99 protein-coding genes, 3 tRNA genes, 1 pseudogene and 4 riboswitches (2 of these 107 cut by a window edge) are annotated in these 114,234 nt (G+C 67.6%); of the genes and pseudogenes, 50 read left to right on the top strand and 53 right to left on the bottom strand.

What is annotated here, in order from left to right:
* The 4 genes from LOK46_RS07920 to cobU form a co-directional block, all read right to left on the bottom strand.
* Positions 1-204: the start of an MFS transporter gene (locus LOK46_RS07920; protein ID WP_273563272.1), read on the bottom strand. The gene continues 1,143 nt to the left of window position 1, outside the view; only the first 204 of its 1,347 coding nucleotides appear in the window; its start codon is at positions 202-204; its stop codon lies off the left edge, out of view.
* A 78-nt stretch (positions 205-282) separates the two neighbouring features.
* Positions 283-1,725, bottom strand: a complete 1,443-nt coding sequence (locus tag LOK46_RS07915; protein ID WP_273563271.1) for a cobyric acid synthase — start codon at positions 1,723-1,725, stop codon at positions 283-285.
* 23 nt (positions 1,726-1,748) lie between these two features.
* Entirely contained in the window at positions 1,749-2,351 is a 603-nt protein-coding gene (gene cobO / locus LOK46_RS07910) for a cob(I)yrinic acid a,c-diamide adenosyltransferase (RefSeq protein WP_273563270.1), read from the bottom strand.
* Positions 2,348-2,905, bottom strand: a complete 558-nt coding sequence (cobU, locus tag LOK46_RS07905) for a bifunctional adenosylcobinamide kinase/adenosylcobinamide-phosphate guanylyltransferase (RefSeq protein ID WP_273563269.1) — start codon at positions 2,903-2,905, stop codon at positions 2,348-2,350. The genes cobO and cobU overlap by 4 nt, the downstream gene beginning before the upstream one ends.
* Before the next feature lie 160 nt (positions 2,906-3,065).
* Between cobU and LOK46_RS07900 the strand changes: the two genes are divergently transcribed.
* The 7 genes and pseudogenes from LOK46_RS07900 (at position 3,066) to LOK46_RS07875 (ending at position 8,512) form a co-directional block, all read left to right on the top strand.
* A tRNA-Glu gene (locus LOK46_RS07900) sits at positions 3,066-3,141 on the top strand.
* Between the two features lie 79 nt (positions 3,142-3,220).
* A complete protein-coding gene (locus tag LOK46_RS07895) occupies positions 3,221-3,778 on the top strand; it encodes a hypothetical protein (RefSeq protein ID WP_273563268.1) in 558 nt (185 codons plus the stop codon).
* Positions 3,779-3,857: 79 nt separating this feature from the next.
* On the top strand, positions 3,858-4,058 hold the full coding sequence (locus LOK46_RS07890) for a helix-turn-helix domain-containing protein (RefSeq protein ID WP_273563267.1): 201 nt from the start codon (positions 3,858-3,860) through the stop codon (positions 4,056-4,058).
* A 503-nt stretch (positions 4,059-4,561) separates the two neighbouring features.
* A complete protein-coding gene (locus tag LOK46_RS07885) occupies positions 4,562-7,303 on the top strand; it encodes a DUF3987 domain-containing protein (protein ID WP_273563266.1) in 2,742 nt (913 codons plus the stop codon).
* A gap of 39 nt (positions 7,304-7,342) precedes the next feature.
* Positions 7,343-7,693: pseudogene (locus LOK46_RS32915) on the top strand (hypothetical protein); the annotation flags it as partial.
* 168 nt (positions 7,694-7,861) lie between these two features.
* Complete coding sequence (locus LOK46_RS07880) at positions 7,862-8,128, top strand: hypothetical protein (protein WP_273563265.1); 267 nt, start codon at positions 7,862-7,864, stop codon at positions 8,126-8,128.
* 12 nt (positions 8,129-8,140) lie between these two features.
* Positions 8,141-8,512: a hypothetical protein gene (locus LOK46_RS07875; RefSeq protein WP_273563264.1), complete on the top strand. Its 372-nt coding sequence runs from the start codon at positions 8,141-8,143 to the stop codon at positions 8,510-8,512.
* Positions 8,513-8,687: 175 nt separating this feature from the next.
* On the opposite strand, the gene LOK46_RS07870 is transcribed toward LOK46_RS07875, so the two are convergent.
* On the bottom strand, positions 8,688-9,371 hold the full coding sequence (locus LOK46_RS07870) for a recombinase family protein (RefSeq protein WP_273563263.1): 684 nt from the start codon (positions 9,369-9,371) through the stop codon (positions 8,688-8,690).
* Between the two features lie 643 nt (positions 9,372-10,014).
* On the opposite strand from LOK46_RS07870, the gene LOK46_RS07865 reads away from it, so the two are divergent.
* The 9 genes from LOK46_RS07865 (at position 10,015) to LOK46_RS07825 (ending at position 24,637) form a co-directional block, all read left to right on the top strand.
* Positions 10,015-13,053, top strand: coding sequence for a BPTD_3080 family restriction endonuclease (locus tag LOK46_RS07865; RefSeq protein ID WP_273563262.1), 3,039 nt, complete (start codon positions 10,015-10,017; stop codon positions 13,051-13,053).
* Positions 13,053-14,921 carry a GmrSD restriction endonuclease domain-containing protein gene (locus LOK46_RS07860; protein ID WP_273563261.1) on the top strand — a complete coding sequence of 623 codons (1,869 nt, stop codon included), beginning with the start codon at positions 13,053-13,055 and terminating at the stop codon, positions 14,919-14,921. The genes LOK46_RS07865 and LOK46_RS07860 overlap by 1 nt, the downstream gene beginning before the upstream one ends.
* The gene (locus LOK46_RS07855) at positions 14,921-18,016 is read left to right on the top strand and encodes a site-specific DNA-methyltransferase (RefSeq protein ID WP_273563260.1); all 3,096 of its coding nucleotides are present in this window, start codon (positions 14,921-14,923) and stop codon (positions 18,014-18,016) included. The genes LOK46_RS07860 and LOK46_RS07855 overlap by 1 nt, the downstream gene beginning before the upstream one ends.
* A gap of 3 nt (positions 18,017-18,019) precedes the next feature.
* On the top strand, positions 18,020-18,820 hold the full coding sequence (locus LOK46_RS07850) for a DUF429 domain-containing protein (RefSeq protein ID WP_273563259.1): 801 nt from the start codon (positions 18,020-18,022) through the stop codon (positions 18,818-18,820).
* A 5-nt stretch (positions 18,821-18,825) separates the two neighbouring features.
* The gene (locus LOK46_RS07845; RefSeq protein WP_443192878.1) at positions 18,826-20,889 is read left to right on the top strand and encodes a 3'-5' exonuclease; all 2,064 of its coding nucleotides are present in this window, start codon (positions 18,826-18,828) and stop codon (positions 20,887-20,889) included.
* A 219-nt stretch (positions 20,890-21,108) separates the two neighbouring features.
* Positions 21,109-22,065, top strand: coding sequence for a hypothetical protein (locus LOK46_RS07840; protein ID WP_273563257.1), 957 nt, complete (start codon positions 21,109-21,111; stop codon positions 22,063-22,065).
* On the top strand, positions 22,058-22,498 hold the full coding sequence (locus tag LOK46_RS07835) for a hypothetical protein (protein ID WP_273563256.1): 441 nt from the start codon (positions 22,058-22,060) through the stop codon (positions 22,496-22,498). The genes LOK46_RS07840 and LOK46_RS07835 overlap by 8 nt, the downstream gene beginning before the upstream one ends.
* Complete coding sequence (locus tag LOK46_RS07830) at positions 22,488-23,105, top strand: hypothetical protein (RefSeq protein ID WP_273563255.1); 618 nt, start codon at positions 22,488-22,490, stop codon at positions 23,103-23,105. The genes LOK46_RS07835 and LOK46_RS07830 overlap by 11 nt, the downstream gene beginning before the upstream one ends.
* 638 nt (positions 23,106-23,743) lie before the next feature.
* Positions 23,744-24,637 carry a hypothetical protein gene (locus LOK46_RS07825; protein WP_273563254.1) on the top strand — a complete coding sequence of 298 codons (894 nt, stop codon included), beginning with the start codon at positions 23,744-23,746 and terminating at the stop codon, positions 24,635-24,637.
* A gap of 86 nt (positions 24,638-24,723) precedes the next feature.
* Here LOK46_RS07825 and LOK46_RS07820 read toward each other — a convergent pair whose 3' ends face one another.
* Positions 24,724-25,977, bottom strand: coding sequence for a tyrosine-type recombinase/integrase (locus LOK46_RS07820; RefSeq protein WP_273563253.1), 1,254 nt, complete (start codon positions 25,975-25,977; stop codon positions 24,724-24,726).
* 106 nt (positions 25,978-26,083) lie between these two features.
* Here LOK46_RS07820 and LOK46_RS07815 point away from each other — a divergent pair.
* From LOK46_RS07815 to LOK46_RS07805, 3 genes are all read left to right on the top strand, one after another.
* A tRNA-Glu gene (locus LOK46_RS07815) sits at positions 26,084-26,164 on the top strand.
* Between the two features lie 382 nt (positions 26,165-26,546).
* A complete protein-coding gene (locus LOK46_RS07810; protein WP_273563252.1) occupies positions 26,547-27,065 on the top strand; it encodes a hypothetical protein in 519 nt (172 codons plus the stop codon).
* 68 nt (positions 27,066-27,133) lie between these two features.
* Positions 27,134-27,209 (top strand) — tRNA-Ile (locus LOK46_RS07805).
* Positions 27,210-27,655: 446 nt separating this feature from the next.
* Here the strand turns inward: LOK46_RS07805 and LOK46_RS07800 are convergent.
* On the bottom strand, positions 27,656-29,155 hold the full coding sequence (locus LOK46_RS07800) for a P-loop ATPase, Sll1717 family (RefSeq protein ID WP_273563251.1): 1,500 nt from the start codon (positions 29,153-29,155) through the stop codon (positions 27,656-27,658).
* Between the two features lie 269 nt (positions 29,156-29,424).
* On the opposite strand from LOK46_RS07800, the gene LOK46_RS07795 reads away from it, so the two are divergent.
* On the top strand, positions 29,425-29,832 hold the full coding sequence (locus tag LOK46_RS07795; protein ID WP_273563250.1) for a hypothetical protein: 408 nt from the start codon (positions 29,425-29,427) through the stop codon (positions 29,830-29,832).
* A 43-nt stretch (positions 29,833-29,875) separates the two neighbouring features.
* A complete protein-coding gene (locus tag LOK46_RS07790; protein WP_273563249.1) occupies positions 29,876-30,574 on the top strand; it encodes a thermonuclease family protein in 699 nt (232 codons plus the stop codon).
* Positions 30,575-30,608: 34 nt separating this feature from the next.
* Here LOK46_RS07790 and LOK46_RS07785 read toward each other — a convergent pair whose 3' ends face one another.
* Entirely contained in the window at positions 30,609-30,824 is a 216-nt protein-coding gene (locus LOK46_RS07785) for a hypothetical protein (RefSeq protein WP_273563248.1), read from the bottom strand.
* A 411-nt stretch (positions 30,825-31,235) separates the two neighbouring features.
* On the opposite strand from LOK46_RS07785, the gene LOK46_RS07780 reads away from it, so the two are divergent.
* Complete coding sequence (locus tag LOK46_RS07780) at positions 31,236-31,586, top strand: hypothetical protein (protein ID WP_273564560.1); 351 nt, start codon at positions 31,236-31,238, stop codon at positions 31,584-31,586.
* A 299-nt stretch (positions 31,587-31,885) separates the two neighbouring features.
* Here the strand turns inward: LOK46_RS07780 and LOK46_RS07775 are convergent, their stop codons facing one another.
* Together LOK46_RS07775 and LOK46_RS07770 are read right to left on the bottom strand one after the other, a co-directional pair.
* Complete coding sequence (locus tag LOK46_RS07775; RefSeq protein ID WP_273563247.1) at positions 31,886-32,446, bottom strand: MucR family transcriptional regulator; 561 nt, start codon at positions 32,444-32,446, stop codon at positions 31,886-31,888.
* A 760-nt stretch (positions 32,447-33,206) separates the two neighbouring features.
* The gene (locus tag LOK46_RS07770) at positions 33,207-35,348 is read right to left on the bottom strand and encodes a TonB-dependent receptor (protein WP_273563246.1); all 2,142 of its coding nucleotides are present in this window, start codon (positions 35,346-35,348) and stop codon (positions 33,207-33,209) included.
* A gap of 123 nt (positions 35,349-35,471) precedes the next feature.
* Positions 35,472-35,669, bottom strand: a riboswitch (cobalamin riboswitch).
* Positions 35,670-35,942: 273 nt separating this feature from the next.
* Positions 35,943-36,153: riboswitch (cobalamin riboswitch) on the top strand.
* Positions 36,154-36,768: 615 nt separating this feature from the next.
* Here LOK46_RS07770 and LOK46_RS07765 point away from each other — a divergent pair.
* Together LOK46_RS07765 and LOK46_RS07760 are read left to right on the top strand one after the other, a co-directional pair.
* Positions 36,769-37,242, top strand: coding sequence for a hypothetical protein (locus LOK46_RS07765; RefSeq protein WP_273563245.1), 474 nt, complete (start codon positions 36,769-36,771; stop codon positions 37,240-37,242).
* Positions 37,243-37,312: 70 nt separating this feature from the next.
* Positions 37,313-37,660 (top strand): hypothetical protein, encoded by a 348-nt coding sequence (locus LOK46_RS07760; protein ID WP_273563244.1) that lies wholly within the window; start codon positions 37,313-37,315, stop codon positions 37,658-37,660.
* 23 nt (positions 37,661-37,683) lie between these two features.
* Here LOK46_RS07760 and LOK46_RS07755 read toward each other — a convergent pair whose 3' ends face one another.
* The 12 genes from LOK46_RS07755 to LOK46_RS07700 all read right to left on the bottom strand — a co-directional run bounded on the left by LOK46_RS07755 (position 37,684) and on the right by LOK46_RS07700 (position 52,035).
* Positions 37,684-38,469, bottom strand: a complete 786-nt coding sequence (locus LOK46_RS07755) for a (2Fe-2S) ferredoxin domain-containing protein (RefSeq protein WP_273563243.1) — start codon at positions 38,467-38,469, stop codon at positions 37,684-37,686.
* A gap of 19 nt (positions 38,470-38,488) precedes the next feature.
* Positions 38,489-39,241 carry an ABC transporter ATP-binding protein gene (locus LOK46_RS07750; protein WP_273563242.1) on the bottom strand — a complete coding sequence of 251 codons (753 nt, stop codon included), beginning with the start codon at positions 39,239-39,241 and terminating at the stop codon, positions 38,489-38,491.
* A 10-nt stretch (positions 39,242-39,251) separates the two neighbouring features.
* The gene (locus LOK46_RS07745) at positions 39,252-40,148 is read right to left on the bottom strand and encodes a FecCD family ABC transporter permease (RefSeq protein ID WP_273563241.1); all 897 of its coding nucleotides are present in this window, start codon (positions 40,146-40,148) and stop codon (positions 39,252-39,254) included.
* A gap of 80 nt (positions 40,149-40,228) precedes the next feature.
* Positions 40,229-41,119 carry an ABC transporter substrate-binding protein gene (locus LOK46_RS07740; RefSeq protein ID WP_273563240.1) on the bottom strand — a complete coding sequence of 297 codons (891 nt, stop codon included), beginning with the start codon at positions 41,117-41,119 and terminating at the stop codon, positions 40,229-40,231.
* Position 41,120: 1 nt separating this feature from the next.
* Positions 41,121-43,298: a TonB-dependent receptor gene (locus LOK46_RS07735; RefSeq protein ID WP_273563239.1), complete on the bottom strand. Its 2,178-nt coding sequence runs from the start codon at positions 43,296-43,298 to the stop codon at positions 41,121-41,123.
* Positions 43,295-44,089 carry a class I SAM-dependent methyltransferase gene (locus LOK46_RS07730; RefSeq protein ID WP_273563238.1) on the bottom strand — a complete coding sequence of 265 codons (795 nt, stop codon included), beginning with the start codon at positions 44,087-44,089 and terminating at the stop codon, positions 43,295-43,297. The genes LOK46_RS07735 and LOK46_RS07730 overlap by 4 nt, the downstream gene beginning before the upstream one ends.
* A 107-nt stretch (positions 44,090-44,196) precedes the next feature.
* A riboswitch (cobalamin riboswitch) is annotated at positions 44,197-44,409 on the bottom strand.
* Between the two features lie 83 nt (positions 44,410-44,492).
* Positions 44,493-45,149, bottom strand: a complete 657-nt coding sequence (locus LOK46_RS07725; RefSeq protein WP_273563237.1) for a class I SAM-dependent methyltransferase — start codon at positions 45,147-45,149, stop codon at positions 44,493-44,495.
* Between the two features lie 14 nt (positions 45,150-45,163).
* Entirely contained in the window at positions 45,164-45,928 is a 765-nt protein-coding gene (locus tag LOK46_RS07720) for an ABC transporter ATP-binding protein (RefSeq protein WP_273563236.1), read from the bottom strand.
* On the bottom strand, positions 45,925-46,965 hold the full coding sequence (locus LOK46_RS07715) for a FecCD family ABC transporter permease (RefSeq protein ID WP_273563235.1): 1,041 nt from the start codon (positions 46,963-46,965) through the stop codon (positions 45,925-45,927). The genes LOK46_RS07720 and LOK46_RS07715 overlap by 4 nt, the downstream gene beginning before the upstream one ends.
* The gene (locus LOK46_RS07710; protein ID WP_443192877.1) at positions 46,962-48,005 is read right to left on the bottom strand and encodes an ABC transporter substrate-binding protein; all 1,044 of its coding nucleotides are present in this window, start codon (positions 48,003-48,005) and stop codon (positions 46,962-46,964) included. The genes LOK46_RS07715 and LOK46_RS07710 overlap by 4 nt, the downstream gene beginning before the upstream one ends.
* Positions 48,006-48,044: 39 nt before the next feature.
* Entirely contained in the window at positions 48,045-50,399 is a 2,355-nt protein-coding gene (locus LOK46_RS07705) for a TonB-dependent siderophore receptor (protein ID WP_443192876.1), read from the bottom strand.
* Positions 50,357-50,565, bottom strand: a riboswitch (cobalamin riboswitch). It overlaps the preceding gene by 43 nt.
* 447 nt (positions 50,566-51,012) lie before the next feature.
* A complete protein-coding gene (locus LOK46_RS07700; RefSeq protein ID WP_273563233.1) occupies positions 51,013-52,035 on the bottom strand; it encodes an IS110 family transposase in 1,023 nt (340 codons plus the stop codon).
* A gap of 484 nt (positions 52,036-52,519) precedes the next feature.
* Here LOK46_RS07700 and LOK46_RS07695 point away from each other — a divergent pair, with 484 nt between their 5' ends.
* Positions 52,520-52,921: a hypothetical protein gene (locus tag LOK46_RS07695; RefSeq protein ID WP_273563232.1), complete on the top strand. Its 402-nt coding sequence runs from the start codon at positions 52,520-52,522 to the stop codon at positions 52,919-52,921.
* A gap of 132 nt (positions 52,922-53,053) precedes the next feature.
* Complete coding sequence (locus tag LOK46_RS07690) at positions 53,054-54,490, top strand: TadE/TadG family type IV pilus assembly protein (RefSeq protein WP_273563231.1); 1,437 nt, start codon at positions 53,054-53,056, stop codon at positions 54,488-54,490.
* A gap of 194 nt (positions 54,491-54,684) precedes the next feature.
* Here the strand turns inward: LOK46_RS07690 and LOK46_RS07685 are convergent.
* The 3 genes from LOK46_RS07685 to LOK46_RS07675 all read right to left on the bottom strand — a co-directional run bounded on the left by LOK46_RS07685 (position 54,685) and on the right by LOK46_RS07675 (position 58,233).
* A protein-coding gene (locus tag LOK46_RS07685; RefSeq protein ID WP_273563230.1) for an IS3 family transposase occupies positions 54,685-55,928 on the bottom strand; the annotation gives its coding sequence in 2 pieces (ribosomal slippage) (positions 54,685-55,568 and positions 55,568-55,928; 1,245 coding nt in all).
* 158 nt (positions 55,929-56,086) lie between these two features.
* On the bottom strand, positions 56,087-56,812 hold the full coding sequence (locus LOK46_RS07680; protein ID WP_273563229.1) for a GntR family transcriptional regulator: 726 nt from the start codon (positions 56,810-56,812) through the stop codon (positions 56,087-56,089).
* A gap of 83 nt (positions 56,813-56,895) precedes the next feature.
* Positions 56,896-58,233: an MFS transporter gene (locus tag LOK46_RS07675; RefSeq protein WP_234081482.1), complete on the bottom strand. Its 1,338-nt coding sequence runs from the start codon at positions 58,231-58,233 to the stop codon at positions 56,896-56,898.
* Between the two features lie 224 nt (positions 58,234-58,457).
* On the opposite strand from LOK46_RS07675, the gene LOK46_RS07670 reads away from it, so the two are divergent.
* From LOK46_RS07670 to LOK46_RS07640, 7 genes are all read left to right on the top strand, one after another.
* Positions 58,458-59,726, top strand: a complete 1,269-nt coding sequence (locus LOK46_RS07670; RefSeq protein WP_443192875.1) for a CaiB/BaiF CoA transferase family protein — start codon at positions 58,458-58,460, stop codon at positions 59,724-59,726.
* Complete coding sequence (locus LOK46_RS07665) at positions 59,723-60,508, top strand: enoyl-CoA hydratase/isomerase family protein (protein ID WP_273563228.1); 786 nt, start codon at positions 59,723-59,725, stop codon at positions 60,506-60,508. Before LOK46_RS07670 ends, LOK46_RS07665 begins: the two co-directional genes overlap by 4 nt.
* 64 nt (positions 60,509-60,572) lie before the next feature.
* Positions 60,573-61,742 (top strand): pyridoxal-phosphate-dependent aminotransferase family protein, encoded by a 1,170-nt coding sequence (locus LOK46_RS07660; RefSeq protein ID WP_273563227.1) that lies wholly within the window; start codon positions 60,573-60,575, stop codon positions 61,740-61,742.
* Between the two features lie 315 nt (positions 61,743-62,057).
* Positions 62,058-62,684 (top strand): DUF2268 domain-containing putative Zn-dependent protease, encoded by a 627-nt coding sequence (locus LOK46_RS07655; protein ID WP_273563226.1) that lies wholly within the window; start codon positions 62,058-62,060, stop codon positions 62,682-62,684.
* 226 nt (positions 62,685-62,910) lie between these two features.
* Positions 62,911-63,669, top strand: a complete 759-nt coding sequence (locus LOK46_RS07650; protein WP_273563225.1) for a glyoxalase superfamily protein — start codon at positions 62,911-62,913, stop codon at positions 63,667-63,669.
* A gap of 696 nt (positions 63,670-64,365) precedes the next feature.
* The gene (locus tag LOK46_RS07645; protein ID WP_273563224.1) at positions 64,366-66,477 is read left to right on the top strand and encodes a TonB-dependent receptor; all 2,112 of its coding nucleotides are present in this window, start codon (positions 64,366-64,368) and stop codon (positions 66,475-66,477) included.
* Positions 66,478-66,969: 492 nt separating this feature from the next.
* Positions 66,970-67,656, top strand: coding sequence for a recombinase family protein (locus LOK46_RS07640; RefSeq protein WP_273563223.1), 687 nt, complete (start codon positions 66,970-66,972; stop codon positions 67,654-67,656).
* Between the two features lie 89 nt (positions 67,657-67,745).
* Here LOK46_RS07640 and LOK46_RS07635 read toward each other — a convergent pair whose 3' ends face one another.
* The 4 genes from LOK46_RS07635 to LOK46_RS07620 form a co-directional block, all read right to left on the bottom strand.
* Positions 67,746-68,009 (bottom strand): hypothetical protein, encoded by a 264-nt coding sequence (locus tag LOK46_RS07635; RefSeq protein ID WP_273563222.1) that lies wholly within the window; start codon positions 68,007-68,009, stop codon positions 67,746-67,748.
* Positions 68,010-68,555: 546 nt separating this feature from the next.
* Entirely contained in the window at positions 68,556-71,270 is a 2,715-nt protein-coding gene (locus LOK46_RS07630) for a DUF3987 domain-containing protein (RefSeq protein WP_273563221.1), read from the bottom strand.
* A gap of 115 nt (positions 71,271-71,385) precedes the next feature.
* A complete protein-coding gene (locus LOK46_RS07625; RefSeq protein WP_273563220.1) occupies positions 71,386-71,835 on the bottom strand; it encodes a hypothetical protein in 450 nt (149 codons plus the stop codon).
* A gap of 754 nt (positions 71,836-72,589) precedes the next feature.
* Positions 72,590-73,744 carry a tyrosine-type recombinase/integrase gene (locus tag LOK46_RS07620; protein ID WP_273563219.1) on the bottom strand — a complete coding sequence of 385 codons (1,155 nt, stop codon included), beginning with the start codon at positions 73,742-73,744 and terminating at the stop codon, positions 72,590-72,592.
* A 585-nt stretch (positions 73,745-74,329) separates the two neighbouring features.
* Between LOK46_RS07620 and LOK46_RS07615 the strand changes: the two genes are divergently transcribed.
* From LOK46_RS07615 to LOK46_RS07600, 4 genes are read left to right on the top strand one after another with little or no spacing between them, the layout of a single operon-like run.
* Entirely contained in the window at positions 74,330-75,784 is a 1,455-nt protein-coding gene (locus LOK46_RS07615) for an FAD-binding oxidoreductase (protein WP_273563218.1), read from the top strand.
* A 17-nt stretch (positions 75,785-75,801) separates the two neighbouring features.
* Complete coding sequence (locus LOK46_RS07610; protein ID WP_273563217.1) at positions 75,802-76,215, top strand: DUF4383 domain-containing protein; 414 nt, start codon at positions 75,802-75,804, stop codon at positions 76,213-76,215.
* Positions 76,212-77,339 carry a hypothetical protein gene (locus LOK46_RS07605; protein ID WP_273563216.1) on the top strand — a complete coding sequence of 376 codons (1,128 nt, stop codon included), beginning with the start codon at positions 76,212-76,214 and terminating at the stop codon, positions 77,337-77,339. The genes LOK46_RS07610 and LOK46_RS07605 overlap by 4 nt, the downstream gene beginning before the upstream one ends.
* The gene (locus LOK46_RS07600; protein WP_273563215.1) at positions 77,323-77,622 is read left to right on the top strand and encodes a hypothetical protein; all 300 of its coding nucleotides are present in this window, start codon (positions 77,323-77,325) and stop codon (positions 77,620-77,622) included. The genes LOK46_RS07605 and LOK46_RS07600 overlap by 17 nt, the downstream gene beginning before the upstream one ends.
* Before the next feature lie 46 nt (positions 77,623-77,668).
* Here LOK46_RS07600 and LOK46_RS07595 read toward each other — a convergent pair whose 3' ends face one another.
* From LOK46_RS07595 to LOK46_RS07540, 12 genes are all read right to left on the bottom strand, one after another.
* On the bottom strand, positions 77,669-78,013 hold the full coding sequence (locus LOK46_RS07595) for a hypothetical protein (protein ID WP_273563214.1): 345 nt from the start codon (positions 78,011-78,013) through the stop codon (positions 77,669-77,671).
* The gene (locus LOK46_RS07590) at positions 78,010-78,888 is read right to left on the bottom strand and encodes a hypothetical protein (RefSeq protein ID WP_273564557.1); all 879 of its coding nucleotides are present in this window, start codon (positions 78,886-78,888) and stop codon (positions 78,010-78,012) included. The genes LOK46_RS07595 and LOK46_RS07590 overlap by 4 nt, the downstream gene beginning before the upstream one ends.
* 2 nt (positions 78,889-78,890) lie before the next feature.
* Positions 78,891-79,775, bottom strand: coding sequence for a lysozyme inhibitor LprI family protein (locus LOK46_RS07585; protein ID WP_273563213.1), 885 nt, complete (start codon positions 79,773-79,775; stop codon positions 78,891-78,893).
* Positions 79,776-79,875: 100 nt separating this feature from the next.
* Positions 79,876-80,295, bottom strand: a complete 420-nt coding sequence (locus LOK46_RS07580) for a hypothetical protein (RefSeq protein ID WP_273563212.1) — start codon at positions 80,293-80,295, stop codon at positions 79,876-79,878.
* Between the two features lie 119 nt (positions 80,296-80,414).
* On the bottom strand, positions 80,415-81,194 hold the full coding sequence (locus LOK46_RS07575; protein WP_273563211.1) for a hypothetical protein: 780 nt from the start codon (positions 81,192-81,194) through the stop codon (positions 80,415-80,417).
* Positions 81,195-81,255: 61 nt separating this feature from the next.
* Positions 81,256-82,041 (bottom strand): hypothetical protein, encoded by a 786-nt coding sequence (locus LOK46_RS07570; protein ID WP_273563210.1) that lies wholly within the window; start codon positions 82,039-82,041, stop codon positions 81,256-81,258.
* 52 nt (positions 82,042-82,093) lie between these two features.
* On the bottom strand, positions 82,094-83,431 hold the full coding sequence (locus LOK46_RS07565) for a hypothetical protein (protein WP_273563209.1): 1,338 nt from the start codon (positions 83,429-83,431) through the stop codon (positions 82,094-82,096).
* A gap of 9 nt (positions 83,432-83,440) precedes the next feature.
* A complete protein-coding gene (locus LOK46_RS07560) occupies positions 83,441-84,868 on the bottom strand; it encodes a peptidoglycan-binding protein (protein WP_273563208.1) in 1,428 nt (475 codons plus the stop codon).
* On the bottom strand, positions 84,865-86,226 hold the full coding sequence (locus tag LOK46_RS07555) for a hypothetical protein (protein ID WP_273563207.1): 1,362 nt from the start codon (positions 86,224-86,226) through the stop codon (positions 84,865-84,867). The genes LOK46_RS07560 and LOK46_RS07555 overlap by 4 nt, the downstream gene beginning before the upstream one ends.
* Positions 86,227-86,248: 22 nt before the next feature.
* Positions 86,249-88,204 (bottom strand): AAA family ATPase, encoded by a 1,956-nt coding sequence (locus tag LOK46_RS07550; RefSeq protein ID WP_273563206.1) that lies wholly within the window; start codon positions 88,202-88,204, stop codon positions 86,249-86,251.
* 88 nt (positions 88,205-88,292) lie between these two features.
* Entirely contained in the window at positions 88,293-89,393 is a 1,101-nt protein-coding gene (locus tag LOK46_RS07545) for an AAA family ATPase (RefSeq protein WP_273563205.1), read from the bottom strand.
* Positions 89,394-89,396: 3 nt separating this feature from the next.
* Complete coding sequence (locus tag LOK46_RS07540) at positions 89,397-89,891, bottom strand: hypothetical protein (protein WP_273563204.1); 495 nt, start codon at positions 89,889-89,891, stop codon at positions 89,397-89,399.
* Between the two features lie 373 nt (positions 89,892-90,264).
* Between LOK46_RS07540 and LOK46_RS07535 the strand changes: the two genes are divergently transcribed.
* The 3 genes from LOK46_RS07535 to LOK46_RS07525 all read left to right on the top strand — a co-directional run bounded on the left by LOK46_RS07535 (position 90,265) and on the right by LOK46_RS07525 (position 93,858).
* Positions 90,265-90,897 (top strand): LuxR C-terminal-related transcriptional regulator, encoded by a 633-nt coding sequence (locus tag LOK46_RS07535; protein WP_273563203.1) that lies wholly within the window; start codon positions 90,265-90,267, stop codon positions 90,895-90,897.
* A gap of 116 nt (positions 90,898-91,013) precedes the next feature.
* A complete protein-coding gene (locus LOK46_RS07530) occupies positions 91,014-91,790 on the top strand; it encodes a hypothetical protein (RefSeq protein WP_273563202.1) in 777 nt (258 codons plus the stop codon).
* Positions 91,791-92,211: 421 nt separating this feature from the next.
* Entirely contained in the window at positions 92,212-93,858 is a 1,647-nt protein-coding gene (locus LOK46_RS07525; RefSeq protein ID WP_273563201.1) for a hybrid sensor histidine kinase/response regulator, read from the top strand.
* Positions 93,859-93,875: 17 nt separating this feature from the next.
* Here the strand turns inward: LOK46_RS07525 and LOK46_RS07520 are convergent, their stop codons facing one another.
* The 7 genes from LOK46_RS07520 to urtA all read right to left on the bottom strand — a co-directional run bounded on the left by LOK46_RS07520 (position 93,876) and on the right by urtA (position 100,571).
* Positions 93,876-94,160, bottom strand: a complete 285-nt coding sequence (locus LOK46_RS07520; RefSeq protein WP_273563200.1) for a hypothetical protein — start codon at positions 94,158-94,160, stop codon at positions 93,876-93,878.
* 101 nt (positions 94,161-94,261) lie between these two features.
* Complete coding sequence (locus tag LOK46_RS07515; protein ID WP_020095148.1) at positions 94,262-94,468, bottom strand: hypothetical protein; 207 nt, start codon at positions 94,466-94,468, stop codon at positions 94,262-94,264.
* A gap of 297 nt (positions 94,469-94,765) precedes the next feature.
* Positions 94,766-95,461, bottom strand: a complete 696-nt coding sequence (gene urtE, locus LOK46_RS07510; protein ID WP_273564556.1) for an urea ABC transporter ATP-binding subunit UrtE — start codon at positions 95,459-95,461, stop codon at positions 94,766-94,768.
* A gap of 2 nt (positions 95,462-95,463) precedes the next feature.
* Entirely contained in the window at positions 95,464-96,267 is an 804-nt protein-coding gene (urtD, locus tag LOK46_RS07505; protein WP_273563199.1) for an urea ABC transporter ATP-binding protein UrtD, read from the bottom strand.
* Positions 96,264-97,418 carry an urea ABC transporter permease subunit UrtC gene (urtC, locus tag LOK46_RS07500; protein ID WP_273563198.1) on the bottom strand — a complete coding sequence of 385 codons (1,155 nt, stop codon included), beginning with the start codon at positions 97,416-97,418 and terminating at the stop codon, positions 96,264-96,266. The genes urtD and urtC overlap by 4 nt, the downstream gene beginning before the upstream one ends.
* 5 nt (positions 97,419-97,423) lie before the next feature.
* Positions 97,424-98,995 (bottom strand): urea ABC transporter permease subunit UrtB, encoded by a 1,572-nt coding sequence (gene urtB / locus LOK46_RS07495; protein WP_273563197.1) that lies wholly within the window; start codon positions 98,993-98,995, stop codon positions 97,424-97,426.
* 280 nt (positions 98,996-99,275) lie between these two features.
* Complete coding sequence (urtA, locus tag LOK46_RS07490) at positions 99,276-100,571, bottom strand: urea ABC transporter substrate-binding protein (RefSeq protein ID WP_273563196.1); 1,296 nt, start codon at positions 100,569-100,571, stop codon at positions 99,276-99,278.
* Positions 100,572-100,915: 344 nt separating this feature from the next.
* Here urtA and LOK46_RS07485 point away from each other — a divergent pair, with 344 nt between their 5' ends.
* Both LOK46_RS07485 and LOK46_RS07480 read left to right on the top strand, forming a co-directional pair.
* Entirely contained in the window at positions 100,916-101,134 is a 219-nt protein-coding gene (locus LOK46_RS07485; protein WP_273563195.1) for a DUF6894 family protein, read from the top strand.
* A 214-nt stretch (positions 101,135-101,348) separates the two neighbouring features.
* Positions 101,349-102,128: a Crp/Fnr family transcriptional regulator gene (locus LOK46_RS07480; RefSeq protein ID WP_273563194.1), complete on the top strand. Its 780-nt coding sequence runs from the start codon at positions 101,349-101,351 to the stop codon at positions 102,126-102,128.
* A 3-nt stretch (positions 102,129-102,131) separates the two neighbouring features.
* On the opposite strand, the gene LOK46_RS07475 is transcribed toward LOK46_RS07480, so the two are convergent.
* Complete coding sequence (locus LOK46_RS07475) at positions 102,132-102,851, bottom strand: HWE histidine kinase domain-containing protein (protein ID WP_273563193.1); 720 nt, start codon at positions 102,849-102,851, stop codon at positions 102,132-102,134.
* 57 nt (positions 102,852-102,908) lie between these two features.
* The gene (locus LOK46_RS07470; protein ID WP_273563192.1) at positions 102,909-103,640 is read right to left on the bottom strand and encodes a Crp/Fnr family transcriptional regulator; all 732 of its coding nucleotides are present in this window, start codon (positions 103,638-103,640) and stop codon (positions 102,909-102,911) included.
* Between the two features lie 423 nt (positions 103,641-104,063).
* Here LOK46_RS07470 and LOK46_RS07465 point away from each other — a divergent pair, with 423 nt between their 5' ends.
* From LOK46_RS07465 to LOK46_RS07445, 5 genes are read left to right on the top strand one after another with little or no spacing between them, the layout of a single operon-like run.
* Positions 104,064-105,011: an ABC transporter ATP-binding protein gene (locus tag LOK46_RS07465; RefSeq protein ID WP_273563191.1), complete on the top strand. Its 948-nt coding sequence runs from the start codon at positions 104,064-104,066 to the stop codon at positions 105,009-105,011.
* A complete protein-coding gene (locus LOK46_RS07460) occupies positions 105,008-105,901 on the top strand; it encodes a branched-chain amino acid ABC transporter permease (RefSeq protein ID WP_273563190.1) in 894 nt (297 codons plus the stop codon). Before LOK46_RS07465 ends, LOK46_RS07460 begins: the two co-directional genes overlap by 4 nt.
* 7 nt (positions 105,902-105,908) lie before the next feature.
* Complete coding sequence (locus LOK46_RS07455) at positions 105,909-106,943, top strand: branched-chain amino acid ABC transporter permease (RefSeq protein ID WP_273563189.1); 1,035 nt, start codon at positions 105,909-105,911, stop codon at positions 106,941-106,943.
* 33 nt (positions 106,944-106,976) lie between these two features.
* Positions 106,977-108,344, top strand: coding sequence for an ABC transporter substrate-binding protein (locus LOK46_RS07450; protein WP_273563188.1), 1,368 nt, complete (start codon positions 106,977-106,979; stop codon positions 108,342-108,344).
* 7 nt (positions 108,345-108,351) lie between these two features.
* Positions 108,352-109,152: an ABC transporter ATP-binding protein gene (locus LOK46_RS07445; protein WP_273563187.1), complete on the top strand. Its 801-nt coding sequence runs from the start codon at positions 108,352-108,354 to the stop codon at positions 109,150-109,152.
* 27 nt (positions 109,153-109,179) lie between these two features.
* Here LOK46_RS07445 and LOK46_RS07440 read toward each other — a convergent pair whose 3' ends face one another.
* The 3 genes from LOK46_RS07440 to LOK46_RS07430 form a co-directional block, all read right to left on the bottom strand.
* Positions 109,180-109,401 carry a hypothetical protein gene (locus LOK46_RS07440; protein ID WP_273563186.1) on the bottom strand — a complete coding sequence of 74 codons (222 nt, stop codon included), beginning with the start codon at positions 109,399-109,401 and terminating at the stop codon, positions 109,180-109,182.
* A 99-nt stretch (positions 109,402-109,500) separates the two neighbouring features.
* Positions 109,501-110,769, bottom strand: coding sequence for a hypothetical protein (locus LOK46_RS07435; RefSeq protein WP_273563185.1), 1,269 nt, complete (start codon positions 110,767-110,769; stop codon positions 109,501-109,503).
* A 55-nt stretch (positions 110,770-110,824) separates the two neighbouring features.
* Positions 110,825-111,103, bottom strand: coding sequence for a hypothetical protein (locus LOK46_RS07430; protein WP_273563184.1), 279 nt, complete (start codon positions 111,101-111,103; stop codon positions 110,825-110,827).
* A gap of 587 nt (positions 111,104-111,690) precedes the next feature.
* Between LOK46_RS07430 and LOK46_RS07425 the strand changes: the two genes are divergently transcribed.
* From LOK46_RS07425 to LOK46_RS07415, 3 genes are all read left to right on the top strand, one after another.
* The gene (locus tag LOK46_RS07425) at positions 111,691-111,897 is read left to right on the top strand and encodes a hypothetical protein (protein ID WP_273563183.1); all 207 of its coding nucleotides are present in this window, start codon (positions 111,691-111,693) and stop codon (positions 111,895-111,897) included.
* A gap of 13 nt (positions 111,898-111,910) precedes the next feature.
* Positions 111,911-112,783: a serine O-acetyltransferase gene (cysE, locus tag LOK46_RS07420; protein ID WP_273563182.1), complete on the top strand. Its 873-nt coding sequence runs from the start codon at positions 111,911-111,913 to the stop codon at positions 112,781-112,783.
* Positions 112,784-113,212: 429 nt separating this feature from the next.
* A protein-coding gene (locus LOK46_RS07415; RefSeq protein WP_273563181.1) for a family 2B encapsulin nanocompartment shell protein crosses the window boundary here: on the top strand, positions 113,213-114,234 show its 5' portion. Its footprint extends 394 nt past the window's final position; only the first 1,022 of its 1,416 coding nucleotides appear in the window; its start codon is at positions 113,213-113,215; its stop codon lies off the right edge, out of view.

Below are 114,234 nucleotides of genomic sequence, written 5' to 3'. Positions count from 1 at the left end.
GAAGAACAGCGAGGCACCGAGCCCGTAGGCGGTCTCGGAGAGGCCGAGGCTGCCGACCATCTCCAGCTTGGCGTAGGAGACGTTCTGCCGGTCGATATAGGCGATCAGGTAGAGCAGGCCGAGGAGCGGCATCAGCCGCAGGGTCACGGTCCGGACGGTGCTCGCGGCGAGATCCTCCCCGGCGGGGGACGGCGTGGGCGGCATGGGGCGTTCCTCCGGGGGCGTGCGGCCCTTCGTGGCGGGGCCGGCATAACACAGAGTATTCCCTGGCCCGCGCCCCGCCTACCGGGCAAGCGCCAGGAGGCGGTCGCAGTCGACATGGGCCGCGATGTGTCGCGCGAGGCCGTCCAGCGCCGCCTCGACCCCGGCCTCGTAGCCGGCGCCCGCCGAGGCGGTGCCCAGGCGCGCGAGCCACGCCGCCCGCTGGGCGTCGTCGGCGAACAGGCCGTGCACGTAGGTCCCGGCCACCCGACCGTCCGCCGAGACCGCCCCGTCCGGGCGCCCGTCGGCGAGGCGCAGCAGCGGCCGGTCCGCGTCGGGGCCCTCCGTCGCGCCGATATGCATCTCGTAACCGGCGAACGGCACGCCGTCGGGCAGGCTCGTGCCGGTGACGGCGGCGAGGCGCTTCTCCGGCGTCATCACGGTGTCGACGGCGAGGAGCCCGAGGCCCGGCACCGTCCGGGGCGCCCCCTCGATCCCGTGCGGGTCGGCGAGGCTGTTGCCCAGCATCTGGTAGCCGCCGCACAGGCCGAGCACCCGGCCGCCCCGGCGGACATGGGCGCGCAGGTCGACGTCCCAGCCCTCCCGGCGGAAAGCCTCCAGGTCGTCGATCGTGGTCTTCGAGCCCGGCAGCAGCACGAGGGCGGCCTCGGCGGGGATCGGCGTTCCGGGCCGGACCAGCACCACCGACACGTTCGGCTCCGCTCGCAGCGGGTCGAGATCGTCGAAATTGGCGATGCGCGGCAGCACCGGCACCGCCACCGTGACGGAGCCGGGCTTGCGCGAGTCCGAGCCGGCGAGGCCCAGCGCGTCCTCGGCCGGCAGGCGCGCGGCGTCGGGGAAGTGCGGCACGAGGCCGAGCGCCGCCCAGCCGGTGCGCTCGGCGATCAGCCGCATCCCGTCGGCGAACAGGCTCGGGTCCCCGCGGAACCGGTTGACGAGGAAGCCGGCGACCATCGCGGCGTCGTCCGGGTCGATCACCGCCTTCGTGCCGACGAGGCTCGCGATCACCCCGCCCCGGTCGATGTCGCCGACCAGCACCACCGGCGTGTCGGTGGCCCGGGCGAAGCCCATATTGGCGATGTCGCCCACGCGCAGGTTTATTTCCGACGCCGAGCCCGCGCCTTCGACCAGAACCAAGTCGGCCTCTTCCGCGAGGTGGGAAAAGCTGTCGAGGACGGCGGCCATCAGCCGGGGCTTCCAGGCCTGGTAGTCGCGCGCCTTCACGGTGGCGACCATCCGGCCCTGAACCACCACCTGGGAGCCGACCTCGCTCTGCGGCTTCAGCAGGACCGGGTTCATGTGCACGGAGGGCGCCACCCGGGCGGCCCGGGCCTGGAGCGCCTGCGCCCGGCCGATCTCGCCGCCGTCGGCGGTGACGGCGGCGTTGTTCGACATGTTCTGCGGCTTGAACGGCCGCACCGCCAAGCCCCGCTCGGTGAAGGCGCGCGCCAGCCCCGCCACGATCAGGGACTTGCCGACGTCGGAGCCGGTGCCCTGGATCATCAGGGCCTTGGTCCGCGGCGGGCTCAGAACTCGATCCCTTCCTGCGCCTTCACGCCGGCGGCGAAGTGGTGCTTGACGCTGCCCATCTCGGTGACGAGGTCGGCGGCCTCGATCAGGGCCGGCTTGGCGTTGCGGCCGGTGACCACGACGTGCAGGTCCGGCCGGCGCGCGCGCAGGGCGGCTAGCACCGCGTCGAGGTCGAGATAGTCGTAGCGCAGCGCGATGTTGAGCTCGTCGAGGACGAGCAGGCGGATCGTGGGATCGGCTATCAGCCCCGCGGCGACCTCCCAGGCGTGGCGGCAGGCGGCGATGTCCCGCGCCTTGTCCTGGGTCTCCCAGGTGAACCCCTCCCCGAGGGTGTGCCACACGACCCGGTCGCCGAAGGCCGCCACGGCGTGGCGCTCGCCCGTGTCCCAGCCGCCCTTGATGAACTGCACCATGCCGACCCGCCAGCCGCGGCCGAGCGCCCGGAGCATCAGCCCCAGGGCCGCCGTGCTCTTGCCCTTGCCGGGGCCGGTATGGACGAGGAGGAGGCCCTTCTCGAGGGTCTTGGCGGCCACCTCGGCGTCCTGGACGGCCTTGCGCTTCTCCATCTTCTCCCGGTGGCGCGCGGCGTCGTCGCTCATGCGGAGGCTCCTGTCGGGTGGACTGGTGTCTGAAGGGCCTGCGGCTTCACGAGCAGCGGCAGGCCGGCCACGGTGAGCACGACCCGGTCGGCCCGCGCGGCGAGTTGCTGGTGGAGGCGGCCGGCGGCGTCGCGGAAGCGCCGGGCGAGGGCGTTGTCGGGGACGATCCCGAGCCCGACCTCGTTGCCGACCAGCACGAGCGGGCCCGGGACGTCGGCGCAGGCGGCGAGGAGCCGCGCCGCGGCCTGCGCCACGTCGGCCTCCGCCAGGATCAGGTTGGTGAGCCAGAGCGTGAGGCAGTCGACCAGGACCGGTCCCTCGGCCTCGGCGACCGCCTCCGGCAGGGCGAGCGGCACGTCGCGGGTGCGCCAAGCGCCGCCGCGCCGCGCGCGGTGCTGGGCGATGCGGTCGACCATCTCGTCGTCGAAGGCCTGGGCGGTGGCGAGATAGAGCCACGGGCCGGGGCAGGCTTCGATCAGCCCCTCCGCGTAGGCGCTCTTGCCGGACCGCGCCCCGCCGAGGACGAGGGTCATGCGAGGGGTGGGCTGGGGCATGGCTCTCCATCGCCCCAACCCGGCGCGCGGTCAAACACAGGGCCTGCGAACTCGGGCCTGCGAACTCGGGCCTGCGAACTCGGGGCCTGTGGCACCTGTGCCGCGCCTGGACGGTTGCCGGGCGTCTCCGGTCCGACTATAGAACCCCGGCCCAGCCAGAGCGCCCTTCGTCTAGCGGTCCAGGACGTCGCCCTTTCACGGCGAAAACACGGGTTCGATTCCCGTAGGGCGCGCCAGGGTTTTCAAGCACTTAGCTGCGATGAGTACGGTCCGGGCGCGTTTCGTTGTCGAAATCGTTGCTTGCAGATCGGCGCGATGAGCCGTCGAAAGCCTGAGCTTACCGCTCGTTGGCCCTCCGGCCGAAAGGTCGAGGCAGGTAGGGATGCGCTCAACTTTCTCGCCGCTGAGGCCGAACGCCACGGCGAAACGTTCGTGGGACTGCGACACGCCCTGGCGCAGAACACTCCTGCGGCTCGAGTGCTTCTGGCTAAGATGGGGCTCACTCACGAGGCGCTATTCGGTCCCGGTCGCCCGAAGGACACTCCGCGGCTGCTCCTCATCAACGCGGTCGTCCGAGATCTGATGGAGGCGGGACGAACGGAAGCGCAGGCCTTCAAGGAGGCACCTCCGTATCTCGCCGATCCTCAACTGCGGAAGAAGCATGATGTCGGGGCCGCTCTGCAGGGGACGGCGCACGGGAAAGGCGGAAGCAGGCCGGACATGACGCCCGGTGCCGTCGCCGACGCATACCGCGACTTTCAATCGAAGTGGCCGCACCTCTTCTTCGACGAGATCGCCGATGAGGAAGGTGTGGAGGCGGACGGCCGACCCGACGCGATCGAGGCTGACGGTCGGGATCCGAGTGCCGGATAAAGACGCCTACATTCGAGCCGTTTAATCCGGGGTGCCAGCACGTACCGTCTCAGCGCATCACATACCGCTGAGACCGCCGATGTCCCACAGAAGCCAACCTGTCCCCTCTGCCGCAACGCTCTCCGTCGAGGAGCTTGCCGACTACTTCCGCATCTCGCGCACGGGCGTCTACCGCCTGTTCACGCGGGGCGATCTGAAGCCCCTCAAGATCGGCAGTCGCACAGTCGTCCGCCGTATCGATGCCGACGCCTTCCTCGCCGCCCGTGTGGGGGCAGCGTGATGAGCCATCGTCCCGAGTTTCTCGTGCATTCGATCGGTCTGCTGCCGGACGGGCAAACGGCAGTGCACCAGTACGCAGCGACAAATTTTGCGGCTGGAAACGCCGAATTCTTCGACCCTGACAATCCGCGAGCCATACAGCTTCGACCATTGCTAAGCAGCGATGTCGATGTTCGCGGAGTTGGACACGGTGCCGACACCATACTCTGGGTCCGGAACGACATCGAAGGTTGGTATTGCGCCTACTATGTGTGCGTCCCGCCGTCGTTTCGAACGAATGACCTTCTGGGCGTTATTCGTGCAGTCCAATATGTCGAGACAAAACTTGGTGCGTCAGCCTTGAGCTTCCTCGCGCCTATCGTCTCTCGCACGGTTTGGCGCGGCGCGGACGCAATAGCTCGCTGAACGTGAAACGGCGGCCCCCGCACCACCGGGTAGCCGCCGCCTCGTCTCACATTCCAGCACGCGAGCGCCAACAAGCACTGCCCTCGCCGGAAAAGCATCATGGACGCAAGCAATTATGGTCCCGGCCAGCCCGAACCGCAACCAATCAGCGAAGGCAACGTGGCTGCGCTGGCATCAATCGCGTTGCCGCATTGGGATACCAAGAATTTCACTACCTTCGTCATTGATCTGATCAACTCCGGCCGCATTCCCCTCGCGGCGATCCATCCCGCAACAGGAGCCTGTCACGGGCGGACCTTCACGTTACCGGCCGAGTTGGATGTCATGTCCGCTTGGATTGAGGAGCGACAGGGCACCCACAACCTGCACTTCGCCCTGAACGAGCCGGTCCCGCAGAATCTGCAGCAAGGGAAGGTGGGACGGGTCCGGCGCGAGGATTTGTCCGCATTGCGGGGTGTGATCGTCGACATCGATCCGCGACCGGAGATCGAGGCCCAACCCGGCGGTCTCGCGCGCGAGCGCGAACGTCTGAGGGGTGTGGCCAAAGGCATGATCGAGGATCCACACGGTCCGAGTGCCATCATCGATAGTGGCGCGGGCTTGCAGGTCGTGTTCCTCTTCCCAAAGCCGTTGCCGGCGACGGCCGAAAACATCGCGGCGGTCGAGGCGCAGTCCCGTGCGCTCGCACGCCTGTATGGCGGCGATGCCACGAACGACGCCGCGCATCTGTTCCGGCTGCCTGGGACGGTGAACCTGCCGAACGCGAGGAAGCAGAAGCGCGGGCGCAAACCGGCCGCTGCGGTCGGGACGGTGTTCAAGCCCTGGCGCTTCCACACCCTCGACAGTCTCGTGGCCCTGGCGCCACCGGATGAGCCTGAGCAGGCCTACCCGGTCTCAGCGCCCGCGTTCGACATGTCCCTTGCATGGGAGGCCTGCGGTGAGCCTGGCGAACTGCCGGCCGATCTGGTGGTGCGCCTTACAGCCGCCCGCGCAGCGCACCCCGTGCTCGACAAGCTGCTGAACGCCGAGCGCGCCGAGCAAGGCGGACGATCGGACCGCGACTTCGCTATCGCGTGCGCCAGTGTCGAGGGAGGCATGTCGGACCGGGCGGAAGTCGCTGCGATCGTGGCCGCATACTCGCCCGACAAGTTCGAGGACGAGGACGAGCGCCGCGGTTCCGGCCGGGCGGAGGCCTATCTCGCCGGGACTGTCGAGAAGGCTTTCGCCAAGGTCGCCAAGGCAGGGCCCGCAGCGATGTTCACGCCGGTTGCCGGCGCAGCCGACGAAGCGCTTGCTAATACAGCTGAGACGTGCGGCGGCGGCGAAGCGCCTGCTACGACAGGCGAGACGTTCCGCGACGGCGATCCGCTCGACATATTCGGCGACGACGATCCATCCGATCTCTCCACACCTCCTGAGGGGAGCCTGCCGGATGTGGTCGCCCCATTCGCGCGCACGGTAGCCGTACAGATGGGCGTGCCCGAGAGCTTTGCCGCTGTGGCAGCGATAGCTGCCCTTGCCGGCACGATCGGCAACGCGCTCACCCTGCGGGTGAGGGAACACAGCGCGGGATTTCAGCCGCCGGCATCGCTCGCAATCGTCATCGTCGCCCGGCCGGGCAGGAAGAAGTCGCCGACCATCGCCGCGGCCCTCGCACCCATCCGAACTCTGGACAGTGAACTGCACCAAGCGTCGGGCGCGCAGCGGGCGGCGTGGCGGGCGCTGCACTGTACGCCGAAGGGCACTCCCAAAGCCGGCGCACCGCCGCAGCCGCCCGAGCACCAGATAGGCGTCGACAATGCGACGGTGGAGAAACAGGTCCGCATCCACGCCGACAACCCGACCGGCATCATCCGGCATCCGGACGAACTGTCCGCCTTCCTCGGCAGCATGGGTGCCTACAAGCGAGGTAGCGAAGGCGATCGAGGCACGATCCTCACGATGCTCGACGGCGGCCCCGTGAGCTTTGAGCGGGTCGGCGGGACGGTCCGGGCGGAAAGCGCCCTGATGGGCCTGATCGCCTCGACGCAGCCGGAGAAGATACGCACGCTGACGCGCGATCTCGGCAGCGACGGCTTCCTTCAACGGCTCATTCCGATCATGGATGACGGCGCCGAGCGCGAACCGCTCGACGTGCCGGCCGACCCGGACGCGGTGGCCCAGTACGAGCGCGCCGTGCGCGGCATGTACGACATCCGGAACACGGGCGGTGGAACGGTTTACCTGTCGCCCGAGGCCCGCGCGATCCTCACGGCGACTTGGCGCCGGATCCGTGCCTTGAGCGCCATCCCGGGGGCGTCGGCCGCGTGGGAAGGCCACGTATCGAAGTGGGAAGGCTTCTTGTATCGGATCGCCCTCACGTTTCACGCGCTCGATACGTGGGCGATCCTCGAAACGGTGCCGGCTGGGCCGGGCGTGCCGGTGACGGCTGAGACCGCGCGTCGAGCGTCCCGGTTCGCTCAGTTCCTCGTGCGGCACGCACTCCGGTTCTACGGCGAGTTCTACGAACCGGCCGAGCACACCGTCGAGGCGCGCGAGATCGCTGGGTTTCTTCTGACGCATCCGGACAAGTTGTCCGTGACGCCACGCGACATTGAGAAGGGCCGCCGGGCATTGCAAGGCGAGCGCCGCCGCACCCTGGCGGCGATGGGAGCCCTGGAGAACGCCGGATGGGTTTCGGTCGCTGATCGAGGAGCGGAAGGCCCGTCGCGTTGGACGGTCAACCCGCACATACACGAACGGTTCGCGGCACATGCTGCGCGCGAAAAGGTGCAGCGTGCGCAGGCACAGCAGCGGCTCGCAGCGGCATTGTCGGCAAAGAGGGGTCTGCGCGATGCATGAACCCCGAAGAGCGCCGACAATGCCGCTCGCGTGCGTGAGATGCAGAATTCTTCTTGGCTCTCCTTACCTACCACACTCCCCAGTCTCTTTTTTCTCGATGGGTCAAAATCACTACGCGCGTACGCGAGCGGCATTGTCGGCGCCTCGTTGCAGGGCAGAAAGAGGGGGATGTGGAAGCTTCGGCGCGCTACCTCTAGGAGGAACGCCGTGATGCCCAGGCGCTCAGCCCGACCTCCGCGGGTAGGAAGCCGCCGAGGAGGCGGCCACTACGCTCCGGACTTCCCAGCCATCGGCGCCAAGGCCCTCCAGCGCTTCCACGCCGAGCGCCACCTTCATCCGAGCTGTGGCGCGCACGCCAAATCGACTGGAGAGCCGTGTCGGCAGACGCCCGCCAAAGGCCGGACAAGATGTCGGTTCCATGGGGGCGCAACCCCAAGGGGCGATGGGCCGGCCGGATGGCACACGCCCGGCTTTCCGAATGGCCTCCCGACCGGCAAGCCGCGCAGCGACGCCCTCAAAGCCTGGGCGCGGAGGAAGCGCCGCGCAGAGATCGCGGCGATGCTTCCGGAGGAGCACGCGCAGCTTGAGGAGCGGCGGCAGGCGATCAAGCCGGGCAGCGCGACCGAACGGGCACGCAGGCGCCGCAATCTCGATGCGCGCCGCTGGCTTGAAGAGATCCTGCATGAGCCCGGCCCGGCGCCGACGCCGGACCAGGTCGAACTGGCGGCGCTGCGCGCGAGGGCCGTCGCTCATCTCGCACACCTCGACGCGGAGATCGCGGCGAGCGCGGACGGTGAGCCGCCGGCCGGCGGCTTCTTCGACTAGGAGGACGAGACGATGGATGACGCTGAGAAGGCCCGCGCGATGCGCGCCGCCGCGATACACCGGGTGCGCACCGAAGGCGCAGAGGTTGCAGCCCGTACCCTGATCGAGATTTCCGGTGACCGCACCGCGCCCAAGAACGCCCGGGTCGCAGCCGCGCGCACGCTCGCGGAGATGACGCACCTCGGCGGCGTTGACGCCATCGGGCTCGACAAGCCGCTTTCCGAGATGACGCGTGCCGAGCTTGCCGAAGCCCGTGCGCGGGCCGTCGCCTATCTCGCCGAGCTAGACGCGCCGACGATCGAGACGGAAGCGATCGATGTCTCGGAAGAACTGCTCGCCCTCGACGCCCCGGAGCCGATTACGACGGGCGGCTTCTTCGATTGATCGTCGGGTGGCTCGCAGATGAAAGGGCGGGCTGCACCAGAAAGGGCGTGGGGCCTGCTGCACCATCAGCCGCTCGATATCTCCGCGCAAAGGCCCCTCGCCTCGTCACGGCCCGAAAAACGCATTCACGCTCATCCTCTGCGCGATGATTGCAGGCGGGATGTGGGCGCCCCGGTCAGGAGGTGGGCGCGAGACGCGCCCGCAGGCGCGCCACGGCGGTCGGTGTCCAGGTGCCGCGTCCGCTCGGCGTCGGGACGTTCTCGGCGGCCAGCGCCGCCGCCACGGTGCGCAGCGACGCAGTGCCGTTCGGATCGATGCGCGCGAGGATGGGCGCCAGCGCTTCAGCCTGTGCGTCGGCGTTTCGCCCGCGGGCGGCCCGCGCCTTGGCCGCATCCTCCGCGGTGCCGGTCCGGCCACGGAAGCCCCCCAGCACCTGCCCCCGTGCCTTCGCGGCGGCCAGCGCCGCCTTCGTTCGGGCCGAGATCATCCGACGCTCTTCCTCGGCGACCACCGCCATGATGCCGACGGTCATCCGGTTCGCCGAGGGCATGTCACAGGCGACGAAGTCCACGCCCGCCTTGCTGAGGCCCAGGAGGAAGTGAGCGTCACGGGCCAGCCGATCGAGCTTGGCGACCACGAGCGTAGCGCGGTGTGCGCGGCACAGAGCTAGTGCGCCGGCCAGTTCCGGACGCTCGCTGTTCGCGCCGCTCTCGACTTCGACCACCTCGGCGACCAAAGTCCAGGCGCCGCCGTTCAGATAGTCCGTGACGGCTGAACGCTGCGCCTCCAGGCCGAGACCGGACCTACCCTGCCGATCCGTGCTCACGCGCAGATAGGAGATGAACCGTCCGTTGGCCATCGAAGCGCCGTATCACTGTTTGCATCGCTCGTTGCTCACAATGATACGACCTCGCTTCGCGATCAACACCGTTCAGGCGCAGGTTATTGCATCATCCTGAAGTTGGCGGGCTTGATGACCACAAGGGTCAGATCGAGGTATTCGGCGAGCTAGTGCGCCGCGGCGCCAGCCAGGGTGAGCAGGCCTTGCACCTCATCCCCTACGGTTCCATCGAGCTTCGCTGTAACAAGCACCGTCACTGCAGACCCGGCCTCAGGTGTAGGCCCCCGGTACACCGCATATCTCAAGCGCTGGAAGCTGACTCACCCGCCAATAAAAATCTGATTGAAGGAAAATTTCGGACAAAATGTCCGGATGGCCGTGATCACCATCTCTGGACGACGCCAGATCATATCGAGTGCTTGCAGCCACCGCTGGGGCTCGGTCCGGGCCGACAAGGAAGATCAGAAACGGATCGCGAGCTAAATTTCCGGAGACAGGCCATAGCGCCTGGCTGGTTGAAGCCTGAGCCAGCTTGAAGTTGCGTGCAGGGCACAGTGTGCAACTTCCCGACCGCTTGGTGCTAAGGCTGCTCGCAGCGGCTCATTATCCTCGTTATCTAACCAGCGGGAAGACGAACAGAACCGTCCTCGGGGGAGACAGCGTGGCGAAGCCGTTCTTCGAGCAGCCGATCCTCAACTCGCCCTACGAGGTTCCCACCCAACATCACGCGCTGGATGCCGACGGCCAGCCCCTCGAACAGCAGCCGGTCCAAGGCCGTCGGCGCTCAGCGCTCATCACGCCCGTGCCGAAGGCGAAGAAGCAGCGCGGCAAAGGCAAGCAGGCGGATCTGGGGCTCGGCGACGGCGCCGGTCTGTCATCCGCAGAGCAGGCCTACAACCCGACGCCGATCATCAACGAGATCCGCGCGCACGTCGCTTCCTGGCGCGCGCTGTCCAATCCCGCGGACTGGGGCGTCACGCCCGCGACACAGCGGCTGCTCCAGCATTGGCGCCGCGACCACGACTGGCATGGGCCTCGGCCGTTCTTCTGTCAGGTCGAGGCCGTCGAGACCGCAATCTGGCTTACCGAGGTCGCCGGGCGGCAGCGCCAATACGCGCACCTGATCCGCCACATCGAGGGTGCAAACGAGGGCGCCAACCCTGGCCTGCCACGCCTCGCGCTTAAGATGGCGACCGGGGCCGGCAAGACGACAGTGATGGCCATGCTGATCGCGTGGCAGACCATCAACGCGGTCCGAAGCCCGAACGCGAAACATTTCACCCGAGGCTTCCTGCTGGTCACGCCGGGGATCACGATCCGCGACCGCCTGCGTGTGCTGATGCCCGGCGACCCCGACGCCTACTACGACAAGCGCGAACTGGTACCGGCCGACATGCTCCAGGACATGGGGCAGGCCAAGATCGTGCTGACGAACTACCACGCGTTCAAGCGCCGCGAGACGCTGGAGGTGTCGAAGGTCGGGCGCTCACTGCTCCAGGGACGGCACGCGCCGATCGACACGATCGAGTCCGAGGGCGCGATGCTCCAGCGGGTCTGCCGTGAGCTATTGCCGATCAAGAACCTCGTAGTGATCAACGACGAGGCGCACCACTGTTACCGCGAGAAGCCCGGGGCCGCCGAGGACGCGGTCGCGGCCGAGGATCGCGAGGAGGCCAAGCGCAACGCTGAGGCCGCCCGGCTCTGGATCTCTGGGATCGAGGCGCTGAAGCGCAAGGTCGGCTTGCGCGCGGTCTACGACCTGTCGGCCACGCCGTTCTTTCTGCGTGGCTCGGGCTACCTGGAGGGCACCCTGTTTCCGTGGACGGTGAGCGACTTCTCGCTCATCGATGCTATCGAGTGCGGCATCGTCAAGCTGCCCCGCGTGCCGATCGCCGACAACGCCGCAAGCGGCGAGGTGCCGCTCTACCGTGAGCTGTGGGAGCACATCGGCAAGGCGATGCCGAAGAAGGGCGCAGGCAAGGCCGGCACCCTCGACCCGCTCTCTCACGTCTTCCCGAGCCAGCTCCAAACGGCGCTCCACGCCCTTTACGCGCATTACGAGAAGACCAGCGAGGCCTGGGAGCGGGCCGGCATAGATGTGCCGCCCGTGTTCATCGTTGTGTGCAACAACACGGCGACTTCCAAGCTCGTCTACGAGTGGATCGCCGGCTTCGAGCGCGCCAACGCAGACGGTGAGGCCGAGACGCGGCACGTCGGGCACCTGCGCCTATTCCGCAACTACGATGACAACCGTCAACGCCTCGCCAAACCTAACACGCTGCTCATCGACAGCGAGCAGCTCGAGTCGGGCGAGGCCCTCGACCCCGCCTTCCGCGACATGATGGGGTCGGAGATTGAGCAGTTCCGCCGCGAGCGGATCGAGCGCGGCGTCGACGCGGTCACGGCGGCCGAGACCACAGACGCAGACTTGCTGCGTGAGGTGATGAATACGGTCGGCCGCAAGGGGCGGCTCGGCGAACGTGTGCGTTGCGTCGTCTCGGTCTCAATGCTGACTGAGGGCTGGGACGCCAACACCGTCACTCACATCCTCGGCGTGCGCGCCTTCGGCACGCAGCTCCTATGCGAGCAGGTGGTCGGGCGCGGCCTGCGCCGTCAGTCCTATGAGCTCAACGACCAGGGGCTGTTCAATGTCGAGTATGCCGACATCCTCGGCATCCCGTTCTCGTTTACGGCCGAGCCCGTGGTCTCGGTGCCAGCCGCGCCTCGCAAGCTTACCCGCGTCCAGGCCCTGCGTGAGCGCGCAGACTTGGAGATCGGCTTCCCCCGCATCGAGGGCTACCGCTTCGACCTGCCGAATGAGCGGCTGACCGCGACCTTCACTGACGACAGCCGCCTCGTCCTGACACCAGAGAACGTTGGCCCGGCCAAGGTGCTTATGGCCGGCATCGTCGGTGAGCAGGAGACGCTGGACGCTGAGGAAGCCTTCAAGACGATGCGCCCGAGTGAGCTGTCGTTCAAGCTCGCCAAGCGCCTGCTAGAGACGCGCTTGCGAGATCCGGATGATCACCTGCCTGTCCACCTGTTCGGGCAGGCCCAGCGCGTCGTGCGGCTCTGGCTCGACGGGGACTACCTCGTTGCTAAGGGTGTCCCGCGGGCCGCCGTGCTCTACCCGCAACTCGCCGAGCAGGCGGTGGAGTTCATCTATCTCGCCTGTCAGCGCTCGATCCCAGATGCTAAGCGCATCAAGGCCGTGCCCGACCCTTATAACCCGGTGGGCTCGACCCGGTTCGTGAACTTCACCACCTCAAAGCCGGTCTGGGAGACCGACCCCAGTAAGTGTCACGTCAGCCACGTCGTGCTCGACTCCGAGTGGGAGGGCGAGCTCGCTCGGGTGCTGGAGGCGCACCCGCGGGTGCTCGCCTACGTGAAGAACCAGGGGCTTGGCTTCGAGGTGCCTTATCGCGACGGGGCTGTCCCGCGCCGCTACCGACCGGATTTTCTCGTGCGCCTGGACGACGGTCGGCCCGACCCGCTCACTCTAGTGCTGGAGACCAAGGGCTATCGCGGTACCGACGCACAGCTCAAAGCCGAGACAATGGCTGTGTCCTGGGTGCCGGGGGTCAACGCGCTGGGCGCGCACGGCCGCTTCGCTTTCCACGAATTCCGCGATGTGTTCGCCATCGAGACGGCTTTTGGCGAACTCGTCGACACATTGATCAACCCCTCCAAGGCTGCGTGATGACCACGTTCACCACCAACCCTGTCTCGCTCCACACTCTCCTGCAGCGTTGTGAACAGGGCGACATCAAGCTCCCGGACTTTCAGCGCAATTGGGTTTGGGATGAGTATCGCATCCGGAGTCTAATCGCGTCCCTTTCTCAAGCATTTCCGGTGGGAGCCCTGATGACGTTGAAGTCGTCCGGGAAGACGTTCACGCCGCGCGCAATCCAAGGTGCGCCGGTTCAGGCCGAAGTAGCGACGGAGAGTGAACTGCTCCTCGACGGCCAGCAGCGTATGACGTCGCTGTATCAGGCGCTCGTCCGGCAGAACCCGATCGAGAAGATCGATGTCTTCTACTATTTCAACATTGATAAAGCCCTCGATCCATCCGTCGACCGCGAGGATGCGATCGAAGCTTTTCCCAAAGACCGCATTTTACGGACCAATTTCGGCAAAGATGTTGTCCTTGATCTCTCGACGTCTGATAAAGAATATGAGCATCTTCGCTTCCCTTTGAACAAAATCTTTGACCACGAAAGTTGGCAAGAGGGCTTTTGGGACTATTGGGACGATAATAAGTCCAAGCGGCTGATTTTGAAGGCATTTCGCGAAAAGATTGTGGATTCATTTAGAAAGTATCAAGTTCCCGTCATATCATTGGATAAATCAACGACAAACGAAGCCGTATGTCTGGTCTTCGAGAAGGTGAATACTGGCGGCAAAGCGCTCGACGCTTTCGAGCTGATAACAGCCATGTTCGCCGGCAAGGGCTTCAAGCTGCGGGAGGACTGGGCGAAGCGCGCCGCTGCACTTAAGAAATTCCGTGCGCTTGAGAAGATCGCTCCGACGGATTTCTTGCAGGGTATTGCGCTCCTGCACTCGAAGGCCCAGCGGGACGCCGCTGCCGGCAGCGATGATCGACGGCCGCCGGTGAGCGCCACCCGCAACGCCCTGCTGGCGCTGCCTGTTGAGGCCTACCAGACCCACGCCGATCGATTGCAACTCGGCTTCGAGCGCGCCGCGAAGTTCCTTCATACGCAGCGGATCTACCGTTCGTTCGACCTGCCCTACCAGAGCCAGATCGTGCCGCTCGCTGCGATCCTCGCCTCGCTGGGTGACCGCTGGGAGCACCAGCAGCCCAAACAGTGCGTGCGCACCTGGTACTGGTGCGGCGTCTTCGGTGAACTCTACGGCTCGGCCGCCGAGTCCCGCTTCGCCAAGGATGTCGTGGAGGTGTTGGCCTGGATCGACGGCGGGCCGGAGCCCTCGACGCTCAAGGATACGAGCGTGCGCGCCAGCCGCATCCGCGAGCTGCGCTCCCGTGGCTCCGCGGCCTACAAGGGCGTCAACGCCCTGCTGATGAAGAGTGGGGCCACGGATTTCCGGTCGGGTCAGGACTATGACCATGCGGTGTTCTTCGACGAGAGCGTCGACATCCACCACATCTTTCCGCGTGATTGGTGTCAGGAGCAGAAGCTGCCTGCGAGTGCGTTCGACTCGATCGTTAACAAGACACCCCTGTCTGCCAAGACGAACCGGATGCTCGGCGGCGTCGCGCCGAGCAAGTATCTCCACCGCCTGGAGGCGGCGAAGCCGCCAGTTGATCCAGCGAACCTCGACACCTACTTGCGCAGCCATGCCATCGACCCGGCGCGGTTGCGCGCCGACGACTTTCATGGGTTCTTCGCCGCGCGCCTCGACGGCCTCCTCGACCTGATCGACGACGCGACCAAGCGACCGGCCTTACGGGACGTGCCGCCTCCGACAGACGCCGTTGCGTCCGGACTGGACCCGCAACCCCCGCTTGACCCGGACGATGAGGCTGAGGCGTTTTCTGAGAACGCCGCGCTAGCGGACGACGCTGCACTTCTGAGTGAGGTCCGCTGATGGCTCGTGGACCCGCCCGCAACGCGACCAAGTCGGTCGAGACCCTCACGCATGACGAGGCTGCGCGGAAGAACATCCCCACCGCCGAGTTGCAGAGCTTCGCTGAGGCCGAGGAGGCAATCACAGGTTTTAGGCCCGAGTCATATCCTCGCGCCCGGCCGCTTCCAAAAGGCGAGACGCGACCGCGCGACCCGGACCTCGATCCGCAGATCGTCTGGAACGGCGCCCGTATCAAGCTCACCGAGGAGCAGGTGCGCGCACTAGTCGCGACCGGCGAGACAGCGATCGGCGACGCGCAGCTCGTTTGGCGCGGCAAAGACCAGCAGGACTGGTCCGACCTCATCGTTCAGGCGCCGCCCCTATACATCCAGGAGAAGATCCACCCCAAGGCGATTATCGACGACTTGCGCCGCACCGACGCGCGCGCGCGCGAAGACGACGTTCCCGACCTGTTTGCTGATTTTAACGGTCTCGACTCAAAGGCGCGCACCGAGTTCTACACTCACGACCAGCATTGGTCGAACCGGATGATCCTGGGCGACTCGCTCCAGGTGATGGCCTCGCTCGCGCAGCGCGAGAAGGTGAAGGGGCAGGTGCAGTGCATCTACTTCGACCCCCCCTACGGCATCAAGTTCAACTCGAACTGGCAGGTCTCGACGCAGTCGCGCGACGTCAAGGACGGCAAGCAGACTGACATCTCCCGCGAGCCCGAGCAGGTGAAGGCGTTCCGCGATACCTGGAAGGAGGGCATCCACTCGTATCTCACCTATCTGCGCGACCGGCTCACTGTGGCTCGAGAGCTGCTGCATGAGAGCGGGTCGATCTTTGTGCAAATTGGTGATGAGAATGTTCACCGTGTTCGCGCGGTCATGGATGAGGTCTTTGGAGCAGCAAATTTCTGTTCTTTGATTTTCGTCCTGAAGACTACCGGTGCCGGTAGTCCTTCAATCGGGACAGATGTATTGGCATCGGTTGCTGATTATGTAATTTGGTATTGCAAAGATCGATCATGTGTTAAGTATCGTCAAATGTACTTCCTGAGAGATCCGTCGGACGACTCGAATTATCGCTTTTATCGTAATGAAAGTAATGAGGTAAAGACGCTAACCTCTAAGGAAAACCTCTCGGATCGTTCGGATCTCGAAAAAAAGACGATTTTTAGGGCTAGCCCTCTCACATCGCAGACTGGTGCCCCCACCACTCGATTTCCTTACACAGTTTGTGGGACAGAATACAAGCCGTCAAAGGGTGGATGGAAGACTAATATTATTGGTTTTGGCAGATTGCATAAAGCTAACAGGCTTTACGGCATGGGAAACACTTTGACATTCGCTCGGAACTTTTATGATTTTCCATTCCAGTCGTATAATAACTTGTGGGATGACACGAGGCAGAGTGGGTTCGGTCAGGAAAAATTGTATGTAGTGCAAACAACTCCGCGAGTGATCGAACGCTGCATCCTAATGGCCACTGACCCCGGTGATCTCGTCCTAGATCCCACCTGCGGTTCTGGCACAACCGCGACGGTCGCTGAGCAGTGGGGCCGGCGCTGGATCACTGTCGACACAAGCCGCGTGGCGCTTGCGCTTGCCCGTACGCGGCTAATGTCGGCTCGCTACCCTTACTACCTGCTAAATGACAGCCCTGAAGGCCGGGCAAAGGAGCAGGCGATCTCGGGCCGCCCGCAGCCGCAAAGCGCAGCCTATGGCGACATCCGTCAGGGCTTCGTCTACGAGCGCGCGCCACACGTCACCCTCAAGTCAATCGCCAACAACGCCGAGATCGACGTGATCTGGGAGCGATGGCAAGCGACCTTAGAGCCGCTTCGCGCGGAACTGAACGCGCTGCTGGAGACCGCTTGGGAGGAGTGGCAGATCCCGCGGGAGCCTGAGCGGCCCTGGGACGCCGAATTTCAGGTGCTGCACGCCTGCGCAAAAGATCCCAGGCAACCTACTCCAGCCCGGCAGCGCGCCATCGATCGGATGAATGCCGAGTGGGAGTGGGACTACACTCTCGCCACTCTGCCCGAGCGTCCGGCAGATGCGCTGGAGGAATTCTATCCGGACGCGGTCCGTATCCATGCTGCGTGGTGGGAGGCGCGGCTCGCTCGGCAGCGCGAGATCGACGCTGCGATTGCTCGGGCCGCCGACGTAGAGATGCTCTACGACCGGCCCTATGTAGACGCTGGCAAGGTCCGGGTCGCCGGCCCGTTCACGGTGGAGAGCCTATCGCCCCACCGCGTCATCCCCGCAGACAGTCTCGACCTCAACGAGGAGTTCGAGGCGCTGGGCGGGCGCCGGCTCCGCGACCAGGCCACCGCCCCGGCGCAAGACTTCTCCTCTATGGTGCTAGAGAACCTTTCGGCCGCCGGCGTTCAGGGCCGTGACCGCGCTGACCGGTTGCGCTTCACTATGCTCCAGCCCTGGCCCGGTCGCTTTATCGGCGCCGAGGGGCGGTTCACAGAAGGCGAGGGTGTCGAGCGCCGCGCCGCGATCCTGATCGGCCCCGAATTTGGCACGCTCTCCCGCCCGGATCTTGTGGCTGCCGCCCGTGAGGCGGCCGACGCGCGCTTCGACGTTCTGGTCGCTTGCGCCTTCGCGTACGACGCGCATGCAAGCGAGCTGACCAAGCTCGGGCCCCTGCCGATCCTGCAGGCCAAGATGAACCCCGACCTGCACATGGCCGATGACCTTAAGACCACGGGCAAGGGGAACCTATTCGTGGTGTTCGGCGAACCGGACATTGAGATTCGCCGCCTCGACGGTGATCGGCTGGAGGTGGAGGTGAAGGGGATCGACGTATTCGACCCCAACACCGGCGATGTCCGCTCGGACGACACGTCGGGTATTGCCGCTTGGTTCGTCGACACCGACTACGACGAGGAGAGCTTCTTCGTCCGACACGCTTATTTCCTGGGCGCGAACGACCCCTACAAGACGCTGAAGACCGCACTGAAGGCGGAGATCGACGAGGCTGCCTGGGCGACTCTCTACCGCGCCACAAGCCGGCCGTTCGTGCGGCCGAAGACGGGACGCATCGCCGTGAAGGTTATCAATCACTTTGGGGACGAGGTGATGAAGGTCTATGGGGTGTAGAGCGTGAACAGGGCTGTCCTCGGCATCGACGCGGCTTGGACCTCGAACCAGAGAAGCGGCATTGCCCTGGCCACCGAAGGGAGTGGTCAATGGCATCTCGTCTCGGTGGCGCCGTCCTATGAGCGGTTCATGGCGCCGACGACAGCGAGCGAGGCCGCACCGGCTGACGCGAAAGGCTCGCTGCCTGACCCTGCTCGGCTGTTGCAAGCTGCAAGATCGTATTGCGAATGCCCCATCGACATAGTTGCAGTCGATATCCCGCTATCCCACGAGCCGATCACAGGACGACGAGCATCAGACGATGCGGTTTCTCGGGCCTATGGCGCGAGCTGGTGCGCAACGCACACGCCAAGCGCTGTGAGACCGGGTGTGATTGCCAATCGTCTCAAGGACGCGTTCGAAGGCGCCGGCTACCCTCTGGCGACGCAACGTCTGCACGAGCCTGCCCTGATCGAGGTCTATCCGCATCCCGCCCTTGTCGAGCTTGCGCAAGCGGAGAAGCGACTGCCCTACAAGGTGCAGAAGGCCGCGAAGTATTGGCCCGGCCGTGACGCCGCGGAGAGACGGACCTCACTTCTCGGGACCTGGGAGAAGATCGTCGACCTGCTCGACAATGAGATCGCTGGCACACGGGCTGCTCTCGGGGCACCGAACCTTTTGAATAAGACCCGCGACCTGAAATCGTGGGAGGACATGCTCGACGCTATCGTCTGCGCTTGGGTCGGCATCACTGCCTTGAAAGGGCAGGCGGTGCCGCACGGGGACGATGTTTCAGCAATCTGGATTCCGAGTCGCAGGGAGTAGCTCTGGTGGAGTTCCGTATAGCTGACACCTTCACGGCCGCCCTCGCTCGCTTGCCTGCCCAGGAGCAGAAGGCTGTGAAGACCTCGGCCTTCGACATGCAGCTTGATCCGTCCGGACCCGGCCTTCAGTTTCACCGAATCGAGGCAGCGCGGGACCCGAACTTCTGGTCGGTTCGGGCCAACCGCGACATCCGCATCATTGTCCACCGCACCGCCGGCAGCCTGCTGCTCGCCTACGTCGACCATCACGACAAGGCCTACGCCTGGGCCGAGCGCCGGCGCATCGAGGCGCATCCGAGAACCGGCGCCTTACAGATTGTTGAGTCACGCGAGCGGGTCGAGGAGGCTGCCCCTGCCCTATTCGCAAAGGCGCAGGCCGAGTGGCTGGCGCCGGAGCCTGCGTTGTTCGACGCGCTCCAGCTCGACGACCTGCTCGGCGTCGGCGTCCCCGAGGACTGGATCGAGCCGGTCCGCGCAGCGACCGAAGCGCGCTTCTTCGACCTCGCCGCGCACTTGCCGGCCGAAGCCGCCGAGGCTCTTCTGGAATTCGCAGCTACCGGCCGCCTGCCGAAGCCCGTCGAACCGGCGGCCGACCCCTTCGCGCACCCGGACGCGCAGCGCCGCTTCCGCGTCATCGAGGATGTTGAGGCGCTGCGGGCTGCCCTCGACGCGCCCTGGGAGCGCTGGTCGGTGTTCCTGCATCCCTCCCAGGCCGGCGTAATCGAGAAGACCTATAGCGGTCCCGCCCGAGTCGCCGGCTCGGCTGGCACTGGTAAGTCCGTGGTGGCAGTGCACCGCGCCGTGCGGCTCGCACGCGCCAACCCGCACGCTCGGGTGCTGCTCACGACCTTCTCGAAGCCGCTTGCCAATGCGCTCCAGCGCAAGGTCGACATCCTGGTCGCGACAGAGCCTAGCGCCCGGGGCCGCATCACTGTCGCATCCTGGGATGGGCTGGCGGATGAGCTGCACCAACTCGTGCACGCGCGCAGGCCTCGGGTCGCGACGCTGGAGCAGATCCGGGCCGCCCTCGTCGAGGCTGCGAGCGGGTCGATGGTATGGTCCGAGCGGTTCCTGGTCAGCGAGTTCCGCCATGTGGTCGATGCGTGGCAGGTCGCCGACGAGATGGCTTACGCCGACACGCCCCGCCCCGGCCGCCGCAGCCGGCTAGGCGCCAAGCAGCGTACCGCCCTCTGGCCGATTTTTATGGCAGCCCGCACCCGCCTCGCCGCCCAAGGGCTTGCGACCTGGGCGAGTGTGTTCAGCAGCCTCGCGGCAGATTACGGCGCGTCCGCCGCACCGCCCTTCACACACGTAGTTGTAGACGAGGCCCAGGATCTCGGCGTGCCGGAACTGCGCTTCCTGCGCGCTCTCGCACCCGAGGGCGAGGATCGCCTGTTTTTCGCAGGCGACCTCGGCCAGCGTATCTTCCAGCCGCCGTTCTCGTGGAAGGCTCTGGGCATCGACGTGCGCGGTCGCTCGACCACGCTCAAGGTGAACTACCGGACTTCCCATCAGATCCGCGAGGCGGCTGACCGCCTGCTTCCTGGCGCTGTCCAGGATATGGATGGGCGCGAGGAGACGCGGAAAGGCACAGTCTCAGTCTTTGACGGGCCACATCCTCAGGTGCTGAAGCTCGTCGACGAGACCGCTGAGCGCGAGGCAATCCTGGCCTTCCTGTCCACGGCTCGAGCAGAGGGCATCGCTCCGGCCGAGATCGGCCTGTTCGTTCGAAGCCGTGCTCAGCTCGATCGCGCTCGCACAGTCGCCCAAGCGGCTGGCCTTGTGCCTGTAGAGCCGGGAGATGCGCTCAATAAAGCGGTCGAGAGCGTGATTGTCGGCACGATGCACATGGCAAAGGGCCTAGAGTTCAAGGCCGTGGCCGTGCTCGCCTGCGACGATGGCGTGCTGCCGCTTCAGGAGCGGATTGACACGGTCGGCGACGAGGCAGAGCTGGAGGAGGTCTACGAGACCGAGCGGCACCTGCTCTACGTCGCTAGCACGCGTGCGCGGGACCGCCTCCTTATCACCGGAGTACATCCCGTTTCGGAGTTCCTCGGTGACCTAGGATAAGATGTTTTTCTTAATTCTGAGCGAGTCCCTGTCATGAGCGCGGACCGGCTCAGCTTGTGAGGCTGGTGTCGCTCTGCGATAATTCCGTCGGACAAAATAAGAGGGTTAAGCTTGGCTACCGTCGATGTGGTCCGCAGTATGCGCGCAAGGATGCCATGGGCGGTGGCAAAGCGTCTCCTCAAGTCCCGGGGTCTGGCTCGGGCCCGTGGATGGAACAGAATGGTGGCTCGCGTCGCCAATGGTGACGATCAGTACGACGAGGCCGAGGAAGAGCTGCGAAGCGCCCTCGAAGAGCACATCATGTGCGGCGAGAAAATCGTCCAGCTTTTCGAGTTGGACGACAACGAGATAGCTAGGTTGCGGGAGGCCGCTGAAGCGCTGGAGGTGCCTGAGGGGCCGTTCAGTGAGGCGTACCCGGTGCTCCTTGGTGAAGACCGCCTTGCAGCGCAGCAAGGCGTGGCGCCGGTCCTGATCGCAAGCGTAAACTATCGAGGGGGCAAAGCCCTCGTCCTCGCTTCAGTTCGCCATCTCGCCACCCGAGAGACGGTCGTTGTGGCCGAACTAACCGACGAAGCTGCCAATGAACTCGCTGGCTTCAATGAGCTAATCGGAGTCCGCCATCAGTGGCTTGAGGCTTTAGATGTGCTCTGGATTCCTAATGAGGGGAGGCACGTCGAACTACGAGTCGACTTCCCATTTGGCATGTATCAACGCCACGGTTTGATCGCGCTTGACCAAGCTCGGATGCGCTTTGATGGCCTCCTCGGGAGTAATCTCGCTCCGGGCCGCGTCAATCTTTTCCCCGTAATGCAATCTCTATACGATGCCCGGGGTGATGGCGCGATGGTTGAGCTGGGCTTCATGGTAGCCGGCTCGTCGCAGAAGCTTGAGAAAACGCGAAGGGGTGAACAGTGCTGTCGCGATGAGGCCTACCATCAAGGCGGTATTGGTGTGCTGGATGCTCCGATCCAGATCTATAAGACCAGCGTGCTGTGGCACGTCGATCTCGGTCGTGATGTGTCATCGGCGCCCGAGGTGACAATTAGTGGCACATCCGCTCATACCGCCGAAGCTAATCCGTTTATCGGAGAAATGGCTGTGAGGAACTGCGCTTCCTTCGAGGATTATGATTATGTTCGCGATCGCATCCTTGACCATCTAGAATACCGTGAGTGATATCGGTCCGATGGCGTTGGATGACATCAGGCAGAACATAGATCGCGACATTCGCGAACCGCTTCTGCCTGTCTGCCGTGCGCTTGTGGATCGCTTGTCGACGATGAAGCCAAATCAGCTTCAGCGGCTCACATATATGCTGTTAGCAGAATTCGTGCAGCGGCGACCCGATGACGACGTTTTCCAGTCGGCTCTGACAGCCTTAACTACAATCAAGCACCACCCGCTGACTATGTATTTTGTATTCTACGATGCTGATGAGGACCGAGAAATTGCCCTCTCAGTTAAGGAGGCGATGCAGTCAGTGGATGAGGCGTTGTTCATTCATCCTCGTACGGGTGAGGAGGTGGCCAATTTCGAGCAGCAGCTGAAGCCTGTGTTTCGAGCATCAACCGAGTTTGTGGCCGCGCTTACGGGTAGCCATGACGTCTGAAATAACTCTCCGAGATCTGCTCAACCGCGCGCATAATAACACCCCGCTCGAAATTCAGCTGCGAATTCAGGCTGCCGAAACACCGGCAGAGATGCTGCAGCAGCTGGAGCGTGCTCTGGCGTTGGCGATCGGGCAATTGGTGCGCAATCGCAAATACAAGCATGATTTGAGCGAGGATCAGCGCACGGTTGAACTCGTATCGCTGCTCCAGATGGCGGGATTTCCGGCGTACCATGATGTGAAAATAGGCGGTCATACAGACATTTCTGTTGAGATGCGGGACGGCTTTCTATGGATTGGGGAGGCAAAGAACTGGACGGGTAAGGCGTGGATTTTCAAAGGTTTCCGCCAGCTGATGACCCGCTATGCTACCGGCCTGCCGAACCAGAACAACGGTGCAATGATTATCTACTTTGATCAAGAAAATGCAGGCGCGCTGCTGGGAAAGTGGGAGCAAGCGCTCGCTCGACGGTGGGCGTTCACTGAGGCGGTCGAAAAAGTGAGTAGCCTCCAATTCAATTCAGCTCACCCGCACAAGGGTAGTGGAGAAACTTTCTACGTCAAGCATCATGCCGTTCCTCTCTATTGGAAGCCGGAAGACAGCTAAGTGCTACGGACGGCTGGCAGCGCTTCTAACAAGTTAACTCGTTTTTGTGGCCCGGTTGCGACTGTTTCTTGATCTGTATTACTTATGCGCCTCAGGATGGCCGGCTTTATGGGACCGGTTTTCCGCGCCAGTTTTTACCCGAGGCGAGCCCGTCTATACGGTCTAAGCTGCTGCGAAGTTTCAACAGGATTTAAACCATGCCTCTAGTTCTCTCACAAAACGCTAACCAGAATAGCCGTTGCTAAACTGCATCACTGACGGCGGGTTCGTTGCGAAGACAGAATTAGGGCGTTGCGTCAATTTTTATGGTCGAGTTAGTATTGTTCTCTCTCGTGGAGAGCGAAATGAAGCCGACTCTGATAGCTGCACCCATCTTAACCCTTATGGTGCTAGCCGGCGCTGGCACAGCAGAAGCGAAGTGCGTGCCATCATGCAGTCCGTTTGATCCGGGATGTCACGGCTGTTTTCCGCCGCTTATAAAACGTGAAGCGTCAGGACTATATAATATTACCGCTCGCTTGCAGACCAAGGCCGACCTGGCGTTGATAGCGGCTAAGCTTAAGAAGATTAGTCAAACACCCGATCCCGTTAGCCGGACATCTCCCGCTAAGGCTCAATAGTGTAGGATGCGCGTTCCTGTGTTGAAGACGGCGCTTCCTCTTAGCCTGCTTGCAATTTCTATGTGCTCTTGCGGCACCGTGGTGCCGCAGATCCACGAGCCCTGGGAGGAATCGGATGAGGTCGATTTTGATCTAGTCAACAGAATCAAGCGGAGCATCTACTGCGAGTTGAGGACTTCGGTTCACGATCTTGGACGCCTCAAAGGACAGGTCCGAGGTCCCATGGAGGACGCGATCCCGGATAGCTGGGGCGTCCAGGAAACACTCAAGCTCACTATGGACGAGACAGGGAGCGTCAATCCAAGCGCATCGTATAATGAAACTTTCAGAACGGCTGTTATCCCTTTGAGGCCTCCTGTTAACTTTCCCCAGTCGTTTTCTCTTCCGATCTCTGCGCAACTTTCTTCGCAAGCTGTGCGGATAGACAGTTATTATTCATTTTATTCAGCAAAAGGTCTAAAGTCGGATTTTGACGAGAAAGAAACTTCGTGCAGCGACATCAACGATCCTCATAAGCCGATGGATCGTCACGGCTCATCTTACCTTCTGACCGGAAATGTAGGCATTAAAAGCTGGCTGAAGAGTGCAATCCAGGCCAACTACTATCCTCCCTCATCTGCTGGAGCGACCTTCAAGGATGGTGTCATACAGTACGACATCAAGTTCGTAGTAATTACGGCAGGGACAGTCAATCCGACTTGGAGGCTTGCACCCGTCAGCACCGCCGTGGGCAACTTGCCCCTTGTCTCCGGCAATCGCACAAGGACTCACGACTTGCTGCTGACTTTTGGTCCGGCGGATGTTAAGAAGGGAAAGGCCTCGCCAAGTGCTCAATCGATTGCGCTCCACTCGGCTGGCCAGACTGAACAATCAGTATCGAGCGCTTTCCGATCTGTGCTCCAGCAACCATAGCCAGACCTGAGGGGAGCAGTTCTTAAATCCGCAATGGGGTCGCGGGCAGCCTCTCGCGGCGAGTGCCAATTGCAGGATTTCGACTATTAGATTGGGGCGGATAAATTAGGTGCCGTTAGGCGGATTGTGTCCGCAACGTACGATGGCGCCAAGTGCGCGTAGTGCTTTTCGGCCATCCGGGTGCCGGAATGACCAAGCGCTTCAGCGACGACGATTAATGGTGCGCCGTTCCGCACCATCGCACTCGCGTAGGAGTGCCGCAGTTCGTGCAGGGTAATGCTCTCAAGCTTCGCCTGCTCCAGCGCAGCTTTAAACGCTCGCTGATACTGCGCCGGCTTCCAGGCCGTGCCGGTGTCGCCGCGCAGTAGCGGCGCGAGAGGATCCCGCCCGACCGCCAGCCGTTTGAAGAGCGCCGAGCCTCCGGCAGTCAGGGGGATGTGGCGAGCTCGGCCATTCTTGCTCCGCTCGATGAACACCGTGCCGTTCGCACGCTCGAAGTCCTGAACCTTGAGGGCAGCCAGCTCGCCGAAGCGGGCGCCCGTCATAAGCGCCGCCGCAACCAGGTCCCGCAGGGCGCCTTGCGCAGTGTTGAGCAGTCGCTGCTGCTCGGCTGAGTCTAGGAAGCGCACCCGGGCGGCTCCCGTGTCCCGGAACGGCTTGAGCAGGCGCCACGCGCGATCGCTTTCGACGAGCTGATGCTGGTAGGCCCAGTTCAGCGCGGCCTTGAGCAGGGTGAGCGTGCGGTTGGCCGTATCGCGGCGGCGGCGCAGCGCTTCCGGGTCCGAAATGTCCACATCCCGGGTGTTAGCCTTTGCAGCGTGCCGGCCGGTCCTCAGGCGCTTCGGGGCTGTCACCAACGCGTCGCGCCAGCGTCGCAGCTTGTCGAGCGTCAGATCCGCCACGCGCAGCAGTCCGAGTTTGGGGAGAATGTGGACGCGCGCCCGTGATCGGGCGTCATAGACCGCCTTCATCCCCTCAGCAGTGCGCGCTTCGAGGTAGCGCTCCAGCGCGTCGGCGACCGTCAGAGCTGGCTGCGCGTCAGGTGCGACGCGCAGCGACTTCACCCAAGCCCGGGCCGCATCCTTGGCCTGCTCGTGCGTGAGGATGCCGGTCCCGTCCGCGACGGTCAGATCGTCCGCCTTCCCGAGCTTGGTCTGTGCGCGCCTACCGTCGGCTGAGCGGGAGGCGGCGAGCCACGATCCGCCCTGCCCCCGCGTGCCCCGCCCGCGGCGATAGCCGAGGCGCACGCCTGGGCTGATCAGCTCCCATTCCGGCGCGTCCGAGGGCGGCAGATCGGATCGGCTCGTGCGGCTTGCGAGGACGCTGCGGCGGCGCGGCATCGTCGACCCTTTTCGTTGTCAAATTCGTTGCCAACAATGCCACGAAACGAACTGGAACGCAAAGGCATCAGGTGATACAAGTCGTTGTGATTAAACGAGTGCCAGGGCGTATCGTGAGGTGCCATCATGTGCCAGATGTCGCCCTTTCACGGCGAAAACACGGGTTCGATTCCCGTAGGGCGCGCCAGGGTTTTCAAGCACTTAGCTGAAATTGCTGACGCGGCTCACACTGGCGTCTCACACAAACGATCTCGACAGCGTGTGTGGTTGCAGCTTGCGTGCGTCACCGAGTGAGACGCTGCTAGCGTGGCCGGCCACGCCATGGCGGGAACCTCGCGGTTTCATACGACCACGATGCCCCTGTCGTTTGTGGTTGGTCGCGGAGCCACGGCGGAACCAGTTGACCGAGAGATCGCATCAACGAAACGTGGCAGCATGCCGTGTGAAGTTGATAGGCTCCGGGCGGGCATCACGTTCAGCACCACGACGGCCAGGGGGGCCGTGCAATGATACGGTTTGCGACCGCGCCTCTGATCCCGAGCGCCAAGAAGGAAGAAGTCGAGTTACCGATGGCAAATGACGACACGCTCGCTAAGGCCTTGGCCAACGTCAGGCACCAACGCGAGAGCCTTGAGGCTGAGTTCGAGCGCGTGAGCGGCGAGCTGACGAAGCTCCGCCTCGCTGAGCGGTCACTTGCATCTATCGTGGAAGGCACACCGCTGGACGAGCCCCACGACGATCTGTCGGCTCGCCGTCGCGCGCCGGCGAGTGAGGACCGGCCTCGTGGTAGCCGTGGCCCCCGGGGACCGCGCGCCAACTCGGCCAAGGGGCGGCTGAAGACGCTGCTCGAGGAAGCTGGCTCTGAGGGTCTGACGCACGCCGAAATCAGCGAGCGCCTGACAGACGTGGCGGCCAACACCCTGAACACGTACCTCAGCGTCATGTCCAACAGCGGCGAGTTGGAGCGGCACGGAGATAAGTACCGTGCCGGCGCACAGGCGGCGAGCACAGCGGACCTAGACGCTGCCGAGGACGATCGGACCGAGGACGGTCAGGAAGAGAGCGAAAGGGCTGAGGCAGCCGAATAACCTCTTTCATTGTCGCCCTGCGGAAAGGCAGATTGCGTCCGCAGGGCGGCGAGGGCTAATCGGGCGCGGGGCCTGTAGCTCAATGGTTAGAGCCGACCGCTCATAACGGCCTGGTTGCAGGTTCGAGTCCTGCCGGGCCCACCAAACTTCCTTGCCTCGTGGAAGAGACGCTGAAGGCGGAGCGTCAGGTAGGCTGCCGCCCAGCTGCCGCTGCCTCGACAATCATCCGATTCATGGCAGCGTCTTGCTTCGCCCGCATCAGGATGATGCGAGCCGCGGTCCGTGCCCTCTCGGCCCGGATCCGCCCCCTAGGCTTCCCGTCACGCAGCGCCCGGGTCGCCATGTTGCGGAACCAGTGTGCGTCGGCGATTGCGACCGCGCATCGCTCGGTGAGCGTGCTGTACTCGGCTGGATCCTGGCTCCTGGTCGGCATGGCGAAGCCTTCTGCAGGGGGCGATCGCACAGCGCCTGCAACGACTATACCAGCGGCCGCCGGCGTCATCTTCATCGACGAGAACGGCGAGAGGCCGGGGGGCTGATAAGGAGATGCACAACCCACACAGCAATCGTGGGTCGCGCCGTGATAGGCATCAATCGTCGGCGTCAGCTTTTCCTTGGACTGAATTCAAGGCATCGCGGTACAGGAATGGGATCCAAAAAGTTGGCTCCTGGTTGGTGCCGCGTCTTTCAAAAAACCCAAGCTCGACAAGCTGGTCAGCCTTGCGGATAGCCGTATCTCTATTTACTCCCCAGAGTGCGCCAAGGCTTTCCGGAGTGTGTTCAGTCTTCTGCCTGTAGAGTCGCTCAATAAACGGCTTCTCCGACATGTACTCGGCGAAAATGTACGTTTTCAGGCGAGCGTCAGAAACCGCGGGTAGGGCGGCTTTGAATACGGACCTATCGAACAATTGGCCGCTTGGCGGCAGGCCTCCGCCGCGCTCCATTCTTCGAACTTCTTGGTCTTTGATGCTCTTTAAAAGATGGATCAGTTCTCTCGGTGCGGTTTTACCCTTTCCATCGGCGCATCGTGTGACCATCCACTTAAAAGTCGGAGATTTTTGCGTTCCCTGCTCAACCTGTGGCGGGAAAATCAATTCAAATAGATCGTTTTGTTTATTTACGTCCGCAAGAATGGCTACCGGATCGAGATTTAGTTCACTCACTAAAGTTTCGTTATTGAGAACCCGTCTCAGTATAAGATTCAAGAGGGTTGGTTGAGTCCACTCGACAATCTCGTATCGGATTAGGTGGCTTGCTTCTCTAAAATTTTCAGTAATGCGTTTCCATATGTCTTCGCGCAGAAAGATCTTGAGTGCGATATTGTCCAGAGATCTAAGGTCCCCGTATACTCGAAGCAGCGCTCTTATCGCGTTGGCTTCGAGGGTGTGATTTTCTGCGAAGGCGACGTCGAGTCGATCGAGGAGCACCCAAACCGAAATTTTGTTTTCGGCCAAAACATCATTGACTATGCGCAGATATCCATCAAGGGAATTGACCCCTCTTTCGCGCAACTTGCGATCCGGCTCCGCGAGCGAGATGCGGCCGATGATGCCCGCAGGCATGCCTGACACAGGTTCAAGCTCGACGCCCGTTTCTATGCGGCTCTTGGATAGAAGGCGTCGCGCGAGGATCTGCGCCGTTCTGAGGAGTCCGCTGAGATTCAGCTCGGTCTCTATGAGCTGCGCCTCTTCCAAGGCGAGGAGCACGGCTCCCATGTTCTTTCCGCTTAAGCCATATTCTCTCATCTGAGAGACGATCAGAACCAGAATGTAGAGTTTCCAAAGCAAGATAAATTCTGCTTCAGATGCAGGCGGGTCTGATACCAGATCCTTGAATACGGTGCTGCCCTTCGGATTTTCTGCGTTGACTAGCAAGACTCTTTTGTCAAAAAGTTCGTTGATGTTTTGGTTGAGTAGGAGATAGATAGCGCTTTTCCCGGCGCCCTTCTCCCCGCGTATAATATCAATCTCGCCCTTTATGATTCTATTCCATTGATCTGTCTGGACGAAATATTTTCCCAGATCCTGGATTTCCTCTTCGGCCACCTGTGAACCAAAAGAGAGGGATTTTAATAGTGTGAGGCGGTCCATGACTTGGATGCGCTCCGCGGCGGTGAGAGGCGGAATTCTACGGTTGCACGGTCCTAAGGTAGAAACCCGCGTACATCCAGGGGTAGTGACCGCCGTTCGCGTAGCCAACTCTCCGTGGCACATGAGCTCCAAGCCTCTCTCGGGTTTCAAGCCATACCTTTTTTCGTTCTGGCTTCGGTGCCCGTCCAATCTCGTTACCATGCGCCCTCTTCGACGTATGACGCCCACGGAGGTTGCTGGCGTTGGACGCTCGATTATCCTCTCCCGCCATGCGCACAGCCCTCGCCGCCACCGCTCCCGTCGTCGCGGCCGGTGAGGTCCGGTCCGCGGGCAAGGTCACCCTGACCGTCAGCCAGCTTCTGGCAGATCCGAAAGGGCATCGAGGCGAAACGGTCACCGTCCGTAGGATTCGGTGCGTTGATCCCGGGCCTGGCGGGTTCATCTGCGAGGCCACGGTAGGTGGCCAGCAGCTGCGGCTGGATGCCTCCGGGCTCGGCGGTGGGACGACGGAGGCGATTGCCGAAGAGCTGATTGGCCCGTGCAACGGGATCGCCGCGCTCGCCAAGCCGACCTACACCTTTGACGTGACGTTCGTTCTTACCGGCTCGGGCTTCGAGGACGGCGTGACCATCATCGACACGCCCGAGATCGACATGAGCATTCCGCGGCGTCGGTGAAGCCTCTGGTTGCCGGCGCCCGCAGTGCCTCTAGCCTGGCGGGATGCGCTCAGCCCTCGCCGTCCTCCTGCTGCTCGCCGGTCCGGCCCTGGCCGCGGAGTCGATCGTCGGCCGAGCCTCCGTTACGGACGGCGACACTGTGGTGATCCGCGGGACACGGATCCGATTGCACGGCATCGACGCGCCAGAGAGCGCGCAGCTCTGCCAGGACACGGCCGGCAAGTCCTACCGCTGCGGGCAGGTCGCGGCGCTCGCGCTGGCGGACCGGATCGGCGAGGCCAACATCGCGTGCGAGCCTCGCGACACCGACAGGTACGGCCGCACCGTTGCGGTGTGCCGGAAGGGCGACGAGGACCTGAGTGCCTGGATGGTGAGTCAGGGCTACGCCACAGCCTACCAGCGCTACTCGCGCGACTACGTCGGGGCGGAGACGACCGCGAGGGCGCTGAAGCGCGGGCTCTGGGCCGGCACCTTTGATCCGCCGTCGGACTGGAGGCGCGCCAAGCGCGCCAGCGGCGTCGAGACCCGACCGGAGATGGAGAAGCCTCCGGCTGCTGCTCCGACGCCCGTACAAGCCGCCTGCGCGATCAAGGGCAACATCTCGCGCAAGGGCGACAAGATCTACCACCTACCCGGGACGCGGGACTACGAGCGGACCGTGATCGACATGGGTTCCGGCGAGCGCATGTTCTGCAGCGAGGGCGAGGCGAAGGCCGCGGGCTGGAGGGCGGCGCGAGGCTGACGGGGTTTCGTCCCCTCGTTCCGCCCCGGTCTGCTCACGGGACGGCGCGGGCGGTGGCCGTGCGAAGGCGGTGCATGTGCTCCGCGAGCTCAAGACTGATCCCCGCCTGGAAGCCAATGTGCCACGCCCGGACTTCAGCCGGCGGGATCCCGGCTTTCAGATGCCCCTCGACCAAGATGTTCCCGACCGCTCCCAACCGGCTCATGACGCCATTAAGCCCGCTGGTCTCGGGGCTTGCCGTCTTGATCATCTCGCTTGCTGCAAGCCGGCCAGCCTTCTCGCCGCGGGTGGCGGGAGGTAGGGGTTCGCTCTGCGGCGACATGGGTCTGGGCTGCCTCGACGGTGGAGTTGATGCGCATTGCGGCTGGTGGGCTAGATGGCCGGCGGCGGTTACCAGGCCGAACAGATGCCGGCGGGCAGGCCGTCCCGCGCCGGGATTCGGGGTACGAAAAAGGCCGCGCCGGCGGACCGAGCGGACTTCTTAGGTCGGGCGCCGAAGGGGGGAAGTTTAGCTAAACTGGACTGAGAGCAGGCCGGACGTAGGGAAAGGAAAGCCCACTGCCGGTAGTGATGCAGGGCGCGAGGGCGCGGCACCCGTCCAGGCAAATCGAACGAGCCAGCGTTGAAAGCGTTCACGCCCCTCAACAACGGAGAGCACGACATGAAGGTGATCTCAGCGACCGTCCTTGGCTTGGCGCTACTCAGCGGAGTCGCGCCGGCCTTCGCACAACCCTACGGCGGACGCGACTACGGCTACGATCGCGGCGACTACGGCCCCCGTGACCGAGGCTACGGAGACCGGGGCTATGGCGACCGTGACCGCCGCGAATACGATCGGGACTATGATCGAGGCTCGCGGGGCGGGCGTGGCGACTACGCTTTCAACGAGGAGGAGTATCTGCGCTGCAATCCGGACGTGCGCCGAGCGGTCATAGGCCGAGCGATCAAGTCCGGTCTGGAACACTACCGCAAGGTCGGGATGGCGGAAGGTCGGAAGTTGACCTGCAATTAAGCGCATCTGAAGGCCAGAGCAGAATGCGAAGAAGCCCCGCGCGGCGGTGCCGGCGGGGCCGAAGGTGGTTGAGTCTCGCTGACGAGATATCAGCGTTGCCAGCCTCGCGACATCACCTGTTCGGGGGAGGCCAGGCACGAAAAAGCCCGCGCCGGCGAACCGGGCGGGCTTCTCACCAAAGGCCGTAGTGTCAACGCGGAACCTCTGGCTCGGCGCTTGTGGTTGAGACGAGCACCCGGCCGCATTATAGCGCGCAAGAGGTGAATCAACAGCCCAAGGCACTACCGAGAGCTTCCCTCTCAGGAGGCAACAGCGTTCTTCCGACCTCGAGCGGGCTTCTCTGCCGGCACAGCGGGTGGCTCTGCAGCCTTCTTCCGACGGCTGGCCTTGGGCGTCTCAACGATCGTCTCGTCGACGGGTGCAGCCTTCGCAGCTGCGTTCCGGCGCAGATTGCCGAGACCATTGTTCTTCGCCAGGGCCGAGCGCATCTCGGAGTAGCTTGGGGCGGTCATCGGGTAATCGCGCGGCAGACCCCACTTCTCCCGGTACTGGTCCGGAGTAAGACCTACTCCTTTGAGGTGCCGCTTCAGGGTCTTGTACGGCCTGCCGTCCTCGAAGCTGATCAACGCGTCGGGAGTGATCGACTTCCGGATCTGGCCCGGAGTTGCGCGGTCAACCTTCGGCTCAGCCGGAGCGGTAGGGCTGTTCAACCCGCTGATCGCGCTATGGATCGCGGATAGAAGCGCCGGCATCTCTGATACAGGCACGGAATTGTTCGAAACGTAAGCAGCCACAATATCGGCCGTAAGCTCGATGAGGCTGGTCTGATCCGAAACCGCGGTTGATGTTACGTCGTCCAATGAGGCCTCCTGCATATGTTGTGGCGACCCACGCAGCAACATCGATTCCTAGTCAAGGCGTATCTATGCGAGGACATCAGAGAGCGTTGGATATCTGTCGGCGTTGGGCCTAGTTGCTACGCATGTCTGGGCGGGATCGCACCTCAGGTTGAGTCTACGCGTCGGCGTAGTCGCGCTCGATCCCTAGCTCAGCCACATGCTCGCGGAGTTCCGACATTCCGCGCCCGGCGCCTCCGCCGATCCCGCCCGCCGCCGGTTCGGGATCTTGAAGCCGCCCCGGGGGATCGACCGGATCGACCCGTTCGGCATCTTCATCGTGCTGTTGCCAAGGTCGAGGCCTGCTTTGCCGCCGGCCCTTTCACGTGGCAGGGCCCATCTGGGGTCTTTGGGACGAGGATCCCGGGTTCAGCGCGATCCCCTCGGGCACTCGCCCGCTCACCGGGATGATGTATCTTCGTGCCGATGCTTAAGCGGCGTAGAAGCTTTTGCGCGTCCGCCGATGTCCAGATCACTCCGCCGCGTGGTTTTCGGACGGCGCGGCGCGTCAGTTCATTCGCGACGGCCTGAGCGGAGCGCCCTTGATCACGTATGATGGCCTCCAACAACGGCTCGATAACAGCTACGTATCGATGCGCGCGAGCCGTCAAAGCGCGGCGCCCGGCGTCGCCGCAGCGCATGGATCCGACGCCATCGCGAACCGATGCCGGTTTCAGATGCTTTGTGGGCTCGTTCGCAACGTCACCCGATTGATGGCGACGCATCAGAACCGCCCGGCGATGGTGAGACGCACCGCCGTGGGCTCGACCGGATGAAGCACACGGTCGATCAGCCCCTCGGCCGGCTCGCCGGGCAAGCGCGAGACGTAGGCATAGGTGATCTGATCGGACTTACTGTTCGTCAGGTTCAGCACGTCCAACGAGACGCTGACGCCGTTCTCGAAGGCGTAGCCAATCCGACCGTTGAGGAGTGCGGTCGGGCGCGAACGAATGGAGTTGTCCTCAATCAGTGGGCGCGGTCCGAAGTAGCGGAGGCGTAGGGAGCCGAACCAGCCGAGCGGCTCGCCGAAGGTGACGCCCGCCGACGCGATGGTGGTAGGGGCCTCTGGGACCCGGTTGCCCACGGGGTCGTAGTCCGAGAAGCGGGCGTTGGTGATCGTCAGGTCGCCCTCCAGCGAGAGCCACGGTGTCACCGCGTAGCGGTTCGTCCATTCCACGCCGAAGCGGCGAGTCGGGCGGCTCGGTTCGGTCGTGCCGGTGTCGCCTTGGAACAGGTTCTCGGAGGCGAAATCGAGCCTGAACAGGGCGAGGCTTGTCTCCAGCCCGGCGATGGAGCGATTGCGCAGGCCGATCTCGTAACCCGTCGAGGGCACGAGGAACGGCGAGCGGGTCGTGTTGAACAGCGAGCTCGTCGGGTCGACGGTGGCAGTCACGCCGCGCACGTCGTTCGAGTGGAAGCCGCCGCCGTAGTTCACGTACAGCTCAGTGTCGAACCAGGGGCCGAGCGTCAGGCCGAGCTTCGGGTTGACGATGCCATCGCGCGCGCGGCCGGAATTGGCCGGCGTGTCCGAGACGACGTTCGCGTAGTAGCCATCGGCCCGGAAGCCGAGGCTGGTGCGCAGCCAGTCGGTCCAGCGTACTCGGTTGTCGAAGTAGAACGCGCCGCTCGTCTCCAGCACCCGGTCGTCGAGCACGCCGGAGCGGTACTGCCGGTTCGTCGTGTTGAACAGGCCGACCCGGATCGAGTCGGTGCGGGTCTGTACGCCGATCTCGTTCTCCATCGGCAGGCCGAACAGGTCGCCTTGGAAGATGTGCAGCGCCTCGCCGCCGCCGATAATCCGCTGGTCGAGCTGGTGGAACTGGTCGCCGTTGACCGGGTCGTTCAGGAAGTAGGTGAAGTCGTTGAACAGATTGAGCTGCGAGCGGATGACGTAAGCCGAGGCCCGCGTCACGCCGGTGTCGTCCGTGGCGCTGAACCGTCCCGACAGGGAGAACCGAGAGGTGTCACCGCCGTCGGTCGGGTTGATCGTGCCGTACCGGCTTATCAGACCTGAGACGACGACCCGCTCCGGGATCTGGTTGGTGGCCGTCCACCGGGCTGCGTAGGCCATGCCGGTGACGGAGAAGCCGTCGAGCGCCGTGCCCTGGCTGTAGCGGGCGACCGTGCTGATCTTGCGCAGCGCATCCGGCACAGTCCAGGGCCCGTCGTAGACCTGCGCATCGGCGGCGACGAGTAGGTTGCCGTCAGCGAACGGGGTCGAGGCGATGGAAAGGGCGCGCTTGTAGCCGAACGAGCCGATCGAGGTGAGCGCGAGGTTCTTCTGCACGCTGTCGAGATAGTCGATGCGCACCGAGCCGGCGGAGGCGAAATCGCCGTCGCGGACGAAGTACGGCCCCTTGTGGAACTCCACCGCGCCGACGAGCTCGGGGATCAGGAAGTTGATATCGGCGTAGCCCTGCCCGTGGGCGTGGGTGCGCATGTTGAGCGGCATGCCGTCGAGGAACAGGGCGATGTCGGTGCCGTGGTCGAGGTTGAAGCCGCGCAGGAAGAACTGGTTGGCTTTGCCCTCGCCCGAGTGCTGCGTGACGATGAGCCCCGGGACGGCCTCCAGCACCTCGCCGGGGCGGGTGACGGGCCGGTTGTTGACCTGCGCCCCAGTCAGGATCCCGGCGCTAGCCGAATCCACGCTGAGCAACGAGCCGCCGATACCGGTGACACCGCCGACGTATCCGGCGCTTGCGGCAGGTGCAGCCTGCGGCTTTGCAGCTGCCGTTTCAGAGGTGACCGAGATCTCCTCCAACGTCGTCTCGGAGGTGGAAGCGGCCTGGGGAGTACGGTCCTGAGCATGGGAGGCGGTCGACAGCGCAGCGAGGCTGCAACCGGATAGCGCGAGCAGGGCACGCATTGAACGACGGGACACGGGAGCCTCAACGGCGGCAGTGGCACGTCACCGCGAACGAAGTCGTCGCGCCCGGCTAGAGCCCAGCGCTTCGACACCCGTCAGGACACCCCGCCCGACGCGTTTCGCGTGTGACCACGACTGACGGCAGGTCTCCTGGCTCGCGGGTCGCCGCCCTTGCACCGTCTTCCCGGATGACACGCATCCAGTGACGCGGTGGTGCTGGGCTCGCCGCTTACAGTTGCGGGGGCAGCCGTGGCTTCAGGGCTGCCCCCTCACCACGTTCCCTTTTGATCCCCGAGGGGAACCGTCCAGCAAAGCTTAGCATTCGGGTAACGCTCGCCGTCAAGGCTCGATACTGCGGTTACGTTTGAACTCGCATTTTCATCCGGGTGGTGTGTCGGGGCGGCGACTCCCGCATGTCGCCACCCTCGACGGCGGGCGACTGACCGCCTCGGATCGTTCGGGATCTTCTGAACGATCGGTCTCGACGCATTTCGATCGATCTGCCTAAAGCTCGCAACGGGCCCTGGTCGCTGGCTCGGTCGGCCGTACCCGAGGCATATCAACAAGCCGCTTTGACAAACCGCATAGCTTCGCGCCATGCTTGGCTATCGTGGTTCCTCGAACCGGCTTGCTGGCTCGAGGCTAAGAGGGAATTCGGTGAGCCTGAAAGGGCGATGCCGGAGCTGCCCCCGCAACTGTAAGCGGTGAGTCTTTGTCGACAATGGTCACTGGCGTTCGCGCCGGGAAGGCCAGGCAGAGACGGTGACCCGTGAGCCAGGAGACCTGCCTCGATCGATGAACGTCTCTCGGGCGGGGTGTCCCGGTGGGTCGCTTGCAGCGGCTATGCCGGCTTGGCTTGCCCGCGCCTAGATGCAATGCGTCCGCCTGACCTCTGCCCCTTGTCGATTGGGGTCCGGTCGGTGTCAAATATCCACCCTTGTGTACTGTTTCCCCATGCCGACTCCCTCGCGACGTCGGAGAGACTTGACCCCAACGTCGGGTTCGGTCGACCAGGTTGTGTGGTGCGCGGTGCTCGCAGTTCTCCGGGTGGTCCCGGGGTAACATGCGCCGAAAAAGATAAGCAATTCGGTAGTACGTCCGTCCCGCAACTTCAGCCGCGTGGCTCTGCAAGCGATCATGAAACAGGCGATCGTATATGGTGCCGATACAAATATCCATTCCTGATTATTGGCCCGCCTCACGAGCGATATGTGGTGTCGTGCAGCATCCGATACTGGCCAATCAGCCTCCCCTATCCTTCGAATGACAATCGCACGCCTGTTATCCGGGTCGCAGCAAATTTTTTGTTTCGACTTCAATTCACGGCTGCTGTCGTGATGCGGTTCATGGCGAAGCGACCTGCAGGCGAGTGCCGGCCGCTTCGCCGCCGCTCGAGTGCGCTGACTATTAGGGATGCCTGATGCAGGTTCAGGCGACGGAAACGCGACGCGGCATGGAAGCACCTCGGCCTACAGTGCTGCGCGGACTGATCGTGCGCTTGCGCGAGACTGAAGGACCAGATCGCGACTTGGATTGCCAGATCGACACGGTCATCCACCGGATCGAGTGGCGGCCATATCGCGACGGCACCAAGATGCTTTGGGGCCACAGCCCAGACGGTACGGTTCTCCGCCTTGGCAAGGATAGCTGTCCCGCCTTCACCGCAAGCCTAGATGCCGCGCAAGGATTGTTGCAACGCATCCTACCTGGATGGTCATGGCAGGTGCACACGGGAGGTCGTTCTGAGGAGGGCTTTCATTGTGCCGTGTGGCGTTCCTGGGGGGCGAATGCTTATCGGAGGCATGTCGCCGAGGCTTTCCCGACACCTGCTCTCGCGATGGTGTTCGCACTCGTGACCGCACTGACGAACGATCCTGAGGCCGATGAACGCTGAATCGAATGCAAAACTGACGCGCTAGCACAGGCTGTAACCCAGGAATTACCACCCAATGCGGTCAATCTCGATGAATATCCATCGTTCTCCGATGATACCGAAGCGCCTTGCTTTGACCCTGCACCATAACATCGGACTGTCTGAGGCCCGCCGGCGCTTCGAACGGCGCACGATTTGGACTCTTCAAGATTTGGAGCGAAAAAATATCATCGTTGAGTTCGATGAATGGTTCGGCAATAGGCGCGGCTTCACAGTCGGCGGCTACGGCCAGAGAGGAAGCGGCGTCATTCAGGTGAACGAGGACAGCCTGCATGTCGAGGCCCTCGTTCCTTCAATCGTTTGGCAGTTCGCTCCGATGATCGAGACAGTGGGCCGGTATTATGCGGCGCGTCTGTTATCCGTCGAGGAGGCCGTCTGAGACATGGATCCGGGCGGGGCCGATCATCTTCGTGGTCGCAGGACGTGCTTTCGCCCATCAGCCGGATAGACGAGGTCTGCCACAGGAATATCAGCAAGAAGATGCTCGGCTATGATCCGGTCAATACCCTCCTCGTCCACGCCTCCGTAGACCGTTCCCTCTGGCCAGACCTGGACTACCGGCGCGAGGCTGCAGGGACCGAGGCAGCTTGTGGTCGCGCTCATCGTTCCGCACCCCGCCGTGCGCAGGCCAAGGCGTTCCTGCGCGTTACGGAGATGACCCCAAATCGCGGCCGCGCCGGCCTCGTTGCAGGGAGAACCCTGGCAAACGAGCACGCGTCGCGTTGCGGCCGCGACCACCGAACCCGCTGGGGGCAAGGACTTGGCAGGAGGTGTGAACGACGGCTGCAGCCCGGCGAGGCCAATTAGATCAGCCACAAGGGCCAGCATGTTGGGGCCAACCGTCGGCCCTGGCCCGATGCGGACACAAGGCCCTCCCGTTTCCCAACCCGACTGCCACCGTATGAGTGTGCGGGTCATCCATGCGCGGAAATTCGGTTCCATGGGGACGATGAGCGGCACCAACCGAATTTCATCGTACGGACCCTTGCGAAGATCGGCGACCACTTCACGCAATGGCGGGAGGCCCTGCTCGGTGAAGGCGTAGGTCGCGAACGTGACGCCGGGAAGCTCCGCGATCTGCCTCGCGAGGTTCTCCATCTCTGATCGCGGCGCCGCGGCGATCGCACCGCGCGCCACCAGGATAACGGCGACGCGACCCTCATGGCCATCTGCGAGATTTACCGCCATGCGTCTCTGAGCCTCTTCGTCACGATGCCGGTGCAAACGTCACGAGCGCGTCTGCATCCGGATCAGCAGGCCGGCGTGCGAACCGTACCCCGAACACGCGGTCGAGATCGGGCGCCTGGGCTACAGTGGACGCTTCGCCGTCGAGGACAACGCGACCATGCTCCAGCAGGACAAGGCGATCGCAATCGCACGCAGCCCGCTCGAGATCATGCAAGACCACGATGACGACGGCCTCCCGCGCATGGAGGCGTAGGCGGCGCATCAGATCGATCCGATGACCGATATCCAAGCTGGCGCCGGGCTCGTCTGCCAGCAGCACAGGCGGGGCGGCGACGAGGACCGCTGCCAGCAACGCTCGCGCACGCTCGCCCCCTGAGATACGCGACCAGGGGCGGTCGGCGAGATCTCCGAGTTCATGATCGCGGAGCACGGCCGGGATACGAACGGAGGCGCCGATCGCCCGGCTTGCTCCCAGTTCGACAACCTCGCGCACCGAATAGTCCCAGGCCGGCTGGAAGGCTTGTGGCAGATAACCGATTCGTCGTCCGCGCTCGGCCGCCTTCAGGGACGTCAATGCGCTGCCGTCGAGTGCGACCTCCCCAGACGCAACGGACTGCAGCCCGGCGAGGCAGCGTAACAGTGTCGATTTACCCGCACCGTTCGGCCCGATCAGCCCGACGAGCGTTCCAGGAGCAAAGTCGAGGGAGACCGTGTCGAGAATTCGGCGCTTGCCAGCCATCACGACCGCGCTGTTGGCGATGAGGCGGCTCATGGCAGCGTCCTCACGACCGCGCTCGCCGGCGGAGAAGAAACAGGAAGAATGGGCCGCCGGCCGCCGCCGTGATCAGTCCGAGAGGGATCTCAGCGGGTGGCAGCAGCGCGCGAGCAATGCCATCACAGCACATGACGACGATGGCGCCGATCATCGCGGAGACCAGGAGCAATCGCAGATGACGCGGGCCGACGAGCCAGCGCGCGATGTGCGGCGCGACCAACCCGACGAACGCGACGAGTCCACCATAGGCCACCGCAAGCGCGACCACCGCCGCACCGACGAGGACTGCGCGACGAACGAAGCGATCTGCGTCCAGGCCGAAGGCGCGCGACTGTTCTTCGCCAAGACCGAGCAGGTCGAGGCCGTTCGCCAGCGTCAGACTCAACAGTAAAGTGGCGACACAAAGCGTAGCGAGGAGGGCCAGTCCTTCCCACGTCGGAGTCTGAATCCCACCGAGCGTCCAACTCAGCACCACTTGGAGACTGACGCTCTCGTCGGAGAGGGCGAGCATCAGAAACGAGCGCACGGCCCCAAGCATCGCCGCCACCGCGACACCGGCGAGGAGGAGGCCGGCCGCATCGGTGGCGGATGCGCCCCGGGCGACCGCGAGTACCAGAACCGTCGCTCCCCAGGCCCCGACGAACGACAGGCCTCCAAGAGCGAGGGCGGATGGCATCCCGAGTGGAACCAGAAGCGCCACCGTGGCACCGATCGCAGCGCCTCCGGCGGAGCCGAGCAGGTATGGCTCGGCAAGGGGGTTGCGGAACACCCCTTGGAAGATCGCGCCGCCGATCCCGAGCATCGCGCCGACGCAGGCTGAGGCGAGCACGCGGGGCATACGCCATTCGAGCAGCAGCCGGCTGCGCAGGTCGTCCGCTCCGGCGAGCGCTCGAACGAGATCCACGGGGCTGACCCAATCATGCCCAGCGCTGGCCCCGAACGCGAGCGCGAGCGCGATGAGGGGCAGGAGGCGTAAGACGGGGCTCACGGACCGCCCTCTACCGGCGGATGCAGCAGGCTCGCGAGACGCTCGATGCCGTCGACGGTACGGGGCCCAGGGATCAGGAACTCGGCACGTGGGACCACATAGGCGCGACCCTCACGCACGGCCCGCATCGAACGAAACCCCGATCGCGCCTTAAGCTCCCGCAATTCATCGGGGCGACCTGCGAGCAGCAGCACGTCTGGATCCGAAGCCAGCAACGCTTCCGGCGATACCTGCGCGAGGTCACCCCTCCCGGCTAGTGCCGGGCAGCCACCAGCCCGCGCCAAGGCGTCGGCGGTGTAGGTTCCTGGCCGCGCTGTGAGAAGCAGGCCATTGCCGAGCCGCCCCGTGATGAGGACGAGCCGCGGGCAAACTCTGTTCGAGACGGATGTGGTGACTCGCGAGAGGCGGGATGCCAGGGCGTCGGCGAGCTGCTTCCCACGCTCATCCTCACCCGTCGCGCGGCCGACGAGGCGGATGTTGCCGAGCACCTCCTCGACGCTGCGGCTCGTCAGCACCAGCACCGGCACGCCGAGCCGCTCCATCGGGGCGACGAGCTGGTGCGCCGCCTGCCGGGCGGGAGTGACCAGTACCAAATCGGGCATCTGGGCCACCACTGCGTCCACCGAAAAACCGAGCCTGCCGCCGACCACAGGCTTTGAAGCGATGTCCGGCGGGAAGCGCGTGAATGCGTCGATGCCGACGATCCGGTCTGCCAACCCCAAGGCCGCCACCAGTTCGGTGTTCGATGAAAAGATCGTGACGATACGTCGAGGCGACCTCGGCAGCACAACTTGCCGGCCGATGGCGTCGGAAAGGTGGATCGGATCGGCCGCAAGTGGGGCAGCCGCGACCGAAAGGACGACGAGGCCTCCGATCGCGACGCGCATGTCAGAACCGCACCTGAAAGCCGACCTGCACATCGCGACCCGGTGCGGAGGTGCCGCCGCTGCCATTGTAGAAGCGGAGGTCGGCGAGCGCAGTCCCCGCACCGGCCGTGGCGATGAACAGCGGGTGGTAGTTCACATCCAGAAGGTTGCGCACCTGCACGAACAGCTTCGCGCCCGGCAGCACCTCGACTTCGCCACGGACGTTGACGAGGAAGAACGGATCCTTGCGCCAGATGTACTCCCGGTAGGGCTCGGCAGCCGGCACAAGCAGGTTCTCCTCGGTGTTGTACCAGACCGGACCATTGAGCACGCCCTGCAGCTGTATGGTCCAGGGATAGGGCACCCCTGCCTGTCCGAAGCGCGTGCCGAGGGCGAGCTGGTAGAGGTAGACTCGCTCCACCCGATGGGTGTTGGCCGAGGCCACGGAGAGTGAGCCTTCGTCCTTCATGTCGAAGTTGTAGTTGCCGTTGGCGTAGGCCTTCCAGCGCCAGATCCCGGGCTCCCACGCGAGCATGCGCAGCATGTCGGTCTCGTACTGGACTTCCACGCCGCGGATGAGGACGTCGCCGGGATTGTTGATGTAATCCGAGGTGTTGACGTTCCCCGGCCGAGCGCGCGTGATGATCCGGTTCGAGATGACGTTCTGAAACAGGGCGACGTCCAGGCGGGAGACCGTGTCGGCCAAGGTCATGCCGACCTCGATCTGCTGACTGGTCTCGGGTCGGATGTTGGGGTTGCCAAAGACGCGGCCGCCGCCGAGCGTGTTGAAGTCGGCAGCGAGTTCCGTAGCGGTTGGCGCCCGAAAGCCGGAGGACGCGCCGACCCGGAAGGCTGCCCAGTCAGTCGCCTTGTAGGTCGCACCCACAGAGTAGGTCGTCGCCTCGTAGGGGCGCGACCCGTTCACCTGCCCCGTGAGATAGGGTGTCGGGTCGAAACTCGTGGTGCCGAAGGTTTGGCGGATGCCACCACGCAGGGTCACCCGGTCGTCGAACAGGCGCTGCGTATCTTCCAGGTAGAGGGCATGGAACTGGTCGGTCTGGTTGTTGTCCTGCGGCGAGACCTGCGCCAGCGGGTTCCCCGGGACGCCGGCTCGGAAGCGGTCGGAGCGCAGCTGACTCGTCTCCCAGTCCCAGCCCAGGAGGAGATCGTTCCCGGCGAATAGGTTGAACCGCGGTTGAAAGCGGGTGCCGGTGATGTCGAGGTAGCGTGTGTTGAAGTCGGCCGCCGTACCGCGAACCGGAAGCCCGGTGTTGCCACGCTGAACCGGCGAGGCCCACTTGAAGCGATCCTCGTCGTTGACGCGGTAGAACTGCGCGAACAGGCTCATTCGGCCGTCGTCTGACCGACCGGTGTAACTCGCGTCGAACGAGCCGTTGAGGCGATCGTCCTTGCTGTAGATGTTGCCGCCGGAGCCGCGGAAGCCGACACCGTAGATGCCGTCGCTGCGCAGCGTGAAATCGAACCGGTTGTTTGGGTCCACCTGCAGGCCGAGCGCGCCGGTGATACCCATGCGGCTCCATTGCGTGTTGGCCATGCGGCCGCCACCCGATCCGGCGAAGTAGTCGTCGCGTTGGGCGCCAGAGACGCCGAGATAGTAGTCGAACGGGCCGGCGACGCCGCCAGTCTGTGCCCAACCGTCGGCGAGGCCCCAGTTGCCACCGATGCCCTGGATCAAGGTGCCGGGCGCGGTGCGGCCGGTCTTGAGGATGATGTTGATGACGCCGCCGATGTTCTGGCTGCCATAGATCACCGAGGACGGGCCACGGATGATCTCGATGCGCTCGACGTCGGCGATGGAGAGTTTCGACAAGTTGGCGGTACCGGCGCGCCGGCCGTTCATCAAGACGAGGACTTGGCTCTTGAAATCCTTGCCCTGCCCATCCGTGGCACCGCCTCGGATATTTATCGAGGTTTGACCGGGCGTCCACTCCGAGAAGAAGCCGACGGCGTAGTCCTCCAGCACGCCCGTGACGGATTTGGCCGTCGAGTTCTCGATCATCGAACGGTCGATGACCTGCACCGTGCCGGCGATCTCCGAGCGCGGTTCCGGTCGGCCGGTCGCAGTCACGACGAGCTGGTCAAGGCTGACCTCGGGGCTGTCCTGCGCCGTTGCGGTCGTTGAAAGCGCACTGCCGCAGGCGAACGAGAGAGCCAGGGATACGAGGCGGCGGAGCGTCACGAGTCTTGCCTCCAAACGAGGATGGTCGATGCGCGGGGCACGGAAAGGCGATGGCCACCCGCGACGGGGACGGCCTGCGCGGAGAGGTGATCGGCAAGCGCTAGGCGTCTGGTGTCCGTCCGTGACCAGCTCAGGCGATCGGCGAGGTAGGAGGACAGGCGCACCAGGTCAGGCACGATCGCGCTGAAGGTCCAATCGGTGCGGGCGGCGATCGCCGGTTGGTCGGCCCGTGGCAGGTTCGCCAGAACGAGGTCGACGCCTGGCGTCTCGTCCTCGCCGTGCCACTCCCGCGGAAGGCAGCCCGCAAGGCAGAGCCCGCGCGGGCCGTTCTGGGCTGGCACCACCCAGACGACGCTGCGCCGGGCCCATCGCCGGCAGCGGACGAGGAACGCCGCAGCCTCTGTGAGCGGTGCCGGCATGTTGGCGGCAAGCACCGTATCGGCACAAGCCTCCGGCAAGTCGGCTTCCCGCCAGCCAATCTCGTACAGCCGCGGCGGCGGTGCCACAGCTCGCAGCCGATCCTGCATGGTCGGCGCAGGCTCGATCGCTGCCCAGACTGCTTCCCGGTCCCGCAAGGCGCGGCCGAGTTGCCCGCCCCCGGCGCCGATATCGAGCAGGTCGCCAATCTCCGGTACGGCCGCGCGCACCAATGGAGCAACGCGGGCAACATAATCCGAGGCGTCAATGCCTGCGGCGTAGAGTTCGAGCGGATCGATGCCGGTCGGATCAGCGACGGACGTGAATGGGTGTGTAGTGCCCGGAGGCACCCTGGTTGATCGCGCCTGTTCCATCGGTCCTTCCCCGAACCCGAGCGGGGATGGCGTCGATGGGCGTAGGCAGCCGGCGCAGCCTTCGAGGCTGCACGCCGCATACGGCCCGTCGGGACACCCCGCCCACGAGACATGTCTTGGTCAGGGCAGGTCTCCTGGCTCGCGGGTCGCCGTCATCCGTCAGGCCTTCCCGGTGAGAGACTCACCAGTGACGCTGATCGACGGAGGACTCGCCGCTTACAGTTGCGGGGACAGCTCCGGCCTGGGCGTGAAACGCCGCACCGGATTCCCTCTTAGCTCGCCATCATGTGATGACGAGAACCTTGACCGTGGTTCAAGAACCAAGCGGTGCGATGATTGTCAACTGCCTTGAGCCGACCCCAAGGCTAGGCTTCCCGCGTTCGTCGCTCGACCTGCTGCAAAATCACCGCTTGACGGCAGAGAGGACAAAAACGGGGACATCCCCCGGATAAGGCGGCGTTCGGAAAAGATGCTGCCAAGCCGTCGTGTCGGTGAACCCAGCTTCTGTCAGGAGGTCTCGTGCATCGGCCTCGGTGAGCCCAGCATGGAACGGGAGGAGCCGTGCGAGCTCGGCGGCGTAGTCCGAACGATTCTCTGGTGCTGCCGACCACAGACCGTCGGAGACGACGATGCGCCCTCCCTGCCGCAGGATGCGGCGCGCGACCTCAAGCGCTTCAGCGGGCCGCTCCAGCGTCCAGAGGACGTTTCGGATCGTGACGATGTCGGCGCTGGCAGGCTCCAGTGGCGCCTCCGCGATGAGGGTTTGAACGAACTGGACGTCGAGCATTGCATGCCTCGCAGCCTCCCGTGCGACGCCCAGCATCTCCGCCGAACCGTCAACGGCTCGTACTCGATGACCAAGCGCTGCCGCGGCCAGAGCGCACGCCCCCGTGCCCGTTCCGAGGTCGACGACGTCCTTCGGCTCGCCGGCAGCGAACGCCGCGGCGAGCACCTCCTCCCAAAGGTCCGGGGTTCGGACATGGGACGCCGCGCCATTGAAGTGGGGGGCCCGGCTGTCCCAATAGGCGGTCACGCCCGCGGCGACCTCGGATGCGCTCATGTCGTAGGGCTCCATCAATCCGGACGGTACTCAATGTGGGGCCGGCCGCTGAGTGCAGAGACGCGGACCTCGGCGCGCACCCCGAACACCTCCGCGATCATCTCGGCGGTCAGCACCGCCTCCGGCGGCCCGGAACAGACCAGGCGCCCCTCGTTCAGGACGGCGACCTCGTCGCAGAACAGGGCGGCCAGGTTCAGGTCGTGCAGGGCGACGATGCTGGTGACGCCGAGCCCTCGCACAAGGGCGAGCACGTCGAGCTGGTGGCGCACGTCGAGGTGGTTGGTCGGCTCGTCCAGCACGAGCTCGCTCGGCTCCTGAGCGAGGGCGCGGGCAATCTGCGCGCGCTGGCGCTCGCCACCCGACAGCGTCTCCCAGGGCTGATCGCGACGCGCGTCCAACCCGACCTGCGCCAGGGCGCCCTGGACCGCCGCCTCGTCGGCCTCGACCCAGGGGGACAGGGCACCCCGGTGAGGCGTGCGACCGAGGCGCACGACCTCCGTGACCGTCATCTGCGACTGCGTGCCCGCATGTTGCTCGACCACGGCGATGCGACGCGCGACGGCCAGCCGTGATAGAGCCCCGATGTTCGTGCCGCCGAGGGTCACGACCCCGCTCCTCACCTTCCGTAGGCCGCAGAGCAGGCGCAGCAGGCTCGACTTGCCAGAGCCGTTCGGCCCGACGAGCCCAAGCATCCGTCCCGGCGCCGCCTCCAGGCTCACGCCGTCGACGATGATCCGCCCGCCTGCCCCCCATCGCAGGTCCTGCGCCGCGAGCGTCATGCGGGCCGCCGCGAGCGAATGAGGATCAGGGCGAAGGCCGGAGCCCCGAACAGGGCCGTGACAACCCCGATGGGCACGACCTGCCGCGCGATCAGGACGCGGGACAGGATGTCGGCCAGCACCAGGAACACCGCTCCGGTCACGAGCGCTGCCGGCAGCAGGCGGCTGTGGCGCGGCCCGACGACAAGCCGGACGGCGTGCGGGACCAAGAGGCCGACGAAGCCGACCGCCCCCGCGATACTGACCATGATGGCGGTCATCGCGGCCGTCGTCCCGAACAGCACGAGGCGGACCCGGGATACCGACACGCCGAGCGCGGCGGCGGCGTCCTCGCCGAAGGTGAATGCGTCGAGACTGCGGGCATGCGCGAGGCAGACCGCGAACCCGGCGAGCGTCACCGGTGCCGCCAGCCACACGTCTGGCCAGCGCACCCCGCCCAGACTGCCGAGGAGCCAGAACATCACGCCGCGCGCCTGCTCGGCGCTGGCGAAGGTGGTCACGACGGTGGCCGTCGCGGCATTGAAGATCTGGCCCGCGGCCACGCCCGAAAGGATCATGCGCTCGCTGGTGCCGCCGGCGCCCATGGCGAGAAGGGCGACCGTCACGAGGGCCAGGACGGCGCCGAGCAGGGCGCCGCCCGAGACCCCGACCGCCGCACCGCCGAGGCCGAGCACCATGACCGCGACGGCGCCGGTGGAGGCGCCCGCCGAGATACCCAGCAGATAAGGTTCGGCAAGCGGGTTGCGCAGGAGTGCCTGCAGGATAACGCCGCAGACCGCGAGCGCGGCTCCGCAGCAGGCAGCGAACAGGGCGCGGCTCAGTCGGTAGTCGACGAGCACGCCCTGCTGGATCGGGTTCACCGCGTAGCCGAGGCCGAACAGCGCATTGCCGAGCGCCTGCAGGGCGACCGGGAGCGGAATGCGCATCTCGCCGACCGTCATGCCGAGCGCGACGGCAAGACAGAGGAGTGCCAACGACGCGAGGGCCGCGGCCGCCCAGGGCAGCCACCCGGAACCCGGAAGCGCGGCTCTCCTCATCGAGCGAGCCCAAGCGCCTTGAGGTCGTTGGCCAGCGCCCCGATGCCGTCGACGGTCCCGAGCCCTGGCCGTGTCGCCGCGACATCCATGACGACGATGCGGTTCTCGCGCACGGCGGTGAGTTGGCTGGCGACCGGGTCGGTCCGCAGGAAATCGAGCTTCGCCGCGACGTCGTCGGCCGGGAACAGGCGCCGGTCCATTCGCACCAGCACGATCACGGCGGGGTCGGCGGCCGCGATGCTCTCCCAGCCGACCAGGGGCCACTCCTCGTCCGTGGTGATCACGTTGCGGGCCCCGAGCTTATCGAGGAGGTAGGCCGGCACACCCTTGGCGCCCGCCACGAAGGCGTCGCCCTTCACGTCCCGGCTGGAGAACCAGACCACGACGGGCAAGTCGCGCGCCGGGTGCTCGGCCATGGATGCGACCGCGGCATCCTCCCGGGCCTTCAGATCGGCCACGAGCGTCTCCGCCCGGGACGAGACGTCGAAGAGCTGCCCGAGTTCGCGGATGTTGCGGTAGACGAGCTCCATGGCGAAGGGCCGCGTGCGCACGCCGTCGCCCGGCGCCGAGTTATCCTTTCCGACGCAATCGGCCGGGGAGACGTAGACCGGCACGCCCAGGTCGCCGAACTGCTCGCGTCGGGCGACCGCCCCGTGAGGGCCGATGTGCCAGGCGAACGTTGCGGTCACGAGATCCGGCGCCTCGCCGAGCACGGCCTCGAAGCTCGGCGAGTTATCAGCCAGCCGCTTCACCCCGGCGTTTGCCGCCTCGTAGGGCTTGACCACGGGGCCGAACCAGACGGCTGTCCCGACGACGCGGTCCGCGAGCCCGAGGGCGTACAGGATCTCGGTCTGCGTCTGGCCGACCGATACCACGCGTCGGGGCGGCGCCTTCACCGTCGTGGTCGCTCCGCAATTCTCCAGGGTCAGCGGATAGCGCGTCGGCTCCGCCCGCACTTGGCAAGTGGCTGGCAGGAACAGACCCATTGCAAGCAAGGTTGCGCCGGCCCGGCAGCAGAACGTCGAAGCACTTCGGCTCATGAAGGTGTCCGTCACAGGAGTCGCAACCTTCTATCTCGCTCAGAACCGCACCAGCAGGGAGCCGGTGATGCGGCGGGGCGAGCCGGTATCGACCCGGAACTGGCTGACGGAGCCGACATAGTAGGCGGTATCGAAGACGTTCTCCACGTTCAGGCCGAAGCGGAAGTTCTCGTACTTGTAGTAGGCCAGCGCGTCCGCCACGACGTAGGCCGGTAGCTTGAACCCGGAATTCGATGCGTCCCCCGCACGCTCGCCGGCCGCGCGCACGCCACCGCCGATGCCGAGGCCCCGCAGGGGGCCGCTCTGGACCTCGTAGACGGCGAGCATCGTGCCGCTGTGCTCTGGGATATTCAGCAGCGGCGCGCCGACCGGGAGAACGTTGTCCTTGGTGATGAAAGCGTCCGTGAAGGTGTAGCCGCCGATGATGCGTAGCTCTGGCGTGAGCTGGCCTGCAGCGGTGAACTCGAAGCCCTGGCTGCGCACGCCACCCACGGCGATCTGGAAGCCGCTGTTGCTGGGGTCGGCGGTGAGCACGTTCTGACGGTCGATGTGGAAGGCTGCGGCCGTCAGAAGGAGCGCGCCACCGTAGAGCTCGACCTTGGCGCCCGCCTCGTACCCGAGACCGGTTTCCGGCTCGAAGGGCCGCGACTGCGCGCCGAGCCCGGCGTCCGTGCCTATGTTCGGCCGGAAGCTGGTGCTGACATTGGCGTAGAGAGCGAGCTCGGGAATGGGCTGGTAGACGAGCCCTGCCCGCGGCGAGGCGGCCGCCCGCGTCTGCTCGGCGCTGTTTCCCCCGACGCGCTGCTTGTAGAAGCGCTCGAACAGGTCGAAGCGCACGCCCGCCAGCGCCTTCCACTGTGGGGAGAGGTCGATCAGGTCCTGAGCGTAGAAGCCGGTGTCGGTCACGCTCTCCAGGGTATTGGAGGCGCGCGTCAGCGGCGGCAGGGGCTGGGCGTAGCGCGGGTTGTAAATGTCGATCGCGTACGGGAATGTGTTGAAGTTCGAGCGCAGGTAGAGCTGTCGGTTGTCGAAATCCTCGCGGTCGAAGCCGAGCAGCAGGGTGTGGCCGATGTCGCCCGTTCGGAAGCGACCGACAAGCTCGGCCTGACCGATGGCCGAGTCGTAGCTGTAGTCGCGATAGTTCCGGTCGCGGATGACTGTGCGGTTGTCGGACCGAAGGCCACGCCCCTCAGCGCTCTCGCCGTTGAGGGTGCCCGTGTTGAATTGCGCGGCGAGCCGCATCTGCCAGTCCGCGTCGAAGCGGTGGTCGAGGCGCACCTGCAGCACCTCGTCTGACTGACGGGAGACCTGCCCGGGCTCGCCCAAAAAGCGGCTGATCGGCACGAACCCGAGCTGCTTGTTCACGGCGACAACGCCACGATCGACGACGACGTTGTTGCGGGTGATGGCCGACTCGACCGTGAGCTTGGTGTCAGGTGTGATCTGCCAGCTGAGGACGGGCGCGATGAACAGCCGGTCGTCGCCGACGAAATCGCGGTAGCTGTTCTGGCTGCCCCCGGCAAAATTGAAGCGGTAGAGCAGTGTCCCCTCGTCGTTGAGGGCGCCGCCGGAGTCTATAGTGCCCCGGAATTGCTCGAACGAACCCCAAAGACCACCCATCTCGACGAAGCGGGTCGCGGTGGGCTGCTTGGTGATGATGTTGACGAGCCCGCCCGGGTCACTGCGCCCGAACAGCGCGCCACCGGCCCCCTTGAGCACCTCGATGCGCTCGATGTTCTGGGTGTCGATGAGCGGAGGCGGGCCGCCGCGGTTGGCCGCGAGCCCATTGCGGTAGATCTCGGCCGTGGTCACGCCGCGGATGGCGTAGGCGAAGGTGCCGAGGCCGCCGAAGTTGTTCGTCTGCGTGAGGCCGGGCACGTAGTCGAAGGCGCGGTCGACGCGGGTGGCGTTGACGTCGGTGATGAGTTCACGCGGGATGACCGTCACTACCTGCGGAACGTCGAGCTGGCGAGTATTCGTCTTGGTGGCGCTCACAGCCCTGTCGGACCGGAAGCCCGGCGTCGGTCCGATCAGGCTGATCGCGTCGACCGAGCGGCCGAGGAGGTCCGGCTGGATCGGACCGCCCGCGCTCGCCTCGACTGAGAGCGCGTCGAGGGCGACCCTGGCCTCCTGGGCTTGCGCCGCCCCGGTCGACAGGCTGGCTACAAGGAGCGTGCCTCGGCAAAACTTAAGCGCCAGGCGCCCGCCCGGCGAGGGAAACGAGGGTAGTTCGAAGACCATCAGGCGAGCCCCACCGCTTGCCGGGGCCGCGTGTCGATGGAGAGCGCGTGCGCGACGAGGGGCGAGAGGGCCCATGTCGACCAGCAGCCCACCGGACACCCCGCCCGCGAGACGAAAACCACGCCAAGGCAGGTCTCCTGGCTCACGGGTCATCACCTCTGCCTGACCTTCCCAGTGCGACGCACCAGTGGTCGTTCTCGGCAGCGGCTCGCCGCTCACAGTTGCGGGGGCAGCTTCGGTTTCGCCCACGCGGGCTTCACCGAATTCCCTCTTAGCTCACGGTCACGAAACCGTGAGAACCTTGACGATTCCACCCGCACCTTCCCGTGTCCGAAGTCAATGGACAAGGCGGATATCGGTCAGGAGGGAGGGCAGCCTTCCAGCTTGGCCGCTCCTGTGTAGCGGCAGAGCCACAATCCCTCGGACCTGCCCAGGGTCGAAATTCGAGGGCGCCTCGCTTCCGGGATTTGGCGTCCTGAGACATAAATGACGGCGTTGGGTCGAGGCTGTCGTCTAATCGCCTCGGCTAAAGCAAGTCATTTTTGGTCCGTCGGGCTGTCGTTTGCCGGGAGCACGGTCGTCTTCGCGGTCGGCATGAGCCGCCGCATGATGGGGCTTCGCAGGATGAACCTTCCGATGTGTGAAGCGCACTCGATGGATCGGCGAGGATCTCAAGGTGCAACAGCCTCGGCGGAATGGTTCGCCCACGTCCCGGCAGGGACGCCTCGACGCGCTTCGACGCGCGGCAAGCTCGGGTGTTGTCGGATCAGGCCATGGCTACCTTCGCGCAGTAGGGTTGGCCGGACCTCAACATCGCGTGCATGACGACAGACAGCTTGCGTGCGACGGCCACGGCGGCACGCTTGAAGCCCAGTCGCTCGCGCAGCTTGAGCCCCCACGCGCGCAGGTCGCTGTCCGCCCGGCTGCGCGTCAGGACGACGACTGCGGCCTCGTAGAGGAGCCCGCGCATGTGCGCGTCTCCTCTCCGGGAGATGTGCCCGTCATAGTCGACCTCGCCTGACTGATAGCGCCGCGTGGTCAGGCCGAACCAGGCGGCGACGGAGCGCGACGATCTGAAGTTGGCTGGGTCCTCGATCGCGGTCACGAAGGCGGTCGCGGTGATCGCTCCGATCCCGGGGATCGCCATCAGCCGCCGGCAGTCCTGGTTTTGCCGGGCGCCAGCCAGGAGCTGGCGACCGAGTTCCGCCGCCCGCCGGCGAACCGCGCCCCAGGCCTCCAGTAGCGGAAGGATGACGCGAGCCAGACCGTCTTCGTCCGACAAGAGGCGGCGAACCTCCGCTTCGAATGATCCGCCCTTTGCTCCCGGCACGATCAAGCCGAACGTCTTCATCAGGCCGCGGATCTGATTGGACAGCTCGGTCGCTACCCGCCCGAGCTTGCTGCGCCCGGCGACGAGCGTTCGCACGCGCATGCTGTCGTAGCCGTTCACGCGCACCTCGCGGAAGAAGCCGACCTCGGCCAGATGAGCCAGCCCATCGGCATCGTTGGCGTCGGTCTTGTTGGTGGCCATATCGAGGGCGGCCTTGGCGTGACGAGCATCGATACAGATCGCCGGAAGGCCTTCCGCCGTGAGGGCATGGAAGAACCAGATCGACAAAGGGCCCGTTTCGAACACGATCCGTTGGGCATCGGCCGCATGCTTGCGCAGAACACCGGCAATGGCTGCGGGATCGGAAGCGCACTTGCCGCGCCAGACCCGCTTGCCGTCCCGCCGCACACAGATCGCGGTGTCTTTCAAGGACACGTCGAGACCGATATACTCACCCATGGTTGTTCTCCGCTCGATGTATGGGCCCGGCGTCCAGTCGTGAGCCCGCAGCTTCATCCTGCCGGGGAACAACCACCTCTTCCATTGGGGGCCAGCTCACTCCGGCCCTGAGGGGAACGCTCCCGCGATTACCCCATGTGTCAAAACTCGAATGCTGTCGGCCGTTGTAGAGAAAAGTTCTCTCGAAGGAGGGTGACACCAGCCTGACGGGCTACTCGTTGCCATCGGCTAGTCGCTTTAAACTCCCTCGCGGTTGCTGCAGAGACGTTTGTTCTACGACTTCGCAGCACATCCGCGTTCTGACACAGTCTCGGTCGCAAGCGGGATGGCTGCTAGGGGTGGCTTTCTGCCAGTCCGCTTCGGGCCACCCAAGCGCGCAAGCGGACGCCAATTTCGCTCCCGCTTACGACTTAGAACAGCACCTGGACAGGTCCACTTCCGGACTGTGCTATCTAGCACGGCAGTTCAAATGCACAGGTTGCTAATGGCCGTGGGACACCCTGCTTTTTTCAGTCGCTCTGCAGCCGCCCTGATTGTTACAGCTGCCCTCGCCGGTTCCGCGCACAGCGCACCCAGTGGCGAGACAACCGAAGACATCATCGGCGGGTGCAATCAGTTCATCAAGTTCGCGCGCAAAGGCCGTTGGCGGCAAGATCCGGGCTCAATGCGGCAGCTCGGCGAATGCGTTGGTGCAGTTAGGACCATGCTGGCGACCGAGATTGCGGATGACGCCATCTGCCCCACAGAGAACACCAAGTTGATCGACGCTGTGATCGCGTTTTCCTTGTACGTGATCCAGAACCCGGCATACCTGAAGGTCGTCTACGTGCTTCCGTTACGACAGGCGCTTCGCGCAGCTTATCCTTGCTCGACCATTCGTCCGTGAGCGGCAAGAGGACGAAAATTAATCATGATTGCTTGACATATGTGGGCACGGCTAAGTTCTGAGCGCTATTAACTTCTCCGCCATCGCTGCATGCCAAACCTCAATCGGTTTATAGACTGAGGCTTAAACAGGATGATAGACATCGGTCGCGCGGCACGGCTTTGCTCACGGGCCGCCGTGCGACGTGTCGCTAGGGTCGCGATTGAGCTTGATAGTGATCGCCGCGGCGGTGTCGCGCTCATCTTCGGTTTGAGCGCCACAGTCCTAATCGGCTTGGTAGGCGGTGGCATCGACTATGCACGCCTCTCGTATCGTCGCAGCGAGCTACAGAATGCTGTCGACGTAGGGACGCTCGCTGCCGGCAACACCCTCAAGCTCGCGTCCTCGACCATCGACTCGATCAAGGGCGTGACCGAACAGGTCATTCGAGACAACGCCCATCCTCGGTCGGATCGCCCGTTCACGCTGACCGTTGACGTCGCAAAAGATAAGACCAGCGTCTTCGCCAGAGCTGAGGAGACGGTGAAACTCGCCTTCGGCGCCTTCGTTGGCCTACCAGCCATGACGGTGGCAGCACAGTCGCGAGTTAAGGTTGTCGGCAAGATGCGGCTGTGCTTGCTCACCCTCGATCCTGCCGCGCCTGGCGCCTTCAACTTGCAGAAAAAGGCCGAGGTCACCGCAGACGGGTGCTCATTGTATTCGAACTCGACGAACGCAATCGGTATGGTCGGCGGCAACAGTGCTATAGCCAAGGCGCAGACGATCTGCTCGGCTGGCGGCTACAGCGGGCCGCGGGCCAATTTCGCGCCGCCACCGCAGACAAGCTGCCCCTCCCTAGGTGATCCGCTCAAGGATCGTGCATTACCAACACCGGGCAGCTGTATGCAGATCCCAGCCGCCGCCAACAGCAAGGGCGACACCAGCAAGAACTTGATTGACCAGAGTGTCACCTTGGATCCAGGTACATACTGTGGCGGGCTGCACATCACGAAGAAGGCAAACGTCGAGTTCCGGTCCGGCATCTACGTCATGAAGGACGGGCCGCTTGTCGTGGATCAAAAAGGGTCGTTGACTGGAACGGACGTCGGCCTGTTCTTCACCGGCGACAAAGCCGGGATGCTGTTTGACAAACAGTCTACGGTTAGTTTGTCGGCCCCGACCACGGGGGTCATGGCTGGCCTGCTGATCGCCGAAGATCGGACCCTTGGCAGCCCTGTGGACCCGACTGCAGCGATCATCGGTTTTGTAGGTGGATTGCTCGCACCGCTCACGCCGGCACCCGCGCCAACACCTCAGCCTCTCGGTCTGACGCGGCCGCTGCGCACCTATCGCATCATCAGTGACAACACGCGGACCATGCTTGGAACGATCTACCTACCAGTTGGCCGGCTGGTAATCGACGCGGATAAGCCCGTAGCCGATCAGTCTGCTTACACCGTAATCGTTGCTGCGCAGCTTAACCTATACGAGGGACCCAATCTCTACCTCAACGCGAATTACGATGGGACGAGCGTACCGGTACCCAAAGGCGTTGGGCCACTACCGGGCAAGCTCTTGCTCGCCCAGTGATCCCTTTGTAAGCGGCAATCGAGCGATCAGTAGGACGTCGAGTCGATGATCGTCTTTCGGATAGAACCCCAATAACGACTGACTAGCCCAAGGCAGACGTTGCCGAACGGCCGATGAATGGCGGCTTTCGGGAAATTCCGACAGCGGTCCTGGTGGAGTGCACCCTGTTTGACCGGACAGGCAGCGGGGCGGGTTTAGGCAGTCCGGCTGAGGTACTCTCGGGGCGAGAGCATGCGCAGGCCGGAGTGCGGGTGGATCGTGTTGTAGTCCTCGAACCAAGCCGGCAGAAGCCGCATCACGGTCTCGGCGTCGGCCAAGATCGCCAAGCGGGCATAGTCGCGCTTGAGCGTCTTCACGAACGCCTCCGCGATGCCGTTGCTCTGCGGCGAACGCACCGGGGTGAATAGCAGCCGTAGGCCGAGCGCGGCGGCCGTCTGCGCTGTCTCCTTGGCGATGTAGGCGGAGCCGTTGTCGGACAGCCACTCGACCGGGTGCGGGGTCTTCGTCGCGCCGAACCGGCGCTCGCAGCCGGCGATCATCAGGTTGCAGACCATCTCGGCCGAGACGCCCGTCGTGGTCGCCGACCACGCGATGATCTCACGGTCGCACGCGTCGATGGCAAACAGCACGCGGACGACCGCACCGTCCCGGCAGCGCAGTTCGAGGTGATCCGAGCACCAGCGCACGTTCGAGCGTAACGCCACCACGGTGCCGTCGTGGGTGCGGCCGGGCCGCCGGGCGGTGTGCGGCGCGAGGGTGAGCCCGTTCGCCCGCAGGATGCGCAGCACCCGCTTGGCATTGACGCTCGCTTCGCCGCGCGAGCGCAGGGCCCGGTTCACCAGTGCGGTGACGCGGCGATAGCCGTAGCTCGGGCGGGCATCGACGTCGACGATCGCGCGGATCGTCGGCAGCAGCTGCGCATCCTCGGGCTTGCGGTAGGGACCGCGCGGCTGGACGGGGCGGCTCAGGCGCTCGGCCAGGTGGGAGCGGGCCACGCCGAGCGTGTCGGCGACCGCCTTCACCGCGAACCGCCCGTCGAACCGCCCCAGGAGCTGAGCGGCGAGGTCGGTTTTTTTGTGCGGGCGAGGTCGAGCGCCTCCTTCAGGATCTCGACCTCCATGGTCTTGCGCCCGAGCAGACGTTCGAGGTCGCGCACGCGCCGCTCCAGCTCACGAACCCGGCTGGTGCCGACGACCTCCTCGTCGGCGTGCACGGCCTGATGGCCGCCCTCCAGCATGCGCCGCTTCCACGAGAACAGCAGGCTGGGCGAGAGGCCGTAGCGGCGGGCGACGAACGACACGGACGAGCCGGGCTGCTGGCTCTCCTCGACGAGGCGGATCTTCTCGGTGGTGGACCAGCGCCGTCGACGCTGAACGCCGGTCAGGATCTCGCCGTGTACCGGCGGGGCGGTCGGATCGGATGACATAGCCTTACCCATAGGCCAACGCCTATGCCTTCGTGAGCTATGCCGCCTGTCCGGTCAAAACGGGGTGCGGTTCACCTGGCGTCTGGGTTGGGTTGGTAGGAGGCCGTCCGCTTCTACGGCCGACCTGTCCTGAAACGGCCGTTCCGCTTTCGGCCAAGTTCGGTCTGCTGTCAGGCGGATTTCGGCAGCTCGCCGGCTTCGATGGAGGCGTTCCCGTCTGCGGCTGCGGCTGCGGCTGCGGCGATGGCATCCCGAGCGATCTTGACCGTCACACCCATCACGTGCCGTCGCAGAAGCCGGGACAATCGAGTGGCGTTGCGGACCTTCAACGCGTCCATGATGGCGTGGTGATCACGCACTGCGGTCTGCCAATTCTCCGGGCTCTTGCGAGCCACGAAACGAAACGCCCGAGTCCGCATCAGGATCTGCATATAGCTGGCTGTCAGCGTGGCGTTTCCGGCTACGGACACCAGGGTCTCGTGGAAGCTGCGGTTCGCCTCCAAGTATGTCGGCTCATCCTTGGCTGCATGCGCGCGCATCATATGCTCATGGATGGCACCTAAGCGCGCCAAGTCTGCATCGCTGGCATACTTGCATACCAATTCACCCGCGAGCGCCTCGAGGGCTGCCATTACGGGGAACAGCTCGTCAATCTCCTCCGGACTGACATTCGCCACGATGGCGCCGCGCCTAGGCAGCAGCTCGAGCATGCCTTCCGAGGCGAGCACCTTCAGCGCTTCTCGCAACGGCGTACGCGAGACGCCGTATCGCTGGCAGAGCGCTTGTTCAGAGATTTTGTCGCCGGGGCGCAGCGCCCCGGCGATCACCATCTCGCGAATGCCCGCGACGAGCATGTCGTGGAGGTTGGTCCGGATAAGGGTCGTCGGCTGCGTCATCGCATTCGTCAGGAGGTCTCTCTGTCCTGCCGTTTCATATCGAAGCTGCGCGCCCGGCAACATCTTTCGGCGACCGCATCCCGCTAAACCGCGTTTCCGGTTACCGCCGTCGGCGACAGCGCATGCGCTGTCTCGCTCCCTGTCACCTCGCCCCGTGGTAGGCGCCGCCAAGCCAACACCGCACCGACGAGCAGCAGGGCTATCGAGCCGACGAAAGGCAGGGCATAGCTTCCGGAAAGCTGAGCGATCACGCCGAAGGCCAGCGGCGAAACGATGCCTGCGATCGCCGAGCCGGTGTTCATGATGCCGCTGGCCGTACCCGCGTGCTTGGGTGCCACATCCATCGGGATCGCCCAGATCGGGCCAACCGTCAGTTCGAGGAAGAAGAACGCGCCGCTCAGACAGAGGGCGACGACCGCGAGTTCGTGAACGAAGAGCACAGGAAGCAAGCAGACCATCGAGCCGAGCAGGCTCACGACGATGACCGTGCGACGCGCCCGCGCGAGGTCGTTGGTACGGCGATAGATGCGGTCGGCCCAGATGCCACCCAAGGCATCGCCGACAACGCCGGCACCGAACACACCGAAGGCGAAGAACGCCGATTCCTTGATGTTAAGGCCCTGCGCCTTGACGAAGTAGCTCGGCAGCCAAGTCACGTAGAGCCACAAGGTCCAGTTATAGCAGAAGTACACCAGCGTGGTCGGCAGCATACCGCGCAGGAGCGCCGACCAAGGGGTCGGCTCCGACGGCCCACCGATCGCCTTGCGCGGTGCCGGCAACTCCGCCAGCTCCTCCGGCGTGCAACCCGGATGGGCGCTCGGCTCATCCCGGAAGTAAAGGCCCCAGACGACGATCCAGGACAAACTCACCGCTGCGAGCGCTATGAAGGTGCCCCGCCAGCCAAGATAGGCCGCCATCAGAACGACCAAGGGCGGCGTTACAGTGTTGGCCAGCCGCGAGCACGAGTGGACGACACCTTGTGCGTAGCCGCGCTCGGCCTGCGGAACCCAGCGTGTCATCGCGGTGGTCGCGGCAGGGAAGGTCGCGCCCTCGCCTACGCCGAGAAGCAGTCGGGCGAGGACGAGGGTGACTAGGCCGCCGACAAACCCGGTCAGGAGCGTTCCAACCGTCCACACAATCCCGCACAGGACCAGGGTCCGACGCGCGCCAAGGCGATCGGCGGTCATTCCGCCTAGAATCTGGAACAGCGCGTAGGTGTAGCCGAACGAGGACAGGGCAAAGCCCAGCTCGACGTTGTTCAGGTGAAGGTCGGTCGCCATCAGCGGCGCCAACGTAGATAGGTTCACCCGATCGACGTACGTGATGAAGTAGACGAGGCAGAGCAGCGCGAAGACGCGCCCCCGCGTCGTCGTGAACGTACGGCGTAGGGCGTGCGTGACGCCGCCGGATCCTAGGCTCATCGGCTGTTCCTCCCGTGGGCGCGGTTGTCTCCGCACCCATCGCATGTCGCTGCTTGCCTCGGCTCAGACTGCGCGCCGGAGCTGGGCTCCGCAAGATGCATTTTGCACGCAAAATGCATTTTTCGCGCGATGTTCGGAATTCCGTTGCACGCACCGGAAATCGTCTTATGCATGCAGAATGCAAAAAGCGACGCCTAAGATGCGCCGCGGGAGGAGAGCTTCAGATGGATAAGATCGGCCGTCCCGACGATCGCTCGGCTCAGGCGTCAGAGGATGAGGTTGCTACGGTGCCCGCCCGTCCGCTGCCACTTGCGGGGCTGCGGGTTCTCGACGTAACGCAGGTCATGGCTGGGCCGTTCTGCAGCATGCTGCTCGCGGATCTCGGCGCCGACGTCATCAAGGTCGAGCCGCCGGGCACGGGCGACCAAACCCGTGGCGCCATGGGGTTCAAGATGAAGGGGCCCGACAGCATGGGCTTCCTCAATATGAACCGGAACAAGCGTAGCATCGCGCTCAACCTGAAGAGCGAGGCTGGCCGCGCACTGTTCATGAAGCTCGTGACCACCGCCGATATTTTGGTCGAGAATTACCGGCCGGGTGTGATGAAGAAGCTCGGGCTCGGCTACGAGGTGCTGCGCGAGCACAACCCGCGTCTAATCTATGCCAGCATCTCGGGTTTTGGTCAGTCTGGTCCCTGGGCGATGCGGCCTGGCTACGATCTAATGGCACAGGCGATGTCGGGGGTGATGAGCGTGACCGGCCATCCCGGCGGGCCGCCCGTCAAGGCTGGCGTGCCGGTTGCCGACATCGGCTGCGCGCTGTTCTGCGTCTACGGAATCCTGAGCGCGTATATTGGCCGGCAGACGACCGGTGAGGGCCAGTACATCGACGCTTCGCTGTTCGACTCCGCTCTGGCGTTCTCGATCTGGGACATCTCGGAGTATTGGGGCACCGGTCGCATCCCGAAACCACTCGGGACTGCGAACTTGATGAGCGCGCCCTATCAGGCGGTGCGCGCCTCAGACGGCTATTTCGTCATGGGCGCGACCAACCAAAAGCTCTGGCGGCTTCTCTGCGACGTCCTGGCACGAGCTGACCTCGTCGACGATCCACGCTTTGCAGACATCCCGGCGCGACTCGCCAACCGCGACGTGCTGATCGAGGAATTGGAGAAGAGCTTCGCCGAACGGCCCGCCGAGGAGTGGGTGACCCACCTGCTCGCGGTCGGCATCCCGGCGGGGCGCATGAACAGCTATCCGGAAGCGTTCGAGAGCGAGCACGGCCGCCATCGTGAGATGCGGATTGAGGTTCCGCATCCCAACGAGGGCAGCGTGCCCAACATCGGCTTCCCTGTGAAGTTCTCAGGGACGCCGCCGCGCACCCGGATGCATGCCCCGCTACTTGGCGAGCATACCGAGAGCCTGCTCCGGGAGCTCGGCCTTAACGACGACGATACCGAGGCGCTGCGCGCGGGCGGCGCGTTCGCACCGTGAGCGCGACCGAGCGGGAGGGCGCGGTCCGCTATCGCGCCGAGGATGGCATCGCCCATCTGACGTTCGACCGGCCCGCCGCCCGCAACGCGATGACGTGGCGGATGTACGAGGAGCTGGCCGACGGCCTCGCCCGGATCGAGGCTGACCCGTCGATCCGCGTCGCGGTCCTGCGCGGGGCTGGCGGCAAAGCCTTCGTTGCCGGCACCGACATCGAGCAGTTCGTGGGGTTCACCGGGGAGGACGGGGTGGCCTACGAGACACGGATCGATGCCTATGTCGCTGGGCTGGAACGCGCGCGCGTCCCGACAATCGCTGTCATCGAGGGGCTGGCAGTCGGCGGCGGACTCGCGATCGCCAATGCCTGCGACCTGCGCGTGGCCACACCGGGCGCGCGGTTCGGCGTTCCGATCGCCCGCACCCTCGGCAATTGTCTGTCGCCCGCGAACTTGCGTCGTTTGACGGCGACGCTGGGCCTGAGCACCGTCAAACGAATGCTTCTGCTCGCCGACATGCCGACGGCCGAGAGCCTGGAGCCGCTTGGCTACCTTGCCGCGATCGCCAGCCCCGAGACGCTGGACGCCACGGTCGCGCAGCTCTGCCAGCGTCTGATCAGCCACGCGCCGGTGACCATGCGCGTGACCCGGGAGATGCTGGCCGCGCTTGCCCTCGATCCCGACGCCGACGGCAGCGACGGCATTCGAGCTTGCTACGGCAGCCAGGATTTCGCCGAGGGTGTTCGGGCATTCCTCGACAAAAGACCCGCGGCCTGGTCGGGCGCCTGACGTCGCGGCCCTGATCCGACAATCAGCACGGCTCGTTCGCGACAGCTTTGGAAGAGGGCACGTCATGACCCTTCAGCAGGGACGGCATTTTCTCAACATCCCCGGCCCGAGCCCAGTGCCCGAGCGTGTTCTCCAGGCGATGGACCGGCAGGTTATCGATCACCGGGGGCCGGAATTCGGCCGGCTCGGTCGGGAGGTGCTCGAAGGGTGCAGGGCAATCTTCCAGACCGAGGGACCGGTCGTGATTTTTCCTGGCTCCGGCACGGGGGCGTGGGAAGCGACGATCGTCAACACGCTCTCGCCGGGCGACCGGGTGTTGATGTTCGAGACCGGGCATTTCGCCACGCTATGGAGCAAGATGGCCGCCCGATGGGGCATCACAGTTGAGTTCGTACCAGGCGACTGGCGCCACGGTGCGGACCCTGCCATCGTGGAGGCCAAGCTCGCCGAGGACAGGGCGCACGCGATCAAGGCGGTGATGGTCGTCCACAACGAGACCTCGACGGGCGTGACGAGCCGCATCGCCCAGGTCCGGCAGGCGATCGACGCCGCGCATCACCCGGCGCTTCTGCTGGTCGACTCCATCTCGGGTCTGGGCTCGGCCGACCTGCGCCACGACGAGTGGGGCATCGACGTGACCGTCGCCTGCTCCCAGAAGGGCCTGATGCTGCCCCCGGGCCTTGGGTTCACGGCGATCTCGCAGAAGGCCCGCGCGGCTTCGAAGACCAACACTCTGCCGCGTTCGTATTGGGACTGGGAGGAGATGCTCAAGCCGAACGAAGGCGGCTATTTCCCCTATACGCCCGCGACCAACCTCTTGTACGGCCTGCGGGAGGCGATCGCCATGATGCGCGAAGAAGGTCTGCCGGCAGTCTTCACCCGGCATGAGCGGCTGGCTAAGGCGACGCGGGCTGCGGTCCAGGGATGGGGGCTTGAGGTCCTGTGCGAGGAGGCGAGCGAGTACTCGCCGGTCCTCACCGCCGTGCTCATGCCGGACTGCCATGACGCCGACGCCTTCCGACAGCTCGCCCTCGACCGGTTCAACATCTCTCTCGGCGCCGGCCTGTCCAAGTTGTCCGGCAAGGTGTTTCGCATCGGCCACCTCGGCGAGTGCAACGACCTGATGCTGATGGGGGCGCTCTCCGGCGTAGAGATGGCGCTGGGCGTGGCAGGCGTGCCCCATCAAAGGGGCGGTGCGACCGCGGCCATGTCGGTCCTCAACGCCGCCTTGTGAGAAACTCTCTCCCTGACCGGCGTCCCAGCGGGTGGGACCTCGCTGTCTGCTTCGATGGCGATGCATTCAAAAGCGGCTGCGCCGCTTTCGGCCAGTTCCGGTCGCACTGGCGGACAACTCTGAATGACTGGGTTGGGTGGAATTTCTGCCGGTCCGCTGTCGGGCAGCAATGGCGTGAAGCGGACGTCGCCGCCCCGCCCGTCTCCAAGAGCCGGCGGGTTGTCCCGTCCTGCCACCAACGGCAGGATGAGGCTATGGAGCCCGACGAGGTTCAGGATGACGTGGCGGCTACATTGGCTTGAGGCGTCCGGCGATATGAGCGCGTGGCGCGCCATCGTTGCCGAGGAGGTCGAGGTTGCTCGAAAGGCTGTAGCGGGCGTTCTGCCGGTGTCGCCGCTCGATATCCTCGTGCAGCGGTTGCCTGGCGCGGTGATCCCGGAGACCGGCACGACGGGACAAGCCATGCGCCCTGGCTTGTTCTCTCTCACCATCGATCCCGACAACCCCAACTTTGCGCGATCGCTGCGTGATGGGGATCTGCGCCGGACTGTGGCGCACGAGGCTCACCACTGCATGCGCATGGACGGCCCCGGCTACGGTTGGACACTGGGTGAGGCCCTCGTGAGCGAGGGCCTGGCGGGGCAGTTCGTCAGCCGCCTGTTCAACTCGCCGCCCGACCCATGGGAATGTGCCGTGACCGACGAGGTGCTGGCGGCCAACCTTCCCGATGACGCGACGCTCGTGGGTAACGGGCACGACCACCGCGCATGGTTCTTCGGCGTCGGAGGAAGGTATCCGCGCTGGCTCGGCTACACCCTCGGCTATCGGATCGTGGGCGACTGGCTGGAGACGGGGGCCGATCTCAGTGGTGACGCCTGGGTTAGCGTCTTGGCGAATGAGGTCATTGACGCAGCGCGCGGGCGCACCCTGTCGGACCTCTGACCCCTCGGCCAGAGAGGCTGGCTTCCTACCCTCATAGGGCAACAGGCGGTTGACGCGGTCGGCGGTGTGATGCTCTCCTGCGAGCAGGCTGATGCGGCCTGCCGCTCGCGTCCCTCGGGATACGGTGAACGCATCGATGGACGAGATCGCGGTCCCTGACTTAGGGTCGGCCGGTCGGCAAAGCGGGCACTGACAGTGCGGTCGATCCGGTTCGGGGATCATCAGCATGCCCACCATCGAAGATGCCAAGTCCATGGCCCGCGCCGTGGAAAGCGCTCTACGTGCCAAGAACGTCGCCATTACCCATGGTGAGTGCCTCGACATCGTGGCCCGCCAATTCGGATTGAAGGACTGGAACGTCCTCTCTGCTCAGGCCAAGCGATCTGAGGATACCGCACGCCGCCGCATCACCGCGCTCAAGGGGTGGGCGCTGCTGGCCGAGCATCCTGAGGCCTACGACCACGGAGCCGATGCTGACCCAATGGTCCGCGGCGGCTGTGCCGCCCTCATCCGGCACGATCCCGTGCTCGGGCTGCGGCGCTATCCCGACCCGGCCCGCGCGTTCGGCTGCTACGTGCAGACTGTGTCAGCCGTGCCGTTTCACGGCCAGCGGGTCGCGATCAGCGCCAAGCTGCGTTGCCAGGACGTGACCCATGGGGCGACGCTGTGGGCCCGGGTCGACGCGATGCCGGGAAACACCTTCGCCTTCGACAACCTGAAGGATGCCGCCGACGGCTGGCTGTTCGGTAGCAGGCCGTGGGTCGAACGTCGCGTGGTGTTGGATGTATCGGCCGAGGCAATCTCCTTGCACTTCGGCTTCTTCCTGAAGGGTCGTGGCACTCTTTGGGCTGCGGTTTTTCGCGTTGAAGAGGCCTCAACAGCGGCGTTGACAGCTCCACCAGCTCCACCACAGTCACGGGCGGCCGCGTGGATCACACCGACAAACCTGACGTTTTCGGAGGTGATTGAGCTCTCGTCTGTTTGATCGCTATCGCGCGGCGATCCAGTTGCAAATCGTGGTTCGCATGGCGGCGAACGTCATACCGTGCGAACCGAGCCGAGCGGATGACCTCTTTCCTGCCCAGCGGCCGACGAGTGTCCGCTTCTGGGAAAGTTCGATGGCAGTCCGGGCGGCTGGGTAGGGTCGGGTGCGGAACGGCGGCTCGGGGTGGATTTTTGCCGGTCTACTTAAGGGCGGCTGGGGCATCAAAGCGAAGACCACTCTCCCGCTCCCTCAACCTTGCCAGCCTCAACACTTTCCGTTGGCAATATAAGTCAAGTTAATAGCTGCGCTGCGGCTTGATATCCGCGATGTTTCATATTAGGCCGATCTACAAAGATCCATAAAGCGCTGCTGTTGCTCAATTTGTACTAGCGAATTCGCTGCAGATACAATTTGGAATAATTCGTTTTTTGTTGCCTCAAAGGCACTTGCTCGCCTCACTGTGAAAATTGCTCTTGTTCACCTCTGCGTGATCGCGTAATCGCAGCTTAATCCATCAAATTGATTGGAAGTTTACACGAGTTCCAGGCTGCCAGATGGCCGTCTGCTGGTATAATTGCCGGATTATTGCAGGGCGTAGCGATGCGTAAGCTTGAGTCTGTCCTTAGAACTACATCGATCCACGCTTTGATTGGCGCAGCTTCGCTGGGCCTTAGCTGGACGAGCCTAACCCAACAGGTGATCGCCCAGGAGGCCGTGCAGCTCAATGAGCTCTCGGTAGCGAGTGCAGCAGGTAGTTCTGGAAGGGTTGGTCAGGGGGTCGGACTTCAGAAAGACTTGCCAGCACCCTATGCCGGTGGACAGTTCGCGCGCGGCGGATCCTTGGGTGTCCTCGGCACGAGAGATGCACTCAACACGCCTTTCAGCACAGTCAACTTCACGCAGCAGGTGATCCAGGATCAGCAGGCGCGAACCGCCGCCGATACGCTAGTCAATGACTCGTCCGTCCGTCTTACCACAGGCAGTAACGGGTTCGACGACACTTTCCAGATCCGCGGTTTCCCGGTCCCTGCCCAGGACGTTGGCCTGAACGGCCTCTATGGATTGATCTCGTCAAATCGCGTGGCCGCTCAATACATCGAGCGGATTGAGGTACTGAAAGGGCCAGGCGCGTTCATGTATGGCATTCCGCCTGGCGGCAGTGTCGGCGGCAGTATCAACATTGTGACCAAACGCGCTCTTGATGTCCCGCTTCTCCAAGTGACGCCACAGTACATTAGTCCCGGCAATTTTGGCGTTCACGTCGATGCCAGTACCCGCGGTGGCGAGAACAAGGAGTGGGGTATTCGCTTCAACGGCCTGGGTCGCACCGGGGAAGCCTCGATCAACGATGGCAACTGGCAGACCGGGCTCGGCGCTCTGTCGCTCGACTATCAAGGCGAACGCCTGCGCTGGGCGCTCGACGTCATCTCGCAGAACGACGACACCAAAAATTTCCGCCCGCAGATGACCTTGCGGTCCGACATCCCGTTCATCCCCCAACCACCAGACGCCCGCAGCAACTGGTACCCAGGGACGTTGCTCAACCAGCGGGACAATACCATTGCCTCTTTCGTCGAGTACGATATCACCGACTGGCTGACGGCCTACGGCGGGATCGGCTATCGCGCCGGCTCCAACCAGCAGACCTTCCCGGACTCGCGCGTGGCGGGCTTCACAAGCGGAGCCGACGCATTCGGTAACTTCCGGCTCATCAATGCCTATTATGACTCCTACAGCAGCTCGGTAAGCGGCAATGCGGGTATGAAGGCGCGCTTTGACACCGGGTTCATCAATCACTCGCTCAACTTCGTGTTCACTGGATTTAGCCGTGAAGATGGCTTCGCCTACGTCGCGAACACTGCCGCCCAATCGGTGCCTTCGAACATCTACAGGCCATCTCCGCTTCCTGTCGTGACAGGCGCGCGCCTCGATCCGCGTCGATCTTCAGACACGACCCTCACGAGCGTCGCCGTCGCGGACACGATGTCGTTCTTCGGCGATACGGTCCTGCTCACCGCCGGTGTTCGCTACCAGATGGTGAACCAACTAGCCTACAACACGACCACTGGCGCGCGGACGAGCGAGTACGATGCGGACGCGACGTCGCCACTTGCTGGGATTGTGGTCAAGCCTTGGCAGAACGTCGCACTCTACGCAAATTACGCTGAGGGCCTGACATCCGGCACCATTGTGGGACCCGGCTATAGCAATACGGGAGCGATCCTCAGCCCTTACAAATCGGATCAGCAGGAGGTCGGTATCAAGGTCGACTGGGGCACTATTACGACAACGGCCGCCTTGTTCCAGATCAGCCGGCCGAGCCAAGTGCAGACTGCATCCGGTGCGCTTGCCTACGACGGCGAGCAGCGTAATCAAGGGTTGGAATTGTCGGCGTTCGGAGCGATCTTGCCGAACCTGCGCGGCTTTGCCAGTGCGACTTTCCTCCGCCCTGAATTGACCAAGCCGACCAATCCGGTCCAACGTGGGAATGACGCTCCTGGCGTTCCAGATCTGACTGTCTCTGCTGGCCTTGAATGGGATACGCCCTGGGTTCCTGGGCTCTCGTTGAATGGCAGGGTGATCTACACGTCCGGCTCCTATCTCACTACCGCCAACACGCTGCGCTTTCCGGACTGGGCCCGCTTTGATCTGGGCCTCCGCTACTCAACGATCGTCTACGATCAGCCGGTTACGCTGCGGTTCAATGTTGAGAACATAGCCGATAACCGCTACTGGCTCACGACAGGCACCTTCGTCACTGTTGCCTCACCTCGAACGTTCATTATTTCAGCGTCGATCAATTTCTAAGCAAGCGCCGTGATGAAAGTATCCTAACAGCGATATGCCCAGCATGGGATCCACAACTGGGCATATATGTTCGGCGCTAAATAGCTGCCGACACCTTGGCCGTATTTGACGAGCGGCTCACAGATGTCTGCTTCTGGGGCTCCTCGACGGCGGTCCGCATGGCTGGTCTGGGTCGATAGATGCCCGTCCGCTTTTTTCGGCGTGTAGGTTCCAAAGCGGACCAGCCAACGATGGTCGTGAGGACGCATGCAACGGCTCGGACAATTTGTCCGAAACGTTTCAACGAGCGCAATTTTGTCCGGGCGTCTGGCAAACGCTGACAGATCGCTGCGAGGGTGTACCCGGGGGCCGGGGGCCGGGGGCCGGGGCCGGGGGGCACCTGCGTGGTGCAACGATCAATGACGCCGCGACGCTCACCCAAGCAGCGTTGACATCGAGTCGTACCATATCATCATGAACAATCACCGTTGTGCAGGATGATATGGTCATTCGATGACCCATGGCCGCTTCATCTCATACCTGCGCGTCAGCACTGATCGTCAGGGCCGATCCGGTCTCGGGCTAGAGGCGCAACGTGCAGCCGTCACCGACTATCTAAACGGCGGCGCCTGGACGCTGATCGCAGAGGTCGTCGAGATCGAGAGTGGTGCTAAGAGCGATCGACCTGAATTGGATCGAGCCCTGGCGCTCTGCCGGGCTCACCGCGCGATCCTCGTCGTCGCCAAGCTCGACCGCCTTGCCCGCGACGCGCACTTCCTCCTGGGCCTGCACAAGGCCGGCGTCGACTTCCTCGCCTGCGACATGCCTTCGGCTAATCGAATGACCGTCGGCATCATGGCCGTAGTGGCCGAGGAGGAGCGGCGGATGATCTCTGCACGGACGAAAGCGGCGCTTGCTGCTGCGAAGGCGCGCGGTCGCGTACTCGGCGGCTTCCGCGGTCGAGCCGGTACGGGTGACGATACAGCCCGAGCCCGCGCTGCCCTCCAGTGCAACGCTGACGCGCGGGCGACAGCACTAGCGCCAATCCTGGAGCGACTCGATCCCGACGGTACGGCCTCGCTGCATGCTCTGGCGCGGGCGCTAACGGCCGAGAACGTGCCGACGGCGCGGGGGCACAGCCTATGGACGCCGGTCGCCGTGGCGCGCCTGCGAGCTCGCCTCGCACTCGCTTCGCAATAGCAGGCCACGCTGTGATCTAATCCTGCAAGCCCGGGGCTTGGTCGTGGTCGCCCTACCCTGCCCCGACGCAGTCCTCGAACGACCATGGGTCAGTCGAATAGGCCGCCGATCGATGGCTCGCCTTCGAGCTCGGTCATTTCGGCGTCAAGCCGCGCCAGGTGGGCACGAAACCTCGCCCGCAGCGCGTCCAGCTCGGCTCGATCCAGCGTGGGCGCTGAGGGTGCCTCCTGCATGATCGTATGGAGCCAGTGCCGGGCTTCGCGTGCGCGGCGCCCAAACGTCCGATCGCGTTCGCTGCCCGGTTTGTGCGTGTTCCTCCATGCCTCCAGCCGCGCCAGCTCCTCGGCGGTCATGGCGGCGATCTCAGCGCGCCGCTGTCTGCGTTTGCGAGCTTTGTGTGCGTCGCTACGCGGCTTGCCGGTCGGAAGGCCGTCCGGAAATCCCGGCGTGTGCCAGCCAGCCGGCCCATCGCCGCGTGGGGTGGCTCCCCCGTGAAAGCGGCAGCGGGTGCGCCCTTTAGCGGGCGTCTGTCGGCACGGCTCGCCGGTTGATCGGGCCATGGCACCACACATTGGGAAAGTTTCGCGCTCGGCATGGAAGCGCCGCAGCGCCCGAGCCCCAATGGACGGGAAGTCCGGCCGAACGGTGCGGCCTGAGCCTTGTGATTCAGGGCGCGTGCTCGCGGGGGGACGGCGGCGGCTCACGGCGTTCCTCCATGCGGTATGTCGTTCCGACCTCCACAGCCCCGATGGGCTATCTCATCCAGCGCCGGCGATGCCGCTCGCGTGCGCGCGAAGAAGTTCGGGAATGAAGGGGTCTGTGGAATATAAAGGTAGAAGAGAGAGGAAAGAGACATACCTATCGCGCACGCGAGCGGCATTGTCGGCGCCTCTTGGGCCTCAGACATCGCGAAGCTCCCGTTTCGCCGACAATGCCGCTAGCATTTGGGTGTGCGCTTGGGTGCGCCGCGCCTTCTCACGGTCGGCTCGTTCGGCGAACCGCACATGGATTCTCGGATCGATAGTCCACTTCGTCGGCCCGTCCGCGCCCATCTCAGCGACCGCTACCCATCCAGCGTCCGCGAGCGCGCGCATCGCGGAGCGCGTAAGGTGCCGTTTGCCGCTGAGCGGCCGCCTCGCCTTCTCAATGTCTCTTGCCGTTACGGACAAGATGTCTGGTCGCGTGAGCAGATATCCGGCCACCTCGCGCGCCTCGACCATCTCTTCCGCCGGCTCGCAGAACTCGGTGTAGAAGCGCAGAGCGTGGCGGACGAGGAACGCGACGAAGCGAGATGCGCGTTGCGCGGTCTCACCGGTCACCTCGTGTCCCGACTCTGTCGACACGCCTCCCGTTAGATCCCAGGTGTCGAGCGCGTGGAACGTCAGGGCGATCCGGTAGATCAGCCCCTCCCATTTGGATATGTGCCCTTCCCACGCCGCTGAAGCACCCGGCAGGCGACCCAGCGCCCGTACCCGCGCCCATGTTCCGGTTAGGATCGTGCGGGCCTCCGGCGAGAGCTGCACTGTACGCCCGGCCGCCGCGCGGAGCGCGAACATCCCACGCACCGCTCGCTCGTACTCGGCGACCGCAGCACCGTCTGCGGGCACATCGAGCGGCGTCCGCTCCGCACCGTCATCTGTCACGAAGATCAGGCGCTGTAGGAAGCCGTCAGTGCCGAGGTTTTGCGCGTGCTGACGGATTTTGTCTGGCTGCGTCGAGGCGATGAGGCCCATCAGGGCACTGTCGGCCCGTGTGGAGCCCGTCATGCGATCGACGCTGATGTCGCCGCCATCGATCAGGCGAAGCATGGTGCTTCGATCGCCGTCGCCGTTGCGCTTATAGGCTCCGAAGCTGCCGAGAAACGCGAACAGCTCGTCGGGCGCGCGAATGATCCCGCACGGATTGTCTGCATGGATGCGAACCTGCTTCTCCAGGGTCGCATCATCGACCCAGAGCCGCCGCATGGGCGGTGCAGGTGGGAGTCCTCCGGCTGCCTCACGCTTGCTCTTCGCCGCCCGCACCATGGCTTCGCGAGCGGCCTGCTCCTGGCAGCTCTGGCGATACAGCTCGCGATCAATCTGTTTCACCGGTCGCAGTACCGCAGCGATCGTGGGCGACTTTTTCCGACCGGGCCGAGCCACAATCACCACGGATAATGTGGCCGGCACGCTGAAGTCGGAGCTGTGCGCGTTCACCTGGAGCTTGAGCGCGTTGCCAATCGTGCCAGCGAGAGCCGCCACGGCCGCGGTCGCAACGAAGCTCTCAGGAACGCCCATCTGGGTCGCGATGGTGCTCGCGATTCCTTCCACCACGCTTGGCAGGCTTCCAGCGGGCGGTGCCGACAGATCCGCTGGATCGTCGTCCCCGAAGATGTCCACCGGGCCGCCGTGATCCTCGGTAGTTTCCTTGGCGGTCGCTCCGGCGTCCTCCTCTATTGGCTTGAAGAAATCGCTCGGCCGGGCGCTCGGTTTGACCCTGGCCAGCGCGGTCGCAACCGTCCTGCGCAGGTAGTATTCCGCCCGCTCGTCGTGATGGGCATCCGCCTCCGCCTCGAACTTGTCTGGCGAGTGCGCCGCGACAAGAGCGGCGACCTCCGATGGATCGGTGAAGCCGGCCTCAATCAGCGTGGCGGCGATCGCGTAATCTCGATCCGAGCGGCCGCCCTGCGGGGCCGGCTCCCGGCTCAAAAGCTTGTCCAGCCGCGGACGCTCGCGGCGAGCCTCCTTCAGGCGCGCAGCCAGTTCCGGGTCGAGCCTCTCCGGATCGCCGCGCGCTTCCCAGGCGGCGCCGAGATCGAACTCGGTCGTCTCCGTGATTGCCGACTCGTCGGCGACCGGCGGTGCTACCTTCGCGAGATCGTCGAGCGTGTGGAAGCGCCAAGGCTTGAGCACCTTCCCGCTCGCGAGGGCCGGTTGACGGCCGCGCTTCCGCTTACTCGCGTTCGGCAGGTTGATCGTCCAGGGTATGCGGAAGAGGTGTGCGGCGTCGCTTGTGGCGTCGCCGCCGTAGTGCTGAGCGAGGGCACGTGCCTGCGCCTCGACGGCTGCGATGTTCTCGGATGTGGCAGACAGGGCTTTGGGAAACAGGAAGACCATCTGTATTCCGCCGCCGCTGTCGATGACGGCACTCGGCCCATTCGGATCCTCGATATGCCGCTTTGCCTCGCCCAACAGTCTTTGACGCTCGCGCTCGAACCCGCCGGGCTCCGCCTCGACGTCCCGCTGCGGATCCTGATCTATGACGATGCCCCGCAATGCCGACAGATCTTGGCGCTTCACGCGACCTGACTTGCCAGTTTGTCTCTCCGGGTGGAGTGGCGCGTTTAAGAGGAAATGCAGATTGGCTTTGCCCTGATGTGACTCGATCCATGCGACGAGCTCATCCCGCTCGTCTGGTACCGCGAAGGTAGCCCCGTGGCAGGCTCCCGTGATGGGATGGATGGCCGCGACCGAGAGCTGCCCCGAACAGACAAGGTCGATTAGAAAGGAAGCGGCCTGATCCGTATTCCAGGCCGGGAGCAACGCCGCAGCCGGCCCGGCACTCGCAGCGGTCAACGCCTCGGGATCGACAAGCTGCGATCCGACCCGCACGGGCTCATGACCGTTCGCGTCCATGACGATTCTCCTGCGGGTGGCGGTGTCATCCGACGCCCACATTCAGGATAGGAAAGTCGAAGCGGCCCCCTGGTGCGGGAGTTGCCGGCTCGTGCTCAGCAGGGAGGTGACGATCTCAAGGTGGATCATAGAGGAGCGCATCGCGGTGGTTTGGCTGGCGCTCCCATGACCAGGCTCCACGCGTCGGCCATTGGGTCCGAGAGGCGATGGCGTCGAGCTGGCTGGCGTGGTTCGGCGCGAAGCGCCTGACCTGATCGAGCGCGCGACTGATGCAAGCGCGGTTGTTTTTTCGATACTGTGCGGGCATCCGAACGTAACAGACGAACGAGACGCCATGTCCGTCATGCGCGTAGAGGAGCGCGTTACTTCTCCTGCCAGCGCCGTGTGGCGCTACGTCAGTTTTGAGCATCGGTCGGAGTTGTATCAGGCACTCTGGGTTCGGATCAAAGAATTTCCGATTGCCCGCGTCGACATCCGGTTCGACCGCCAGCTCTACATTGTTGAGACCTGTTTCATCGGCGGTCAGAAACCACGCAAACATTGTGTTGCCCTGGGAGGCGCTCATAGCAGTCTCCTCAGCGCAGCGCGGCGCGAGCTGCCTCGGATCGCTTCGCCCGAGCTGCAGCGCCACGAGTCCCAGGCCGCCAAGGCTCAGCGTTTTCGACCAGCGTGAGCACACCCGAGGTCTCGACGACGACCCGACCGGCGAGACGCCGGAGCGTGAGCCGGCCATCAGAAGCGAGGCGGTAGATCGTGCTCCGCGAAAGCCCGGTCACCTCGGCCGCCACGTCCATCCGTAGATGAGGGCGCTTCTGCCACGGGATGGCGTCGGGACGCTCGCGATGCTTAGAGGTTGGACGTGACATGCTACAGCCCGCCTTTGTCTGATCTGTCTGAAGACAAAGAGACACGGCTTCGTAGGGGCGTCACGGCGGGGCTAAAATGATTCCCTATCTGGCTGTGCGATAAGCATAATCAGTCGAAAGTCCATCTGCTATCTTTTCGACGGTCTTTCCGCTTGCGTGCCTCGCTTCGGTCTCGCCGCAGCCGCCGCTTTACAGTCTCCTCCTTGATCCCGTTCCCTGTCCCCTCTGCCGCTAGTTGCTTCGCGAAGCCGGCTTTGTTGAAGCCGACCTCCATCTGAATGAAGCGCAAGATCATTGGCTTCAGCGCCACAGGCGGGCGCCCACGTCTCTCGGGTTTTCGAACTATGGGATCGCCAGAGCGGCTCGTTTCCGGATCGTAGGATCGGCTTCCGGGCGGCCGACCGCGGAGCTTGCCGGCCTTCGTCCACTTCTTCTTGGCGCGCTGCCGCTCCGTCACGCTGCGGCTCCGTCGACAGGCTGCAGCGTGGCGACTGCGCTCGGCGCCAGGGGGGTGACGGCTCGACGGGCGATCTCCTCCGTCGCCTCGACGATGTAGGCGGAGTAGTGGTCCTCGATCATCTGCACGCTGGTGTCGTGGAGCGCCGCGACGAGCCTCACCGGCACGCCGGCACTCAGCGCCCGTACGATCGAGCTATGGCGCAGGCACAGCATGACTGTCCCAGGAGGCGCCTCTGCGCGGGTCCGGGCTCTGTCCCATAGGCGCAGCGCTGCCGAGGCCGTGGCCCAAGGCCCCCTATCAACCCGCTCCCAGGTAACGGGCCCGACCTGTCGATGCCGCCAGTGCAGCAAGAGTGGCTCGTGCCCTCGACGGCCGGCGAGGGCGACCTGGAGCCGCTCGATCACGTCAGCTCCGACCGGCACGGCGATCGGCGTCGGGCGCTTGCCGGCGCGCCCTTTGTTCGAGGGCGGCACCATGATCCTGCCACGCGCGGCCTGCACGTCGTCCACGGTGGTCCTGGCGACCTGAGAATGGCGAGCTCCTGTGGCTGCCATGACCAGCACGAGCCGCCCGAAATCACCGGTCTCGTCGACGACGAAGGCCGCGTCGACAAGGCGGCGGATCTCGGCATCAGGCAGGACCTGCTTGCGCGCGCTCGACCCTGCTGAGTTCGCCTTCGTGCCGGCACGGATCTCGGCGGCAAGCGTAGCTGGAAGCACGCGACGATGGTGTTCTGCGGCTGCGTTGAGCGCAGCGCGCAGGTCGTTCAGCAGCCGGTTGACGGTCGTGGGTTGCAACTCGCTCGATAGACGCTGTCGCCAAGTCCGGATGGTGCTCGCGTTGAGCTTCGCCAACTGCGTCTCGGCGAAGGCTTGATCGGAGAGGACGTGCTTTCCGAGGCGCTTCTCGGCGTCCTTCCCCGCTGTGGGGGCACGCTCTGAGCGAGCAGCGACATAGGCCTGGACAGCCGTGCGCACGCTCGGGACCTCGGCATCGTCCCCCTCCCCTTCTCCGTCGAGACGACGTACCTGAGCGCGCGCCCAGTCGATGGCTGCCGTAACGGCAGCTGGGTACGAGAGGGCATCCGGATCCGAGCCAGGATCGTCAGCTTGGGCGAGGCGTTGCTCGACGCGGTTCCCATCGATCACCAGCTTGACGATCCAGGTACCCGGTCCTCGCGCTGGCTTGCGGTAGCCCAGGCTGACGCCACCTCGGCCTCCCGAAACACCCTGCCAGCGTGGATTCTTGGCCGACGGAAGTCGGACCCGCTTAGCGACGCTATCGAAGCTGCTAGGCTTTGCCATTGATCGGTCTCACAGAGCGTCTCACACAGACGGTGAGACCAACTATGATAGCAGGAGACGAAAAAAGCGAGCGTGCAGAGGGAAGTGGGGAGTTCACTTCTGTCCGCTTTGTCTCGTGGCGGCCCTTTCACGGCGAAAACACGGGTTCGATTCCCGTAGGGCGCGCCAGGGTTTTCAAGCACATCGTCCAGACCGGTTCGAGCGCCGTCCGGGTCGCCTCCGTCCCGGAGACCTGCCGACGGCCGGAACGGTCCGCCGTCGGGCTGTTGACCGCGCCCTGCCCATGCTGCTGATTGCCCCGCGTCGCACCGGCGGGCGGCGCACCGTGCGCGATCTCACGCCGCCGGATCCGAACCCGTCGCAGGGTTGGCCGGCGGGCGATCCGGCCGCCCCATCGGCGCGAATCGAGGGCGGGCATCGAGGGCGGGCATGGCCGGGACAGGACCGAGCAGGCGCAGGATCCTCGCGGGCGGCGGCGCCGTGGCGGCCGCCGCGCTGCTGCCGCGGGCGGCCCGGGCCGCGCCGCGGACCATCCTGAACGACGCGAGCGGCCTCAACCCGACCCCGGTGACGCGCCACGCCGTCCTCCCGACAGGCTCGACCGAGGCCCTGATCGAGGCCGTGCGCGCCGAGATCAGGGACGCCGCCGCCGGCGGGCGGCCGGTCGCCGTCGGCGTCGCCCGCCATTCCATGGGCGGCCAGAGCCTCGCCCGCGACGGGACCGCCGTGACCCTGGAGGGCGGCCCGATCGAGCCCGACAAAGCCGCCGGCCTCTACCGCGTCGGTGCCGGCGCGCGCTGGTCGCAGGTCATCCGGCAGCTCGACCGGATCGGGTTCTCGCCCGCGGTGATGCAGTCGAACAGCGATTTCGGGGTCGGCTCGACCTTCAGCGTCAACGCCCACGGCTGGCCCGCGCCGTACGGCCCGTTCGGCTCCACGGTCCGCGCCCTCCGCCTCGTCCTGGCCGACGGCAGCCTCGTGACCTGCTCCCGCACCGAGAACGCCGAGCTGTTCGGGCTGGCGATGGGCGGCTACGGCCTGTTCGGCGTCGTGGTCGACCTCGTGGTCGAGATGGTGCCGAACCGCCTCCTGACGCCGACCTTCGCGGTGATGCCGGCCGCCGCCTTCGCGCCGGCCCTCGTGGCGGCGGTGGCGCGCGACGCGCGGCTGCGCATGGCCTACGGCCGCCTCTCGGTGGCGCAGGCCGGGTTCTTCGACGAGGCGATCCTCGTCACCTACGCGGAGGCCGGGCACCCGCCGCAGGTCCTGCCCGCGGCGGCCGCGCAGGGGGCGTTCTCGGCGGTCTCGCGGGAGATCTACCGCGCCCAGGTCGGCAGCGAGTTCGGCAAGCGCGCCCGCTGGATCGCCGAGACCCGGCTCAACCCGGCCCTGGATCCCGGCCTCGCCACCCGCAACAGCCTGATGAACGAGCCGGTGGCCAACCTCGCCTCGCGCGACCGCGGCCGCACCGACATCCTGCACGAGTACTTCGTCCCGCCCGAGCGCTTCGACGCGTTCCTCGCCGCCTGCCGCGACACCATCCCGAGCTCGGGCTGCGACTGCCTCAACGTCACCCTGCGCTACGTGGCGGCGGACCCGGACTCGACGCTGGCCTACGCGCCCGCCCCGCGCATCGGCGCGGTGATGTCGTTCTCGCAGGGGCTCACCCCCGGCGACGAGGCCGCGATGATGCGCATGACCGAGGCCCTGATCGAGCGCGTCGTGGCGATCGGCGGGGCGTATTACCTGCCCTACCGCCTGCACGCCCGGCGCGACCAGATGGCCCGGGCCTATCCGCGGCTGGACGCCTTCGTGGCGGCCAAGCGCCGGTACGATCCGGGGCTGCTGTTCCGGAACGCCCTGTGGTCGACCTACCTGGCCTGAGCGCGCAAGGAGCCGCCATGACATTCTCGCTTCCCCGGGCGGCCGCCCTCGCCTTCGCGGCCATCCTGCTGTTCGCCGCCGCCACTGACTACGTCCCGGCCTTCCGGGACGCGGAGGGCCGCGTCTTCGGCCTGTTCCGGCTCGACGTCTACAAGGACGCGCTCCACCTCGCCTCCGGCCTGTGGGCGCTCGCCGCCGCCCTGTGGTCGCGGTCGGCCGCCGTGACCTTCCTGCGCGCCTTCGGGGCGATCTACCTCCTCGACGGCGTCGTCGGCGCGCTCACCGGGTCGAGCTTCCTCGACCTGTCGCTGTTCCTGAAGGGCTTCCAGGACAGCCCGCTCCTCTCGAACGGCCCGCACCTGAGCCTCGGTCTCGCCGGCGTCGTGCTCGGCTGGTGGCCGCGGCGCGGCGCCGCGACGGTCGCGGCGTGAGCTCCCGTCCCGCCCGCCGCCGCTGGCGGCCCGCCCGCTGGGCGGCCGCCGGCCTCGCCCTCGTCGCGCTCGCCTGCGCCCTGCCGGTCGCGGCGATCGAGGGGGGCTGCGCGGTCGCGCCCGATCCCGCCCTGCAGGGGCGGGCGGGGGGCGGCTCGCGCTTCGGGATCGCCCCCGAGGGCTACAAGCGCGCGGCCGGCGACAGCTACCTGACCTTCCCCGAATGGGACATCGTCCACGCCTACGCGGACCTCGCCGGGGTGACGCGATCCGCCTCGGAATCGGCCTTCGACTACTGGGCGGCGACGACGGGCTTCTGGACGAGCCTGTGCGGGGCGACCCGGGCGGCCGGGCGCACCGGCGACGTCACCGCGGGCCAGAGGGTCACCAACTACGTCATCGGCCTCAGCTTCACGGCCGAGATGCTGATCCAGGGCGCCTACGAGCGCACCCTCGGGGCGCTGACCGCGCGGTGGCGGGGGCCCGAGCCCACGGACGAGGATCGCTTCAACGCCCGGCTGCTCGCGGACTACGCCGCGTTCCTGCGCCAGACCCCCTGGTACCGCTACCCGTTCGACGCGGAGCTGTCCCGGCTCTGGCACGAGGTCGCGTTCACGCCGTCCCTGCGGGCGGTCGAGCGGCGCGGCGCGCTCACGCTGCAGTACGGGGTGAAGTGGGCCTACGCGCGGGGGATCGCGTGGCTCGCCGGGATGGACCCGGCCGGCCTGACGATCCGCAGCGTCGTGGCGGGGCTCGACGCCTCCGACGCGGCCGCCGACCCGCGCATCGCCCTCCTCGGCCCCGTCCCGGCCGGCGACGGCGGACCGGCCGCCCTGATGGAGACGCCGCGCTACCGGGCCTTCACGGAGATCGTCCGGGGCCTCTGCGATCGCGGCCGGACCGTGCTGGAGATCGCCGGCAACCGCCGGATCCTCACCACCGTCCTCCTGCCGCCGGGCCGGACGGTCACCCTCGCGGGGGCCGAGCCGCTGTTCGCGATGCCGATCCAGTCGGAGCCGGGCTGGCAGCGCGTCGGCTACGACACCGCGGTGGAGCAGCTCGTCGCGCAGATCCGCGCCGTGGAGGCCGCGGGGGGCCGGTTCGAGCATGCCTACGACTACTGATCGGCGCCCGCGGCGCGGCCTGCCGGTCGGCGCCGCCGCGGCGGCGCTCGCCGGGTGGCTGGGCGTGACCGCGCTGACCGCCCTCGCGGTCCAGCCGGAGACCGTGGTGGCCCTCGGCAACCCCGCCGCCCTGGCGGCCGCCGACGACGGGGCCCTGGTCTCGGCCGGCCGCGCGTACCTGGTGATCCGGCCCGCCGCGCCGGGCGCGGTCCGGCGCCTCTACGCGGGCGGCGCCTGGCTGGTCCTGCCGGCGCCCGGGACCGGCTGCCTCGGCGCGCGCTGAGGACGAGGCCCGCGGCGCGGCCCGTTCGCCGGACGGCGGGCGGTGCTCAGTAGGGATCGGAGCGCTCGAGGATCTCCTGCCCCATCAGCACGCAGCTCCCGGGCATCGGCGCGTAGATCAGCCGGATCCGATACGCGCCCTTGTAGATGCTGCCCTCCACCTCGATCACCTGGAAGCGCCGCGTCCCGACCAGGGACGCGACGGTGCCGACGGACCGGACGGACGCGGGATCGACCGTGGCCCGCGCGTCGCCGTCGCTGTGGAAGCGCAGCAGCTTGAGGGCCTGCCGCCCGGCGTCGGCCGCGCAGGGCGGTGCGGGCGCCGCGACCGCGGCGGTCGCGGCCGGCCCCGTCGCGGCGATCAGCGTCAGCGCCCGCAGGGTCCGTCTCATCGGCACGTGACTCCGTACTCGTGGACCTCGGGCAGATCGCCGTCGCCCGTCGTCGTCACCGAGAGCGTGCCGGCGGCCCCGGCGTACCGGAAGCTGCAATAGGCCAGGCCGGTCCCGGAACAGCCGTCGACCTCGGTCACGCCGCGCCGGGCGAGATCCCGCTCCCGCGCGTCGCCGCTCGGCGCGCCCTTCACCGGCGTCCAGCCCGCGGCGATCAGCGCCGTCCGGGCCTCGTCGATCGGCCGGCCGCGGATGGCGGGGATCGATCCGCGGCCGCCGCAGACGGACTCGACCTTGGCCGGCGGCTCCAGCGACAGGACCCCGTCCGCGCGCACCGTCAGGTCGCCCACCGGAGACGGCGGCAGGTCGCCGTCCCAGAGGCGCACGCCGCCGGCGCGCGCCGCGATGCGGCCGACCGCGCCGGTCCGGCCGGCGCCGTACACGAGGGCGACGAGGCGCGCCCCGTCGAAGAGGCCGACATTGCCGTCCGCGACGAAGCAGGTGCCGCTCGGCCCCTGCTGCAGGTCGCTGGCGAAGCCGACGGCCCGGTAGCGGCCTAGCGCCGCTTCGCCGAGGAGGAACCAGTCCCGGGCGGCCACGGCCCGCGCCGCTTCGGACTGCGCCGGCACGACCTCGCCCGGGCAGCCGGCCCGGCGGCCCGCCCCGCCCGGGGCCCGCGGCAGCTCGGCGAGGGGCACGAAGCGCAGGCCCCTCACGGCGGAGGCGACCCGCGGCGGCGGCGCCCCGTCCTGCGCGGCGGCCGGTCCGGCGAGCGTCAGGCCGAGCGTCAGCGCGGCGACTCGGCCGCCGCGCCTGCGGGACGGCCTGGGGAAAGGAGCGGCGGCCGGCTCGGGCGTGGGGGCGTGCGGTCCCATCGTCACCGGCCGCTCGGGGCGCCCGCGGGCGCGGGCGGGCTCGACCCCGGGTCCGTCCGGGCCGCCGGAATCGGGTCGGGCGGCGGATAGGCGGGGTCGGTCAGGCAGGTCGAGAGCCAGGTCTCGGCATCGGCGTCCGAGGCCAGCTCGACGTCGAGGGTGGCCCGAGGGCCGGCGGGTGCCGCCGTCGCGCCGGCGGCGGCCGGGGCGGCGGGCCGCGCCCAGCGGCCGGCGGGGTTGTCGGGACCGGGGCACTCCGCGTCGTCGCCCCCGCCGATCGTGCAGGTCGCGACCGTTCGCGCGGCGCCGTCGACGACCCGCGCGACCGTGCGCGTCTCGGTGGTGTGGCCGCTCGCCCAGTCGTCGGACAGCGTGCAGACCCGGTCGCCGTTCTGGTAGCGCCGGCTGCCGAAGCAGCCGTAGACCCGGTCCTGCCCGACGGGCAGGAAGTCGCACGCCGTGTCGAACCCCGCGAAGGGGCCGCCGGTGAACCGCGCCGCGAAGGCCCGCTGCCGCAGCGCCGCCGCGATCCAGTGCGGCCGGGCCGGATCGCTCCTCGAGCGACCGGACAGGTCCTTGGTCCGTGCCCGGATCGCCCCCAGCACGACGGCGCGCGCGTCGGCCGCGTCCAGCTCGCCGAGCCGCGTGTCCCGGGCCGCCACCCAGCGCTTCTGGCTGGCGATCAGCATCGCGTGGATCTCGGGGTCGTCCGCGCCGTGCAGGAGGCCGGCATAGGCCGAACCCAGGGCGGCGTCGGCCTTCCGGAGCGCCGCGTCGGCGCAGATCAGGCGCTCGAGCGGGCTGACCGCCTTGCGGCAGTCGATCGCGCGGGCCGATGCCGGCGCCAGGAGGGATGCGGCGAGGGCGGTCGCCAGGAGACGCGTCATGGCCGGCCCCGCACTGAACCCCGCACTGAACCTCGTACCGAACTGCGCATCCGAACCTCGCTTCTGGACCGCGTGCCTGGAGCCGGTCACCGACCGGGCCCTACTGCGCCGCGGCATCGACGACGCGGCACAGGTTCTGGTCGACGTCCTGACCGACCTGCCCGGCCTGCACCATGAACAGGGCGTCGACCCGGCTGCCCGTCCCGGCCTTGCGCACCACGACCCGCAGCGTCTGCGGTCGCCCCGAACCGGACGTCTCCTGCTGGGCCGTCAGGGTCCCGAGCGCCTTCTCCGCGTGCACGCCCACGAACCCCTCGGCCAGGACCGCCCGCGTCACCCGGTCGAACGCGGCCTTGGGGCTGACCGAGGGGAAGACCATCCACGTCTTGTAGGTGATGGCCTGGAGCATCGGCGTCCCCTCGCTCCGGTAATGGTCGCGGCATGTCTCCGCCGCGGCCGCCGGGAGCGTGATCGTCGACAGGATGGCCGTGTAGACGAACGCGTTCCGCATCGATCCCATGGGGCGCCTCTCACTTCGTTCTGCTGGTGACCTGCCGGACCTGCGCGGCCGGGTCCCGGTCAGGCGTCGATCCGTGCGGGTGTGGGAGGCCGGCCTGCGCCGGCCGGCGCCGCGGGGTCTCAGAGCTGCGGCGCGGCCGGTGGCCGGGCGCGCGGCGGCGGCGCCATCGCGCGCGGCGCCGCGGGCTCGGTCTGCGGCGCCGCGCCTGACGCGGCCGCCTCCGACTTCGGAGGTTCCGCGACCGAGCCGCGGACCGTGTCGCGCAGGAAGTCGCCGGTGCTGGTGCCGGCCTCCCGGGAGGCCGGGGCCGGGATCGCCCGCGCCGCCGGCGCGGCCTGCCCGGCGTCGCCCGCGCGCGGGATGGGGACCTCCGACACCGCCGGGGCCCGGCGGGGCTCGCCCGGCGGCACGGTGATCCGGAACGTGTACGGCACCGTCGACCCGTCCCCGAAGGTGACGTCGATCGACAGGGTGTCGAGACCGGAGAAGTCGGGCCGCGCCGTGTAGTAGAGCGACATCGAGTCCTTCTTGGCGTCCTCGCAGCCGTCCGGCTGCCGGATCTGCGCCCCGGTCTCGTCGACCTTGGCGCTGAGGATCCGGAACTCCCGCCGCTGCTCGACGCGCCCGCCGCGCGGCGGCCTGACGAGCTCGATCGTGGCCGCGCGCGAGCGGCAGCCCTGCGTGGCGAAGTAGTAGGTGAAGCCCTGGAGGAAGATCCGCTGGCCGGGGCGCGCGGTCTTGCTCTCCACCTCCGCGCGGGCCGGCAGGGCGAGGCCGAGCGACAGACAGAGCGGCAGGCAGAGCGGCAGGCAGAGCGCCGATCCGAGGGCGCGGGCGCCGGCGCGCCGCCGCGGTCGGGTCGCTGCGAAGCGGGGGGCGTTCGGGAGGCGCTGATGCACGGGACTCGTCCTCGGCTTGGCGATGGGGGCACGGGCGGCCGATCCGGCCGTCCGCGGCGCGTCAGAGCTGCGGCGCGGCGGGCGGGCGCGGCGGTGCCAACTGCTGCGGCGGCGGTGCGGGCGGTGCGGGCGTGCCGGACGCGGGCGCCGCGGCCTCAGCGGCCTTCGGAGGCGGCGCGGCCGGCGCCGGCCGGGTGGCCGGGACCGCGTCCCGGACCGCGTCGCGCAGGAAGTCGCCGGTGCTGGCCTCCTGGGGCGCCGGAGCCGGAGCCGCCCGCTCGGCCGGAGCGGCCCGCGCCGTCGGGGCCGGCCGCGCGAGGCCCGCGTCGCGGGGAGCGGGCGCCTGGGACATCGCCGGCGCCCGCCGGCCCTCGCCCTTGGGCACCGTGATCCTGTAGGTGTAGGTGGCGTCCTCGCCGGTGACGAAGGTGACGATCACCGACACCGTGTCGTGGCCGGCGAAATCGGGCCGGGCCGTGTAGTAGAGCGTCCGCGCGTCCCGCTCGACGTCCTGGCAGCCGTCCCGCGACGGGGTGCCGTCGATGTTCTGGCCGAGGACCAGGAACTCGCGCCGCTGCTCGATGCGGCCGCCGCGCGGGGGCGTGACCAGCTCGATCGCGGCCGCCGGAACCGACGGGCAGCCCGGCCGGGTCTCGTGGGTGGCGTAGCCGTCGAGGCGGACCCGCTGCCCGGGCCGCGCGGTCACGCTCGTGGATCCCGCGAGCGCCGGGCCCGCGAGGCAGAGTCCCAGGACCCCGACGAGGACCCCGACGAGGATCCCGGTGCCGCCGGCCCGCGCCGGCCGCGCGTCGCCGGCCGCTCCCGTGGTCGCAACGCGTCGTGCCATGGCATCCTCCTCGAGTTCGCGGGCCGGGCGGTTCCGGTCCGCGGCGGGACCCTCACTTCGCGTCGCCGCGGGTCAGGACCGGCTTGCCGCCGTCGGTGCGGAACCGGACCGCGTAGGTGCTGTTCGCCGACTGGGCATTGCAGGTGATGACCACCGGGCCGCCCATCGGGTTGGGCATCTCGCAGGTGCCCTTGACCTTGAAGGTGGACTGGTCGCGCTCGGCGTACATCAGCGCGTCGACGGGCTGGTGCAGGGTGCCGCCCTCGACGAAGCCCTTGGCCGAGGCCGTGAACGCCATGGCCTTGCCGTCGGTGGTGCCGAAGATGAACCCGGCCTTCGGGCTGCCGACGACGGAGGTGTTCACCGCCTCCGGGGCGCAGGTCGCGGTGAGGTCCTCCCCGTCCATCATCAGGGACTCGCAGCGGCCCTTGAAGGACAGCTTCAGGAACGTGCCCGGCGGCGGATCGCGCCCCTCCGCGCTGTCGCGCGGCGCGGGTGGCGGCGACGGAGGTGACGGCGGCGTCTCGGGCGGGGCCGGAGCCCGGGCCTCGGCCGGCCGGTCGCGGGCCGGCGCGGTCCCGCCGTCCCGCCGGTCCCAGCCGCCGCGGGGCTGGCCGGGCTGCCAGACGCAGAGACGGGCGCCGTCATTGTCCCAGCAGGGGCCGCTCGGCGACAGGGCGCCGAGGGCCTCGGCGGCGCGCAGGCCCCCGGACGACCCGTTCCAGAAGGCCGTGGCCTTCAGCGGGTTCTGTGGGTCGCGGACGAGCTGCGCGACGACGTCGAGCTTGCCCGCGGAATAGGAGCGGATCTCGAAGCCGCGGGCGCCGGTCTGCCCGGTCTCCGACCGGAACTGGCAGGCCCCGTCGAGGCGGACATCGCCCGCGACCTCGAGGTAGCAGTCGGCGGCCCGCGGGGCGCCGGCCTCGGGCGCCGCCGCGGGGGCGCCGCCGAATCCGGGGCGGCCCTCGCCGACCTTCCAGGCGCAGATCCGGCTCCGGGACCCGGTCCAGCAGGCGCCCTCCGCGGTGACGCCGTCGGCGGGGCCGTCCTCGGGCTTGCCGCCGGGCTCCCGGTTCCAGGTCGCCGTGCCCTGGCCGGGCGCCGTCACCGACACGACCACGCCGTCGCGCAGGTAGCCGTTGGTGTAGGTGGCGAGGCGGAACCCGCCCACCCCGTAGCTGCGCGCGTCGGTCAGGAACTCGCAGACCCCGTCGATGACGGTCCTGCCGTCGGCCGCGAAGAAGCAGTCGGCCTTGCGGACCTTGATCTGCGCCTGCGCGGCGGCGGGCACGAGCAGGCCGGCGAGCAGGCTCGCCAGCAGCGCGGCGGCGCGGCGGTTCCCGGCCCGGGGGACCGGGAACCGCGCGGGATCCTTGCGGCGGGGGCCCATGGCCGTCTCCTATGGATTGCCGAGGAGGCGGCGCGCCGCCTGGATGGTCCGGTCGTTGCGCTGGTCGACGACGCGGCCCTGGTAGAGATTCCGGTCGGCGAGGCGCTGCTGGAGGGCGGCCCAGAAGCCGGCGCCCCACTGGTCCTGCTCGAGATTCTGCAGGATCTCGGTGGACTTGAGCTCGAGGGCGCGGACCGTCATGTCGGCCGCCTTCGCGGGGTCCCGCTGCAGGCCGGCGCCGCCGAGGTCGTACAGGAAGGCCGCCGAGGTCGCCGCGGGGGCGAAGGAGCGCTCGACCGCGAGGCGCTCGAGATAGCGGCTCGCCAGGGGGCCGTCCGGCGCGGTGACCCGCTGCTCCTTGTTGGCCGGGGACAGGTGCATCGCGGCGTAGAGGTACTGCGCCACCGGGACGCCGCTCTCCGCCAAGCCCCGGAGCTTCGCCGCGTCGGCGGCACTGGAGGCCGCGCTCTTGGACAGCGCGATGAGGTCCTCGACGCTCGGCGTCGCCGCGGGCGGTGCCGGAGGCGGCGGGCCGGCGGGCTTTGCGGCTCCGGGGTTGCCGGCTCCGGGGTTGCCCGCCCCCGGATTACCGGCCCCGGCACTGCCCTGCGGGCCGGCACCCCGGCCGGCCAGGGCCAGCACGGCCGCGCGCGTCTGCGGCGTCGCCGTCCCATCGGCCGGCCCCGTGTAGAAGCCGCGCTTGGCGAGGTCGCGCTGGATCGCCGCCACGAGGTCGGGGGGCTGCCGGCCGAGCTCGTCCGTGAAGGTGGTGACCGCCCGCGGCAGCTTGGCCGCCACCGTGTCCATGTAGAGGTCGGCGGCCTTCTGCGGATCCCGCGGGACGCCGCTCCCGGCATCGGTGTAGCAGCCGGCGATCCAGTAGAGCGTCGACCAGGAATCGAGGTAGTTGTTCCGGGCCGCGACCGGGTTCGCCCGGAAGGCCAGCCCGTAGCGGCAGCCCCGCTCGAGATCGTGCTGGCCGCGGGCCGGGTCGAGCAGGAGCTCGGTCATGCCGCGCTGGGCTCCGGGGAAGCCGAGGTCGGCGGGCTTCTGGTAGTAGGTCAGGGCCTTGGCGGCGTCGGGCTTGACCGGGTTCCTGGCGTAGACCGCGGCCCATTCGGGATTGTAGAGGGCGCCCATGAACGACCGGGCGCTGACGTCGCCGGCCTCGGCGGCCGTCCGCAGCTTCTCGAAGGCGGCCCGGTCGCCGTCCTTGCCGGCCTTGTCGAGCAGGTCGAGATAGAGCTTCTCGTTCTCCTTGCTGTCGGCGGGCTTGCCCCACTCGCCCGCGGGCTTCAGCAGCGCGAGGGCGAGGCCGGCCAGGAGCGCGACCGCGGCCTGGGGCAGGACCAGCCAGGCGAGGCGGTAGCGCGCGTCCGCGTACCAGAGCGTCGCGTGCGCCCGGAGCCGGTCGGTCCCGATCGTGACGCCGCTCATGACTTGGCTTTCATGTAGGCGCGCAGGGCCGTGATGACCGCGGAATTGCGCTTGTTCTCGACCGGGAGCGTGTAGAAGCCGCGGGCGGTCAGCGCGGCCTGGATCGCGCCCCAGAACCCGTCGCTCCAGCTGCTCGACTCCGGGTACAGCAGCCAGAAGGTGACTTGGTCGTCCTTGAGGTCGACGCCCCGCAGGGCGAGCGCGGCGGCCTTCCGGGGATCCTTGGCGACGTTGCCGTAGCCGGAATCGTACAGCACCGCCGCCTCGCCGGCCGCCATGCCGTTGCCGGCGGCCGCGGCGCGCTCGTAGGCGGCTACGGCGACCTGCGCGTCCGGCGCGAAGACGTCGCCCTTGTTCATCACCGGGTTGAACAGGCGCGCGTAGGCGGTGAGCGCGTCCGCGTCCCCGGCCTCGGCGCGGCTCTTCAGGTCGGCCATCTTCCGCCGGTCGCCGGTCCGGGCGGCGGCCTGGAGGGCCAGCACCTCCGGATCCGGACCCTTGGGCGCCATCCGCCGCGGCTCGGGCCGCGGGGTCGCGACCGTGTTGGTGATCCCCGCCTCCACCTGGAGGGCCGTGATGATCCCGGGATTGGGCCGCCCGTCCACCGGGCCGATGTACCGGCGCTGCTCGGCCAGGTGCCGCTGGATGCCCGACACCAGGGCGGGGTTCTGCTGCCCGAGATTGTTGATGAAGGCGTCCATCGTCGGCCGGTGGCGGCGCCACAGCACCGCGGTCACCAGCCCCCCGGCCCGCACCGGGTCCTGCGGCAGGCCGCTCTCGGGCTCGACGTAGCAGGTGGCGAGCTTGACGGTCAGCCGCTCCTCGCCGGTGATCGTGCGCTCGAGCGTCTCGGGGGCGTCGATCCAGGTCTGGGCGAGGCGGCAGCCGCGCCGGAGGTCGCGGTTGGGGTTGGCCGGGTCGAGCAGCACGTCCGCGAGGCGCGCGACCGCCAGGAGATCGCCGATCGCGGCGCCCGGTCCGTAGAGGGCGGCCGCCCGGGCGAAATCGTTCGGCGCGGGCTTGTTCGGGAAGTAGGCGGCGGTCAGGGGGTCGTAGAGCGTCCCGAGCTTGGTCGCGGCGTCGATCTGCCCCCTGGTGGCCGCGGCGGTCAGCGCGTCGAACGCCTTGCGGTCGCCGTCCTTGCCGGCCCGGTCGCGCAGGGCGCTCAGCTCGGCGAGCCGCGCCTTCGAGGCGGTGGCCGGCTGACCCCAGACGCCCTGCGCGGCCAGCGCCATGCACAGGCCCGCCACCGCGCAGGTCACGGCCTGCGGCAGGGCGAGCCAGGCCAGGCGGTAGCGGCGATCGTCGTACCAGAGGGCCGCGTGCGCGCGCAGCCAGTCCTCGCGGGCGATGCTCATGGCCGCGACGGCTCCCGGGCCATCACGACAGGGCGGCGGGGCGCGGGGCCCCGCCGCCGAGCGCCCGCTCGACATCCACGAGCTCGAACTGGCCGTAATCGCCCAGGGGATCGCTGGCGAGGCGCATCGCCTGGGCCTCGCGCAGGCGCTCCATGAGGGTGCGCATCTCGCGGGCATTGGCCCAGTCGTGCCGCTGCGCGCGCTGCTCGACCCACGGGATCAGCAGGGTCTCGAAGCGCGGCGGCAGCCGGAAGGATTGCCGCGCCGCCATCAGGCGCAGGATCTCGACGAGGTCGTAAGGGTCGTAGGCCGGGAACGCGACGGTCTTGGTGAAGCGGCCGGCGAGGCCGGGATTCGTATCGATGAACCGGGCCATGTCGCCGGTGTAGCCGGCGACGATCACGATGATCCGGTCGCGGTTGTCCTCCATGAACTTCAGGAGGGTGTCGATCGCCTCCTTGCCGAAATCGCTGCCGCCCCCGCCGCCCTCGGCCAGGGTGTAGGCCTCGTCGATGAACAGGATGCCGTCGAGGGCCTCGCGGCAGCGCTCCAGGGTCTTGGCCGCGGTCTGGCCGACGTAGCCCGCCACCAGCCCGGCCCGGTCGACCTCGACCACGTGCCCCTTCCGCAGGACGCCGAGCGCCCGGAAGATGTCGCCCATGATGCGCGCCACCTCGGTCTTGCCGACGCCGGGGGGGCCGGTGAACACCATGTGCTGGCTCACCGCGCCGACCTCGATGCCCTCGGCGCGGCGCCGCGCATCGACCAGCACCCGCGCCGCCACGGTCTTCACCTGCTCCTTGACCGGCGCGAGCCCGATCATCGCGTCGAGGCGGGCCATGACCTTCCGGGCCGCGTCCATGTCGACCGCGCCGCCGGCCTGGCGGCCGAGGGCCGCCGCGATGTCGGCGGGCTCGAGCCGGTTGATGTCGCCGCCGGGGCTGGCGGAGAGGCGCAGCGCCTGCGCCTGGCGGGCCTTCTCCAGGACCGTGCGCATCTCGCGGGCGTTGGCCCAGTCCTCGGCCTTCGACCGGGCCCCGACATAGGCCGCGAGGTCCTTCTCGAACCCCTCCGGCATGACGAAGCCCTGGCCCGCGGCCATGCGCTTCAGGATCTCGGCGAGTTCCGGCGGGCTGTAGGGCGGGAACTCGACGGTCTTGGTGAAGCGGCTGGCGAGGCCGGGATTCGCGTCGATGAACCGGCGCATGTCGTTGGTGTAGCCGGCGACGATCACGATGATCCGGTCGCGGTTGTCCTCCATGAACTTGAGGAGGGTGTCGATCGCCTCCTTGCCGAAGTCGCCGCCGCTCCCCCCGCCGGGCGCCAGCGCGTAGGCCTCGTCGATGAACAGGATGCCGTCGAGGGCCTCCCTGCAGCGGTCCAGGGTCTTGATCGCGGTCTGGCCGGCGTAGCCTGCCACCAGCCCGGCCCGGTCTACCTCCACGAGGTGGCCCTTGCGCAGCACCTTGAGCGCCTTGAAGACGCTGCCGAGGACCCGGGCCACCTCGGTCTTGCCGACGCCGGGCGGTCCGGTGAACACCATGTGCTGGCTCATGGCCGCCACCGGCAGGTTCTGGGCGCGGCGCTGCTGCTCCACCTGCATCCGGGCGATGACGCCCTTCACCTCCAGCTTCACGGGCTCGAGCCCGACCATGCCGTCGAGGGTCGCGAGCGCGGTGGCCAGGAGGTCCTTCTTCTCCGCGCCCGCACCGTCGTCCACGAAGCGGATCGGGCGGATCTTGCGGCTCGCCCGGGCCCGGTCCAGGGCGCGCCGCGTCGCCTCGATCCGCGCCGGGATGTAGCTCGCCGCCAGCAGGCCCCCGACGAGGCCGCCGAGGATCAGGCCGTTGCGCAGCAGCGCCGACGGCGTCGCGGCGAGCGACCCGAGCACGTCCGGCCGCAGGGCGAGCAGCAGGCCGGTGGCACCCAGCACGATGACCCCGAAGAGCGCGACCGGATGCTTGTCGAGGCGTTCCATGGACGTGGCAAACCTTGGTGCTGGCCCTGGTGATGGCCCTGGTTATGATGGCCTGGGTGCTGGGCGCGCGTGGCCCCTCGGGCCGCCCTCAGGCGTCCTCGCCGGTGGCGCGGAGCAGATCGACGATCTCCAGGCGGCGCAGGTCGCCGCCCTGCAGGGCGACCCGGGCGGCCTGGGCCTCGCGGGCCTTCTCCAGGAGGGTGCGCATCTCGCGGGCGTTCGACCAGTCGTCGGCGCGGGACCGCTGCGCGAGCCAGGGGATCAGCGCCGCCTCGAAACCCTCGGGGAGCGCGAATTGCTGCCGGGCCGCCATGCGCCTCAGGATCTCGCAGAGATCCTTCGGGCTGTAGGGCGGGAACTCGATGATCTTGGTGAAGCGGCCGGCGAGGCCGGGATTCGTGTCGATGAACCGGCGCATGTCGTTGGTGTAGCCGGCGACGATCACGATGATCCGGTCGCGGTTGTCCTCCATGAACTTGAGGAGGGTGTCGATCGCCTCCTTGCCGAAGTCGCCGCCGCCCCCGCCGCCGGCGGCCAGGGTGTAGGCCTCGTCGATGAACAGGATGCCGTCGAGGGCCTCGTGGCACTTCTCGAGGGTCCTGGCCGCGGTCTGGCCGACATAGCCCGCCACCAGGGCCGCGCGGTCGACCTCCACGAGATGCCCGCGGCGCAGCACTTCGAGGGACCGGTAGATCTCGCCGATCGCCCGCGCCACCTCGGTCTTGCCGACGCCGGGCGGCCCGGTGAACACCATGTGCTGGCTGATCGCCGCCACCGGCAGGCCCTCGGCGCGCCGCCGCTGCTCCAGCTCCAGCCGCGCGATCAGGGCGTTGACCTCGCGCTTGACCGGCGCGAGCCCGACCATGGCCTCGAGATTCGCGATCACGGCCTCGGGGGACCGGGCCTCCACGACCCGGCGCGGCGCCACGATCAGGCGCGGCAGGGCCAGCAGGCCGCCGGCCGGCTGCCCGAGGCCGGCCTCCGCCTTCCGCGCGGCCGTCGCGGTCGCGGCGAGGCCCAGCGCCGCCAGCAGGGCGACGGCGATCCCGATCGCCGCCTTCCAGCGCAGCTCCGGCCCGGCGGCGTTCCACCAGGCGACCGGGCCGTAATCGGTGCTCAGCAGGAGCGGGGTGAGGACCGCGACCACCAGCCCGGAGACGACGAAGGGGAGGATGGCGGATTTCGACATCCGTCAGCCTCCGCAGGGCTTGCTGGTATTCCAGATCACGGGGATTCGCTGGACGCCGCCGGTCGTGTCGATCTTCAGGCCCGGCGTCAGCTCGACGAACACGTCCTTGGCGGCGCCCTCGACGGTGATCTCGCCCTTGCCGGCCTCGTAGGGGGCCGGGAACGGGACCGCGATGTTGATCGGCCCGTCGGCGACGTTGAAGGCCGGGGACAGGTAGTTCCCGGCCCGGATGCGCACCACGCCGCCGGCGTCGGCCGCCATCTTCGACAGGCGCATCTGGCCCAGCGGCGCCCGGCAGGCCTTGGCCTCCGCGACGATCTTGTCCTTCTCGTCGGAGGGCAGGGTCTCGGCGGCCTTGTCGATCTCGCCCGCCTTGACCAGCGTCAGGGCCGGCCGCGCGGCCGTCCCGGCGGTCTCGCCGCCGCCCGAGAGCAGCACGCCCGCGACGGCGCCCGCCGCCACCAGGCCGCCCACGATCGCGATGAGGCTCGGCGACACGCCCGGCCTGGCGGAGGCCGCGGGGCTCGGGGCCGCGCGGGGCTCGGAAAGCCTATCCTGAGCCTGCCGCTCAGCATTCTGATGTTCGACTTCCGACATCCAGCGGGCCCCCGAACATGGAACGACGTAATTCGTGCGTCGCGTCGGCGCGCACGACATGACAAGCAGCCTCGCTACTTTTGGAAAGAGTCGAAGAAATTCGCGGGCCGATGCCTGTCACCATGACGGGCCGACTTCTAGGCAGGCGGAAAAAACCGGTCTACTAGTGTATATGACCTATCGTCGCAGGCTTGACAGGGCCTGGATTTTCCTCGGCATGGCTCTGCGCCGCGACGTCGTGGGGATGGAGTCCGATGCTGCGATCGGGAGTGGCATGAACGGCTCCGCGCCAGAGACCCTCATCGTTGCCGACGATCATCCGCTGTTCCGCGAGGGCATGCGGCGCGTCGCGGAACGGCTCTACCCGCAGGCCCTCGTCCGGGAGGCCGCCACGATGGAGCAGGTCCTGGCGATGGCCCGCGCCGGGGCGCCCCCGCGGGCGTTCCTCCTGGACCTCCTGTTCCCGGGCCTCGATCCCCGCCGCTCCATCGGCGCCCTGCGCGTCGAGTTCGAGCGGGCCTCGATCATCGTCGTGTCGATGATCGAGGACGAGGGCCTGATCCGGACCGTCATGGCCGAGGGCGCCGACGGCTTCATCGGCAAGGCGCTGCCCGCGGCGGAGATCGCGCAGGCGATCGCGGCGATCCGCGACGGCGAATTCGTGATCCGGCGCAGCCCCGTCTCGGGTCTCGCCGCGCCGCGCGGCCCGCTCCCGCCCCTGACGCAGCGCCAGCGCGACGTGCTGCGCCTCGTCGCCCAGGGGCGCACCAACAAGGAGATCGCCCGGGAGCTGGAGATCTCCCCCTTCACGGTCCGCATCCACGTCTCGGCGCTCCTGCGCGCCCTCGACGTCACTTCCCGTTCCGCGGCGGCCGCGAAGGCCGCCACGGCCGGCGTCGGGGATTGAGGGGAAACCGTGCGGCGGGGCCGATCGTACACCTGTCCGAATGGCCCGGTGCCGGGCCCCGTGGCAGAGCCCGGCGCATGAGACGGGCGGGACGGGCGGGACGGGCAGACGGGCGGTTGCCGACGGGTTCGGCCCTGGCAATGCTGGCCGGGTTCGCTGCCGCGCCCGCCGCGGCCGATCCCGACCTCGCCATGCTGCCGCACGCCGCGGTGCTGGCGGCGATCTGCGGGCGGCCCGCCGACACGGCGGCCGAGACCTGCCGGATGAAGGACGGACGCACGGCGGAGTTCTGGACCGCCGCGATGTTCTCCACCGAGACCGGGAGCCGGTTCACCGGCTTCGTCACGATGCCGGCCCCGGGCGCGGACGCCGCGGCGCCCGACCGGCTGAGCGTCGCGGCCGCCACCTACATCCTCAAGGACATGCGCTGGCGCCTCGAAGGCGTGCAGGTCCTGTCCGGCCGGATCGGGACCGGAAACCGCGACGGCGGCGCCCCGGAGGTGGACGAGCGTCTCGGCGCGGTGGTCAGGCCGCTGAGCCGGGGACGCCTCCTGATGGGCCTGCGCCTCACCGCCTACGGGACGGCCGGATCGCAGGGCTTCTCGTTCCTCCTCCTGCAGTTCCGCGACGCGCCAGCGCACTGGACGCTCGCGGGCGAGGTCGCGGCGGGCGCCGACGAGACGGCCGGCTGCGCGGAGGATCCCTGCCGGCTGGGGTCGAGCACGGGGCGGCTGGAGATCCTGCCGGAGGATCCGCGCGATCCCGCCGCGTGGCCCCCGGTCCGGGTCACGCTGAGCGGCACCCTGCCCGGCGCGGACGGGACGCCGCGTCCGGCCACGGACCGGGATGCCCGGGTCCATCGATTCGATCCGGCCGCCGGCACCTACCGCTGACGGTGCCCGCGACCGGGCGGGGACCGCCGGTCGACGAGATCAATCCTGCGGTGAAGTAAAAAATATTGTGCCGCATATTCTCCCGATGAGCGATCCGATGCAGCACAGCGAGCATTGTAGCGAAGACTGAATAAGGGTCGCGCGCATGGAAGACTCGTCATCGTCGCCGTACAGCGCGTTCTCGTCGCGTCTGGCGGTGTCGATTACCGTCAGGTAGACTTGCCAGATCTGTCCACGGTCGGTGACGGCGGGGAGCCGTCACCCGGATCCCGGGCGGCGGCGCGGCAGGACGACTGCACGATGAAGCGACAGCGGGAGACCGGGGCCGGCACGGCGCGATTCGGGGCGGACACCGCGGGGACCGTCCCGGCGGAGCGGGCGCCCGGCATCGGCCGCGCGGCCGGCCGGGCCTGAGCCGCCGATGTTCGGGGCGCGGCGCCGGCGGGACGAGGCGTACGACAACGAGAAGGCGCAGGCGCTGATCCGGGCCGTCGTCATCGGCCTCGCCTGCCTGTACCTCCTGCCCCAGATCTACGGCGGGATCGCCCCGCCGGAGGCCCGGTTCGTCGCCTACCTCGTGACGTGCCACTGGGTCTTCGCCGTGGCGCTGTACGGCTGGATCAGCCGCAATCCCGGCAGCAGCACGCCGCGCCGCGTCGTCACCTTCGTCCTCGATCTCGGCGGGATGACCTACACGATGGCGGTGGGCGGCGCGCCGTTCCTGCCGCTCTACGCGATCGTCATCCGGTTGATCGTCGGCAACGGCCTGCGCTACGGGGTGACCGCCCTGAAGGCGTCCACGGCCGCGGCCCTGGTCTCGATCGCGGCCACCACGTACTTCAACGCGTACTGGCGCGCGAACCCGTTCCTCGTCCTGACGCTGACGGCCATCACCGTCCTCGTGCCGGCCTACATCTACAGCCTGCTGGAGCGCCTGCGCGGCGCCTACGAGCGCGAGCAGGAGGCGAGCCTGTCCAAGTCGCGCTTCCTGGCGCAGGCGAGCCACGATCTGCGCCAGCCGATCCACGCCATCAGCCTGTTCACCGCCTGCCTGCGCGGCGCCAGGCTGGGGCCGGAGGAACTGCAGATGGTCGAGAACATCGACCGGTCGCTGCAGAGCGTCTCGCGCCTGTTCAAGTCGCTCCTGGACATCTCGACCCTCGACAGCGGCCGGGTGGAGCCCCGGCCCGAGCCGGTCGCGATCAGCGACATCGTCGAGGACGTGCGGCGCCAGAACTCGGAGGCCGCCCAGATCGCCGGCACGGCCCTGCGCAGCCGCGCCTGCGCGGTCGTGGTGCGCACCGACCGGGCGCTGCTCACGACGATGCTCCAGAACATCGTCAACAACGCGATCAAGTACGCGCCCGGCCGGCCGATCCTGATCGCCTGCCGCCGGCGGGGCGACCGGCTCGCCGTCCAGGTCTACGATCGCGGCCCCGGAATCCCGGTCGCGCATCAGGAGCGGGTCTTCGACGAGTTCTACCAGATCCGCCGCCGCGGCGACCGGGATGTCGAGGGCGTGGGCCTCGGCCTGCCGATCGTCCGGCGGCTCGGGGCGCTTCTGGACCTGACGGTGACGCTGCGCTCGGTGCCGGAGCGCGGGACCTGCGTGACGATCGGCAACCTGCCCGTCGCCCGGGCTGCGGAGCCCGCGGCCCTACCCTCCAGGCTCGACCCGCCGGCGACGATCGGCGGCCTGCGCGTGCTGCTGGTCGAGGACGACGCTGCCGTGCTGCGGGCGACGGCCAGCCTGCTGGAGAAATGGGGCTGCCGCGTCCGGCCCGAGACCGGGATCCCCGACGCCGTGCCCGAGATCGACCTCCTCATCACCGATTTCGAGCTGGGGAACGGCGTCACGGGGACGGACTGCATCGCGGCGGTCCGAAGTCTCGCCGGCCGCGCGCTGCCGGCGGTGGTGATGAGCGGCCACGACGAGGCGCGCGTGCGCGAGGATCTGGGGGCGGCGGACATCCCGATCCTCTCGAAGCCGGTCCGGCCGGCCGAGCTGCGCTCCGTGCTCACCGCCGCGAGCCTCCGGCTGCGCCCCCGGCCGGCGCCGGCCGCGTGAGGCGCGCGGTCGGCGCCCTACCGGGCCGGTTCGCCCGGGTCCCTGCCCGGATCCTCGCCGGGACGCGCGGCCGCCGCCCCGCCGCCCTGCGGGTCGAGCATCGCCCGGAGCAGCGCGTCCCGCGCGAGGCCGTGCTCGGTCGCGATGCGGTCCACGATCCGGAGCGCCTGCGCGGCGGGGGAGCGGTCCGTCACCGGCAACCGCGCGAAGGCCTGGCTGAGTCGCGTCCCCGCGACGTATCCGATGACGATCCCGGCGAGGACGCCGCAGGCGCCGACCAGGATCAGGACGCCGATCTTCACGACGCACCCGCCGGCTGCCGCGAGACTGCCGGCCTTCTGACCATCCCGCGCGGGTGATCTCGAGAGGCGGGCGGCCGGCCCGGCGGCCCCCGGCCGCCGCGTCAGCCCTGCTCGGCGCGGTCCGCGCCGTCGCGGGCCTCGGCCTCCCGCCGGGCCGCGCGGGCCTGGGCGATCAGGTCGACGGCGGTCAGCGGGGCGTTCGCCCCCACGCCGCCGGCCAGCAGCAGGCCCGGCGGCACGGTCCGGACCTGGGCGCGGCCGCCGCGGACGCCGCGGCGGCCGGCCCTTCGATCGGTCGCGTTCGTCATGCTGGTGCGCCGCCCGTCAGCGCGGGCCGGCCTGCGGCCGCGGCCGCGGTACGGCGATGGTGACCAGCTCGCCGGTGATCGGATCCAGGATCGTCATGGGCGCCCCCGTGGTTGAGCCCCATGGCGGACCTGAATTGTGTTTTAACATTGGCCGAGCGGGGCCATATGCACAGTTTTGGCGACCGATGTCGCCCCAGGCCGCGCCGCGATTGTTGAATATCGGTCCCGATATCCGGCTCGAAGAGCCGTATTCCCGGACGCGGCGCCGGCGGCGGATGCGACGGCGCGGCGGGCGCCCTACACGGACATCCACCGGAGGACGTCGGCCTCGACCATCCCGGCCCGCGGCCCGGCCAGCACCACCTGCCCGCGATCCATCACCGCGTAGGAATCGCAGAGGTCGCGGGCCCACTCGAAATACTGCTCGACCAGCACGATCCCCATCTCGCCCTTGCCGCGCAGGTAGGTGATCGCCCGGCCGATATCCTTGATGATCGAGGGCTGGATGCCCTCGGTCGGCTCGTCGAGCACGAGCAGCTTCGGCCGCGTCACCAGCGCCCGGCCGATGGCGAGCTGCTGCTGCTGGCCGCCCGAGAGGTCGCCGCCGCGCCGGTGCAGCATGTCCTTGAGCACCGGGAACAGGTCGTAGATCTCCCCCGGGATGTGGCGGTCGCGGCGCTTCAGCGGCGCGAAGCCGGTCTCCAGGTTCTCCTTGACGGTGAGCAGCGGGAAGATCTCGCGGCCCTGGGGCACGAAGGCGATCCCGGCGCGGGCCCGGTCGTAGGGGGCGAGCGCCTGGATCGGGCGGCCGTCGAGCCGGATCGCGCCGGAGCGCACCGGCTGCTGGCCGACGATCGCCCGCAGCAGCGAGGTCTTGCCGACGCCGTTGCGGCCGAGCACCGTCGTGACCCGCCCGGCCTCGGCCGTGAGGGAGACGCCGCGGAGCGCCTGGGCGGCGCCGTAGTAGAGGTCGATGCCGTCGACGGAGAGCATGGTCATCGTCCCAGATACACCTCGACCACCCGCGGGTCGGCCGAGACCGCGTCGATCGAGCCCTCGGCCAGCACCGCGCCCTCGTGCAGGCAGGTGACCCGGCAGCCGAGGTCGCGGACGAAGTGCATGTCGTGCTCGACCACCAGCACGGCGTGCTCGCCGGCGATGCGGCGCAGCAGCCGGGCGGTCTCGGCGGTCTCGGCGTCGGTCATGCCGGCTACGGGCTCGTCGACGAGCAGCAGCTTGGGGTCCTGGGCGAGCAGCATGCCGATCTCCAGCCACTGCTTCTGGCCGTGGCTGAGATCGGCCGCCGGGCGGCCCCGGTGGGCGAGCAGGCCGACGGTCTCCAGCAGGGCGTCGATCCGCGCGGCCTCCACCCGGTTGCGCCAGCCGAACAGGGACGCGAAGGCGGCGCGCGGACCTTTGAGCGCCAGCAGGATGTTGTCGGCCACCGTGTGGCTCTCGAACACCGTGGGCTTCTGGAACTTGCGGCCGATGCCGAGGTCGGCGATCGCCGGCTCGTCGCTCCTGAGCAGGTCGTGGGTGCCGTCGAACAGCGCGATGCCGCTGTCCGGCCGGGTCTTGCCGGTGATGCAGTCCATCATGGTGGTCTTGCCGGCGCCGTTCGGGCCGATGATCGCCCGCAGCTCGCCGTGGGCCAGCGTAAGCGACAGGCCGCGCAGGGCCTTGTAGCCGTCGAAGGTCACCCGCAGGTCGTCGAGGTAGAGCAGCGCGTCCGTCTCGCGCTTCCGGTTGGCGGGGCCGCGGGCAGCGGCGTCCGGAGGTTCGAGGAGGTCGGTGCTCACGAGCCCTGCCCTTCTTCCGCGAGTTTCGGGGCGATGGCGGGCTCCGGCGGCAGCCTGGCGGCGGCGCGCCGGGAGCCGAAACGCTCGATCGCGGTGCCGACGAGGCCGCGCGGCAGGAACAGCGTCACGACCACGAACAGGGCGCCGAGCGCGAACAGCCACGCGTCGGGCATCGCGCCGGTGAGCACGGTCTTGGCGTAGTTGACCAGCACGGCGCCGAGGGCCGCGCCGACCAGCGTGCCGCGGCCGCCCACCGCCACCCAGATCACCGTCTCGATGGAGTTGGTGGGGGCGAACTCACCCGGGTTGATGATGCCGACCTGCGGCACGTAGAGGGCGCCGGCGACGCCCGCCATCATGGCCGAGACCGTGAAGGCCAGCGTCTTGAAGTGCTCCGGCCGGTAGCCGAGGAAGCGGGTGCGGCTCTCGGCGTCGCGCACGGCGATCAGGATCTTGCCGTAGGCCGAGACCGTCATGACCCGGGCGATCAGGTAGCCGAGCGCCAGCGCGAGGCCCGTCGCCACGAAGATGCCGACACGGAAATTCTGGGACTGGACGGAGACGCCCAGGAGATCCTTGAAGTCGGTCAGCCCGTTGTTGCCGCCGAGCCCCATGTCGTTGCGGAAGAAGGCGAGCATCAGCGCGTAGGTCAGCGCCTGGGTGATGATCGACAGGTAGACGCCCGTGACCCGCGACCGGAAGGCGAGCCAGCCGAACACGAAGGCCAGCAGGCCCGGCACCAGCAGCACCATCAGCGCCGCGAAGGCGAAGTGGTCGAAGCCGTGCCAGTACCAGGGCAGCGCCTTGTAGTTCAGGAACACCATGAAGTCGGGCAGGACCGGGTTGCCGTAGACGCCCCGGGAGCCGATCTGGCGCATCAGGTACATGCCCATCGCGTAGCCGCCGAGCGCGAAGAACGCCCCGTGGCCGAGCGAGAGGATGCCGCAATAGCCCCAGACGAGGTCGAGGCTGACCGCGAGCAGCGCGTAGGCGAGGTACTTGCCGAAGAGCGAGACGAGGTAGGTCGGCAGGTGCAGGCCGGAGCCCTCCGGCACCGCGAGGTTCAGCACCGGCACGGCGAGGCAGAAGGCGGCCAGGACGGCGAGGAAGATCCAGCCCTTCAGGTCGATGAGGGGGGTGCGGGACGGCATGGGGCTCACGATTCCACCGCCCGGCCCTTGAGCGCGAACAGGCCGCGCGGGCGCTTCTGGATGAACAGGATGATGAAGATCAGGAGGCCGATCTTGGCGAGCACCGCGCCGATATACGGCTCGGCGAGCTTGTTCACGACGCCGAGCGTCAGCGCCGCCACCAGCGTCCCCCAGAGGTTGCCGACGCCGCCGAACACCACCACGAGGAACGAGTCGATGATGTAGCCCTGGCCGAGATTGGGCGAGACGTTGTCGATCTGCGAGAGGGCGACGCCCGCCATCCCGGCGATGCCGGAGCCGAGCCCGAAGGTGAGCGCATCGACGTAGGGCGTGCGGATGCCCATCGCGGCGGCCATGCGGCGGTTCTGGGTGACCGCCCGGGTCTTCAGGCCGAAGGATGTCTTCCGCAGGACGAACAGCAGCCCGAGGAACACGGCCATCGCGAAGACGATGATCCACATCCGGCCCCAGGTGATCGACAGGCCGTAGAAATCGAAGGCGCCGCTCATGAAGGCCGGGGCGCCGACCTCGCGGTTGGTCGGGCCGAAGATCGAGCGCACGCCCTGCTGCAGCGCGAGGCTGACCCCGAAGGTGGCGAGCAGCGTCTCCAGCGGGCGCCCGTACAGGAAGCGGATGATGAACCGCTCGATCAGCACGCCGACGAGGCCGGCGACCAGGAACGCGCACGGGATGCTGATCGCCAGCGACCAGCCGAACAGGGACGGCGCCTGGGTGCGGATCAGCTCCTGCACGAGGTAGGTCGTGTAGGCGCCGAGCATCACCATCTCGCCGTGGGCCATGTTGATCACGCCCATCACCCCGAAGGTGATGGCGAGCCCGATGGCGGCGAGCAGCAGGACCGAGCCGAGCGAGATGCCGTACCAGACGTTCTGGAGGGCGCCGAGGATCGCGAGCCGCGTCTCGATCGCCGCGATGCCGCGGGCGGCGGCGGCGCGGACCGCCTCGCTCGGATCCGCCGCGAGACCGCGCAGGATGCCCATCGCGTCGCCATCGCCCCGGGCCTGGATGGCGGGAATTGCGGCAATCCGGTCGGGTTCCGCGGTGCCGGGCCTGGCGAGCAGCACGGCGGCGCGCGCCTCGGTCAGCGCCTGGCGGACGCCCGGGTTGGTCTCGCGGGCCAAAGCCGCGTCGAGGGCCGGCAGCGCGGCCGCGTCCCGCGCCTTGAACACCGCGTCGGCGGCGGCGCGGCGCTTGGCCGGATCGGGGCTCGCGAGGTCGAGCTGCCCGCGGGCGGCCTCGATCGCCCGGCGGACCCGGTTGTTGGCGCGCACCGGCCTGAGGTCGGGGCCGTCGGCGGCCGGGGCGCCGGTCCTCGCGTCGACGACGGCGCCGCCCTGCCGGATGAGAAGGGTCTTGTCCGGGCTCACCAGCAGGCGACCGTCCGACAGGGCCGAGAGGATCGCGTCGGCGCGCGGGTCGCCCGAGGCGGCGAGGCCGGAGACGCCGGCCTCGATCTCGGCGTAGCCGTCCCCGGCGAGCTGGCCGTAGGGGTCGGTGGTCTGCGCCAGCGCAGGAGCGGCGAAGAGCAGGAGGAGGAGGCAGAGGAGACGGAGCATCGAGACTTTCGTTGCGCCTGGGAAGCGGGACGGCGACGCGTGAGGCACCTGAGTTCGCCAGCGGGCGGCCGTGATCTGCACAGATCGGCCGATGCGAGGCGCGACAGGCGCCCTCGCCCGGGCGGGAGAGGGTTGGGGTGAGGGGTGCGCGCTATCCGGAAGGACCTGATCCCTCACCCTGCCCCTCTCCCGCACGGGAGAGGGGACCCGCGCTCCTCCGAGATCCGGAAGTGCCGAACCGAACTGCAGGTCCGGCACCTCCGTTCAGCGGGAGCGTCCCTCAGGCGCCGCCGCAGGACTTGGTCTTGGTGTTGTAGTTGCCGCACTTGAGCTTGACCCAGTCGGCCTCGAGGTCCTTCGAGCCCTCGAGCTGCTTCGACCACGCCTCGCCGGGGATCAGGCCCTCCGTCTTCCACACCACGTCGAACTGGCCGTTCGCCTCGATCTCGCCGATGAAGACCGGCTTGGTGATGTGGTGGTTGGGCAGCATCTTCGCGGTGCCGCCGGTGAGGTTCTTCTGCTCGATGCCCGGCAGCGCGTCGATCACCTTGTCGGGGTCCGTGGTGCCGGCCTTCTCGACCGCCTTCACCCACATGTTGAAGCCGATATAGCTGGCCTCCATCGGGTCGTTGGTGACGGCCTTGGGGTTCTTCTTGAACGCCTGCCACTTCTTGATGAACGCCTCGTTCTCCGGCGTCTTGATCGACTCGAAGTAGTTCCAGGCGGCGAGGTGGCCGGTGAGCGGCTTGGCGTCGATGCCGGCGAGCTCCTCCTCGCCCACCGAGAAGGCGACCACCGGGATGTCGGTCGCCTTGATGCCCTGGTTGCCGAGCTCCTTGTAGAACGGCACGTTGGCGTCGCCGTTGATGGTCGAGACCACGGCGGTCTTCTTGCCGGCCGACCCGAACGCCTTGATCTTCGACACCTCCGTCTGCCAGTCCGAGAAGCCGAACGGCGTGTAGTTGATCAGGATGTCCTCGTCCTTGACCCCCTTGGACTTGAGGTAGGCCTCGAGGATCTTGTTGGTGGTGCGCGGGTAGACGTAGTCGGTCCCCTCCAGCACCCAGCGCTTGGCGCCGCCGCCGTCCTCGGACATCAGGTAGTCGACCGCCGGGATCGCCTGCTGGTTCGGGGCGGCGCCGGTGTAGAACACGTTCCGCTCGCTCTCCTCGCCCTCGTACTGGACGGGGTAGAACAGGATGTTGTCGAGCTCCTTGAACACCGGCAGCACGGATTTCCGCGACACGCTGGTCCAGCAGCCGAACACGGCCGCGACCTTGTCCTTGCTGATCAGCTCGCGGGCCTTCTCGGCGAAGAGCGGCCAGTTCGAGGCCGGGTCGACCACCACCGGCTCCAGCTTCTTGCCGAGCACGCCGCCCTTGGCGTTCTGCTCGGCGATGAGCATCAGCATCACGTCCTTGAGGGTGGTCTCCGAGATCGCCATGGTGCCCGACAGCGAGTGCAGGATGCCGACCTTGATGGTCTCCTGCGCCCGCGCGGCGCCCGCCCCCAGCGTGCCCATCGCCAGCCCGGCGGCCAGCGCGGCGGCCGAGGCCCAAGTTCCAAATGCCTTCATGGCGGTCCCCTGCGTCGTCTTCCTCGCGACGGACCGGCCTTCGCAAGACGTGTGCCAATTATTTAGGCATGCCGCGTCGAGAGGCTGTTCCGGGTCCGCGCGGCGCCCAGAAGGGCGGCGGTTCGCCCGCCAGACCGGCAGCGCCGTGCCGCCTCCTGCGGCGTCCGGGAGCGGGCGGACCAAGCCGTAGGCATCCGCGCCCGGAATTTCGCGCGCACGTTGATCGGACGCGGATCGATGCCACTTACCTCAGCCCCCGGCGCGGGCCGCGGCGTGCGCGGGGGGATATCACCGGGCGGGCGGCGCCCATAGGGGCGGGTCCGGATCCTGGGCTGAAGGATGTCATGGCAGAGCGCTACTATTTCCGCCTGAGGAGCGACGGCGAGACGATCGAGGACGAGACGGGCGTCCTCGCCGCGACGCTCGCGCACGCGGAAGCCGAAGCGCTGGTGCTGATCGAGGAGTTCCGGAAGGCCGGCGAGCTGCCGGACGCCGCGGCGGGCTGGCGGATGGAGATCCACGACGGGAACGGCACCGTCCTGCGCACGCTCCGGCTCTCCTGATACGCCGATCCGGCCCGCACGCCTCGACCGGCGCGATCCGGCCCGACCCGGGGCGATCCGGGCCGACCCCCGCGGCCGATCCCGGGAGCCGGCGCCGTCGGGATCCGGATCCCGGGCGGGGCGGTAATTTGATGACCTTGAGGAGTAAGGATAAGCCGTCGCACGTTTACGCAGACGCGGCTCCGCGCGCGGGGCAGGACTTCCGGGAGATCCTTTGAACCCCTTCCTTCGCAAGCTGGCGCTGCGCGCGAACTTGGACGACGGCGACGTGGCCGCGCTGGGAGCGGCGACCAGCGACGTCGCGCAGGTCGAAGCGGGCCGCGACCTGGTCTCGGAAGGCGTGCGGCCCGACGCCGCCTACGTGATCCTCGACGGGTTCGCCTGCCGCTACAAGCTGGTGTCCGACGGGGGGCGCTCGATCCTCGCCTACCTCGTTCCCGGCGACGGCTGCGACCTGCACGCGTCCCTGCTCAACCGGGCGATCCACTCCGTGGCGACGCTGACGCCCTGCACCGTCGCCTCGGTCCCCTACCGGACGATCAAGGAACTCGCCGCCCTCCGGCCCAACATCTACCGCGCCCTGTGGTGGTCGGTCCTGGTCGACGAGGCCGTCCTGCAGGAATGGCTCGTCGGGGTGGGGCGCCGGTCCGCCGACAAGCAGGTCGCCCACATCATCTGCGAGCTCTTCGCGCGCCTGAACGCCGTCGGCCTCGGCCTGGAGCCCGACTACCGCCTTCCGCTGGCGCAGTCCGAACTGGCCGACACGGCGGGGCTCTCGAACGTCCACCTCTCGCGCGTCCTCTCCGACCTGCGCAGGGCCGGGCTGATCGAGAGCGGGCGCAAGAGCGTGCGCGTGCCGAATCTCGAGCGTCTGCAGGAGTTTTCCGAGTTCACGCCCGACTACCTGCTCCTGCCCGGCCCGAACCCGGCCGTGGAGGCGCTCGGCGCGCTGCCGCAGATGACCGGGCAGGTGCGGGCGGCGTCGGGATCGTGACTCTCACCGGCCGTCGCCCTCCCAGCCCGTCTCGGGGTCCTCGGCCACGCGGCGCCCGATCTGGGCCGTGAGCGGCAGGCGGATCGTGCAGCGCAGCCCGTCCGGCTCGTAGTGCAGGTCGACCGTCGCGCCGAGATCGTAGGCCAGCATCTCCGTCAGCACGTCCGTGCCGAAGCCGCGCCGGCCGGAGGGCGCGACCTCGCTGCCGCCGGTCTCGGCCCAGTCGAGGCTGAGGACGGGCGGTCCGGCCTCCGCGTCCGTCACTCGCCACGCGGCGCGGATCCGGCCCTGGGGGAGCGCCAGGGACCCGTGCTCCACGGCGTTGCTGGTCAGCTCGTGCAGGGCCAGCGCGGCGACCAGGGCGGCCTTGGGGCGGAGGCGCACCCGCGGGCCGGCGAGGGTGGCCTGCTCGCCCTCGCGGGCGAGGTGGAACATCAGCTCGTCCGAGATCAGCGTGTGCAGGTCGGCGTCGCCGAACGCGTCCGTGGCGGCCTGCACGCGCATGATCGCCCCGAACCGGCCGTCGAGATGCGCCACGTAGCTCTCGACGTCGGCGGCGCTGTCGGCGGACCGGTGCATGACGGTGCGCATCATCGCCATCGTGTTGCGCATCCCGTGACGCAGGCTGTCCGGAAGCCCCGCCGCGTCGAGCAGCCGGCGCAGGCGCGCGTTGTCGGCCTCCAGGACTGCGAGGCGCTCCGCCGGATCGCGAGGGTCTGTCATGCCGGGCCACTCCGGATGTCGTTCAACCTGGCTCAATCGCCGCGGGACCGGCAGGGTTCAGCGCGCGGCGGCGTGGTCGGTCCCGGTGAGATGGAGATACGCGGTGTCGAAATGCGCGAGCCGCGCGAGCGCGGCCGGATCGTGGATCGTCAGGCGCCGGCTGCGCAGGGTGATCAGCCCCATGCCGCGCAGTTCCTGGAGCGTGCGGTTGATGTGCACGCTGGTCTGCCCCATCGCGTCGCCGAGATCGTTCTGCGTCATCGGCATCGCGCAGGTATTCCCGTCCGTCAGGCCGATGGCCGCCAGGCGCGCGTGCAACTCGCAGAACAGGTGGGCGAGGCGCTCGATCCCGGTGCGGCTGCCGAGGCTGACCGTCCACTCGCGCTGGATCGCCGCGGTGGCCAGGGCCTCGCGGTGGAAGGCCATCTCGAGCCGCGGGCTGCGGGCGGTCAGATCCCGCATCGCGGGGCCCGAGATCTGGCCGAGGAGCACGGGCGTGATCGCGCCGATCGCGTGATCCATCTCGTCGAGGAGGAAGACGTGCGGGTCGCACGGGTCGCCCGGGAGCAGGAGCGAGACGATCTGGCGGCGCCCGTTGGCGAACTGCCGGTACCGGCAGGCCCAGCCCTCGAGGATCACGTTGATCGCGCGCGGATCGTCGCCCTCGTGGATGATGTCGGTGCGTGCGGCGACCATGCGGCTCGGGCTCATGGCGTCGGCCAAGCACATCCGGTCGTCTTCGGAGAGCCGGACATAGCAATTTAGCTTGTGCACGAGCGGGTTTGGCATGGCGGCGTCTCCACGACGGCGTGGGGGCGCGAACCTACATTTTGTTTCAAGCCATGAATACTTACGCAGATTAGTTTATGCTACCGTAGGGTGTCTTTCCGCCCGCCGCGCCGGGCCGATCCGCCCGATCCGGGCCCGCCACCGTCCCGCGGCGGCAAGATCTGGGCGGGCCGGGCGGCCCATCGTCAGGATTAGGGAAGTGATCCCGCGCCTGCGCGTCCCGGAGGGAGAATGTTCGCGCGTCGTATCGAAATTGAAAAGACTGTGCCTTTGACTTCGCGGGCGCCGGGCAGCAGGATTTGACGGGCGGGAACATCGGAATGTCCGCCCGGGACGTGTCGTCGTCCCGTCTCTCGCCTTCTCTCAACGGGTGCCGCCGGTTCGCGCCGCAGCGGACGGCCTATCGTGGACGGATCCCTACCCATGCAGCCTGCGCTGCGCCTCGTCCGCCCGGTCCGGGACGGGCGACGCCCCCTCCCCCGGCCCGCCGCCCGCCCGGCCGCGGGCCCCGGCGGCGGCCCGCACCGGGACCGGGCGGACGCGATCCTGTCGGTCGAGGGGCTGTCCCTCGCCTTCGGCGGCACCGTGGCCTTCGCGGAGGTCGACCTCGCGGTCGGGGCCGGCGAGATCCATGCCGTGATCGGGCCGAACGGCGCCGGGAAATCCTCGCTGATCAACGCGATCACCGGCCTCTACGCGCCGCGGGCCGGGCGGGTGCGGCTCGGCGCGGAGACCTTCGCCCGGGTGCCGGCCGGACGGCTCGCCGCGCTGGGCGTCGCCCGGACCTTCCAGAACCTCGCCCTGTTCGCGGGCCTGAGCGTGCGCGACAACGTCCTCGCGGGGCTCTCGGCCGCGCGGCGCGCCGGACTCGGGGCCCAGATCCTGGGCCTGCCCTCCGCCCGGCGGGAGGCGCGCGCGCACCGCGCCGCCGCCGAGGCGGTGATCGGACGCCTCGGCCTCGGGGCGGTGGCCGATCGCCCGGCCGGCAGCCTCCCCTACGGGCTCCAGAAGCGGGTCGAGCTCGGCCGGGCCCTGGTGGCCGAGCCGCGACTCCTGCTCCTCGACGAGCCGATGGCCGGCATGACGGCGACCGAGAAGGCCGAGATGACCGGCTTCATCCGGGCGGCGCGGGAGCGGTCCGGGGCCGCGATCGTGCTGATCGAGCACGATATCGGCGTCGTCATGCGCCTCTCCGACCGGGTGACCGTGCTCGACCACGGCCGCCGCATCGCCACCGGCACGCCGGCGGAGGTGCGGGCCGACCCGGCCGTCATCGCGGCCTATCTGGGGCTCGCGGACGGGGATGCGGAGGAGGGCTGGGACGACACGGACACGGACGCGGACGCCGGCGCGGGCGTGGCCGCCGCATGAGCCCGGACCTCGCCTTCCTGATCGAGGTCGTCGTCGGCGGCCTCCTGTCGGGCGTCATGTACGCCCTCGTGGCGATCGGCTTCGTGCTGATCTACAAGACCTCGGGCGTGCTCAACTTCGCGCAGGGCGCGATGGTGCTGCTCGCCGCCCTCACCTTCGTGAGCCTGACCGAGCGCGGCCTGCCCTTCCCGGCGGCCCTGGCCGCGACGCTCGCCGCGATGGTGGTGGTCGGCCTCGCGGTGGAGCGGGCGGTGCTGCGGCCCCTGGTCAACCAGCCGCCCATCACCCTGTTCATGGCGACGCTGGGCGTCGCCTACGTGATCGAGGGCGCGGCCCAACTCGCCTGGGGCACCCAGGTCCACGGGCTCGACCTCGGCATCGACGACACGCCGATCGATCTCGGCGGCGTGCTGGTCAGCCGGTTCGACCTGTTCGCCGCCGCGGTCGCGGGCCTGATGGTGGCGCTCCTCTCCGCCTTCTTCCGCTACACCCGCACGGGCCTCGCCTTCCGGGCGGTGGCGGACGATCCGCTCGCCGCCCTCAACACCGGCCTGCGCCTGCCCCGGATCTGGTCGGCGGTCTGGATCGCCGCCGGGATCGTCGCGCTGGTGGCGGGGCTGCTCTGGGGGGCGCGGCTCGGCGTGCAGTTCTCCCTGTCGCTGGTGGTGCTGAAGGCGCTGCCGGTGCTCGTGCTCGGCGGCTTCGACTCCGTCGCCGGGGCGATCGTGGCCGGGCTGATCGTCGGCGCGACGGAGAAGCTGTCCGAGGTCTATCTCGGACCGATCGTCGGCGGCGGCATCGAGGGCTGGATCGCCTACGTGGCGGCCCTGGGCTTCCTGCTGGTCCGGCCGTCGGGCCTGTTCGGCCTGCGCGCCGTCGAGCGGGTCTGAGGACGCCATGGACGCCCTCCCCCGCGCCGCACCGCGCCCCCGCCCGTCCGCCGGGACCCTCGGCCTCGGCGCCCTGCTGGTCCTCGCCTACGGGATCGTGCCGCTCACCGGCACGAGCTACGTGTTCGAGGCCCTGCTGACGCCGTTCCTGGCCCTGGCGCTGGCCGGCCTCGGGCTCAACCTGCTCACCGGCTATGCCGGGCTGCTCTCCCTGGGCTCGGCCGCCTTCATGGCGGTCGGGGCCTACGCGGCCTTCAACCTGTCGCTGCGCCTGCCCGGCCTGCCGCTCCCGGCATCGCTCCTGCTCGCCGGCCTCGTGGCGGCGCTCGCCGGGCTCGTGGCGGGGCTGCCGGCCCTGCGGCTGCGGGGCTTCTACCTCGCGGTCTCGACGCTCGCCGTGCAGTTCTTCGTCGCCTGGGCGCTGAACCGGATCGGCTGGATCTCCGCCGACAGCCCCTCGGGCGTCATCACCGCCCCCCGGCTGGTCGTGGCCGGCCTGTCCTTCGACGATCCGCGCGGGCGCTACCTGGTCTCGCTCACGGTGGTCACGCTGCTGACCGTCCTCGCCTGGCGCCTCGTGGACTCCCCCACGGGCCGCAACCTCGTGGCGATCCGCGACAACGAGACCGCCGCCCGCCTCGTCGGCGTGAAGGTCGCCCGGACCAAGCTCCTGGCCTTCGCGGCCTCGTCCTTCGTGATCGGGGTCGCCGGGGCGCTGTGGGCCTTCGCGTATCTGCGCACCGTCGAGCCGGCGGGGTTCAACCTCGACCGCTCCTTCCAGATCCTGTTCATCGTGATCATCGGCGGCCTGGGCACCCTGCGCGGCGCCTTCCTGGGTGCGGGCTTCATCGTGGTGCTGCCCCTGCTCCTGTCGCGCCTCGGCGCGGCGCTCCTGGGCGACGGGTTCGATTCCGGCACCCTGGAGATGGTCCAGCGCATCGTGCTCGGCGCCCTGATCGTCGCCGTGCTGATCCGCGAGCCCGCCGGCCTCGCCGCCCTCCTCGACCGGGCGGGCCGCCGCCTCGGCCGCCGCGCTGCCTGATCCCCTCCCCGTCTGACCAAACCCAGGACGACCATGCCCCTGACGATCCGTCTCCGCGCCGCGCTCCTCGCCGGCACCGTCGCGCTCGCCGGCGCGGCCCCCCGGGCCGGGTGGGCCGACGAGCAGTATTTCCCACTCCAGAGCTACCGGGTCGGCCCCTACGCGGCCGGCGGGACCGGCTTCTTCGGGGGCTTCATCGACTATCTCAACCTGATCAACGCCCGCGACGGCGGGGTGAACGGCGTCAAGCTCACCTGGAGCGAGGGCGAGACCCAGTACGAGGTCGAGCGCGGCGTCGAGGTCTACGAGCGGCTGAAGTCCCGGCCCGGCATCGCCGCCTGGAACCCGCTCTCGGTGGGCATCGCCTACGCGATGATCGACCGCATCACCGCCGACAAGGTGCCGCTGATCACGATCAACCACGGCCGCACCGATTCCACCGACGGGCGCGTCTTCCCGTACGTGTTCCCGCTGCTGCTCAACCCCTACAGCGAGACGAGCGGCATCATCCAGTATCTCGGCACCCGCGCGGGCGGCCTCGACAAGCTGAAGGGCAAGACCGTCGCGGTGCTCTACCACGGCTCGCCCTACGGCAAGGAGACGATCCCGATCTACGCGCAGCTCGCCGAGCGGTACGGCTTCACCGTCGCGCAGATCGAGGTGCCCCATCCCGGCAACGAGCAGCAGTCGCAGTGGCTCACGATCCGGCGCCTGCGGCCCGACTTCGTGGTGCTGCGCGGCTGGGGCGTGATGAACCCGGTGGCCCTCAGGACCGCCCAGAAGACCGGCTTCCCGGCCGACCGCATCGTCGGCAATGTCTGGTCGAACTCGGAGGAGGACGTGATCCCGGCGGGCGACGCCGCCAAGGGCTACGTCGCCATCACGACCCAGGCGTCGGGCACCGCCTACCCGGTGATCCAGGAGGTCGTCGGCAAGGTCTACGGGGCCGGCAACGGCAACCTCGCCGACCGGAAGCGGATCGGCAGCGTCTACCACAATCTCGGGGTGCTGAACGGCATCCTCAACGTCGAGGCGGTGCGGATCGCGCAAGCGCGGTTCGGCCAGCGGACGCTCACCGGCGACGAGGTGCGCTGGGGCTTCGAGCACCTGCGCCTCGACGAGGCCCGGGTGGCGGCGCTCGGCGCCCAGGGCCTGTTCCACTCGATCAACGTCACCTGCGCCAACCACGAGGGCGAGGGCCGCGTCACCTTCCAGCAATGGGACGGGGCGAAGTGGAACGTCGTGTCCGACTGGATCGCCCCCGACTGGGCGAGCCTGCGCCCGATCATCGAGGCGTCCGCGACCGCCTACGCCAAGGAGCGCGGCATCACCCCGCGCGACTGCGCGGCGGAGGAGGCCGCGGACGCGGCCGGCAAGCAGGCCGCCGCGGCGGCCCGGTGAGCGCCCGGTGAGCGCCCCCCCGACCCTCCTGCAGGTCGAGGCCCTGGAGGTCGTCTACGGCGGGGCGGTGCGCGCCCTGCACGGCGTCGACCTCGCGGTCCGGGCGGGGGAGATCGTCGCCCTGGTCGGCGCCAATGGCGCCGGCAAGACGACCCTGCTGCGGGCGGTGTCGAACCTGCTGCCGGCCCTGCGCGGCCAGGTCACGGCCGGGCGCCTCGCCTACGAGGGACGCGACGTGACGCGGACCCGGACCGACGCCCTCGTCCGCGCCGGGCTCGTGGGCGTGCTGGAGGGGCGCCACTGCTTCCGGGGCCTGAGCGTCCAGGAGAACCTCGTCGCGGGCGGCCTCGGGCGCGGCTCGGGCCGCGGCGGCGTGCGCGCCGATCTGGACCGGGTCTACGGCCTGTTCCCGCGGCTCGCAGCGAAGCGGGGCGTCGCCGCCGGCCTGCTCTCGGGCGGCGAGCAGCAGATGGCGGCGATCGGCCGGGCGCTGATGGGGCGGCCCCGGCTGCTCGTCCTCGACGAGCCGTCCATGGGGCTCGCCCCCCGCGTGGTCGAGGAGATCTACCGGGCGCTCGCCGGCCTGAACCGCGCCGAGGGGCTGACCCTGCTGGTGGCCGAGCAGAATGTCCGCCTCGCCCTGCGCCACGCCCACCACGCCGTCGTGCTGGAGAACGGGCGCAGCGCGCTGGCCGGCACCGCCGCGTCCCTGCGGGCGCGCGACGACGTCCGGTCCCTGTATCTCGGCGGCGCCGAAGATCCCGACACGGCCGCGCTGCCGGAGACGCGACGCCGCGCCCCGGCCTGACGGCGCCGGCCCGGAGCGGGGACCCCGTCAGGGTTCCCGGTCGGCCCGGCGCAGGGACCAGAGCAGGGTGCCGTGGGCGTCGACCAGCCACAGGGCGTTCACCGCGTCGTCCTCGATCGTCAGCGAGCGGCTGTTGGCGAGGCGGACCGCCTCCTTCGCGTCCGCGGCCGTGAGCACCTCGTCGACGCGCGGCGCGCCGATCTCGCCATCCTCGCCACGAACCGCCCCGCGCAGGCGATAATCCGGCATCCGTCGAACCCCCGTCTCCCCGCGGCCGGCGCCCGTCCGGGGCGTGCCGCGGGTGCGAAGATAGGCGCCTGCGCGGCGTGTCGAGGGTCGGCGGGGTCGCTACGGCCCGGCGCGGCTCGCCAGGACCTGCTGCGGCTCCGCGAGGAACAGCGCCCGCAGCGCGGCGGCCGATCGGCCGGGCGGCAGGTCGAGGGCCCGCCGCGTCTCGGCGACCCGGGCGGCGCAGTCGGCCGACGGCGCCGCCGCTTCGGCCATCGCCCGCGCGGCGCCCAGGCTCGTGGCGGGCGCGTCCACCCCGTCCGGCCGCGCGGCCTGTGTCCGGGCGAGGAGCGGCGCGAGCCCGTGCGACGCGGGCCGCTCGGCCCGCAGGCGCGCGTCGAGCGCCAGGAGGTCGCCGGCGGCGAGGAGTCCGCAGGCCGCCGCGTCCCGCGCCCCGGCACGCTCCAGCGTCGCCAGGATCCGGTGTCCCAGGGCCCGGACGACGGCGTCGTCGGCCGCCCGGAAGCGCCGCTGCAGGTAGCCGGCGGCCATCCGCCTCAGGCCCGCGACGGCCTCCGACTCCGGCCGGCCGGCGGCGTAGCCGTCCCGGTACCACCGGGCGATCGGGTCGAGCCCCGCCGCCTCGGCCTGGCGCAGGATCGGCAGGCTCCGCAGGAGCGCGGCCCGCGCCCCGGCCGCGCTCGGATCCGCGTCCAGGGTCGAGTCGGGGAACCGGTCCGTTCCGACGACCTCGGTGACGATGCCGGCCGCGCGCAGCTCCTCGTCCGTCGGGATCCAGATCCCGGCCGGGGGCACTGCCAGCGCCCGCGTCACGAAGGCCGCCGGCAGGCCGGCGGCCCGGTAGGCCGCCCGCTCCGGCGCGGAATCCACCCGGTGCTTCCGGCCCCGCGCCCCGATCTCGTAGGGGGCGTGGAAGCCGAGCCGGCCGCCGGTCGCGAGGTAGCGCGTCCGGCCGCGGACGAAGATCAGCGTGCAGGCCGAGGCGCAGGCGTCGGGGACGTAGGTGGCGAGCCCCCGCGCCGCCACCAGCGCCCCGATCGCCGCCCCCTCCTCCACGAGGCCGCCGTCGCTCGTGAGATGGATGCGCGCGATCTGCGGGTGCGCGGCCAGGATGGCGGCGACCCGCGCGGCGACGCCCTCCGCGAGATCCCCCGCGAGCCGCAGGTCCCGGCCGCCCGGCCCGACCGTGAGCCGGGCCGGGACGTCCGGCCCGTCGGCCGCAGCCTCGACCGCGGAGCCCGCGGGAGCCGCGGCGCGGACCTTCGGCGTGTGTCCGGCCGCGGCCGGGCCGGCGGCACCGAGCGCCAGGGCGAGCGCGCAGGCAGCCGTCCCCGTCCGGGGCCTCCACCCGCGGGGGAAGACCGACATGACAGGTTTCCATCGTTCGTGGTCGGAGAGGCCGGCGCGGCCGGCAGCGGCGCGCCTACTGGAGGTAGGCGACGAACATCTCGGACACGGCCCGCGACGCGTAGGCTTCCGGGCTCTCGCCCCAGCGGATCGGGAAGGCCTCGGCCACACGGCGGCCGGCGAGGATCTGCGCGACCTCGTCGGGCATCAGGCCGTCGTCGAGGGCGCTCACGAGGGCGGCGCGCTCGTGGGAGGGATGGGAGCGGACGCTCCGGGACAGGGCTCGGCCGAGGGACGCGGCCGGTTCGGGGCTCAGGTCGGGACGTGTGTTCCGGGTCGTGTCATAGGTCAGCATCGGTGGTCGCCTCTCGTGTCTGATGTCGTGCGCTCTCCTCTTCCTGGACGCGGCAACACGGCAGACACGGCGCAGTCATCCGGGCGATCCGTTCCTTGCTGGCGATCACGGCAAACCTCCGTACGGCTCTGATTCGACTGCATGTCGACTGGGCCACGACTGTCCGTCGACACCGCCAATGTAGACGGCCGGCCCGAGAATGTGCTGCCAAATTGGCGAGGACTCGCAGCGCAGGTTGTTCGTCGAAGCCGCGTCGCGGAGCAGAAGCACGGGTCCGGCGGGAGCGCGCCGGCGTCGCGGCCGCGATCGATGGCGCGTGGCGGCCGGGGGCTGGCCGCGCCCGGAGCTTGCCAGAGAGCGGGCTTGCCAGAGACCGGGCTTGCCAAAGGCGGGACGATCCTTAAATATCGTTCTGTAACAGAGGCTTAGCGAAAATGATGCTCCGGTTTCGGGCCTGCACGGTCGAAACCTTCTCCGCCTGACCGGGGCATCCGGAAAAGACTTCTCGCCGGCGGCGCAGGCCTCGGTGCCGGCGCTGCCGGCGGCAGAATCGGGCCGCCAACGGCCGATCAAGGGGGACCGACAGCATGGCCTCAGGGACGATGATGCAGGGCGACGCGGTCGTGTTCGCGCGGCCCGACCTCGCCGAGATCCTGGGGATCTGGCGGCATGCCCGGGGCCGGGTGGTGGGTATCCACCGCGCGGGCGACGCTCCGGCCACCGTGGACGTGAAGTTCCAGGGGCACGACACCCTGGAGCGCTACCTGCCCGACCTGTTCCGCGCCGTGCGTTGATCGGCGACGTCCGATGCATCACGCCCCCCTGCCCGCCGCGGGTGCCACGATGGCCGTGGTCCAGCCGCCCCTGCGCATCACGAGCCGCAGCACGGCGGAGGCCGAGGTCTGGGCGGCCCTGCGCGCCGAGGCCGAGGCGGCCCTGATCGAGGAGCCGCTCTATGCCGGGATCATCCAGGCGACGGTCCTCGACCAGCGCTCGCTGGCCCAGGCCCTCGCCTACCGGCTCGCCCACCGTCTCGGGGACGGCGACCTCGCCCGCCTGTCGATGCGCGACCTGTGCCTCTCGGCCTTCGAGGCGGACCCGCAGGCCGGCGCCCACGCGGTGCGCGACCTCGTGGCGATCCGCGAGCGCGACCCGACCTGCCGCCGCTACCTCGACCCGTTCCTGTTCTACAAGGGGCTGGCGGCGCTCGAGGCCTACCGGGTCGGCCACTGGCTCTGGCACCGGGGCCGGGCGACCCTGGCGCTGCACGTCCAGAGCCGGATCTCCGAGGTGTTCGGCTGCGACATCCACCCGGCGGCCCGGATCGGCTCCGGCGTGTTCATCGACCACGCCACCGGGGTGGTGATCGGCGAGACCACGGTGATCGCCGACGACGTCTCGATCCTCCAGTCGGTGACGCTCGGCGGCAACGGCAAGGAGAGCGGCGACCGGCATCCCAAGATCGAGCGCGGGGTGCTGCTCAGCGTTGGCGCCAAGGTGCTGGGCAACATCCGCGTCGGGGCGGGCGCCAAGGTCGCGGCCGCCGCGGTGGTGCTGCAGGACGTGCCGCCCCACACGACCGTAGCGGGCGTGCCGGCTCGGGTCGTCTCGCGCCTGCCCGTCGACGAGGAGCCGGCGCTCAGCATGGACCAGTCCTTCGGCTACGGGGACGGCATCTGAGACGCGCGAAAGATTTTTCCTGACAACAAAGTCGTCCGGCCGCCGCCACTGCGCGCGAGCCTGTAAAATTAAATTCTCCGATCTGCCGGTCTGAGGGTGTCAATGTCCTATGTGCTCTGCATACCAGGGGATCCACTTCCATGAAACCACGAAAAATAGGGATATCCTTTTGTTGACCCTCGGCCGAATCAGACCTTATCCAAACAGCGCCGGAGCGACGATGAAGTGAGCCCGGCTGAGCGGTCGACGATGGCTGTCTGGCCGCCGGACAATACATGCTTCGATTGATGACGCGGTCGTCCGGGCCGCGATCGTCGTCAAGTCTTGATCGAAACCACTTGCGCCCGCCTCGCACAGCCTGCGGGGCGCACCGCCGCCGCGCGGATCGATGCGGCGCGCCTGCAATCCTGGATGGAGTGAGGACGAACGATGAGCGGACCGGGTCTGAGCGTGAGCGCCACGGCGGCACGCAACCTTGCGACGGCGACCGTCACCTCGGTCCAGAACGCGGCCAACACGCCGCGCTGGCTGCTCCGGCTCCTGCCCTTCGTGGACGTGGCGGGCGGGGTCTACCGCGTCAACCGCCGCGCCGTCGTGCTGGCGCGCCCCGGCCGGATCGATCTCGTCGCCGAGGACAAGGGGGACGGCAAGGGGGACGGCAAGGGGCGGCTGATCCGCCCGTCGTCCCTGCGCGCCGTGCCGCTGTTCAGCCGGCTAGGCGATGCCGAGCTGGCCGCGCTGGCGGCCAAGTTCACCGAGAGCCACCACAAGGCCGGCGCGGTCATCCACGAGGAGGGCTCCGCCGGCCGCAGCCTCACGGTGGTGGCCGACGGCACCGTCGAGCTGACCCTGTCGGGCCCCTACAAGGGCCGCCTGCGCCAGGGGCTCGCCACGAAGGGCGACTATTTCGGCGATGCGGGCCTCGCCGGTGAGCGCGCGCCCGCCCCGGCCGTGAAGGCCCTGTCGGCCGTGACCCTCCTGACCCTCGACGCCGCCGCGGTTGAGAGCGAGGAGATCCGCGCCAAGATCGCGCAGTACCGCGAGGAGCGCGACCGCCTCAAAGGTCACACCAACTCCTACGGCGAGCAGGGGATCGAGCTGCTGGCTGTCCATACCGGCGAGCCGCGCCTGCCGACGACCTTCGTCGACTACGAGGTCGATCCGCGCGAGTACCACCTCTCGACCATCCAGACGATCCTCAACACCCACACGCGGGTCACCGATCTCTACTCCAACGAGATCGACCAGCTCCGCGAGCAGATCCGCCTCACGGTCGACGCCGTGAAGGAGCGCGAGGAGTGGGAGCTCCTGAACAACGCGCAGTTCGGCCTTCTCGGCGAGGTCGGCCCGCGCCAGCGCATCCCCACCCGCGGCGGCCCGCCCACCCCGGACGACCTCGACGAGCTGCTGACCCTGGTCTGGAAGAAGCCCGCCTTCTTCGTGGCCCATCC

This window comes from Methylobacterium sp. NMS14P (assembly GCF_028583545.1).
GTDB lineage: Bacteria > Pseudomonadota > Alphaproteobacteria > Rhizobiales > Beijerinckiaceae > Methylobacterium.
This window is presented reverse-complemented; position numbering and strand designations above follow the sequence as displayed.

What these genes read in the sequence shown, in the direction of transcription:
- LOK46_RS07915 (WP_273563271.1), bottom strand. Translation starts at nt 1,725, where the DNA reads ATGATCCAGGGCACCGGCTCCGACGTCGGCAAGTCCCTGATCGTGGCG.
- cobO (WP_273563270.1), bottom strand. Translation starts at nt 2,351, where the DNA reads ATGAGCGACGACGCCGCGCGCCACCGGGAGAAGATGGAGAAGCGCAAG.
- cobU (WP_273563269.1), bottom strand. Translation starts at nt 2,905, where the DNA reads ATGCCCCAGCCCACCCCTCGCATGACCCTCGTCCTCGGCGGGGCGCGG.
- LOK46_RS07895 (WP_273563268.1), top strand. Translation starts at nt 3,221, where the DNA reads ATGAGCCGTCGAAAGCCTGAGCTTACCGCTCGTTGGCCCTCCGGCCGA.
- LOK46_RS07890 (WP_273563267.1), top strand. Translation starts at nt 3,858, where the DNA reads ATGTCCCACAGAAGCCAACCTGTCCCCTCTGCCGCAACGCTCTCCGTC.
- LOK46_RS07885 (WP_273563266.1), top strand. Translation starts at nt 4,562, where the DNA reads ATGGACGCAAGCAATTATGGTCCCGGCCAGCCCGAACCGCAACCAATC.
- LOK46_RS07880 (WP_273563265.1), top strand. Translation starts at nt 7,862, where the DNA reads ATGCTTCCGGAGGAGCACGCGCAGCTTGAGGAGCGGCGGCAGGCGATC.
- LOK46_RS07875 (WP_273563264.1), top strand. Translation starts at nt 8,141, where the DNA reads ATGGATGACGCTGAGAAGGCCCGCGCGATGCGCGCCGCCGCGATACAC.
- LOK46_RS07870 (WP_273563263.1), bottom strand. Translation starts at nt 9,371, where the DNA reads ATGGCCAACGGACGGTTCATCTCCTATCTGCGCGTGAGCACGGATCGG.
- LOK46_RS07860 (WP_273563261.1), top strand. Translation starts at nt 13,053, where the DNA reads ATGACCACGTTCACCACCAACCCTGTCTCGCTCCACACTCTCCTGCAG.
- LOK46_RS07855 (WP_273563260.1), top strand. Translation starts at nt 14,921, where the DNA reads ATGGCTCGTGGACCCGCCCGCAACGCGACCAAGTCGGTCGAGACCCTC.
- LOK46_RS07840 (WP_273563257.1), top strand. Translation starts at nt 21,109, where the DNA reads ATGGTGGCTCGCGTCGCCAATGGTGACGATCAGTACGACGAGGCCGAG.
- LOK46_RS07830 (WP_273563255.1), top strand. Translation starts at nt 22,488, where the DNA reads ATGACGTCTGAAATAACTCTCCGAGATCTGCTCAACCGCGCGCATAAT.
- LOK46_RS07820 (WP_273563253.1), bottom strand. Translation starts at nt 25,977, where the DNA reads ATGCCGCGCCGCCGCAGCGTCCTCGCAAGCCGCACGAGCCGATCCGAT.
- LOK46_RS07810 (WP_273563252.1), top strand. Translation starts at nt 26,547, where the DNA reads ATGGCAAATGACGACACGCTCGCTAAGGCCTTGGCCAACGTCAGGCAC.
- LOK46_RS07800 (WP_273563251.1), bottom strand. Translation starts at nt 29,155, where the DNA reads ATGGACCGCCTCACACTATTAAAATCCCTCTCTTTTGGTTCACAGGTG.
- LOK46_RS07795 (WP_273563250.1), top strand. Translation starts at nt 29,425, where the DNA reads ATGCGCACAGCCCTCGCCGCCACCGCTCCCGTCGTCGCGGCCGGTGAG.
- LOK46_RS07790 (WP_273563249.1), top strand. Translation starts at nt 29,876, where the DNA reads ATGCGCTCAGCCCTCGCCGTCCTCCTGCTGCTCGCCGGTCCGGCCCTG.
- LOK46_RS07785 (WP_273563248.1), bottom strand. Translation starts at nt 30,824, where the DNA reads ATGATCAAGACGGCAAGCCCCGAGACCAGCGGGCTTAATGGCGTCATG.
- LOK46_RS07780 (WP_273564560.1), top strand. Translation starts at nt 31,236, where the DNA reads ATGAAGGTGATCTCAGCGACCGTCCTTGGCTTGGCGCTACTCAGCGGA.
- LOK46_RS07770 (WP_273563246.1), bottom strand. Translation starts at nt 35,348, where the DNA reads ATGCGTGCCCTGCTCGCGCTATCCGGTTGCAGCCTCGCTGCGCTGTCG.
- LOK46_RS07765 (WP_273563245.1), top strand. Translation starts at nt 36,769, where the DNA reads ATGCAGGTTCAGGCGACGGAAACGCGACGCGGCATGGAAGCACCTCGG.
- LOK46_RS07760 (WP_273563244.1), top strand. Translation starts at nt 37,313, where the DNA reads ATGAATATCCATCGTTCTCCGATGATACCGAAGCGCCTTGCTTTGACC.
- LOK46_RS07755 (WP_273563243.1), bottom strand. Translation starts at nt 38,469, where the DNA reads ATGGCGGTAAATCTCGCAGATGGCCATGAGGGTCGCGTCGCCGTTATC.
- LOK46_RS07750 (WP_273563242.1), bottom strand. Translation starts at nt 39,241, where the DNA reads ATGAGCCGCCTCATCGCCAACAGCGCGGTCGTGATGGCTGGCAAGCGC.
- LOK46_RS07740 (WP_273563240.1), bottom strand. Translation starts at nt 41,119, where the DNA reads ATGCGCGTCGCGATCGGAGGCCTCGTCGTCCTTTCGGTCGCGGCTGCC.
- LOK46_RS07730 (WP_273563238.1), bottom strand. Translation starts at nt 44,089, where the DNA reads ATGGAACAGGCGCGATCAACCAGGGTGCCTCCGGGCACTACACACCCA.
- LOK46_RS07725 (WP_273563237.1), bottom strand. Translation starts at nt 45,149, where the DNA reads ATGAGCGCATCCGAGGTCGCCGCGGGCGTGACCGCCTATTGGGACAGC.
- LOK46_RS07720 (WP_273563236.1), bottom strand. Translation starts at nt 45,928, where the DNA reads ATGACGCTCGCGGCGCAGGACCTGCGATGGGGGGCAGGCGGGCGGATC.
- LOK46_RS07715 (WP_273563235.1), bottom strand. Translation starts at nt 46,965, where the DNA reads ATGAGGAGAGCCGCGCTTCCGGGTTCCGGGTGGCTGCCCTGGGCGGCC.
- LOK46_RS07710 (WP_443192877.1), bottom strand. Translation starts at nt 48,005, where the DNA reads ATGAGCCGAAGTGCTTCGACGTTCTGCTGCCGGGCCGGCGCAACCTTG.
- LOK46_RS07705 (WP_443192876.1), bottom strand. Translation starts at nt 50,399, where the DNA reads ATGACCCGTGAGCCAGGAGACCTGCCTTGGCGTGGTTTTCGTCTCGCG.
- LOK46_RS07700 (WP_273563233.1), bottom strand. Translation starts at nt 52,035, where the DNA reads ATGGGTGAGTATATCGGTCTCGACGTGTCCTTGAAAGACACCGCGATC.
- LOK46_RS07695 (WP_273563232.1), top strand. Translation starts at nt 52,520, where the DNA reads ATGGCCGTGGGACACCCTGCTTTTTTCAGTCGCTCTGCAGCCGCCCTG.
- LOK46_RS07690 (WP_273563231.1), top strand. Translation starts at nt 53,054, where the DNA reads ATGATAGACATCGGTCGCGCGGCACGGCTTTGCTCACGGGCCGCCGTG.
- LOK46_RS07680 (WP_273563229.1), bottom strand. Translation starts at nt 56,812, where the DNA reads ATGACGCAGCCGACGACCCTTATCCGGACCAACCTCCACGACATGCTC.
- LOK46_RS07675 (WP_234081482.1), bottom strand. Translation starts at nt 58,233, where the DNA reads ATGAGCCTAGGATCCGGCGGCGTCACGCACGCCCTACGCCGTACGTTC.
- LOK46_RS07670 (WP_443192875.1), top strand. Translation starts at nt 58,458, where the DNA reads ATGGATAAGATCGGCCGTCCCGACGATCGCTCGGCTCAGGCGTCAGAG.
- LOK46_RS07660 (WP_273563227.1), top strand. Translation starts at nt 60,573, where the DNA reads ATGACCCTTCAGCAGGGACGGCATTTTCTCAACATCCCCGGCCCGAGC.
- LOK46_RS07655 (WP_273563226.1), top strand. Translation starts at nt 62,058, where the DNA reads ATGAGCGCGTGGCGCGCCATCGTTGCCGAGGAGGTCGAGGTTGCTCGA.
- LOK46_RS07650 (WP_273563225.1), top strand. Translation starts at nt 62,911, where the DNA reads ATGCCCACCATCGAAGATGCCAAGTCCATGGCCCGCGCCGTGGAAAGC.
- LOK46_RS07640 (WP_273563223.1), top strand. Translation starts at nt 66,970, where the DNA reads ATGACCCATGGCCGCTTCATCTCATACCTGCGCGTCAGCACTGATCGT.
- LOK46_RS07635 (WP_273563222.1), bottom strand. Translation starts at nt 68,009, where the DNA reads ATGACCGCCGAGGAGCTGGCGCGGCTGGAGGCATGGAGGAACACGCAC.
- LOK46_RS07630 (WP_273563221.1), bottom strand. Translation starts at nt 71,270, where the DNA reads ATGGACGCGAACGGTCATGAGCCCGTGCGGGTCGGATCGCAGCTTGTC.
- LOK46_RS07625 (WP_273563220.1), bottom strand. Translation starts at nt 71,835, where the DNA reads ATGAGCGCCTCCCAGGGCAACACAATGTTTGCGTGGTTTCTGACCGCC.
- LOK46_RS07615 (WP_273563218.1), top strand. Translation starts at nt 74,330, where the DNA reads ATGGCCGGGACAGGACCGAGCAGGCGCAGGATCCTCGCGGGCGGCGGC.
- LOK46_RS07610 (WP_273563217.1), top strand. Translation starts at nt 75,802, where the DNA reads ATGACATTCTCGCTTCCCCGGGCGGCCGCCCTCGCCTTCGCGGCCATC.
- LOK46_RS07600 (WP_273563215.1), top strand. Translation starts at nt 77,323, where the DNA reads ATGCCTACGACTACTGATCGGCGCCCGCGGCGCGGCCTGCCGGTCGGC.
- LOK46_RS07595 (WP_273563214.1), bottom strand. Translation starts at nt 78,013, where the DNA reads ATGAGACGGACCCTGCGGGCGCTGACGCTGATCGCCGCGACGGGGCCG.
- LOK46_RS07590 (WP_273564557.1), bottom strand. Translation starts at nt 78,888, where the DNA reads ATGGGACCGCACGCCCCCACGCCCGAGCCGGCCGCCGCTCCTTTCCCC.
- LOK46_RS07585 (WP_273563213.1), bottom strand. Translation starts at nt 79,775, where the DNA reads ATGACGCGTCTCCTGGCGACCGCCCTCGCCGCATCCCTCCTGGCGCCG.
- LOK46_RS07580 (WP_273563212.1), bottom strand. Translation starts at nt 80,295, where the DNA reads ATGGGATCGATGCGGAACGCGTTCGTCTACACGGCCATCCTGTCGACG.
- LOK46_RS07570 (WP_273563210.1), bottom strand. Translation starts at nt 82,041, where the DNA reads ATGGCACGACGCGTTGCGACCACGGGAGCGGCCGGCGACGCGCGGCCG.
- LOK46_RS07565 (WP_273563209.1), bottom strand. Translation starts at nt 83,431, where the DNA reads ATGGGCCCCCGCCGCAAGGATCCCGCGCGGTTCCCGGTCCCCCGGGCC.
- LOK46_RS07560 (WP_273563208.1), bottom strand. Translation starts at nt 84,868, where the DNA reads ATGAGCGGCGTCACGATCGGGACCGACCGGCTCCGGGCGCACGCGACG.
- LOK46_RS07555 (WP_273563207.1), bottom strand. Translation starts at nt 86,226, where the DNA reads ATGAGCATCGCCCGCGAGGACTGGCTGCGCGCGCACGCGGCCCTCTGG.
- LOK46_RS07550 (WP_273563206.1), bottom strand. Translation starts at nt 88,204, where the DNA reads ATGGAACGCCTCGACAAGCATCCGGTCGCGCTCTTCGGGGTCATCGTG.
- LOK46_RS07545 (WP_273563205.1), bottom strand. Translation starts at nt 89,393, where the DNA reads ATGTCGAAATCCGCCATCCTCCCCTTCGTCGTCTCCGGGCTGGTGGTC.
- LOK46_RS07535 (WP_273563203.1), top strand. Translation starts at nt 90,265, where the DNA reads ATGAACGGCTCCGCGCCAGAGACCCTCATCGTTGCCGACGATCATCCG.
- LOK46_RS07525 (WP_273563201.1), top strand. Translation starts at nt 92,212, where the DNA reads ATGTTCGGGGCGCGGCGCCGGCGGGACGAGGCGTACGACAACGAGAAG.
- LOK46_RS07515 (WP_020095148.1), bottom strand. Translation starts at nt 94,468, where the DNA reads ATGACGAACGCGACCGATCGAAGGGCCGGCCGCCGCGGCGTCCGCGGC.
- urtE (WP_273564556.1), bottom strand. Translation starts at nt 95,461, where the DNA reads ATGCTCTCCGTCGACGGCATCGACCTCTACTACGGCGCCGCCCAGGCG.
- urtC (WP_273563198.1), bottom strand. Translation starts at nt 97,418, where the DNA reads ATGCCGTCCCGCACCCCCCTCATCGACCTGAAGGGCTGGATCTTCCTC.
- urtB (WP_273563197.1), bottom strand. Translation starts at nt 98,995, where the DNA reads ATGCTCCGTCTCCTCTGCCTCCTCCTCCTGCTCTTCGCCGCTCCTGCG.
- urtA (WP_273563196.1), bottom strand. Translation starts at nt 100,571, where the DNA reads ATGAAGGCATTTGGAACTTGGGCCTCGGCCGCCGCGCTGGCCGCCGGG.
- LOK46_RS07485 (WP_273563195.1), top strand. Translation starts at nt 100,916, where the DNA reads ATGGCAGAGCGCTACTATTTCCGCCTGAGGAGCGACGGCGAGACGATC.
- LOK46_RS07475 (WP_273563193.1), bottom strand. Translation starts at nt 102,851, where the DNA reads ATGACAGACCCTCGCGATCCGGCGGAGCGCCTCGCAGTCCTGGAGGCC.
- LOK46_RS07470 (WP_273563192.1), bottom strand. Translation starts at nt 103,640, where the DNA reads ATGCCAAACCCGCTCGTGCACAAGCTAAATTGCTATGTCCGGCTCTCC.
- LOK46_RS07465 (WP_273563191.1), top strand. Translation starts at nt 104,064, where the DNA reads ATGCAGCCTGCGCTGCGCCTCGTCCGCCCGGTCCGGGACGGGCGACGC.
- LOK46_RS07460 (WP_273563190.1), top strand. Translation starts at nt 105,008, where the DNA reads ATGAGCCCGGACCTCGCCTTCCTGATCGAGGTCGTCGTCGGCGGCCTC.
- LOK46_RS07455 (WP_273563189.1), top strand. Translation starts at nt 105,909, where the DNA reads ATGGACGCCCTCCCCCGCGCCGCACCGCGCCCCCGCCCGTCCGCCGGG.
- LOK46_RS07450 (WP_273563188.1), top strand. Translation starts at nt 106,977, where the DNA reads ATGCCCCTGACGATCCGTCTCCGCGCCGCGCTCCTCGCCGGCACCGTC.
- LOK46_RS07440 (WP_273563186.1), bottom strand. Translation starts at nt 109,401, where the DNA reads ATGCCGGATTATCGCCTGCGCGGGGCGGTTCGTGGCGAGGATGGCGAG.
- LOK46_RS07435 (WP_273563185.1), bottom strand. Translation starts at nt 110,769, where the DNA reads ATGTCGGTCTTCCCCCGCGGGTGGAGGCCCCGGACGGGGACGGCTGCC.
- LOK46_RS07430 (WP_273563184.1), bottom strand. Translation starts at nt 111,103, where the DNA reads ATGCTGACCTATGACACGACCCGGAACACACGTCCCGACCTGAGCCCC.
- LOK46_RS07425 (WP_273563183.1), top strand. Translation starts at nt 111,691, where the DNA reads ATGGCCTCAGGGACGATGATGCAGGGCGACGCGGTCGTGTTCGCGCGG.
- cysE (WP_273563182.1), top strand. Translation starts at nt 111,911, where the DNA reads ATGCATCACGCCCCCCTGCCCGCCGCGGGTGCCACGATGGCCGTGGTC.